Origin of the sequence: Vibrio sp. Vb2880 (assembly GCF_033337975.1) — a bacterium.
In the GTDB taxonomy this organism is placed as follows: Bacteria; Pseudomonadota; Gammaproteobacteria; order Enterobacterales; family Vibrionaceae; genus Vibrio; species Vibrio alginolyticus.
Map to the genome: position 1 here is coordinate 286,919 of NZ_JAWORT010000001.1, position 115,343 is coordinate 402,261.

105 protein-coding genes and 1 pseudogene (2 of these 106 running past the window's edge) are annotated in these 115,343 nt (G+C 45.1%); 54 read left to right on the plus strand and 52 right to left on the minus strand.

Annotation, left to right across the window (positions count from 1 at the left end; all coding sequences use genetic code 11):
• Positions 1-721: the 5' portion of a LysR family transcriptional regulator gene (locus R7M92_RS01235; protein ID WP_042522258.1), read on the minus strand. It extends 236 nt beyond the left edge of the window; the window shows 721 of its 957 coding nt (coding positions 1-721); the start codon lies at positions 719-721; its stop codon lies off the left edge, out of view.
• 126 nt (positions 722-847) lie between these two features.
• Between R7M92_RS01235 and R7M92_RS01240 the strand changes: the two genes are divergently transcribed.
• The 3 genes from R7M92_RS01240 (at position 848) to R7M92_RS01250 (ending at position 3,047) form a co-directional block, all read left to right on the plus strand.
• Positions 848-1,534 (plus strand): DJ-1/PfpI family protein, encoded by a 687-nt coding sequence (locus R7M92_RS01240; RefSeq protein ID WP_005383525.1) that lies wholly within the window; start codon positions 848-850, stop codon positions 1,532-1,534.
• 120 nt (positions 1,535-1,654) lie between these two features.
• The gene (locus tag R7M92_RS01245; protein ID WP_255209459.1) at positions 1,655-2,185 is read left to right on the plus strand and encodes a sigma-70 family RNA polymerase sigma factor; all 531 of its coding nucleotides are present in this window, start codon (positions 1,655-1,657) and stop codon (positions 2,183-2,185) included.
• 166 nt (positions 2,186-2,351) lie between these two features.
• A complete protein-coding gene (locus tag R7M92_RS01250; protein WP_005383527.1) occupies positions 2,352-3,047 on the plus strand; it encodes a VC0807 family protein in 696 nt (231 codons plus the stop codon).
• Positions 3,048-3,120: 73 nt separating this feature from the next.
• Here R7M92_RS01250 and R7M92_RS01255 read toward each other — a convergent pair whose 3' ends face one another.
• Together R7M92_RS01255 and R7M92_RS01260 are read right to left on the minus strand one after the other, a co-directional pair.
• Positions 3,121-4,113 (minus strand): zinc-dependent alcohol dehydrogenase family protein, encoded by a 993-nt coding sequence (locus tag R7M92_RS01255; protein WP_149191685.1) that lies wholly within the window; start codon positions 4,111-4,113, stop codon positions 3,121-3,123.
• 88 nt (positions 4,114-4,201) lie between these two features.
• On the minus strand, positions 4,202-5,017 hold the full coding sequence (locus tag R7M92_RS01260; protein ID WP_025768697.1) for an AraC family transcriptional regulator: 816 nt from the start codon (positions 5,015-5,017) through the stop codon (positions 4,202-4,204).
• A 111-nt stretch (positions 5,018-5,128) separates the two neighbouring features.
• Here R7M92_RS01260 and R7M92_RS01265 point away from each other — a divergent pair, with 111 nt between their 5' ends.
• Positions 5,129-5,821: an MOSC domain-containing protein gene (locus R7M92_RS01265; RefSeq protein WP_005383543.1), complete on the plus strand. Its 693-nt coding sequence runs from the start codon at positions 5,129-5,131 to the stop codon at positions 5,819-5,821.
• A gap of 65 nt (positions 5,822-5,886) precedes the next feature.
• Here R7M92_RS01265 and R7M92_RS01270 read toward each other — a convergent pair whose 3' ends face one another.
• Positions 5,887-7,125 carry a DEAD/DEAH box helicase gene (locus R7M92_RS01270; protein ID WP_031780833.1) on the minus strand — a complete coding sequence of 413 codons (1,239 nt, stop codon included), beginning with the start codon at positions 7,123-7,125 and terminating at the stop codon, positions 5,887-5,889.
• Positions 7,126-7,389: 264 nt separating this feature from the next.
• Positions 7,390-8,391, minus strand: a complete 1,002-nt coding sequence (locus R7M92_RS01275; RefSeq protein WP_005383547.1) for an arginine deiminase-related protein — start codon at positions 8,389-8,391, stop codon at positions 7,390-7,392.
• A gap of 404 nt (positions 8,392-8,795) precedes the next feature.
• Here R7M92_RS01275 and R7M92_RS01280 point away from each other — a divergent pair, with 404 nt between their 5' ends.
• On the plus strand, positions 8,796-10,646 hold the full coding sequence (locus tag R7M92_RS01280) for an ABC transporter ATP-binding protein (protein WP_005374597.1): 1,851 nt from the start codon (positions 8,796-8,798) through the stop codon (positions 10,644-10,646).
• 592 nt (positions 10,647-11,238) lie between these two features.
• A complete protein-coding gene (locus R7M92_RS01285) occupies positions 11,239-11,946 on the plus strand; it encodes a DUF445 domain-containing protein (protein ID WP_005383549.1) in 708 nt (235 codons plus the stop codon).
• A gap of 102 nt (positions 11,947-12,048) precedes the next feature.
• Here the strand turns inward: R7M92_RS01285 and R7M92_RS01290 are convergent, their stop codons facing one another.
• Complete coding sequence (locus R7M92_RS01290; protein ID WP_005374595.1) at positions 12,049-12,525, minus strand: Lrp/AsnC family transcriptional regulator; 477 nt, start codon at positions 12,523-12,525, stop codon at positions 12,049-12,051.
• 292 nt (positions 12,526-12,817) lie between these two features.
• A complete protein-coding gene (locus R7M92_RS01295; RefSeq protein ID WP_005374593.1) occupies positions 12,818-13,066 on the minus strand; it encodes a hypothetical protein in 249 nt (82 codons plus the stop codon).
• A gap of 359 nt (positions 13,067-13,425) precedes the next feature.
• Between R7M92_RS01295 and R7M92_RS01300 the strand changes: the two genes are divergently transcribed.
• Together R7M92_RS01300 and R7M92_RS01305 are read left to right on the plus strand one after the other, a co-directional pair.
• Complete coding sequence (locus R7M92_RS01300; RefSeq protein ID WP_085569453.1) at positions 13,426-13,959, plus strand: GNAT family N-acetyltransferase; 534 nt, start codon at positions 13,426-13,428, stop codon at positions 13,957-13,959.
• An 18-nt stretch (positions 13,960-13,977) separates the two neighbouring features.
• A complete protein-coding gene (locus tag R7M92_RS01305; RefSeq protein WP_017820067.1) occupies positions 13,978-14,412 on the plus strand; it encodes a hypothetical protein in 435 nt (144 codons plus the stop codon).
• 91 nt (positions 14,413-14,503) lie between these two features.
• Here R7M92_RS01305 and R7M92_RS01310 read toward each other — a convergent pair whose 3' ends face one another.
• Complete coding sequence (locus R7M92_RS01310; protein ID WP_005374587.1) at positions 14,504-14,743, minus strand: RNA recognition motif domain-containing protein; 240 nt, start codon at positions 14,741-14,743, stop codon at positions 14,504-14,506.
• A 148-nt stretch (positions 14,744-14,891) separates the two neighbouring features.
• Here R7M92_RS01310 and R7M92_RS01315 point away from each other — a divergent pair, with 148 nt between their 5' ends.
• Positions 14,892-15,425 carry a GNAT family N-acetyltransferase gene (locus R7M92_RS01315; protein ID WP_017820066.1) on the plus strand — a complete coding sequence of 178 codons (534 nt, stop codon included), beginning with the start codon at positions 14,892-14,894 and terminating at the stop codon, positions 15,423-15,425.
• Positions 15,426-15,549: 124 nt separating this feature from the next.
• Here the strand turns inward: R7M92_RS01315 and putP are convergent, their stop codons facing one another.
• From putP to R7M92_RS01335, 4 genes are all read right to left on the minus strand, one after another.
• Positions 15,550-17,043 carry a sodium/proline symporter PutP gene (gene putP, locus R7M92_RS01320; RefSeq protein WP_005374582.1) on the minus strand — a complete coding sequence of 498 codons (1,494 nt, stop codon included), beginning with the start codon at positions 17,041-17,043 and terminating at the stop codon, positions 15,550-15,552.
• A gap of 136 nt (positions 17,044-17,179) precedes the next feature.
• Complete coding sequence (locus tag R7M92_RS01325; protein ID WP_318132531.1) at positions 17,180-17,887, minus strand: 1-pyrroline-5-carboxylate dehydrogenase; 708 nt, start codon at positions 17,885-17,887, stop codon at positions 17,180-17,182.
• 11 nt (positions 17,888-17,898) lie between these two features.
• The gene (gene putA, locus R7M92_RS01330) at positions 17,899-21,030 is read right to left on the minus strand and encodes a bifunctional proline dehydrogenase/L-glutamate gamma-semialdehyde dehydrogenase PutA (protein ID WP_318056088.1); all 3,132 of its coding nucleotides are present in this window, start codon (positions 21,028-21,030) and stop codon (positions 17,899-17,901) included.
• Positions 21,031-21,435: 405 nt separating this feature from the next.
• On the minus strand, positions 21,436-22,248 hold the full coding sequence (locus tag R7M92_RS01335; protein WP_318132532.1) for an AraC family transcriptional regulator: 813 nt from the start codon (positions 22,246-22,248) through the stop codon (positions 21,436-21,438).
• A 971-nt stretch (positions 22,249-23,219) separates the two neighbouring features.
• On the opposite strand from R7M92_RS01335, the gene R7M92_RS01340 reads away from it, so the two are divergent.
• On the plus strand, positions 23,220-23,939 hold the full coding sequence (locus R7M92_RS01340) for a PAS domain-containing protein (protein WP_017820063.1): 720 nt from the start codon (positions 23,220-23,222) through the stop codon (positions 23,937-23,939).
• Positions 23,940-24,012: 73 nt separating this feature from the next.
• Here the strand turns inward: R7M92_RS01340 and pdxH are convergent, their stop codons facing one another.
• Entirely contained in the window at positions 24,013-24,648 is a 636-nt protein-coding gene (pdxH, locus tag R7M92_RS01345; RefSeq protein ID WP_005374570.1) for a pyridoxamine 5'-phosphate oxidase, read from the minus strand.
• 115 nt (positions 24,649-24,763) lie between these two features.
• Here pdxH and R7M92_RS01350 point away from each other — a divergent pair, with 115 nt between their 5' ends.
• From R7M92_RS01350 to R7M92_RS01385, 8 genes are all read left to right on the plus strand, one after another.
• Positions 24,764-26,638, plus strand: a complete 1,875-nt coding sequence (locus R7M92_RS01350) for a sensor histidine kinase (protein WP_053308002.1) — start codon at positions 24,764-24,766, stop codon at positions 26,636-26,638.
• Positions 26,631-27,854: a sigma-54-dependent transcriptional regulator gene (locus R7M92_RS01355; protein WP_085569455.1), complete on the plus strand. Its 1,224-nt coding sequence runs from the start codon at positions 26,631-26,633 to the stop codon at positions 27,852-27,854. Before R7M92_RS01350 ends, R7M92_RS01355 begins: the two co-directional genes overlap by 8 nt.
• 173 nt (positions 27,855-28,027) lie before the next feature.
• The gene (locus R7M92_RS01360; RefSeq protein ID WP_005374562.1) at positions 28,028-29,419 is read left to right on the plus strand and encodes an HlyD family type I secretion periplasmic adaptor subunit; all 1,392 of its coding nucleotides are present in this window, start codon (positions 28,028-28,030) and stop codon (positions 29,417-29,419) included.
• 114 nt (positions 29,420-29,533) lie between these two features.
• Positions 29,534-30,217: a transglutaminase-like cysteine peptidase gene (locus tag R7M92_RS01365; protein ID WP_005374561.1), complete on the plus strand. Its 684-nt coding sequence runs from the start codon at positions 29,534-29,536 to the stop codon at positions 30,215-30,217.
• A gap of 5 nt (positions 30,218-30,222) precedes the next feature.
• On the plus strand, positions 30,223-32,136 hold the full coding sequence (locus R7M92_RS01370; RefSeq protein ID WP_182016056.1) for an EAL domain-containing protein: 1,914 nt from the start codon (positions 30,223-30,225) through the stop codon (positions 32,134-32,136).
• 15 nt (positions 32,137-32,151) lie between these two features.
• Entirely contained in the window at positions 32,152-34,266 is a 2,115-nt protein-coding gene (locus R7M92_RS01375) for a type I secretion system permease/ATPase (RefSeq protein WP_005374556.1), read from the plus strand.
• 493 nt (positions 34,267-34,759) lie between these two features.
• Positions 34,760-35,353 (plus strand): mechanosensitive ion channel family protein, encoded by a 594-nt coding sequence (locus R7M92_RS01380; protein WP_213897461.1) that lies wholly within the window; start codon positions 34,760-34,762, stop codon positions 35,351-35,353.
• 136 nt (positions 35,354-35,489) lie between these two features.
• Positions 35,490-36,083: a flavodoxin family protein gene (locus R7M92_RS01385; RefSeq protein WP_318132533.1), complete on the plus strand. Its 594-nt coding sequence runs from the start codon at positions 35,490-35,492 to the stop codon at positions 36,081-36,083.
• A gap of 69 nt (positions 36,084-36,152) precedes the next feature.
• Here R7M92_RS01385 and R7M92_RS01390 read toward each other — a convergent pair whose 3' ends face one another.
• Entirely contained in the window at positions 36,153-37,778 is a 1,626-nt protein-coding gene (locus R7M92_RS01390) for an ABC transporter substrate-binding protein (RefSeq protein WP_017447110.1), read from the minus strand.
• 141 nt (positions 37,779-37,919) lie between these two features.
• Here R7M92_RS01390 and mpaA point away from each other — a divergent pair, with 141 nt between their 5' ends.
• Positions 37,920-38,630 (plus strand): murein tripeptide amidase MpaA, encoded by a 711-nt coding sequence (gene mpaA, locus R7M92_RS01395; RefSeq protein WP_033907251.1) that lies wholly within the window; start codon positions 37,920-37,922, stop codon positions 38,628-38,630.
• Positions 38,631-38,649: 19 nt separating this feature from the next.
• Here mpaA and R7M92_RS01400 read toward each other — a convergent pair whose 3' ends face one another.
• Complete coding sequence (locus R7M92_RS01400) at positions 38,650-39,501, minus strand: MurR/RpiR family transcriptional regulator (protein ID WP_033907250.1); 852 nt, start codon at positions 39,499-39,501, stop codon at positions 38,650-38,652.
• Between the two features lie 242 nt (positions 39,502-39,743).
• On the opposite strand from R7M92_RS01400, the gene murQ reads away from it, so the two are divergent.
• From murQ to R7M92_RS01415, 3 genes are all read left to right on the plus strand, one after another.
• Entirely contained in the window at positions 39,744-40,646 is a 903-nt protein-coding gene (gene murQ / locus R7M92_RS01405; RefSeq protein WP_318132534.1) for an N-acetylmuramic acid 6-phosphate etherase, read from the plus strand.
• Between the two features lie 28 nt (positions 40,647-40,674).
• Positions 40,675-42,129, plus strand: coding sequence for a PTS N-acetylmuramic acid transporter subunit IIBC (gene murP, locus R7M92_RS01410; protein WP_025500819.1), 1,455 nt, complete (start codon positions 40,675-40,677; stop codon positions 42,127-42,129).
• A gap of 148 nt (positions 42,130-42,277) precedes the next feature.
• Positions 42,278-43,333, plus strand: coding sequence for a porin (locus tag R7M92_RS01415; RefSeq protein ID WP_054576525.1), 1,056 nt, complete (start codon positions 42,278-42,280; stop codon positions 43,331-43,333).
• Between the two features lie 89 nt (positions 43,334-43,422).
• Here R7M92_RS01415 and R7M92_RS01420 read toward each other — a convergent pair whose 3' ends face one another.
• Together R7M92_RS01420 and R7M92_RS01425 are read right to left on the minus strand one after the other, a co-directional pair.
• Positions 43,423-44,088, minus strand: coding sequence for a peptidase E (locus tag R7M92_RS01420; protein WP_054700563.1), 666 nt, complete (start codon positions 44,086-44,088; stop codon positions 43,423-43,425).
• Positions 44,089-44,125: 37 nt separating this feature from the next.
• Entirely contained in the window at positions 44,126-45,037 is a 912-nt protein-coding gene (locus R7M92_RS01425) for a LysR family transcriptional regulator (protein ID WP_213960599.1), read from the minus strand.
• A gap of 88 nt (positions 45,038-45,125) precedes the next feature.
• Between R7M92_RS01425 and catC the strand changes: the two genes are divergently transcribed.
• Positions 45,126-45,785, plus strand: a complete 660-nt coding sequence (catC, locus tag R7M92_RS01430) for a type C chloramphenicol O-acetyltransferase (protein ID WP_025516497.1) — start codon at positions 45,126-45,128, stop codon at positions 45,783-45,785.
• Between the two features lie 56 nt (positions 45,786-45,841).
• Here catC and R7M92_RS01435 read toward each other — a convergent pair whose 3' ends face one another.
• The 4 genes from R7M92_RS01435 to R7M92_RS01450 form a co-directional block, all read right to left on the minus strand.
• Positions 45,842-47,521, minus strand: coding sequence for a DUF342 domain-containing protein (locus R7M92_RS01435; RefSeq protein WP_167415796.1), 1,680 nt, complete (start codon positions 47,519-47,521; stop codon positions 45,842-45,844).
• Between the two features lie 251 nt (positions 47,522-47,772).
• Positions 47,773-49,800 carry a tRNA(Met) cytidine acetyltransferase TmcA gene (locus R7M92_RS01440; RefSeq protein WP_318132535.1) on the minus strand — a complete coding sequence of 676 codons (2,028 nt, stop codon included), beginning with the start codon at positions 49,798-49,800 and terminating at the stop codon, positions 47,773-47,775.
• A gap of 105 nt (positions 49,801-49,905) precedes the next feature.
• Positions 49,906-50,880 (minus strand): ParB/RepB/Spo0J family partition protein, encoded by a 975-nt coding sequence (locus R7M92_RS01445; RefSeq protein WP_005374504.1) that lies wholly within the window; start codon positions 50,878-50,880, stop codon positions 49,906-49,908.
• A 7-nt stretch (positions 50,881-50,887) separates the two neighbouring features.
• Positions 50,888-52,105: an AAA family ATPase gene (locus R7M92_RS01450; protein WP_005374503.1), complete on the minus strand. Its 1,218-nt coding sequence runs from the start codon at positions 52,103-52,105 to the stop codon at positions 50,888-50,890.
• Between the two features lie 1,238 nt (positions 52,106-53,343).
• Here R7M92_RS01450 and R7M92_RS01455 point away from each other — a divergent pair.
• A complete protein-coding gene (locus R7M92_RS01455) occupies positions 53,344-55,314 on the plus strand; it encodes a replication initiator protein RctB domain-containing protein (protein ID WP_005374502.1) in 1,971 nt (656 codons plus the stop codon).
• Between the two features lie 290 nt (positions 55,315-55,604).
• On the opposite strand, the gene R7M92_RS01460 is transcribed toward R7M92_RS01455, so the two are convergent.
• From R7M92_RS01460 to R7M92_RS01470, 3 genes are read right to left on the minus strand one after another with little or no spacing between them, the layout of a single operon-like run.
• Complete coding sequence (locus R7M92_RS01460) at positions 55,605-56,072, minus strand: transcriptional regulator (RefSeq protein ID WP_318132536.1); 468 nt, start codon at positions 56,070-56,072, stop codon at positions 55,605-55,607.
• On the minus strand, positions 56,072-57,004 hold the full coding sequence (locus tag R7M92_RS01465; protein ID WP_170889913.1) for an ATP-binding cassette domain-containing protein: 933 nt from the start codon (positions 57,002-57,004) through the stop codon (positions 56,072-56,074). The genes R7M92_RS01460 and R7M92_RS01465 overlap by 1 nt, the downstream gene beginning before the upstream one ends.
• Before the next feature lie 2 nt (positions 57,005-57,006).
• Positions 57,007-57,855 carry an ABC transporter ATP-binding protein gene (locus R7M92_RS01470; RefSeq protein WP_005374497.1) on the minus strand — a complete coding sequence of 283 codons (849 nt, stop codon included), beginning with the start codon at positions 57,853-57,855 and terminating at the stop codon, positions 57,007-57,009.
• Between the two features lie 361 nt (positions 57,856-58,216).
• On the opposite strand from R7M92_RS01470, the gene R7M92_RS01475 reads away from it, so the two are divergent.
• Together R7M92_RS01475 and ribA are read left to right on the plus strand one after the other, a co-directional pair.
• The gene (locus R7M92_RS01475; protein WP_005374493.1) at positions 58,217-58,414 is read left to right on the plus strand and encodes a PA3496 family putative envelope integrity protein; all 198 of its coding nucleotides are present in this window, start codon (positions 58,217-58,219) and stop codon (positions 58,412-58,414) included.
• A 238-nt stretch (positions 58,415-58,652) separates the two neighbouring features.
• The gene (ribA, locus tag R7M92_RS01480) at positions 58,653-59,714 is read left to right on the plus strand and encodes a GTP cyclohydrolase II (RefSeq protein WP_256901206.1); all 1,062 of its coding nucleotides are present in this window, start codon (positions 58,653-58,655) and stop codon (positions 59,712-59,714) included.
• A 68-nt stretch (positions 59,715-59,782) separates the two neighbouring features.
• On the opposite strand, the gene R7M92_RS01485 is transcribed toward ribA, so the two are convergent.
• On the minus strand, positions 59,783-60,538 hold the full coding sequence (locus R7M92_RS01485; protein WP_005383196.1) for a substrate-binding periplasmic protein: 756 nt from the start codon (positions 60,536-60,538) through the stop codon (positions 59,783-59,785).
• A 68-nt stretch (positions 60,539-60,606) separates the two neighbouring features.
• On the opposite strand from R7M92_RS01485, the gene R7M92_RS01490 reads away from it, so the two are divergent.
• The 3 genes from R7M92_RS01490 to R7M92_RS01500 all read left to right on the plus strand — a co-directional run bounded on the left by R7M92_RS01490 (position 60,607) and on the right by R7M92_RS01500 (position 63,667).
• The gene (locus R7M92_RS01490) at positions 60,607-62,505 is read left to right on the plus strand and encodes an ATP-binding protein (protein WP_053303972.1); all 1,899 of its coding nucleotides are present in this window, start codon (positions 60,607-60,609) and stop codon (positions 62,503-62,505) included.
• 100 nt (positions 62,506-62,605) lie between these two features.
• The gene (locus R7M92_RS01495; protein WP_005374484.1) at positions 62,606-62,815 is read left to right on the plus strand and encodes a DUF3283 family protein; all 210 of its coding nucleotides are present in this window, start codon (positions 62,606-62,608) and stop codon (positions 62,813-62,815) included.
• A gap of 135 nt (positions 62,816-62,950) precedes the next feature.
• Positions 62,951-63,667 (plus strand): YebC/PmpR family DNA-binding transcriptional regulator, encoded by a 717-nt coding sequence (locus R7M92_RS01500; protein ID WP_005374482.1) that lies wholly within the window; start codon positions 62,951-62,953, stop codon positions 63,665-63,667.
• 72 nt (positions 63,668-63,739) lie between these two features.
• Here R7M92_RS01500 and rodA read toward each other — a convergent pair whose 3' ends face one another.
• On the minus strand, positions 63,740-64,822 hold the full coding sequence (rodA, locus tag R7M92_RS01505) for a rod shape-determining protein RodA (RefSeq protein WP_104980289.1): 1,083 nt from the start codon (positions 64,820-64,822) through the stop codon (positions 63,740-63,742).
• A 393-nt stretch (positions 64,823-65,215) separates the two neighbouring features.
• On the opposite strand from rodA, the gene R7M92_RS01510 reads away from it, so the two are divergent.
• The 8 genes from R7M92_RS01510 to R7M92_RS01545 all read left to right on the plus strand — a co-directional run bounded on the left by R7M92_RS01510 (position 65,216) and on the right by R7M92_RS01545 (position 72,552).
• Positions 65,216-65,884 (plus strand): hypothetical protein, encoded by a 669-nt coding sequence (locus tag R7M92_RS01510; RefSeq protein ID WP_005383200.1) that lies wholly within the window; start codon positions 65,216-65,218, stop codon positions 65,882-65,884.
• A gap of 9 nt (positions 65,885-65,893) precedes the next feature.
• Entirely contained in the window at positions 65,894-66,592 is a 699-nt protein-coding gene (locus R7M92_RS01515) for an ABC transporter ATP-binding protein (protein WP_005383201.1), read from the plus strand.
• A complete protein-coding gene (locus tag R7M92_RS01520; protein ID WP_318132538.1) occupies positions 66,580-67,848 on the plus strand; it encodes an ABC transporter permease in 1,269 nt (422 codons plus the stop codon). Before R7M92_RS01515 ends, R7M92_RS01520 begins: the two co-directional genes overlap by 13 nt.
• Positions 67,841-68,626, plus strand: coding sequence for an outer membrane lipoprotein-sorting protein (locus R7M92_RS01525; RefSeq protein WP_213899997.1), 786 nt, complete (start codon positions 67,841-67,843; stop codon positions 68,624-68,626). The genes R7M92_RS01520 and R7M92_RS01525 overlap by 8 nt, the downstream gene beginning before the upstream one ends.
• A 45-nt stretch (positions 68,627-68,671) precedes the next feature.
• Positions 68,672-70,018: a hypothetical protein gene (locus tag R7M92_RS01530; protein ID WP_318132539.1), complete on the plus strand. Its 1,347-nt coding sequence runs from the start codon at positions 68,672-68,674 to the stop codon at positions 70,016-70,018.
• Positions 70,019-71,041, plus strand: a complete 1,023-nt coding sequence (locus R7M92_RS01535; RefSeq protein ID WP_191116172.1) for a sensor histidine kinase — start codon at positions 70,019-70,021, stop codon at positions 71,039-71,041.
• Between the two features lie 15 nt (positions 71,042-71,056).
• Positions 71,057-71,848: a LytR/AlgR family response regulator transcription factor gene (locus R7M92_RS01540; RefSeq protein WP_191116171.1), complete on the plus strand. Its 792-nt coding sequence runs from the start codon at positions 71,057-71,059 to the stop codon at positions 71,846-71,848.
• Positions 71,849-71,916: 68 nt separating this feature from the next.
• Entirely contained in the window at positions 71,917-72,552 is a 636-nt protein-coding gene (locus R7M92_RS01545; RefSeq protein WP_213907516.1) for a DUF2268 domain-containing putative Zn-dependent protease, read from the plus strand.
• 397 nt (positions 72,553-72,949) lie between these two features.
• Here R7M92_RS01545 and R7M92_RS01550 read toward each other — a convergent pair whose 3' ends face one another.
• The 4 genes from R7M92_RS01550 to R7M92_RS01565 all read right to left on the minus strand — a co-directional run bounded on the left by R7M92_RS01550 (position 72,950) and on the right by R7M92_RS01565 (position 76,608).
• On the minus strand, positions 72,950-73,444 hold the full coding sequence (locus R7M92_RS01550) for a peptidylprolyl isomerase (RefSeq protein WP_213907515.1): 495 nt from the start codon (positions 73,442-73,444) through the stop codon (positions 72,950-72,952).
• A 121-nt stretch (positions 73,445-73,565) separates the two neighbouring features.
• Positions 73,566-75,227, minus strand: a complete 1,662-nt coding sequence (locus R7M92_RS01555; RefSeq protein WP_318132540.1) for a methyl-accepting chemotaxis protein — start codon at positions 75,225-75,227, stop codon at positions 73,566-73,568.
• Between the two features lie 175 nt (positions 75,228-75,402).
• Positions 75,403-75,789, minus strand: coding sequence for a thiol-disulfide oxidoreductase DCC family protein (locus R7M92_RS01560; protein ID WP_053350112.1), 387 nt, complete (start codon positions 75,787-75,789; stop codon positions 75,403-75,405).
• 24 nt (positions 75,790-75,813) lie between these two features.
• Positions 75,814-76,608: a DUF4344 domain-containing metallopeptidase gene (locus R7M92_RS01565; protein ID WP_053308028.1), complete on the minus strand. Its 795-nt coding sequence runs from the start codon at positions 76,606-76,608 to the stop codon at positions 75,814-75,816.
• Positions 76,609-77,470: 862 nt separating this feature from the next.
• Here R7M92_RS01565 and gltS (R7M92_RS01570) point away from each other — a divergent pair.
• The gene (gltS, locus tag R7M92_RS01570) at positions 77,471-78,706 is read left to right on the plus strand and encodes a sodium/glutamate symporter (protein ID WP_005374448.1); all 1,236 of its coding nucleotides are present in this window, start codon (positions 77,471-77,473) and stop codon (positions 78,704-78,706) included.
• Positions 78,707-78,806: 100 nt separating this feature from the next.
• Here gltS (R7M92_RS01570) and R7M92_RS01575 read toward each other — a convergent pair whose 3' ends face one another.
• From R7M92_RS01575 to R7M92_RS01585, 3 genes are read right to left on the minus strand one after another with little or no spacing between them, the layout of a single operon-like run.
• The gene (locus R7M92_RS01575; RefSeq protein WP_005383219.1) at positions 78,807-79,637 is read right to left on the minus strand and encodes a hypothetical protein; all 831 of its coding nucleotides are present in this window, start codon (positions 79,635-79,637) and stop codon (positions 78,807-78,809) included.
• Positions 79,637-80,494 carry an ABC transporter ATP-binding protein gene (locus R7M92_RS01580; RefSeq protein WP_318132541.1) on the minus strand — a complete coding sequence of 286 codons (858 nt, stop codon included), beginning with the start codon at positions 80,492-80,494 and terminating at the stop codon, positions 79,637-79,639. Before R7M92_RS01580 ends, R7M92_RS01575 begins: the two co-directional genes overlap by 1 nt.
• Entirely contained in the window at positions 80,491-80,862 is a 372-nt protein-coding gene (locus tag R7M92_RS01585) for a GntR family transcriptional regulator (protein WP_005374444.1), read from the minus strand. Before R7M92_RS01585 ends, R7M92_RS01580 begins: the two co-directional genes overlap by 4 nt.
• Before the next feature lie 413 nt (positions 80,863-81,275).
• Here R7M92_RS01585 and gltS (R7M92_RS01590) point away from each other — a divergent pair, with 413 nt between their 5' ends.
• Together gltS (R7M92_RS01590) and R7M92_RS01595 are read left to right on the plus strand one after the other, a co-directional pair.
• A complete protein-coding gene (gltS, locus tag R7M92_RS01590; protein WP_318132542.1) occupies positions 81,276-82,502 on the plus strand; it encodes a sodium/glutamate symporter in 1,227 nt (408 codons plus the stop codon).
• A gap of 154 nt (positions 82,503-82,656) precedes the next feature.
• Entirely contained in the window at positions 82,657-83,523 is an 867-nt protein-coding gene (locus R7M92_RS01595) for a hypothetical protein (protein WP_005374442.1), read from the plus strand.
• Positions 83,524-83,613: 90 nt separating this feature from the next.
• On the opposite strand, the gene nagB is transcribed toward R7M92_RS01595, so the two are convergent.
• Positions 83,614-84,414, minus strand: coding sequence for a glucosamine-6-phosphate deaminase (gene nagB, locus R7M92_RS01600; RefSeq protein WP_005374441.1), 801 nt, complete (start codon positions 84,412-84,414; stop codon positions 83,614-83,616).
• 374 nt (positions 84,415-84,788) lie between these two features.
• On the opposite strand from nagB, the gene R7M92_RS01605 reads away from it, so the two are divergent.
• Positions 84,789-85,040, plus strand: a complete 252-nt coding sequence (locus tag R7M92_RS01605) for a DUF3081 domain-containing protein (protein WP_005374440.1) — start codon at positions 84,789-84,791, stop codon at positions 85,038-85,040.
• A gap of 147 nt (positions 85,041-85,187) precedes the next feature.
• Here the strand turns inward: R7M92_RS01605 and R7M92_RS01610 are convergent, their stop codons facing one another.
• Positions 85,188-85,541 carry a DUF413 domain-containing protein gene (locus R7M92_RS01610; protein ID WP_005374439.1) on the minus strand — a complete coding sequence of 118 codons (354 nt, stop codon included), beginning with the start codon at positions 85,539-85,541 and terminating at the stop codon, positions 85,188-85,190.
• 149 nt (positions 85,542-85,690) lie between these two features.
• Between R7M92_RS01610 and R7M92_RS01615 the strand changes: the two genes are divergently transcribed.
• Positions 85,691-86,584, plus strand: coding sequence for a LysR family transcriptional regulator (locus R7M92_RS01615; RefSeq protein ID WP_005374436.1), 894 nt, complete (start codon positions 85,691-85,693; stop codon positions 86,582-86,584).
• A gap of 81 nt (positions 86,585-86,665) precedes the next feature.
• On the opposite strand, the gene R7M92_RS01620 is transcribed toward R7M92_RS01615, so the two are convergent.
• The 3 genes from R7M92_RS01620 to R7M92_RS01630 form a co-directional block, all read right to left on the minus strand.
• Complete coding sequence (locus R7M92_RS01620) at positions 86,666-87,361, minus strand: pirin family protein (protein WP_005383228.1); 696 nt, start codon at positions 87,359-87,361, stop codon at positions 86,666-86,668.
• Between the two features lie 9 nt (positions 87,362-87,370).
• On the minus strand, positions 87,371-87,814 hold the full coding sequence (locus tag R7M92_RS01625; protein WP_005374434.1) for a DoxX family protein: 444 nt from the start codon (positions 87,812-87,814) through the stop codon (positions 87,371-87,373).
• Between the two features lie 326 nt (positions 87,815-88,140).
• Entirely contained in the window at positions 88,141-88,344 is a 204-nt protein-coding gene (locus R7M92_RS01630) for a hypothetical protein (protein ID WP_017633816.1), read from the minus strand.
• Between the two features lie 194 nt (positions 88,345-88,538).
• On the opposite strand from R7M92_RS01630, the gene R7M92_RS01635 reads away from it, so the two are divergent.
• The 3 genes and pseudogenes from R7M92_RS01635 to R7M92_RS01645 all read left to right on the plus strand — a co-directional run bounded on the left by R7M92_RS01635 (position 88,539) and on the right by R7M92_RS01645 (position 91,303).
• Complete coding sequence (locus R7M92_RS01635; RefSeq protein WP_213961639.1) at positions 88,539-89,906, plus strand: AlkA N-terminal domain-containing protein; 1,368 nt, start codon at positions 88,539-88,541, stop codon at positions 89,904-89,906.
• Positions 89,903-90,385 (plus strand): methylated-DNA--[protein]-cysteine S-methyltransferase, encoded by a 483-nt coding sequence (locus tag R7M92_RS01640; RefSeq protein ID WP_005374431.1) that lies wholly within the window; start codon positions 89,903-89,905, stop codon positions 90,383-90,385. Before R7M92_RS01635 ends, R7M92_RS01640 begins: the two co-directional genes overlap by 4 nt.
• Positions 90,386-90,485: 100 nt before the next feature.
• A pseudogene (locus tag R7M92_RS01645) lies at positions 90,486-91,303 on the plus strand (hypothetical protein).
• A 72-nt stretch (positions 91,304-91,375) separates the two neighbouring features.
• Here the strand turns inward: R7M92_RS01645 and R7M92_RS01650 are convergent.
• Positions 91,376-91,984: a YitT family protein gene (locus tag R7M92_RS01650; RefSeq protein ID WP_005374427.1), complete on the minus strand. Its 609-nt coding sequence runs from the start codon at positions 91,982-91,984 to the stop codon at positions 91,376-91,378.
• A gap of 201 nt (positions 91,985-92,185) precedes the next feature.
• On the opposite strand from R7M92_RS01650, the gene R7M92_RS01655 reads away from it, so the two are divergent.
• Positions 92,186-92,581: a GFA family protein gene (locus R7M92_RS01655; RefSeq protein WP_053308033.1), complete on the plus strand. Its 396-nt coding sequence runs from the start codon at positions 92,186-92,188 to the stop codon at positions 92,579-92,581.
• A gap of 37 nt (positions 92,582-92,618) precedes the next feature.
• Here R7M92_RS01655 and nhaD read toward each other — a convergent pair whose 3' ends face one another.
• On the minus strand, positions 92,619-94,049 hold the full coding sequence (nhaD, locus tag R7M92_RS01660) for a sodium:proton antiporter NhaD (protein WP_005374422.1): 1,431 nt from the start codon (positions 94,047-94,049) through the stop codon (positions 92,619-92,621).
• Between the two features lie 420 nt (positions 94,050-94,469).
• The gene (locus R7M92_RS01665; RefSeq protein WP_318132543.1) at positions 94,470-95,495 is read right to left on the minus strand and encodes an acyltransferase; all 1,026 of its coding nucleotides are present in this window, start codon (positions 95,493-95,495) and stop codon (positions 94,470-94,472) included.
• Positions 95,496-95,745: 250 nt separating this feature from the next.
• Between R7M92_RS01665 and R7M92_RS01670 the strand changes: the two genes are divergently transcribed.
• Complete coding sequence (locus R7M92_RS01670) at positions 95,746-96,336, plus strand: TetR/AcrR family transcriptional regulator (RefSeq protein ID WP_047102492.1); 591 nt, start codon at positions 95,746-95,748, stop codon at positions 96,334-96,336.
• Between the two features lie 128 nt (positions 96,337-96,464).
• Entirely contained in the window at positions 96,465-97,322 is an 858-nt protein-coding gene (locus R7M92_RS01675; protein WP_318132544.1) for an alpha/beta hydrolase, read from the plus strand.
• Positions 97,323-97,490: 168 nt separating this feature from the next.
• Here the strand turns inward: R7M92_RS01675 and R7M92_RS01680 are convergent, their stop codons facing one another.
• Both R7M92_RS01680 and R7M92_RS01685 read right to left on the minus strand, forming a co-directional pair.
• On the minus strand, positions 97,491-100,037 hold the full coding sequence (locus R7M92_RS01680) for a glycosyl hydrolase family 18 protein (protein ID WP_318132545.1): 2,547 nt from the start codon (positions 100,035-100,037) through the stop codon (positions 97,491-97,493).
• Between the two features lie 369 nt (positions 100,038-100,406).
• Positions 100,407-100,910, minus strand: coding sequence for a DUF2850 domain-containing protein (locus R7M92_RS01685; protein ID WP_258642427.1), 504 nt, complete (start codon positions 100,908-100,910; stop codon positions 100,407-100,409).
• A gap of 328 nt (positions 100,911-101,238) precedes the next feature.
• Here R7M92_RS01685 and R7M92_RS01690 point away from each other — a divergent pair, with 328 nt between their 5' ends.
• A complete protein-coding gene (locus R7M92_RS01690) occupies positions 101,239-101,523 on the plus strand; it encodes a pyrimidine/purine nucleoside phosphorylase (RefSeq protein WP_318132546.1) in 285 nt (94 codons plus the stop codon).
• Between the two features lie 132 nt (positions 101,524-101,655).
• Positions 101,656-101,937: a hypothetical protein gene (locus R7M92_RS01695; protein ID WP_318132547.1), complete on the plus strand. Its 282-nt coding sequence runs from the start codon at positions 101,656-101,658 to the stop codon at positions 101,935-101,937.
• 3 nt (positions 101,938-101,940) lie between these two features.
• Here R7M92_RS01695 and R7M92_RS01700 read toward each other — a convergent pair whose 3' ends face one another.
• Positions 101,941-103,089, minus strand: coding sequence for a GGDEF domain-containing protein (locus R7M92_RS01700; RefSeq protein WP_237305608.1), 1,149 nt, complete (start codon positions 103,087-103,089; stop codon positions 101,941-101,943).
• A 507-nt stretch (positions 103,090-103,596) separates the two neighbouring features.
• Between R7M92_RS01700 and R7M92_RS01705 the strand changes: the two genes are divergently transcribed.
• Positions 103,597-104,937, plus strand: a complete 1,341-nt coding sequence (locus R7M92_RS01705; protein ID WP_318132548.1) for an MATE family efflux transporter — start codon at positions 103,597-103,599, stop codon at positions 104,935-104,937.
• Between the two features lie 98 nt (positions 104,938-105,035).
• On the opposite strand, the gene R7M92_RS01710 is transcribed toward R7M92_RS01705, so the two are convergent.
• From R7M92_RS01710 to R7M92_RS01720, 3 genes are all read right to left on the minus strand, one after another.
• The gene (locus R7M92_RS01710) at positions 105,036-106,715 is read right to left on the minus strand and encodes an RluA family pseudouridine synthase (RefSeq protein ID WP_318132549.1); all 1,680 of its coding nucleotides are present in this window, start codon (positions 106,713-106,715) and stop codon (positions 105,036-105,038) included.
• Between the two features lie 117 nt (positions 106,716-106,832).
• The gene (locus tag R7M92_RS01715; protein WP_005482835.1) at positions 106,833-107,453 is read right to left on the minus strand and encodes a DsbA family protein; all 621 of its coding nucleotides are present in this window, start codon (positions 107,451-107,453) and stop codon (positions 106,833-106,835) included.
• On the minus strand, positions 107,447-108,313 hold the full coding sequence (locus tag R7M92_RS01720) for an MBL fold metallo-hydrolase (RefSeq protein ID WP_025545336.1): 867 nt from the start codon (positions 108,311-108,313) through the stop codon (positions 107,447-107,449). The genes R7M92_RS01715 and R7M92_RS01720 overlap by 7 nt, the downstream gene beginning before the upstream one ends.
• A gap of 126 nt (positions 108,314-108,439) precedes the next feature.
• On the opposite strand from R7M92_RS01720, the gene R7M92_RS01725 reads away from it, so the two are divergent.
• Together R7M92_RS01725 and R7M92_RS01730 are read left to right on the plus strand one after the other, a co-directional pair.
• Positions 108,440-109,327 carry a LysR family transcriptional regulator gene (locus tag R7M92_RS01725; protein WP_140209661.1) on the plus strand — a complete coding sequence of 296 codons (888 nt, stop codon included), beginning with the start codon at positions 108,440-108,442 and terminating at the stop codon, positions 109,325-109,327.
• A 95-nt stretch (positions 109,328-109,422) separates the two neighbouring features.
• On the plus strand, positions 109,423-110,226 hold the full coding sequence (locus R7M92_RS01730; RefSeq protein WP_318132552.1) for an HAD family hydrolase: 804 nt from the start codon (positions 109,423-109,425) through the stop codon (positions 110,224-110,226).
• A 107-nt stretch (positions 110,227-110,333) separates the two neighbouring features.
• Here R7M92_RS01730 and R7M92_RS01735 read toward each other — a convergent pair whose 3' ends face one another.
• From R7M92_RS01735 to R7M92_RS01755, 5 genes are all read right to left on the minus strand, one after another.
• Complete coding sequence (locus R7M92_RS01735; RefSeq protein ID WP_005464976.1) at positions 110,334-110,723, minus strand: hypothetical protein; 390 nt, start codon at positions 110,721-110,723, stop codon at positions 110,334-110,336.
• Positions 110,724-110,747: 24 nt separating this feature from the next.
• Positions 110,748-111,845: a GGDEF domain-containing protein gene (locus tag R7M92_RS01740; protein WP_005383270.1), complete on the minus strand. Its 1,098-nt coding sequence runs from the start codon at positions 111,843-111,845 to the stop codon at positions 110,748-110,750.
• Between the two features lie 5 nt (positions 111,846-111,850).
• A complete protein-coding gene (locus R7M92_RS01745) occupies positions 111,851-112,306 on the minus strand; it encodes a hypothetical protein (RefSeq protein WP_005374384.1) in 456 nt (151 codons plus the stop codon).
• 445 nt (positions 112,307-112,751) lie between these two features.
• A complete protein-coding gene (gene fghA / locus R7M92_RS01750) occupies positions 112,752-113,591 on the minus strand; it encodes an S-formylglutathione hydrolase (RefSeq protein ID WP_064354455.1) in 840 nt (279 codons plus the stop codon).
• Positions 113,592-113,653: 62 nt separating this feature from the next.
• The gene (locus tag R7M92_RS01755; RefSeq protein ID WP_017821027.1) at positions 113,654-114,802 is read right to left on the minus strand and encodes an S-(hydroxymethyl)glutathione dehydrogenase/class III alcohol dehydrogenase; all 1,149 of its coding nucleotides are present in this window, start codon (positions 114,800-114,802) and stop codon (positions 113,654-113,656) included.
• Between the two features lie 293 nt (positions 114,803-115,095).
• Here R7M92_RS01755 and R7M92_RS01760 point away from each other — a divergent pair, with 293 nt between their 5' ends.
• Positions 115,096-115,343, plus strand: the 5' portion of a protein-coding gene (locus R7M92_RS01760; protein ID WP_213870800.1) for an arylamine N-acetyltransferase family protein. 559 nt of this gene lie beyond the right edge of the window; the window shows 248 of its 807 coding nt (coding positions 1-248); it begins with the start codon at positions 115,096-115,098; its stop codon lies off the right edge, out of view.

Consider the following 115,343-nt stretch of genomic DNA (forward strand, 5'->3'; position numbering starts at 1 on the left):
TCTGAGTTAATCCTAAGCCTTCTGCGCAAAGCTCTGCCATGGATTCACCGTCATTTACAATATAGTTTCTTTCGGGGTCATATTCACTCGCACCGTCTGGTTCTGGCATCCGAATCGGCAACAGTTTCCCCGTTTGTTTAAAACGAAAACGAACCCAAGAATGGTCATTGAATACATCCGGGCCACTCGGAACACCATGGCGCGCTAAGTAATCCTGACTGGCACAAATGATAAAATCGATAGGGCTCAGCTGACGCACAATCAATTGACTATCGTGAACGACACCAGAGCGAATCGACACATCAATACCTTGCTCAATAATATCAACGTAGGCGTCATCGTAATGAATATCGATAGTGATGTTAGGGTAGCGGCGGCAAAACTCTTTTAATAAAGGACGAATATAGAGGCGACCGTACGAGACTGGCACATTAATCTTAAGCTGCCCTGAAAGCGCATCATTGTGACTTTTTAATGAATCCTCACATGCCGCCAGCTCCTCCAGTACAAACCTAGCAGTATTTGCGTACCTACGACCAGCTTCTGTCAGGCGGCTCTGTCGCGTAGAACGTTGAAAAAGCTGTATACCCAAATCGCTTTCAAGACGATGTATGGCTTTACTCACGGTCGAAGGGTCAGTGCCATACACTTTGGCAGCCGCAGCAAAACTACCGCCATCTAAAGTGGCAATAAAAAATCGTAGGGACCGTATCTTATCCATATAACCAATGAACTCTATTCATGAATTTTATTCACTTTAGTAAAGACCAAGTGGCTCTTCAATCACTAATTAGCCTAAATATAATGAACCTCAATAACTTGATGCTCTGTTAACGAGGAAAAAACCATGGGTAAAAACGGATTGAAGAATGCACTACAACTATTGATAGCGACACTAGTCCTATTCTTTGGGATGCTTCAAACAGCACATGCCGCAGATAAACGAATTGGTATTCTGGTTTACGATGGCGTACTGACCTCTGATGTTACTGCGCCTTTAGAGGTTTTTGGCGTCGCAAGTCGTCTCACTTGGTTTAGTGATTATGACGTGCTCACCATTTCCGTCTCAGATCAGAAAACCATCACCACTGAAGAAGGATTAAAAATTGGTGTGGATGCTTGGATTGGTGATCTGCCGGAACTCGACGTATTGGTTTTAACATCCAGCTATGACATGGATGCACTAATCGAAAATAAAGATCTCATTCACTTTATTAAAACTACCTCAAAGGCGGCAGATTGGATGGCAAGTAATTGCTCTGGCGCGTATTTGTTAGCCGAAGCTGGCCTTTTAAACGGCAAAAAAGCAACAACTTGGGCCGGAGGTGAAAACGGCTTTCAAAGAGATTACCCAGCAGTCAAAGTACAAGTCGACCAGAATTTTGTCATTGATGATGGCGTTATCACTTCGAACGGTAGCCTAGTTAGCTATCAAGCTGCTCTTAAGCTACTTCATCTTATGACTTCAGAGTCTAAAGCTCAGGAAGTCGCAGATGCCATCCAGTACTCACGTTTTTCCAACCAACCATTTTAAGCGTGTAAGAAAGTAATCAGAGCCACCCTTCGATATTTCGAAGGTTAACTCTTCGAATTTATCTTCCTAATCGAACAACCCTTTTTATCACTGTAAAAGCGATAAAAAGGGTTGTCGTTCATCTGGCAGACACAACGTGCTCTCCAAACTTTTTATCTTAATGCTATGGAAAAACATAAACGTTACGAAGCACTGACGAAAGATCGATACCAAGAGATTTACCGTCTCGCGTATTGGTTATGCAAAGATCACCACCTTGCTCAAGATTTAGCGCAAGAAACCTTTCTGAAAGCGTGGCGATTCTTTGATAAATTAAATGACCCCAACGCCGCGAAGTCTTGGCTCATTACTATTTTGCGTCGTGAGAATGCTCGGCGCTTTGATAGAAAACAGTACGATTTTGTCGACATTGATGAGTGTGCAATACAGACAAAAACCTACCCTGGCAGTGACTACGACATGGCCCAAGATTGGCTTCAAAAACAAATGATGATTCTCGAACCCAAATACCGAGAGCCGTTGCTCTTGAGCTTAGTGGCTGGGTTGAATCATGATGAAATTGCCCAAGCCTTGAGGCTCAACCACAACACAGTGGCGACTCGATTATTCAGAGCGCGTAATCAGATCATCGCACAGAAGGAGAGTCATTAAGACACAAAAAGTAGTCAATCATGTAAACTAACTGGCTATGCTCCGGTCTATTTCATAAGTCGTTACACAACTCGACGCTTTAACGCTTTACATCAAGCGCGACTAGATGAACACTTCTTGTCAAAGTACAATAACAGCCGACATAGAGTAGAGTCAGTAAAACATTATGAGTAACACGACGGCGAAAAAGCCGAATCCCTTATTTGAAATCCTTTTCAACGTATTTATCCCTTCCTTCATTTTGATGAAGTTTAGTGGCGATGAGCATCTAGGGACAGCAATGGCGCTGGTTGTCGCTTTGCTATTTCCTATCATTTATGGCGGTATGGACCTTGTCCGTAACAAGAAATTTAACTTTATTTCTGCTCTGGGCTTTATCAGTGTTCTACTAACTGGTGGCATCGGCTTGTTAGAGCTTGATACACGCTGGTTAGCACTAAAAGAAGCCCTGATTCCTGGCCTGATCGGTTTAGCGGTTTTGGGTTCAACGTTTACCCGCTACCCGCTGATGCAGAAGTTAGTACTGAATGACACTGTGTTGAACCTCGCGTTGATTAACCAACGTTTAAAAGAAAATGGTAAAACCGATGCGTTCGAACGTTGCCTTATGTCTTCTAACTACCTGTTTGCAAGTACTTTTGCGTTCTCATCTGCAATGAACTACTTCCTTGCGACTTGGATTGTGACTAGCCCTTCTGGTACTGCTGCCTTTAACGAAGAGTTAGGAAAAATGACGCTGTACAGTTACCCAATGATTGCCATCCCAAGTATGTTGATGATGTTCGGTATTTTTTATTACATTTGGCGTCAAGTACGTGCGATGACATCGCTCGAAACAGAGCAAATCTTCCATCTAAAATAGCCCAATCATTACAAGTAAACCCATAAAAAAGGGAGGATTTTATCCTCCCTTTTCTCAACAGGCTCACTGTAATTCACAGCGTCAAAATGATTTTTCCTGACACTGCTGACGAGCGTCGCTCAACCATTTCAATCGCTGTTTGAAAGTCCTCTAACGGCAGATAATATGCAACGTTTAACTTTATGTCGCTGCTAATAAAATGTTCTAACATTTCAGCGAACACCGTCTTTCTCCCGCCTTTACCTACCGATTCTTCCCAATACCGCAAAAAGAATGTACTAAAGTCGATGTTGTTGGCCTTCATCGATTCAAAAAACTCAGGCGTATAAGGCGTTAACGACAATGTTCCGTAGTTGATGTATTGGCCGTTTTCTTTCAAGGTACGAATAAGATCCGTGCCAGCCTCACCACCTATCGCGTCCAGAGCGACCGTTGGTTGTGGCAGTTGGCGCGTTTGCAGCTGCGCTTGTAAGTCTTTCTTCGCGTCCAACACTGGAATGGTATCGTACGGATACTCGTCTCGCTTTGAGGTCACAGCAATCAGTGCAAAACCCAGTGAATGGGCGAGCTGGGCAAATATCTTACCGATCGCTGACCCTGCTGCATTGATGATCACCACATCGTCTTTGTTCAACTTAGCTACTTTAGTGGTGATCACCCACGCGGTTAACGCGTTGATGTACAACTGACAGGCATAGCCGTTCTCCAAACTCTCAGGTAGCGGAAAAAGATTCTCAGGCGAGGCATCTATGTAGTATTGCCAAGTACCACTCATCGCCACCAACACCTTTTGCCCAACTTGAAGGTCAGTTTGACCAACTGCACTGACTTCCACCACACGCCCAACCGCTTCAAATCCCGGCACGCGAGGTGGTACGTGAACGCGGCGGTATTGCCCAACACCATGAATGGAAAGCAAGTCACTTGGGTTAATATTGGTGGCTTCCAGTCGCACCCGAACCTTGCCCTGAGCAAGCGGTTTGAGGGGCTCTTTTTCCAACGACAGCGACGTTTTGGGTTGACCAAAACAGAATTGATTCACTCGAGTATTTATCGTTGGTGCCATTGTTATTCATACCATGTAATTGAAATTCAAAAAGGAAGTTTCGCGACTTCTACTCAAAAGCATTAAGTGAAGTCGAAGCTCTGTATTTCTACCTGCGCGATGCGCCGTTCACTCTAAACTGTTGTGGCGTCATATCAAAATAGGCTTTAAATGCTTTGATGTAGGATGAGTCATTTTGATAACCCACTAGGTCTGCAATGGCTTGGATTGGCAACGATTCATCTAACAAAGAAAGCGAGTAAATTAGCCGAATTTGTTGCCGCCAAAGTAGAAATGAAGTGTTGAATTCCTTGGCGAACAGCCGTGATAAAGTACGCTCAGACGCCCCAATTTTCTCCCCCCACTCTTTTAGCGAACAGCTCAACGCTGGCTCGTCAGTTAGTCGCTCGAAAATCAGTTTTAGTCGTCTGTCTTGTGGCAGCAATAACTGAAATGTCTGCACGTTGCGTTTCAAAATTTGATCATGCAGCACCGCCAGTAAATGCAACACTTCTTCGTGGCTTGTCTCACCTTCACACAGTCTGCGGATCTCTTGTAAAAGCTCATTTAAAAACGACGTTAAAGCAATGGTTCTCACTTGTGGCTCGTACGTCGCACCAAACTCAGGGTTGAGGTAAATGCCAACAAATATCGTATTGCTTAGAGCAATCGACTCGTGTTGAACACCCGCAGGAACAAATAACGCAGAGGTGTGTGGAACCAAGTGCTGATAATGCTCCGTTTGTGTTTGCAATAACCCTTTGATAGGAAAGATGATTTGATGCCAAGTGTGTTGATGCAGCGCATCAATGTAACCTTTTGGCATGTCGATGGTTTTCACTAAAACAGGAGAATGGGGATTCGCGGCCATCATCTCATTGGAGGTGACGACGCCTGACTTCGAATCAATTTGGCGAGTTAGCATTGTTAGTTGTCTTTTCATCCCTACACCGACACAAGTTTACTAGGCTATCATGCTCCGCATCGCGAATGAAGATAAACACTTTATCTCTCATTCAAATAATAAGGAGGTTATATGAAGAAAATCGGCGTCGTAAAAGCTGTGCTAGCAGGGAAAACCGTCCCTTATGCTCATGGAGTGCAAAGCGCAATCAACAAACAAGTGCTACCTGAGCGCCAGCACGCAACAGAGCTTGGCTTTACCAGTGATGAGCAAGGTGATCCGCGCTTTCATGGTGGCATTCAAAAAGCGCTTCATATTTACCCAAGCGAGCACTACCCAATCTGGCAACAAGAATTAGGCAAAAGACCAATTTTCCAATCCGCCGGCGGCTTTGGCGAAAACATCAGCTCCGAAGGCGTCACCGAATCCACGATTTGCTTGAAAGATAAAATTCGCATCGGCTCAACACTACTGGAAGTGTCGCAAGGTCGCATGCCTTGTTGGAAACTTAACGTACGTTTTGACCAACACGACATGGCGAGAAGACTGCAAGATACGCTTCGAACAGGCTGGTATTTCCGAGTGTTGGAAGAAGGCGATATCGGTGCAGGTGACGAGATTATTCTGTGCGAAAGACCTTATCCAGAATGGCCACTGGCTCGCATCATGGGCGCGGTTTTCACTGGCTGTTTAGATAGAAAAGAACTCACTAAGCTGTCTGAGCTGCCGTTAGTCGAGTCTTGGGGCAAGTTGGTCGAGCGCCGCCTAGAAACTGGCGAAGTTGAAGATTGGGAAATGCGCTTGGTTGGCCCAACTGTGGGTTAACACCCCAAAGTAAAATTTAAGCCACGCTCTGAACCGACTATGCCGTCAGAGCGTGTTTTTTTGGTTTACTTCGCACTCGGGGCTGGGCGTTTCGACTTACCTTGGAACTGCTTAATGCTCTTCTTAGCATTAGTTCGGCGGTTGGCTTTTTTATCGCGTGGCGCGCGTTTGCTCTCGCCAGTTGATGGCTTATCCGTTACTGGAAAACCTGCCAGATCTTGCACTGGTAATGCACGTTGAGTCAGGTGACGAATCGCGCTTAGTGCGTCCATTTCACCATGACAAACCAATGACATCGCGACACCTTGTTCGCCTGCGCGAGCGGTACGTCCTACTCGGTGAACATAGGTTTCTGCATACATTGGCAGTTCAAAGTTGATCACTACAGGTAATTGCTCAATGTGAATGCCACGCGCTAGTAGATCGGTGGCAATCAACACCTGAATTTGCCCAGATTTAAACTGCGCCAGTGCTTCTTCTCGCTCATCTTGACTCTTATTGCCATGCAACGCATTGGTTGAGATGCCCGCTTTATTCAGCTTCTTCGCTAAGCCATCGGCGTTCTCTTTCGCACCAATAAAGACTAATGCCTTAGTCCACGCGTTTTTTTGAATCAGTTCAATCAATGCCTTGGTTTTACTGCCTTTGTTGACGAGGTACAGCGTTTCAGCAATATCTTGGTTGGTGCTGTTTTCTTGATGCGCTGCAACTTGCTTTGGTGCCTGCATAAGCAGCTTCGCTTTACCCTTCAACTCATCTGAAAACGTTGCCGAGAACATTGCGGTTTGACGCTGGTTTGAAATCAGCCCCGCAATATTTTGCACGTCAGGCCAAAAGCCCATATCCAACAGACGATCCGCCTCATCCAACACTAGGTAATGGATATTGCTTAAGTCTAAACCGTTGTTTGCCAGATCAACCAAACGACCTGTCGTCGCGACAAGGATATGAGGATTTGTCGCTAGCGCCTGCTGTTGTTGCTCTTTATCAACGCCGCCACACAAACACACTGCGTTGAGTTCAAGAACTTGACCAACTTGGTTAATTGCTTCACTCACTTGCATTGCCAGCTCACGAGTTGGCACAAGAATCAGCGCTTTTTGCTCTGGATTGACACCCAGCTTTTCCAACAAAGGCAAACCATAAGCAAGGGTTTTGCCGCTGCCTGTATTTGCCAAAGCCAATAGATCTTGACCAGCCAACAGCTCAGGAATGGCCAACGCTTGAATATCGGTCGGTTTCTTGAAGTCTTTTGGCAGGGCGTGAATCAGCTCAGAACTCAATGAGAGAGTAGAAAATGGCATCAGCGAAACCTTGTACTTTTGGTTGAAGAGGCAATAAAAACAATGAAGATGCGGTAAAACGCAGGCGCGGACTTTACCACAATCTGCTAGGTGAACCATCCTATTTTAGGCGCTTAAACCAAGCGTCGCCTACGCAAATCTTCAGAAAACTAAAAAGCGCAAAAAAGCCGTTAGTCTGTACTGCCACAGAGCTAACGGCTAAAAACCCTTGAAGAGAACGCTTCGTCAGCCTTTCACTGCGGCTGAAAAGAAATGTGCAGTTTATTAAAGCACAGCTTTACGATTCGGTAAGAACACTTCACCCAACATGCAACGAACCGAACCACCACCAATAGATTCTATGGTAGAAACGTCGAATGGCAGCAATTTACCGTGCGTTGCCAATTGGTTTCTTTGTGCTGGTGAGAATGCATCGTACGCCGATTGCGACATCGCAATCACCTTGTCGCCGTTGATCGTTTCCAGTTGCAGAATGTTACCGCAGAACTGGTTCATCTGTTCAAGCGAAATTGAGATGACTTGCTTGTCTTTGGCGAGTGACTTCATTACAAAACGACGCTCAAATTCTGGGATCACTTCGTCACAAATCACGCAAAACTGTTCGCCAACCGCCATCATCACATTGGTGTGATAAATCGGCGCACCAGACGGCAAACGAGTTTGGAAAGAAATCACTCGTTCATAGCCAATACGATCGGCGTAATCTTCTAAAACCAGACGATCACAACGTTGTGAGAGTGCGGCATAGACCGTTTTATTTAGGTGGTCAAACACCATCACACCCGTGCTTTCTAAATACGCTTGCTCGTCAAGATATTCAGTTAGACTGCTGCGTCGATGAACTTCTCGCCCTGCTTGCGCTAGTGCTGCCACAAGCGCATCGGGACGTACTTCTTTTTGACGGTTTTCACAGGCCATTGGAAAGGTGTACAACGTGCCATCTGGCGTAGTGCTAAACCAATTGTTTGGAAATACCGCGTCTGGCGTCGCAACATCTGAAGTTGGATAATCAAACTCAACAACTTGAACGCCCTCTTGACGCAGCGTTGCAACCATACTCGCGAACTCGGCCATTACTCGACGTGAGACTTCTTCTTGGCTGAGTGACACTTTATGTTGGAACTCATTATCTTGTGCGGTTTCTTCATTAAAACGAAACTCTTTCGGTGGCACCATCACTACGCAGTTTGCGGTTTGGCGCTGAGCACTTTGCGTGCTTTCTTCTTTCCCATTAGCAAATTGGGTCACTGATTCGTGTAATAGCATCCAATATATTCCTTATCACTAGAATGAGGAGATTGTAAATTTATTGTTAACTTCAGTTTTGCTGTTTTGACAATTAATTTAATTGCACAAAAGTGTTTTTTGCTGCATTAAGTTTATTTTTCCCTAAATTTTATTGTCACTTTGCAGGTTTAAGATTTTATGGCACCGTGATGAACATGATAAGAATTCATCATAAGAATCAGAACCATAGACAATCACACTCATAACCAACTAGTTACATTTAAGACACAATCGGTTAGACTATTTTTTCGCCCCTCTCGTCAATCGGTCTGCTTTATCGAGGAGCAGGCAAAAAACTCTCATACACGCGGTTTCGTCCAAAGCAGCGTGAATCGATGGATTTAGCCACCCCAAATGGCACTGTTTTAACTTTAGGATGAGTTATGTTTAAACGATTTGAAGGCTTTACAGAGCCGTTCCCCAAATCTACACCGGATCAGCCTCCTTCAGGGATGTTCGCTTTTCTGCGTTATTACACTCGTGGTTATGAAAAGCCTTTGATCATCATGTCTTTGATGGCCACAATTGTGGCTGTTGTTGAGGTAATGTTGTTTGGCGCCATGGGACAATTGGTTGATTGGTTGTCTACCAGCAATCCAGAAACGTTCTTACAAGACAACAAATCGGATTTGATTTTCTACGGAGCCTTATTGCTGGTTGTCATGCCTATATTGGTGATCTTGTACTCGTTGCTCGTTCATCAAACGTTATTGGGCAACTACCCAATGTCTATCCGCTGGCTTGCACACCGGTATTTGCTCAATCAAAGCTTGAACTTCTATCAAGATGATTTTGCAGGTCGAGTCGCAACGAAAGTCATGCAAACCTCATTAGCTGTGCGCGAAACCGTGATGAAAGCTATGGATGTGTTTGTTTACGTTACGGTTTACTTCACCAGCATGATCATTATGTTAGCGACGGCAGACTGGCGTTTGATGATCCCAATGATTGTCTGGCTACTCGCTTACATCGCTATCCAAATCTATTTTGTCCCTAAGCTCAAAGACGTCGCTTCAGCACAGGCCGATGCACGTTCGACAATGACAGGGCGCATCGTCGACAGTTATACCAATATTCAAACCGTCAAACTGTTTTCTCATAGCCAGCGCGAAACCCAATATGCCGAGCAAGGCATGAAAGGATTTTTGAATACGGTCTATCGTCAAATGCGCCTAGTGACCGGCTTCGACGTCGCTGTAGAGATCTCAAACTATATTTTGGTCTTTTCCGTTGCTGCTTTATCTATTTACCTGTGGTTGGATAGTGCCATTAGCGTTGGCGCGATTGCGATTGCTGTTAGTCTTGCATTACGCGTAAATGGTATGTCGATGTGGATAATGTGGGAAGTTGGCGCCCTCTTTGAAAACATGGGAACCGTTGTCGATGGAATGAAAACACTCTCTAAGCCTATTGATATTAAAGATAAACCAGGTGCAAAAGACTTGGTTGTCACTGAAGGAGGCATTCACTTTGATAACGTCAGCTTCCATTACGGTGAGAACAAAGGCGTAATTAGCCATCTCGATCTCAACATCAAACCAGGAGAGAAAGTAGGCTTGGTTGGGCGCTCCGGCGCCGGAAAATCGACTTTGGTGAACTTGTTACTTCGTTTCCACGATGTCGAAGACGGCAGCATTAAGATCGATGGACAGAACATCTCAGAAGTCACACAAGACTCTTTGCGTTCAAAGATCGGTATGGTGACCCAAGATACTTCTCTGCTACACCGTTCAATTCGAGACAATATTTTGTATGGCAATCCAGATGCGACAGAAGAAGATTTGCTGAAAGCCACTAAGCAAGCGCATGCCCATGAGTTTATCGAAACTCTGACCGACCCATTTGGTAATGTCGGATACGATGCGCAAGTTGGTGAACGTGGTGTGAAACTGTCTGGCGGCCAACGTCAGCGTATCGCAATATCTCGTGTGCTACTCAAAGATGCACCATTGCTGGTATTGGATGAAGCAACATCGGCTCTAGATTCAGAAGTCGAAGCAGCGATTCAGGAAAGCTTGAATGAATTAATGCAAGGGAAAACGGTTATTGCTATCGCTCACCGATTATCGACCATCGCACAAATGGATCGCCTCATCGTGCTAGATAAAGGCAGCATCGTTGAACAAGGTTCTCATCAAGAACTCATTGCGAATAACGGCATTTACGCCCAGCTTTGGGCGCATCAAACTGGCGGATTTATCGCTGAAGAACTAGACAATCAACACGCTTCTTAACGAGTGATAAGCTCAATAAAAACGGCGCTTTAAGCGCCGTTTTTTATTTAAATCCATGGCTAGATGCTCATATAGCCATTGTGGTTTCTCATATATGAAACACTCTCCATGATAAAGCTCACACTTTTTCTGCTAATATACCGCCTCGTTGCGTATCCATTGCAATGAACACAATACAGAGTATTGAGCCGTCTTCATTTGTCATTTCACTTTTTGAGAAACAGCTATACTCAATAGATGGCTTAGTTATTATATTAACAATAAGGTAATTAGCTTATGTGTAAATGTGGTTCAATGCAGATCGTACAACTCAAACCAAGTTGGGCTGACAAGCTATTTGGCTACTCAGAAAGATGGAAATGCCAACTTTGTTGTAAGATCTACCGCATCTAAAATTAAAAATAGAATCTTAGTTTTTCTAAGAAAAAGCAGTGGCCCGACAATGATTGTCGGGTTTTGTTTTTCTGAACATTCATTTTTTGTCCCTTCTCTACAAGACTACTCATCACGGCAAAACCTAGCATCTTAATGTGACTTAGGTATAGAATCAGGCCCACTTATTCTTTCCGATATTCATATATAACTGGTCACTATGAACAAAAGTTTGCTAACGAATGTCCTCGCTATCGCTTTGATGGCTGGAGGTCATCAATTACAAAACGACTATCTTTGGTATGCAGGGCTGTTTGCGTTCTCAGGCGCCATCACCAACTGGCTTGCCATCCATATGCTGTTTGAGAAAGTGCCTGGATTATACGGTTCTGGCGTGATCCCCGCACGATTTGAAGAGTTTAAACTGGCTATCAAAAACCTGATGATGGAACAGTTTTTTACTGAAGCGAACATTGACCGATTCTTGAATAAAGAAATGGCGGGCGGTGTGAACATCGATCTTCAACCAGTAATTGAGAAAGTAGATTTAAATCCAGCATTTGATTCCCTAGTGGAAGTAATTGAAGGTTCTCAGTTTGGTGGCATGCTAGCGATGTTTGGCGGCTCGGAAGCGCTACAACCCATGCGCCAACCTTTCGTCGAAAAGATGCAAGAATCCATCATTGAGTTGAGCAAGAGCGATAACATCAAAGAAGCACTGAAAGAGCAATTCGAATCTCCTGCAATGATGGATGAGATAAAGCAGAACATTGAAGGTATCATCGATCAACGTTTAAGCGAATTAACACCGGCATTAGTCAAAGAAATGGTGCAAAAGATGATTAAACAGCACCTTGGCTGGCTAGTCGTTTGGGGCGGTGTTTTTGGTGGTTTAATTGGCGTTATCAGCACCTTTATCGGGGCATAATCGCTCACCGATTTATTAAAAAGGAGCTTCGGCTCCTTTTTTAATCGTGAAAAAGTAATATACCAAGCCACGCTAAATAAGGAGGATCAACACATGCCTCGCCTAACCAAGGAGCTCGGGATTAACACCAAATCCCGTTTTATGTTCTTCTATGACCACTTCACTACGAGTTTGAATCACGCCCGGAAGCGTGCCTAACTTGCTCGACATAAACTCCTGATACGCTTTCATGCTCTTAACACGAACTTTTATCATGGTATCGAAATCTCCAGAGAGCGAGTAGCACTCTTCAATTTCAGGCATCAATTCCACCGCTTTCGCAAACTTTTCAAAAATAGAAAAACTGGTTTGGTCTAAACGAATATGGATGAATACTTGCACATCCAGCCCCAACTTTTCCGCATTCAACTCCGCATGATAACCATTGATATACCCTTCTTTTTCTAGTCGCTTTACACGGTCAGAACATGGAGAAGTCGTTAAGTTAATCAGCTTTGCTAGTTCTACAACCGGAATTCTGCCTCTCGAATGAAGCACTCTCAAAATATGTAAATCAATCCGGTCCAATTGATAACTCATTAACCCACTTCCTTGTAACCACTTAGAAAGCATCACATTAATCGTTGCTCAAACAATTGCAAACCATCAAATGCACAGCATGTGAAATTCAGCAGAGAATAACCAGAAAACAACGAAGGAGGGAAAGAGCTATGATTATTGCCGCTCACTTAGTAACCGTGATATGAAGAGAAAAAGCAACCTAGCGGCTCCCGCGGAGTCGCAAATTTGAAAGCGCATGACACGCCTGTATAGATATGTCGTTCGGGCAACACTGCCCTATTTAGCCATTAATCATGGCTATCACTCAGAATTAGAGTGCGGCCGATGTATGCCGTGTAGGATGTGGAACAACCTCTCCAATTGCACGATGATTACAACAACGGCAGTAGTATTGAGGCTCCATCTCGTAATAATGTTCACCTGATACAAATTTCGCCATCAGCTGTGTAAAACTCACCATTTTGCCTGTTAACGAGTCAACAGACTGAGGCTCGCAACGCTTCATAATCACTTTATGTTGCGTTGATTTTCTACAAGCTGCGCAATATATATCCGGCATTTCTCTTCTCCCTACTTTTTTCGTCCTACTGACAATTGACATATTTTGTTCAAAATAATTCCACAATTAAAAAGCTCCTTTAATTTTTTGTGCCCTATCTTCAAAAAATTGAACGAAAGTATCAAAAAACTGAGACATTGGTCAGACCTCAACTTTTGTACCATCAATATGAGCAAACGTGCTTATGTGTGTAATAATACGACACATTACACATAAGCAATTGTTCGGGCTTATTATTTAGTAAGGCGCATGACAACTACACGCCTGGCTAGATCGAGCTTTCGAGACGCCTTGTTATCTCGATTTACCCCGCAAACCAGTTGCTAGCAGCTATAGCCGTCTCATCAAGGAAGAAATGCATGACGATACAACCGATTCTCACTACCGAAAGACTCGTCCTCCGGCCATTCAATATCGATGACTGCCAACAAGTGGCTTTACTCGCTGGAGATAAGCGAATTGCCGACATGACAGCAAACATCCCTCATCCTTATGAGCGACCGATGGCGCAAGCATGGATAGATAGGCACGATCCGATGTATCAGCAGCATCAAGGCGTGGCGTACGCTATTACCTTGCGAAACACCGGGGAGTTACTTGGTGCAGTGAGTTTACCGCGTATCGAAGAGGGCTACGGTACATTAGGCTATTGGGTTGGCGTGCCACATTGGGGGAAAGGCTATGCATTCGAGGCCTCCAAAGCCTTACTCGAATTTGCTCGAATGCACTTTGAGTTAAACGGAATAACCGTGATGCATTTGGTGGACAATCAGCGTTCTAAATCGGTGATCCAAAAACTAAATATCCCTTACATCGGTGACAAAACATTGCGCATGCAAGGCAAAGAACGAAAGGTTTGTGTCTACCAACTCACGTTCGTCGCTTCTGAATAAAGTCGAGGAATATGTCGGATGATCATCCATGAAACTTCACAAAATCTGCCCAAGAACAACCCTTTCTTGCTAGGAACTGTATTGTTGTCGCTGTTCTATTTTTCCTACCTAGCAGACAAGATCGTCGAGTTTGGACTCGTAGCACTCACAATAATAGGATTGAAACTGCTCTCAACGTACTTCACGCGCCGCGCGTTCAATCCTAAAACGCTAGATATCGATGCAAGCACCAACACCTTGAAGTACCGCCAGGGCTCAACGGTTTACTTCCGTCTACCTCTTGATGACATTGTCAAAGTCCAAATACAGAAAGAGTTCTTCTCTAGCAAAAGTTTGATGCTCTACACAGTCAACGACGCTTACCAAGTGCCGAATTCAGACAATTTCGATTCTCTACAGTTAAAGGATTTAATGAAACAACTTGAAGAGAGAATTGATGATCAATCTCGCTAAAACGAAAAGAGAAGACATTCTAGAATGTTGCCAATTTGGTCTCTAAATAGAAAGACAAAAAAGCCAGCAATAACGCTGGCTTTTCTCTGTATTAGTCTTGTGCGACTTTCACGCGAATTTTGCTTTTTTCTACGTTCGTCAAATTCAGTGCTTCAAGAGCAGAAATGGCTTCTGCTTCGTCCGGCATGATGACAAAACCGAAGCCTTTCGACAAACCCGTGTCTTGATCAAGCACTAGCGAACACAGTTCTACTTTGCCGTACGCTGAGAATAATTTGCGGATATCTTGCTCGGTCATGTGACGAGCCAAGTTTCTTACTAAAAGTTTCATAATGAACCTAGTTGGTTTGATAACGGTTCGATTCTCTCAGTTTCTCTCTGGCAAACCAAGTGAATAATATGACGGCGTTGACTAGATCATTCTAAGTACATCTGTTTAAATGATTTTCCGTTCATTTTTCACCCATAGGAGAGTCGGCATGGAAACGAAACGTCTCAAACTCATCCCTGCTTGTTTAGAACGAGCCGAAGAGGCGCATCAAGCTGTCGTTCGCAGCCAAAAAACTCTCGAAGTCTATCTGCCGTGGGTACCTCATGTGCTGACATTAGAAGCGATGATAGAAGGGACAGAGAAAGCCATCGCAAACTTTGAAAACTTCGAAGAAGAGCTGCGTTACTACATCATTGAAAAGGAAAGCGATCGCTTACTGGGTGCGGTCGGCTTGATGATTCGAGATCCCGACGTACCGTCCTTTGAGATAGGTTATTGGTTAGATAATGCTGCCGTTGGCAATGGTTATGTTGCCGAGGCTGTGCTCGAAGTTGAGCGCTATGCGTTTGATGACTTGGGCGCCAAGAGAATCGCAATTCATGCTGATAGCACCAACCAAAAGAGCCGGGCTGTAGCCGAGCGCTGTGGTTATGAGTTCGAAGGTGAGCTCAGAAACGAACGTCTGACTACATCGGGAGAGCTGAGTAACACCGTTATTTACGCCAAAATTCGTCGCGACTAACACTCCAATCTAACCGAGCAATGCTAAGCTCTGATCTCAAGCTACCGCCACTAACGTTAATTAAGTTTCAGATAAAACAAAGCCCGCTAAAATAGCGGGCTTTGTGTTCATATACGGGAAGTTACTAGTCTAGTTCAACCAGTTTTTTCTCGAACGACTGGTGTTGGTCTAACACGTCTTGCGCAGCACCGCCCGTTGCTTTACTTACCACAATGATAGCAAGCGTAGAGAAGATGATGCCCGGTACGATTTCGTACACATCAAACCAACCGCCAGTTAGCTGCTTCCAAACCACGATAGTGATACCACCAACAAGAATACCTGCTAACGCGCCGTTACGGTTCATACCGCTCCAGTAAAGGCTAAGTACAACCGCAGGACCAAATGCCGCACCAAAACCAGCCCAAGCGTAAGATACAAGACCGAGTACTGAGCTATCAGGCGTCATCGCTAGGAATAGCGCAACAAGCGAAATAACGATAACACCGATACGACCAATCATTACGATTTCTTCAGAAGACGCTTCTGGCTTGAATACTTGCTTGTAGAAATCTTCTGCAAGCGCTGAAGATGAAACAAGGAGCTGTGAGTCAGCGGTACTCATTACCGCCGCTAGGATTGCTGCTAACAACATACCCGCAACGACAGGGTGGAATACTGCGTTAACCAATAGCATGAAGATCTTCTCACCGTCCTCTAGTTGAGTACCCGGATGACCCGTAACCCAAACCAGACCAACAAGACCAACAAGCATTGCACCAACCATAGATAGTGCCGTCCAAATCACTGCGATACGACGTGCAGTCGTTAGATCTTTGTTTGAACGAGACGCTTTAAAACGCGCTAGGATGTGTGGCTGACCAAAGTAACCAAGGCCCCACGCCGCTAGAGAGATAATGGCAATCGCAGACAATGGTTCGCCTTTCGCGTCATTCCATAGCGTTGCAAGTTCTGGGTTGATGTCATGTAGATCAGAACTTAGCTGACCTAAACCACCGTCCATTACCGCTATAGGAACAATCATTAGCGCAGCCGCCATTAGCAGACCTTGCACTAAGTCAGTCCAAGATACCGCTAGGAAACCACCGAATAGTGTGTAAGAAACGACACACACCGTACCGATGATAACAGCGTAGGTATAATCTAGACCGAATACCGTCTCAAACAGTTTGCCCCCTGCGACCAAACCTGAGCTGGTGTAGAAAAGGAAAAATAGAAGAATGAAAAACGCAGAGATTGTCTGAATCAGTTTCGACTTATCGTTGAAGCGACGTGACAGGAACTCTGGCAACGTTAGCGCGTCAGTTTGGATACTGTAGGTACGGAGGCGTTTTGCACTGATGAGCCAGTTTGCCCATGTACCAAGAAGTAGACCGCCGGCTAACCAGAAGGCCTCGATACCCGCAGCGTACGCATAGCCAGGCAAGCCTAGCAGCAGCCAACCACTCATGTCTGAAGCACCTGCAGATAATGCAGCAGGCCACGGACCTAGGCTACGGCCACCTAGGAAGTAGTCAGATGAATTGGAAGTCCTCTTATACGCGTAAACGCCAATAGCAACCATAATCAGTAAATACGCCACAAAAGTGGACGTGATAGCAAAGCTATTTTCTATCATTAGATAGTCCTCGTTATAATTATTTCCTTCCTTGCCTGCCCTGATATTTTACCGTCTCAGCAATACATCAGAGTATAAAAAACCAATCTGGACCGGCTCTCAGTCCAGTTACTCCAGATTGGCATTACAAGTCAGGTTAGTGAGTTTCGTTCCCCAACTCGAGTAGAGTTGCGTTACCACCCACCGCGGTAATATTTATCGTTCGAGTGCGCTCAGTAATGAAGCGCAACGAGAGATGAGGATCATGAGCCAATTTCGGTGACTCTAAATCCGTTTCAGAAACTAAGCCGACGATTGCACCGTCACGCTTAGCTAGTTGAAGATTGAGCGCATGCTCAATCTGTGAACGCCCAACATAACCCACACTACGTACATCGCTCTCAAGCAACGGGACAGACGCATCGTACGCAACAACCTGGACTAAGTTAGATGGGAAGTTTGCCAACGCTACAGCTTGCTTAACCAATTGGTTTAGCTCTGCATTGTCACTGCAAACGACCACACTGTTGCCTGCAATTAAGGCACAGGTGATCATCGCAAAAGCACTGTATAACGCATTATCAGCAGGCTCGATGTTGTTTTCACAAATCACCAAAGCCACACCGCGTCCTGCGGCATACAGTTCGTTAGTTTCCCCTGTAGGGCCAACTAACTGGTGAGTTTCTGCAAGAAGAGCTGATGCTTGTTGCAAGTGGTAAGAAACCACCTTGGCAACGGTAGACTGCTGCCCTTCTAGTGCAGATTTAAATGCCAGAACATGCTCGCATTTGTAATCAAAATCAGTCAGATTCCACTGCTCCCACGCAGAGAATGCATCTTTAAAATAGGTGATCTGATGAACCATAATGCGACTCCTTATGCGTTTTCTGCTTGAGCAAGAAGATGTTGAGTAAAGCGGAATAGGTAGTGTGGACCACCAGCTTTCGGGCCAGTACCCGACAAGCCTTGACCACCAAACGGCTGTACACCAACCACAGCGCCAACTTGGTCTCGGTTGATGTAGCAGTTACCTACTCGAGCATGTTTCTCAATCCAACGGTACGTGGTTTCGTTACGGCTATGGATACCCATCGTCAATCCAAAACCCGTTTTGTTGATCTGCGCAACCACGTTCGGTAATTCAGACGCTTTAAAGCGAACAATGTGCAAGATTGGACCAAATTGTTCTTCTTTCAGCACATCGATGCCCGAGATTTCAAACGCACTTGGTGAGACAAAGTCACCATGCTGGCACGATTCATCCAGCTGTAGCTGAGCGACTTTAGTCTGTGTTTTGCTCATTTGCTCAAGGTGAGCAAGGAGTTTTTGTTTTGCATTGCTGTCGATAACCGGACCAACATCCGTTTTGTGTAGGTAAGGTAAACCAACATACAGCTCATTCATCGCACCTTGAATCAGGTTGATCATACGGTCTGCTACATCTTCTTGTACAAATAGAACACGAAGGGCAGAACAACGCTGACCAGCAGATGCAAACGCCGAACGAATCACATCACGCACCACCTGCTCTGGCAATGCAGTACTGTCCACGATCATTGCGTTTTGACCACCTGTTTCCGCAATAAACGGAACCGGTTTCGCGCTGCGCTCCGCAAGCGTGACGTTAATGCGTTGCGCCGTTGCCGTTGAACCAGTGAATGCCACACCAGCAATAGCATCATGAGAAGTCAGTGCATGACCGATCTCAGCGCCGCGACCAGTAAGTAACTGAATCACACCAGCAGGGAAACCCGCATCAAGCATTAATTCAATAGCGCGAGCGGCAATTAAGCTTGTTTGCTCAGCAGGTTTTGCAACCACAGTGTTACCTGCAATCAGTGCTGCCGTTACCTGACCAAGGAAGATAGCCAACGGGAAGTTCCAAGGGCTGATACACACAAACACACCAAGACCTTCACGGCTAGAAATGCGTTTCACACCGTCAAAACCTTCTAGCTCAAATGGCTGTAGGTTTTGCGCTTGTTTCGCGTAATAACGACAGAAATCCACTGCTTCACGAACTTCATCAATGCTATCGTGAATCGTTTTACCCGCTTCTTTGTGACAAATCGCCACCAGCTCAGCCAGATTTTCTTCCATTAAGTCAGCAAGCTTTTCTAAACAAGCCGCTTTTTGCTCAACAGGAACACCTTTCCAATCAGAGAAAGCACTTTGCGCCGCATCAATTGCAGCGGAAACGTGATCAAGAGTTGCAAATGCCACTTTGCCGACTTCAATTCGGCGATCGTATGGTGCGGTGATGATCTCAGCCGCATTTTCCTTGATCATGCTTTCGGCAAAGCGTTCACCATTGATCATCGGGCCTGCAACCCACTGGTTGTCCATGAAGCTTTCGACCTGAGCTTCAAATGGCTTCGCTTCACTGTCGATGTCAATGTTGACGCCATATGAGTTCTTACGCTCAGGGAAAATATCGGCAGGCAATGGAATTTTGTCGTTGTGTAGCGTGTCAAAACCCGTCAACACATCCACAGGGTGATGGGTCAACTCATAAATCGGACAACGCGCATCAACTAGACGGTGTACAAACGAGCTGTTCGCACCATTTTCAAGCAGACGACGAACCAAGTACGGAAGAAGATCAGCATGGCTACCGACAGGAGCATAAATACGTACTGGCTGACCGTACATTTTCATAACATGGTTATACAGTGAATCACCCATACCATGCAGGCGCTGGAACTCGTATTCTTTGTGCTCCGCCATGACAGCAATTGCCGTAACCGTGTGAGCATTGTGGCTTGCAAATTGTGGGTAGATATTACCGCGAACACCTTCGCTAAGTAGGAAACGAGCACAAGCTAGGTATGCAACGTCCGTCGCTTCTTTGCGAGTGTATACTGGGTAATTTGCATAACCCGCTTGTTGAGACCACTTGATTTCGCTGTCCCAGTACGCGCCTTTAACCAAACGCAGAGGAATAACGTCACCTTGCTCTTTTGCGAGTGCATTTAGCCACACCAAGACTGGTAGCGCACGTTTTGAGTAGGCTTGAATAACCAAACCAAACTTGCCCCAACCTTTCACAAGATCGCTACGGTACACTTTCTCAAATAGCTTCAGAGAAAGCTCAAGGCGATCCGCTTCTTCTGCATCGATTGTGATTGCAACGTCGACTTCAATAGCACGTTTTAGTAGTTGCATTAGTGAGTCATACAACTCTGTCATTACACGTTCTTCATTTGCGACTTCGTAGCGCGGATGTAATGCAGAAAGCTTGATGGAAATCGAAGGCGCAGGGCTGGTGTCGTTACCGTAAGTCTCGCGACCCACCGCTTCGATCGCCATTAGGTAATCTTTGAAGTACTTGTTCGCGTCCGCTGTCGTTAACGCCGCCTCACCCAACATATCAAACGAGTAGGTGAAACCTTTGTCGCGCATTGGGCGACCGTTCTTCTGCGCTTCTTCGATCGTACGACCACGAACAAACTGGTGACCCATTATCTTCATTGCCTGATACATGGCTTTACGAATCACGGGCTCAGAGAATTTATTTACCAGACGGTTTACAGCCTGACCTGGGCTCTGGGTGCCTTGCTCACCAAGACCAACCACTTTACCTGTTAGCATAAGGCCCCATGTTGATGCGTTAACAAACACAGAGTCAGAGTTTTTCAGGTGAGATTTCCAGTCTGCGACACTCAACTTATCTTTAATCAAAGAATCTGCTGTCGCGGCATCTGGGATGCGCATTAATGCTTCTGCAAGACACATCAGCAAGATACCTTCTTGAGTATCTAAGCTGTATTCCAGCAATAAAGCATCAATCATCTGGATTGACTTCTTATCGGCACGAATGGCTTCGATAAGGTGGGTCGTTTGGGTAGTGATCGCCGATTTTTCATCCTCTGTCGGCGTCGCTAGTGGCAATAGTTGCTCTAGCCATTGAGACTCGTCCACCATATATAATGGCGAGATCAGTGACCACAACTTATCAAGCGGCTGCCCGATAAATTCCGGTGTCAACACGTTCGTAGCTGTAAACATGTGTGTTCCTCAATCTCACTCCTCGAAAACCGCTTCGAGGATTATCAATGGCTGGCAGTGTATTTTGAGGCCGATAAGAATACTTGTCAAAAACTACGACATTTTTGCCAAAAACTCGCTTTTATAACAAAACATCCACATAGTCACATTCAAATAGGTAATATTTTGTGTTGTAAATTTTAATTTTTTCATTGCATTCACAACAAAATATCAAGAATATCAATAAGATTTTTGTGAAGAGCTCGTTCTAAGAGAAAATGTAGGATCAAGTGGCATATCAACCACTGCAAAGAACAGAGAATTTAAAAAAACGAGAGATAGGTCACGTGAATAAAACATAAAAAAACCATGCATAGTGCATGGCTTTATTCTAATTGATGATTATTTGACCTAAAAAACGCGTTGTTATCCAACTTGTTTTTTATAACGGGAAGGTGATATTCCCTGTAAGCGAGTAAAAGTATGAGTAAAAGTACTCTGGCTTGAGAAGCCAGTAAACTCGGCAATTTGCCCTAAAGAAAGGTGACCTTGCTCGATTAATTCACGAGCCATGTCGATTCGCTTTCCGAGAACATATTGATGAGGTGTAATCCCCATCTGCTCTTTAAACAAGCAATGGAACTGACTTTCCCCAAGAAACACTCGCCCGGCCAATTGAGCCACACTAATCTTATGACTCAGGTGCTGCTCAATGTAACGATCAATCGCCTCCAAATCAAAGCGCGACTCTTTTCGACTGGTCTCAAATGCCGAGATATGGCGCTGCATTAACGCAATCACAGTGTCGTTACACGCACGACTTAACAGCAGGTCATCCGGATGGTTTCGCATTTCCTGAACCAACATCTGTATCAGCTTCTGAATTTGACTATCTAACTGGAAGTAGACATGGTCTCTCTCCAGGTTATTGATTTTTTGAAGCATTTCAGGATCATCATTTGTCGGTTTGGGCATATTCAGCACCAAAATATCCGATTGATTGATGACGCCACCGAAAGCATGATCAGAGCATGCGGTAACCACACAACCTTGACCAGGGCCGACAAGATTACCTCGCCCGCGCACTTCAAATTCGGCTTGCCCTTTTAAACCAATCACGATCTGCGTATAAGAATGATCGTGGCAATCCATATAAGACGGAAGTGTGATCAGCTCCGCCGGTTTTGGCAGCATAATCTCTTGATATGAAAGGATTTCTTGGTTATCTGAGTCACTCATTTTAAACAGTCGTCTTTACACGGTCAGCTTACGTCTTCGCATCATATACCTTCTTTGTTGGGTTGCAACTTTTACCCAACTCAATCGACAAGATCAAATCAGCATGATCAAGTTCATTTACATGATCATAGTTCCGGAACGATGATCATGCGAGGTTAATTTACGGTCAGTGAGCAACCAATTTTATTAACAAAAACGGATAGATAGGCAACACCTTACGTATACATAATCAATCAATGTAAAGATCCTTATTACCGAACAATCTGTTATTTTGTAAAACACCGTGCTCCATATTAGATAACTCGTCCCTGAAACGGATCGAAACCCACTCTTAAACTCAACATAGAGGGATTTCCCCCCTTACTAATATGCTTCTGATTCAATACATTAGTTATCGAGCTTTAAGATGCATACGATCTAAAGCTCTCGGTATCTCATTGATACCTCTAACTTACTTAGCAGACCCTCGCTAGGTAATTTAGAACCTCTTCTACACGTCGACAAGATTATATCTTGTGTTGCCAGCCCGTCTTCAGGCTGGCTTTTTTTTCGCTTCTCAACAATGAAAACAATGGCATAAGCTGATATCATAGCTTTTGTCTCACTGTCCCTCTCATATGCTTAGGTGCTGCTCTTTCACTCACAAGTGATATGAACGTCAACCACATTACAACTGAGTTGTAGGAAGCATGATCAAGGACGATACGAGTTGTAAGCCGAACATTGGCGGACATCCGTGAGCGCACATATCTGTAATGAAACAGACCATTTTCCCAATTAAACTCTTCGTTCCATTTCGTCGTTGTCTATGACTACCTGACGAAAACATCGAACACCATGAATTTAATTGGATTGAGCGCCAATCAACGAACGTGTTCTAGCAACGTAACTGCCTACTTGGCAACATCAATACGAGCCATGTAACACGGACGTCTCTGTATTGGTAAAAGCAGTATGTAGTGAGTCCTTTTGTGAATATTTCAGTCGATACCATAGAACAATCCCTCCTTAAACAGCTACCAGGTTGTTGGGGATGCAAAGATAAAGATTCGGTATTCCTATACGTAAACCAGGAATACGCAGAACTGTTAGGGCACACGTCGCCCGAGGAGTGCTTGGGTAAAACTGATTTTGATATGGCCAGCCCAACCACTGAATGCGCGCAAGAATTTCAACGCCAGGATAAACACGTTCTCGAAACTGGCGAGTCACTAAAAATTCTGGATATCCACCCTTATCCAGATGGCCGCTGGCGAGCACATATATTTACTAAAACACCGTGGCGAGATGACAAAGGCGACATCGTAGGCACCATTTTCTACGGAAGGGAACTCACCGACACCGCCGTGATTGAAGTCGGGTATTGGGTTTGTCGTGCAATCAGTACCAACCCAAATCAACAATCCATCTTTCGTTTTTCTGACTTACAACCAAAACCAGAGAAGCTCACATGCCGCGAGCAAGAAACGCTTTTCCTCTTGCTCTATGGCAAAAAGCCTCAATTTATCTCTCAGGTCATGGGCATATCAACAAAAACCGTTGAAGGTCACGTCGCACGCTTACGTAATAAGTTTGCAGCGAACAGCAAGAACGAGCTAATAGATAAAGCAATGGAAGCAGGCTACGGCTCTGTTGTACCCAAAACGCTGCTTAAGCATCAATTATCGGTTGTGTTGAATGGAGAGCGATAATTCGCATCGCTTCTACCTACAAAAACACCGCCCCAATTCGGCGGTGTTTGTTTACTCATCAGGGACCATAAGCCTATGGCGCTAAACGATCAATGTCCCAACTTCCATCATGCTGGGAGAAAAGAAAACGATCGTGAAGGCGATGTTCGCCACCTTGCCAAAATTCGATGCTCTTTGGTTTTACGCGAAAGCCCCCCCAAAAGGTTGGTACTGGTATTTCACCCTTAGCAAACTTCTGTTTTAGCTCTAAAAACTTACCTTCCAACACACCTCTGGCAGAAATACGGCTACTTTGTTTGCTCGCGATTGCGGCCAACTGGCTCTCTTTAGGACGAGAAGTAAAGTATTTCATATTCTCTACGGCGGTAAGCTTTTCAGCCACACCAGTAATATGAACTTGGCGCTCTAACGGGTGCCAAGGGAAGTGCAAACTAATATTGCTGTTATGCTCTAGCTGCTGGGCCTTGCGACTGCCTAGGTTGGTGTAAAACACAAAACCATCTTTGTCGACGTTTTTCAATAGAACAATGCGTTGAAACGGCATGCCATTTTCATCAACCGTTGCAACTGTCATCGCAGTCGGGTCCGTTAAACCCGCTTCAACTGCTTGCTCTAGCCACAGATTAAATTGATCAATAGGATCAGCTTTCAAATCTTTACGACGCAGCCCACCTTTGGTGTACTCACGACGAATATCAGCAAGTTCCATCTTTACTCCTTCACTCGTTTTTGTCGATTGTGCTCCCGATACTGAGGAAATACAAGGACATCATTGTGCTTGTTATCGTTGCCGCTCACAGCATCACAGTGCGTCATTTGATACCATGACACAAAAAACCAGTGAGCCGATCGTGAACTTACTCAACCCCAAAGCCCTACGTCATTTTTTACTGCTACTGTGTGCCGTCGGCATTTCAGGGCTTGCGCTTACTCATCATTACGCAACTCAATACCAACATGATCAATGGCAACAAAAGCTAGAGAGACAAGCCGCGCAAGTGTCACAAGAAGTGGACTACGAACTGGCAAAGTTTGAACAGATACCAAACCTATTAAGTCACGACCCAAGACTACTCAAAGCAGTAGAGCGCGGAACGCCCTCTCAAGAGCTCAACCTACTGTTATCAGATTGGTTGAAGCAAAGTTTGGCCGATACTATTTACGTTCATGACCGCACCGGGTTAGTCATTGCCTCAAGTAACTTTCAGCAAGAAGATACGTTTGTTGGCTCTAGTTTTAGCTATCGCCCCTATTTTAAAAATGCGCGACGCGGTGAGCCCGCTCAATACGTTGGATTAGGCGTGCGCTCGAATAAACGTGGGTACTTCTTCTCGTCTCCGCTGTGGGTAAATGAGGAAGTCGTTGGCGTGATCACAGTAAAAGTGAATTTGGAGCAATTAGAACAGCGCCTTTCGCAAACCACGACTGACGTACTCATTACAGATAAACACAATGTCGTGTTTATGAGCAATTTACCAGACTGGCGCTATCGTGCACTTTTCCCACTGTCATCGAGTGCAATAAATGAACTTACCGAAACGCGTCAATATGGCGATACCTTACCCGAATATTTTGGTGAGTTAACGGCACACAGTGGTGTCACGGAGTTTGATGACAATCAATTGCTTCTATCACCGAATTACCTCGCATACGCAACACACTTATTGGATAAAGGGTTTCGCGTCGTTGCCTTAATTAACCACAACAGCGTTCTTGCCGCCGTTTTACAGGCCGATATCGTCTTCCTGATCTTATATGCGCTCATTGCTCTAATTGCGTTAGCGTGGTTCCAAACCCTAGTTAACAAAGCACGCCTTGCCCATCTCAATGTGAGCCTAGAAGAAAAAGTAGTGCAACGGACACTAGTTCTGAGTGAAGCCAACCAAAAGCTACAACAGACCATCCGCCAATATGAACAAAGCCAACAAGAGCTTAAACAAACACAACAAGAGCTGACGCAAGCCGCGAAATTGGCACTGTTGGGCGAGCTGTCTGCCAGTATTAATCATGAGATAAATCAGCCACTTTCCGCACTAAGAACCTATACCGAAAACTCGCAGCGTTTGTTGGCAATGGAAAAATACCCAATGGTCGCCGACAATTTGGGCAAAATGCTGACACTTAATGACACCATTTCGGAAGTCATTGCCCGCTTAAAAGTCTTTACTCGGAAAGCCACGCACGATTCACACAATGAAATCTCAGTACTGCACGACGCGGTACATACTGCCACCAGCATTTTGAGCAACAAGCTTATTAAGCAAGGAGTAACACTAAAAGTTCCGGCCATCGACTATGATGTGAAGCTGGCCATTCACAGCGTTGAATTAGAACAAGTGCTGATAAACCTCTTCCACAACGCGGCACAAGCGATGGAAAACCACTGTATCGATCCGCAAATATCCATTGCTGTTCAGTGTCATGATGACAGTTGCGACATTCTTGTTTCCGATAACGGGCCTGGCATGTCGGACGAAGCCCTAGCAAAAATCTTTGATCCATTTTTTACGACTAAGCCAGAGGGCTTAGGATTAGGTTTGACCATCTCCAAACGCATTTTAGAGAGCTATCACGGCTCCCTCTGTGCCTATAAACATCAGAGCACAGAACAACAAGCAGGAGGGATGACCTTTATCGTGACGCTACCAATAGTCAATCAGAATAAACGTACCCCAGAAGTGGAAAACGACCATGAATAACCCAGTTTTCTTTGTTGATGACGAACCACACATTCGTGATGCCGTGTCTCAAGCCCTGCTGATTGAAGGGATAGACGTCACCTGCTTACCAAACGCAGTAGAAGCCTTACGCGTAATCGACTCAAATATGCCTGCGATTATCATTACCGATATCCATATGCCCGTGATGGATGGCTTGGAGTTTATGCGAACTTTGCGAAGCAAAAACGATCACTTTCAATTCATCGTACTTACTGGACATGGAGATGTGAAAACCGCGGTAGATGCGATGAAAAGCGGCGCGTACGACTTTCTAGAAAAACCGTTTTCAACGGAACAGCTCATGAAATCGCTCAACAATGCCAGCGATAAACTGAACTTGTTGCAAGAAAACATCTGGCTTAAGAAAGAGCTCGACATGCAAACTCATGTTGGTCCGAAAATGATTGGTCACAGTAAGGCCATGGTGAGCATTCGTCGCGCCTTGATCAGTGCGCCCACAAGCCAGCCGCTCATTTTTGTAGGTCAAGATGGTACGGGTCGGCGACTCGCTGCACAATTTGCCCACGACATACATGCAACACCGGACAGTGAGCTAATCGCCGCTTCTGGTGAAGACCTCTATGAGCTTTCATTAGAAGCGCTCGACAAAGCCATACACCGCTTAAGTGAAGGAAAACGCCACTGCAGTTTGTACTTACATAGCGCAGAGCATGTATCATTTGAGCAATGGGAATACTTATTCAAGCACCCAAAACTTGAGCGTGTTTTTGGCGCGACCACCCAAGCCGAGCCACCTCTAAAATCCCTGGCGACTCTAATTCGCTTACCAACGCTCGATGAAAGAAAGGAAGATATAGGGCCTTTATACAAGCACTTTGTGCGCCACACAGCGAGTCGATATCAGTTACAGCCACCACATATCAGCCTAGAAGAGGTCAAACACCTCACCAGTCTCGAATGGCCAGAAAACGTTAAGCAGCTACGCCAATTTGCTGAACTTCGTGCCCTCAAGCCAGATACTTTTAGAATGGAAGATTGGAACAGTGAGAAAAGTCTTGAAATTCAGAGTATGACTCAGCGCACAGAATACTTTGAATATTGCTTGTTATTCGATGCATTGCAAAGACATCGCGGCAGACTCAAAGAGGTTCAACTAGAATTACAGGTATCACGCAAAACCTTGTACGACAAACTAAAAAAACATCAGTTGGATAAAGCCAAGTTCAAGGCGTAATAGCTATACTCCGGCGCTAATTATGCTTTTGTTTGATTTAGAAAGTGTAAGAAAGCTCATTTGAAGAGAGAATAACCCTCTTCTCATATTTTATTAGCCGAGCATGCTGACATGATCGGTTAATAATAATAAGATCAAAAAGATAATCCGTAATTATATAAGCAGGGACTGTGATGAGCCGAGATAACTACAACAAACTCAACGATGAAGAGTTGGATTTTGTTGATGACAAAACTGCAGCATTGCTCCTCAATACCCCCAACAGCGCGCGTTTTATGCTCTGGGTTATGGTGCTATTTTTCATTGCAGCAATAGGTTGGGCATCTTGGGCTGAAATCGACAAAGTCACGGTTGGTCAAGGCAAAGTGATTCCCTCCTCACAGATACAAGTAGTCCAAAACTTAGAAGGTGGCTTAGTCAAAGAAATCTTGGTCAAAGAAGGTCAGTTGGTTGAAAAAGGCCAACAGTTACTGCTTATCGACGACACCCGCTTTCGCTCAGATTTTCGTGAACGTGAGCAACAAGTTGCCAACCTTACCGCATCTGTGCTGCAACTATCCGCTTCTATTAACAGTGTTGCCGTTAATCGTGATTTTGAAACGGAAAACTGGCGTCAAAGTGTACTACTTGATTACGGTAAACTGACCTTCCCACCAACCTTGGAAGAGACTCGACCTCAACTCACACAGCGTCAAAAAGCAGAATATCGCGAAGATCTAGATAATTTACGCAACCAACTTTCTGTTATTGACCAACAAGTGCAGCAAAAGCAGCAGGACTTGGTAGAGATCCAAGCACGAGTAAGGAACTTGCGTCAAAGCTACCAATACGCGAAAAAAGAACTCGATATCACCAAACCTTTGGCAGACGAGGGCGTTGTTCCTCGTATTGAACTGCTCAAATTACAGCGCCAAGTCAACGATACCCGTCGTGAAATGACGTCCAGTGAGCTCAAGATTCCCGTATTGCAATCAGCGATTCGAGAATCCATGCTCAACCGTATTGATGTTGCACTCAAATTCCGCTCTGAACAGCAAGAGAAACTCAACAGCGCCCAAGACCAGTTATCTGCCTTGGTTGAATCAGCGGTGGGCTTGGAAGATAGAGTAAACCGAACGGTTGTGAATTCGCCAGTAACAGGCAAAATCAAAACACTGAACATCAATACTGTCGGTGGTGTTATCCAACCTGGTATGGATATCGTCGAGATCGTACCAACAGAAGACACACTATTGGTAGAGGCGAAAATTGCGCCAAAAGACATCGCATTTTTACGCCCAGATCTTCATGCTATCGTGAAATTTACAGCTTACGACTTCACAAAGTACGGCGGTTTAGAGGGAGAGTTGGAACATATCAGCGCGGATACCACTCAAGATGAAGAAGGCAACAGCTTCTACATTGTTCGTGTACGCACCGAAAAAACAAACTTTGGTCAAGATGCAGATTTACCAATCATTCCAGGAATGACAGCATCGGTCGATATCATCACAGGGAAGCGAACCGTTTTGGAGTATCTACTTAAGCCTATCTTAAGTGCCAAAACTAACGCCTTGAAGGAGTAAACCACATTAAGATACTCGCGATAGAGAGTATTGAGCGATAAGTGATTAAATAAAAAGCACTTATTTCTCACTGACGAACTCTCTAGAAGAGTATACTTGTGATACGAGTCGAATATGCGATCCAATTTGCAGCGTAAAGTTACATTATTAATCAGCTTAAGTTGTTTGTCGTTCCAACTTGGTGCGCTGAACAGTAAAGAACAACGATGGGTCAATACGGTCACAGCGGTGTACGGCGAACGTGCGGGATTGCGCGTAAATACATGGCGAAAGAACCTCGACTTATTTAAACAATTAGAGACTCATGAACAGCTCGCTGGCGTTAACGACTTTTTTAATCAGCTGTATTTCGTTGACGACATAAAACTGTGGGGAAAGACAGATTATTGGGCTACGCCACTCGAATTTTTAGGGAGTAACGCAGGAGACTGTGAAGATTTCACTATTGCTAAGTACTTCTCTTTACTCGAGCTAGGAATACCAGATTCAAAGATGCGCTTAATATACGTAAAAGCCATCGAACTGAATCAGTTTCACATGGTATTAGCTTACTACCCTACCCCAAGTTCTGAGCCGCTCATTCTCGATAATATCAATCCTGACATTGTCCGAGCCTCTAAGCGTAGCGACTTGCTACCGATATACAGTTTTAATGGTACAAACCTGTGGTTGATGAAGTCATCTGCTAGCACTGGAGAGCTGGCAGGGAAAGCATCACGGTTGAGCCTTTGGAATGACTTACGCTCGCGCGAACGTAAGTTGCAGTTAAATAAACCTAAAATTAACTATGACGAGTGAGAAACATGACCCTATATAAGAAGCTTGTGGTGGGGATGGTTACGGTCTTTATACTCTTGTTGGCATCAGTATTCGTAATCCAATTCAACACGACTCGAGACAGCTTGGAGCAACAGCAACGTTCAGAGGTCAACAACACTATTAACACCGTAGGTTTGGCACTGGCTCCTTACCTAAAGGACAAAGATAAAGTCGCGGTTGAGTCCGTGATTAATGCTCTGTTTGACGGCAGCACCTACTCAGTTGTTCGCCTTACAGCATTAGATTCTGACTACCAGATCGTGCGTACTTACCCAGTTAAACCAAGTACGGTGCCACAATGGTTTATCGACATGAATCTATTTAAAGCGATTCACGATAAGCGTGTTGTGACCAGTGGTTGGATGCAGCTCGCCGAAGTAGAAATCATTAGCCACCCAGGCGCAGCTTACGAGCAGCTCTGGCAAGGTTTTATTGGGTTGCTGTCTGTATTCAGTGTCATTTTTCTAGCTGGTTTAGTGGCAATTTCATATATCCTACGTCGCTCGCTAAAGCCGTTAACGGCCATCGTGAATAAAATGCATGAAATCGCGAATAACCAATTTGGTGAACCGCTTGCTCGTCCAAGAACCAAAGATCTTATCGCGGTGGTAGATGGCATTAACATGATGTCTGCTCAAATCGAGCTATCATTCAAAGAGCAAGCCAAAGAGGCGCAACGTCTGCGTGCTCAGGCTTACCTCGATCCTATATCTAAATTGGGTAACCGCTCATTCTACATCAACCAAATCGACCAATGGCTTGCAGAGCAAACGCAAGGGGGTATCGCGCTACTCCATGCTGAATACATTGGGGACATTTACGAGACCAAAGATTACCAACGCGCAGATGCCCACGTTAAAGAACTGTCTCAACGTTTGAAAAACACCATTGATGTACCGGGTGCCACTATTGCTCGCTTATCTAGTGATGAGTTCGGTTTGCTTTTCCCTCATATGGATGAGAGCGAGTTACGCATTTTATCGGACAGCATCGTCAATTGTGTGAACGGCCTAAATACTGACCCAACAGGCTTAGCAAAACCTAAAGCGTCACTAGGGGTTGCACACAGCAAAGATCAGAAAACGCGCTCTGAAATCCTCTCGATGGTGGACAACGCACTATCGAAAGCCAAAGCGCAACCAGACAAGCCATACGGCTTCATTGGCAGTGATACACCTTCTAGTTTGATGGGTAAACAGCAATGGAAAGCGTTGGTTGAAGAAGCCATTCATAGTGATTGGGTTAAATTCCGTTTCCAAGCTGCGAAAAACACATGGGGTAAAGTATTCCACAACGAAGTATTTTCAAGCATCGAAAAAGATGGTGAAACGTATCGTGCGAATCAATACCTATTCGCACTAGAACAGTTAGACGCCACCAACATCTTTGACCAGTATGTCATTGAATCAATGATTAAGATGCTAGAAAGTGGTGAACTTAATGACCCAGTCGCGATTAACATCGCGCAAAGCAGCTTGTCTCAACCATCGTTTATTCGCTGGACAACTAGCATGCTGGAAAAACACGCCAAAGTCGCCTCTAAGCTACACTTTGAAATTCCAGAGGAATGCTTTATCGATCAGCCTCACCACGCAGCACTGTTATGTAATGCCATTCGCCAATCAGGTGCTGAGTTCGGCGTAGATAACTACGGACGTAACTTCCAATCTTTGGAATACATCCAAGAGTTCCGCCCGAACTATGTGAAGCTCGATTACCTATTCACACACAACTTGCACGACGAAAAACAGAAATTCACGCTAACGTCGATCTCTCGTACTGCCCACAACCTTGGTATTACGACTATCGCATCGCGTATCGAAACTCAAATCCAGTTGGATTTCCTCACTGAACACTTTGTTGAGGTATTCCAAGGATTCATCGTCGACAAGGAATAAAAAGGTTTATCAACGATGAAAGACCCTTTACTGAATTCGCTCATCTACGTTAGCCGTTACTATGGGTTAGCTAACTCGCCAGAAGCGCTAGTCAACGGACTACCGCTATCTGACGGTAAACTGACCCCATTTTTGCTACCAAGAGCAGCGGAAAGGGCCGGATTGGTTGCCAAGGAAAACCGCGCAGAGCTGGAGAGCATCTCCAGCCTAATTCTGCCGGCAATCTTAGTTCTTAAAGGCGGTGACTCTTGCGTTCTCAACAGCATCAATATGGAGAAACGCGAGGCCGAAGTCACCACCCTAGAAAGTGGAATGGTGCCGATCTCTATTCCATTAGAAGACCTACTTGAGCAATACACTGGTCGGTACTTTTTAGTTAAAAAGCAATTCCGTTTCGATGAGCGCTCTCCCGAAGTGCTCAAAACCAACGAAGGCCACTGGTTCTGGTCCACCTTGTGGCAGTCAAAACGCATCTACCGTGATGTTTTAATCGCATCACTTCTCATCAACCTCTTTGCGGTTGCCGCTCCGCTATTCACTCGCTTGGTGTACGACAAAGTGGTTCCGAATCTTGCGTTTGAAACCCTATGGGTACTAGCAAGTGGCATCTTTGTCGTGTTCCTGTTCGACTTCATTCTCAAGTCGCTGAGAAATTACTTCATTGATGTGGCGGGCAAGAAGTCTGACATTCTGATTTCATCCAAACTGTTCAGCAAAGTGATGGGGATTAGAATGGAATCGAAGCCGCCTTCGGTCGGTGCCTTCGCTCGCCATTTACAAGAATTCGAATCTATTCGAGAGTTTTTTACTTCAGCGACCGTCAGTGCTCTCATTGATTTGCCTTTTGCCATTTTATTCTTAGTGATTATATGGCTAATGGCTGGCGATCTTGTGTATGTACCGATGGTGGGCGTGGTCATTTTGATTATTCACTCGCTACTGATACAAGGGCCGCTGCGCCGCTCCATTGAGGAGGGTTCACGCCTAGCATCGCAAAAATATGCCAATTTGATAGAGAGCTTGGCTGGGTTAGAAACCGTAAAAATGCTCAGTGCGCAAAGCCAATTCCAATACCGCTGGGAAGAGGCAGTTGCGCACATGGCGAACTGGAATATAAAAAGCCGACGAATTACGGATAGCATTCAAAACGCAGCAGGTTTTGTGCAGCAAAGTAGTAACGTAGGGATGATCATCCTAGGCGTTTACTTGATTGCAGAGGGCGACTTAACCATGGGTGGTTTGATTGCCGCAACCATGCTTAGCGGCCGCGCGATAGGTCCTTTGGTTCAGTTATCCTTACTCTCTACGCGCTACAACCAAGCGAAGTCTTCTATGACAATTATCAATCAAGTCATGGAAATGCCGGATGAACAAGAAGAAGGTAAACGTTACATTCACCGTCCAATAGTACAAGGCAAAATTGAACTTGAACGCGTGACCTTCCACTACCCAGATTCACCGGTGGCGTCGATTCGAGATTTGAGCTTGACCATTAACCCAGGCGAAAAAGTAGCGATCATAGGCCGTATCGGTTCGGGTAAAACCACGTTAGAGCGTCTCATCATGGGCTTGTATCAGCCGACGGAAGGTCATGTTCGCATTGATGATACCGACATCGCACAGCTGCATCATGTCGACATTCGCCGTAATATTGGTTGTGTGCCGCAAGATTCCAATCTGTTCTTTGGTTCTATCCGCGACAACATTACGCTAGGTCGCCCATTAACCGATGACCGTGACGTACTAGACGCAGCGAATCGTGCCGGTGTTACTGCGTTTACGCAATCTGACCCAGCGGGCTTAGAACGCCAAGTTGGTGAAGGTGGTGCAATGCTTTCGGGTGGTCAACGTCAAGCAGTCACGATCGCTCGTGCATTTTTGGGTCGTCCTCCTGTTCTACTCATGGATGAACCAACCAGTGCGATGGATAACCGCTCAGAGATGCACATTAAGCATCAATTAGCACAGTTGAAACCTAGTGAAACGCTGATTCTGATTACGCATAAAACGTCTATGCTCGACATCGTTGATCGCGTAATTGTGATGGAAAAAGGCAGCATCATTGCAGATGGTCCTAAAGCGCAAGTGCTGAACGATTTGAAACAAGGCAAAGTGCGTGCGGTTAGCTAGCCTGAATTCACATTGATAAAAGACAAGGGCCCCGTTTAACTTGTGTTTAACGGGGCTTATTTTATTGTGAGCCCGAGATAATTAAGTTCTTCAAGCGCGACCCAAACGAGTACAAGGCCAACAATCACGAATAAAATCATAATCGCCTTTTCATCTTCTTCCATTTTTCAACGCCCTAAAAGCTATTTCAATTAATACACCTTAGGTTATCAGGACAAAAGTCATATTCAGCTCGTTTATAAGGAACTAGCGTCATAGAATGTCGGATATGGGATACAGCTCAAAGATTGCTCTTTTCAAAATCACGTCAGCTTTGGTTGAATATAAGTAATGAAGCCAAAGAGTTCGCAATGCTCACTAAGTCTTTGATTAACCAATATAGTACTCTGTGGTACCTCAACACAGAGACAAATGGTGTAAAGAAAAATTGTGATTACTTACAGCAAAAAATCAGCTATAAAAGCCGCTTTCTAGATATCGTCGAGATGAAGAAATGAATGATTGGATCCAATTAGAGCAAGTGAGCCAGTATTTCACTACGGGCTCCCTCGGTTACAAACTATTGATGGGCATTTTTGTCCTGATCGCGTATCGCATCCTGAAGAGGATTGTAAATCGAGCCATCCTAAATTTGGCAACAACGAAAGGTGTAAAAAAGGCTCGTTTGAGTTTTATTCAGCGCTGTTTCAATGTCGCGCTGCTATTTTTGACCGCCTCTGTTTTTGCCATTATCACAGGTATTGGCTATGGCGATGTGTCTTTGTTCCTATCGTCCATTTTTGCCGTATTAGGTGTGGCGTTTATTGCGCAGTGGTCAATTCTGAGCAACATCACTGCCAGCTTTTTGATCTTTTTTGTCTTCCCATATCGAGTGGGTGACCGAATTAAAGTCGTAGACAAAGATGAAGACATCTGCGGTGAGATTCAAGAAATCAGCATGTTTCACGTGTTAATTAAGCACGACAACGGTAACTTGATCACTTACCCAAACAACCAGATTTTGCAAAAAGCAGTGCTAAAGCTGGCGAAAAACAAGCCAGAGCCAAGTAAAGTAAAATCTCGGATTTATACTCGCAGAAAGAAATAACCCACTAAAAAGCCGATGTATCTACATCGGCTTTTTTAATGCACTTCTTTTTAAGTTTTAGTGTTGACCTCAACTTAGCTTGAGGTTTTAGCCTTAGTCGCACGATTAAAAATCAACAATGAAAAAAGGAACCATTGTGTCCAAAATTGCGATTATTTATTTCTCTAAAACCGACGTTACTGGTCAGCTTGCTCGCGCGATTGCCGCAGGCGTTGAACAACAAGGCATTAAGCAGCAAGGTGAATGTGAAATCCTCTCTCACCGAATTGAAGGCAGTGAGATTATTGAGGGACGTTTTGTGAACCCTCACTTAATGGATGAGCTTGCTGAGTGTGATGCGATTATCTTTGGCTCACCGACCTACGTGGGTGGCGTGGCTGCGCAGTTTAAAGCATTTGCCGATGCGAGCAGTGAATCTTGGTACCACCAGAAGTGGGCAAACAAAGTGGCAGCAGGTTTTACTAGCGGAGGAGCGTTGAATGGCGATCAATCTTGCACACTGCAATACCTTCAAACCTTTGCATACCAGCACGGCATGATGTGGGTCGGGTTGGATAAGATCAGCAATTCTGGGGAGCAAAACCTGAATCGCTACGGTGTGCAAGGTGGCATTGTTGCTCAAGGCGGTGAAGATGGTCAGTTGCACTCTTCCGATGTTGCCACGGCAGAATACCTCGGCAAGCGCGTGGCTGCGCTGGTTAGCAAGCTATCAGCGACCTCTGCAACATAACGTAGAAACACGAAGCCCCACGAACTGACTCGGCAGGGCTTTGTGCTCACTTCAACGAACAGCTAAGCATTACTTTTTAATGTAAAGGTCTTTCGAGTAGATACGACCCTCTACGTTGTTTTTGGCAAAACCGCCAACCGTAGGGCGAACCAAACGCGCTTGCATGTAGTAGTAAATCGGCGCGATTGGCATATCTGCCGCCAACAGTTGCTCGGCTTGATCATAGAAACCTTGGCGCGCTTTCTCATCCGTTGCGGCCAATGCACTGTTCATCGCGTTGTCGTACGCTTGGCTACTGTAACGTGCAAAGTTACCCGAAGAACCTGAACGCAATAAACTCAAGAAAGTGGACGCTTCGTTGTAATCACCACACCAAGACGCACGCATCACATCGAAATTGCCTTGTTTACGCGCCACTAAGTACGACTTCCACTCTTGATTTTCTAACTCAACGTTTGCACCGAGATTCTTGTGTAGCATCGAGGCTATTGCAACGGCGATCGATTTATTTGCCTCACTGGTGTTGTACAGCAATTTGAAATCCAAAGGTTTGCCATCACCGTATCCCGCTTCTTTCAGCAGTTCACGTGCTTTCTCATCACGTTGTTGTTGACTCCAGTTACTGTATTCTGGCGGCGTTGCATCAAACCCTGCGGTGTACTGATGCGCAAAAGTATAAGCAGGAAGGTTGCCGACTTGAGTGACACCATTCGTGATCACATCGCGCATGATGGAGTACGATACCGCTTGACGCACTCGCGCATCATCAAATGGTGGACGAGTGGTATTGAACGCGTAGTAATACGTGCACAGCAATGGCACCACCGTGTAAGCCTGCTTGTAATCTTGTTTAAGCTTCTGCGCCATATGAGTAGGTACATCTGACGTGATATCCACCTCACCTACCGCATAGCGATTGATCGACGCGTTTTGGTTTTCAAACGGAATGTAAGTCACTTTGTTTAAATGCGTATCAGCACTGTCCCAGTAATTTGGGTTCTTGACCAGTTCAATGCGCTCATTCACGACCCACTTATCCAATGTGAATGCACCGTTGCTAACAAATTGGTCTGGATCGCTCCACGGCTTGTCGCGGTTTTCCACTGTCGCTTGATGCACTGGCATCATGGACGTGTGCCCGGTCATAGCAACAAAGTACGGAACTTGACTGTCCAACTCAAAACGTAAGGTGTATTTATCCACCGCCGCGATACCGAGATCGTCCAAAGGCTTTTTGCCCTCTGCCACATCGGCGATGTTTTTGATCTTGGTGAGTTTGAGATACCAAACATTTGGAGAAGCGGTTTTCGGATCTACTGCTCGGCGCAGTGAATAGACAAAATCATCCGCCGTCACAGGCTCGCCATTCGACCATTTCGCATCTTTGCGTAAGTGAAAAACAAAGGTTAGGTTGTCCTTGGTTTCCCACGATTCCGCCACTCCGGGAATGATGTTTCCGTCACGATCTTGAATCACCAGCCCTTCAAATAAGTCACGAATCACGTGCATTTCTGGCAGACCTTCGGCTTTTGCCGGATCAAGCGTTGCCGCCTCTGCGTCATTCGCACGTACCAAATGTTGCTCTGCGGCGAGTTGAACGCCGTTAGGTAAGGTATCTGCAACGACAGATGCAGAAAGAAAAGGGGTGAATAAAGAGGAAATCAGCAACGCCGTTGAATGTTTTTTAAAATCCATATCGTTTTTCGTTCTCCTAACGCGTCTTGTGAAGCAAGTGCCACAATTAACATTTCAACCGTTGACGAGTTTAAACGGTTCAGTTTAGCTAGGTGTAATTAGCTTAGATATTGATACTACTTCATCAATCAGGAGATTACGGTGAGTCTAATTCCAAGAACGGAAAGAGCGGCATTTTTAATTCGGCCAACATCATACGGTCAATCCGTGCTTGGTGCGCCATTACTGTATTTTCCGGCTCAAGTCGAAAGTGCTTCGCGAGGTTTGATTTTGGCAGGCACTCACGGGGACGAGACGGCCTCGATTGCAGGTTTGTCCTGCGCGCTAAGAAGCTTGCCTGCTGAAAACTTACGACATGATGTGATTCTGTCAATGAATCCTGACGGCAACCAACTAGGCACACGCGCAAATGCAAACCAAGTGGATCTCAATCGCGCGTTTCCAACCCAAAATTGGACTGAGCATGGCACAGTGTATCGATGGAGCTCTCACACACCCGTTCGAGACGTACAGGTGAAAACTGGCACTAAAAACCAACTAGAGCCTGAAGTTAGCGCATTAATTAACTTGATTGAACTGCGCAAGCCAAAGTTTGTGGTGTCGTTTCATGAACCGCTTGCTTTTGTGGATGATCCCAAACATTCCGACCTTGCCAAATGGCTCGGCGAGCAGTTCCAACTGCCAATCGTTGACGATATCGACTACGAAACACCCGGCTCATTCGGCACTTGGTGTAGTGAACGTGATTTACCTTGCATCACGTTGGAGTTACCAGCGATTTCTGCCGATCTCACCATTGAAAAACATCTCTCTGCTTTTATTGCTTTGCTGAGGCACGATCCGGATCTCTAGTCCGCTGTTAAACAAGCGATCATGTGAGGATCTGTTTGATGTCGGTACTGATATCGCTGATCAACTGACGGGCACTGTCGTCTCTTTGCTGAACCAAGATGATAAACAGCAAATCGGTGATCACGTTTTGCGCGGTACGCGAAGCAATGGATGAGCTGCGATGTTCCGTTTCATTGGCAATCGTATCAAACGTAATATCGGCAATACCGCGCAAGCGACTTCTTCCTGGCGCAGATAACGCAATCACCTTCGCGCCCTGCTCTTTTGCCGCTTCTGCCGCGACGAGAATTTCTTTGCGCTCACCCGAAAACGAGATTGCGATCTGAACATCTTCTGGAGAGAGCGTGCGGGCAACAGCAATCTGCACGTGGCTGTCTTGTTCAGAAAGCGCCGTAATACCAAGTTTAAGCAGTTTAAAGCTTAAATCCTTCGCGGTCAGTGCAGAGCCCCCAATCCCGACCACTTGCACTCGACGCGCTTCACTCAACCATTTCACCGCTTGGTGACACGCTTCGTAAGACAGCGTATTGGTAGTTTGAAACATAGCGTCGGTTTTCGCTTTCACCAGTTTCTGTGAAATTACCGCAATGGGGTCGTCAGCCAAAATATCACTGTGCAGCGGTGTCGACTGCATCGCATGCTTACGGCCAATCTCTTCATTCAGAGCTAATTTAAACTCGCTGTAACCTTTAAAGCCGATACGCTGAGTAAATTTCACAATGCTCGATTGACTCACTTTTACTTGCGCCGCAAGTTCTTGGCTAGTGAGCAGCGCCGCCTTTTCTGCGTTTTCAACAATCCAATCGCCAACCAAACGACCACTTTGCGAAAGCTGAGTACGCCTCGCGACTATCTTATTGATAACTGACACAACAAAAACCTCAAAAATTTTAAATAAATTATTCCAAATCAGAAATAATAGGCGTTTGATTTAACCCCCTGATTATTCTAACCAAGACAGTTAATCCCGGACGTAATAGACGTATATTTTCTCTCATTATTCCAAATTTCTCCTGCATAAAGAATAACCTCAAGTGTGATTTTTATCACCAAACCTGAATATTTTATTCCATAAAATCGCCCTCAGATTGAACATTACGAAGAGTGCAAAACATGAAAATTGATTTAAGCAGATTGGTGACAGAAAGCCGTAACCCAGCCAGTGCCGAGATCGATACGCTTTCGACCATCGAGATGCTGCAAGTCATTAATGAAGAGGATCAAAAAGTCCCGCTCGCGGTAAAAGCGGTGCTACCACAAATTGCAGAGACAGTTGACGCAATTACCCAAGCTTTTGCAAATGGTGGCCGTTTAATTTACATGGGAGCTGGTACGTCAGGTCGCTTAGGCATTCTTGATGCAAGCGAGTGTCCTCCTACCTACGGCACGCATCCAGATATGGTGATTGGCTTAATTGCTGGTGGGCATCAAGCGATTTTAAAAGCGGTAGAAAACGCAGAAGACAACGCGAAAATGGGTCAAGACGACTTAAAAGCACTTCACCTCACCAAGAATGATGTGGTTGTAGGCATCGCTGCAAGTGGCCGTACACCTTATGTGCTAGGTGGTTTGGACTACGCTAAATCCATCGGATCTACGACCGCATCTATCGCCTGTAATCCGGAATGTGCCATGGCAAAAGCGGCCGACATCGCGATTCTGCCGATAGTTGGCGCAGAGGTTGTCACTGGCTCTTCTCGCATGAAAGCCGGCACCGCACAAAAACTGGTGTTAAACATGCTCACGACAGGTGCAATGATTCGTAGCGGTAAGGTATTTGGCAACTTAATGGTGGATGTAGAGGCCACCAACGCCAAGCTCATCCAACGCCAAACCAACATTGTTGTAGAAGCAACTGGCGCATCAAAAGAAGAATCAGAGCGAGCATTAAATGCCTGCGATCGCCACTGCAAAACTGCCATCTTAATGATTTTGGCCGATTTGGATGCCGAACAAGCCAAATCACGCCTCGCCGCGCACAACGGTTTTATTCGCGCAGCACTAAATAATAACTAAATAATCCGAGTTCTGAAGGATAGACCCTATGGCAAAAATAACTTCAAACACAGTATCGCAGTTGCTGTCCGCAGTGGGTGGCAGCAGCAACGTAAGCAAATGTGGTAACTGTATGACGCGTTTGCGTTTATCGCTCGCCAACAATGGTTTGGCTGATCAGTCAGTTATCAAGCAAATTCCCGGCGTAATGGGTGTGGTGGAAAGCGATGAGCAGTTTCAGATCATTCTCGGTCCCGGAAAAGCTCAACAAGCGGCTGAGATGATGAATCAATTGATCGACAGCTTAACCTCTGGTGACAGTGAAGAAGCAGATATGCCGCAACAAGATCTTTCTGCCGTCGCAGCCGAGCAGAAAAAACAGATGAAGAGTAAGCAAACCAGTGCGGTTCAGCGTTTTTTAAGCAAGTTTGCCACCATCTTTACGCCGTTGATCCCAGGCTTTATTGCCGCTGGTTTGTTGCTAGGTTTTGCGACGTTATTGGAACAGATGTTTGTTCTCGACCAGACACCAAGCCAGTTTATGTTGGATTTGATCGCCTACATGAAAGTCTTTGGTAAGGGTCTGTTTGCTTTCCTAAGTATTCTGATTGGTTACAACGCGCAGCAAGCGTTTGGCGGCTCTGGTGTTAATGGTGCCATTCTCGCCTCTTTGTTTGTGCTGGGTTACAACCCAGAGGCGACATCCGGCATTTACTCTGGCATGAACGAGTTTTTCGGCTTTGCGATTGATCCGCGCGGCAACATTATCGGCGTACTTTTAGCAGCGATCATCGGTGCGCAAGTCGAGCGTAAGGTTCGTCAATACATGCCAGATGATCTGGACATGATCTTAACGTCCGTTATCACTCTGTTGATCATGGGTGCGGTAACCTTTTTGATCATCATGCCAATCGGCGGCGAGCTGTTTAAAGGGATGTCTTGGTTGTTCCTCAACTTGAACGATAACCCATTAGGTGCTGCAATCTTGGCAGGTTTGTTCTTAATTTCTGTGGTATTTGGCATCCACCAGGGTTTTGTTCCTGTGTACTTCGCATTGATGGAAGCACAGGGTTTTAACTCGCTGTTTCCTATCCTGGCGATGGCTGGTGGCGGTCAGGTTGGCGCGTCAATGGCGCTGTATTTCAAAGCAAAAAAAGACGCTCTACTGCGCACTCAAGTTAAAGGCGCTATTATTCCGGGTCTTCTAGGCATTGGCGAACCATTGATCTACGGCGTGACATTACCACGCGTAAAACCATTTGTTACCGCTTGTATTGGTGGTGCTGCGGGCGGCTTCTTTATCGGTTTAGTTTCTTACCTTGGCTTACCAGTTGGTCTTAATACGGTGTTTGGCCCGTCCGGTATCGTGGCAATTCCTCTCATGACATCTGAAAATGGCATCTTCCCGGGCATGATGGTGTTTGTTGCTGGCCTGCTTATCTCTTACATCGTCGGCTTCCTCGCGACTTACTTCTTTGGCTGCAAAGACGTCGATTTAAGCTAAATCATTCTTCCCCTATAGGAATGGACTAGCTCGCGCCCTTGGCAAACAAGGGCGCCCCCTCTCTCTACTTCACGACAATTTTTCTTATTCCGTTACTCGGAAGGGGCTTTGTCGTACCTAAAACAATAGAAATGAAAGGTCGTTAATCATGAAAAAGCACATTTTGACTCTACTTCTCCCTACGTTGATGGCATCAAACGCAATGGCAGCGCAGCTGTATCAAGCGGAAGATGGGTCAGTTTTAAATATTTACTCTCGTCTTGGTTTCAATGTCACCAGTAAAAATGACGAGCACGGCGATGCAAATGGCGAGTTTGATGGCCGTATTGGTTTAAACGGTTCACAAACCATCAACGAGTACGCGTCGATCATCGGCCAAGCGCAATACCAAGTGGGTGCCGCTGAATACGCAAACCAAGTAAACGACAAACCGTCTCTGACCGCACGTTATGTATGGGCAGGTATTGATGCGAAAGATTATGGTCGCATTACAGGTGGTCGCGTGGCATCTGGATTGATTATGTTTACCGACATTGGTGATGTATTCGCCTCTTCCGATGTTTCTATGGCGCGCCAAGCGAATAAAGTCGACAAAACCGCGACGCAAGTTTTCCGTCAAGATGGCACGCTGCAATACCAAAACAACCTAGGTAATTTCGATTTTTCTGTCGCGTACATTTTAGGAAACAACACTTCTGAGCTCGACTACGGTTACAACACTGCACTGCGTTATACGCTAGACATGGGAAATTTGGGTACCTTGGCACCAGTGGTGGCGATGCAGAAGAATAAAGGTGATGCACGTGAAAGCAACGACACCGATTACACATTCTGGGGCGCAGGTACGCGTTACTACCTAGGTGATTTGATGTTGGGTGCGTTGTACTCGGAAGATGAACTAGAGGGCTATTACTCACAAACCAGTACCGACAAAGTGATGGAATTAACGGCGGTTTACAGTGTAAATGACAAATGGGTACTGCGTGCTGGTTATCGTTCTTTAGAAAACAGTGATGGTGACGAGCTAGAGCTGAAAGATACAACGCTAGAAGTGCAATACAAACTGACGCCTCGTTCTTCTATCTACACAAACTACGTTGATCGTAACGGCTCGCGTGGCTACAGCAATGGACAAGAAGTCTCGTTTGGCGGTGCGCACGCAGACGAAAGCTACTACCACTTAGGTCTGCGTTACGAGCTGTAAGCACGATACTTAATGTAAGTTAGCTGAATCCATGAGCTTCTTCTGTGTCCGGTCAGTAGTTATTGCCTTTAATGCTGATTTGAAGAAGCTCACCCTCGCAATATGTTTTCTTCGTTACCTGTTTTAACCAACACGCCTGCATCAGGGAAGCTGGTGACAGTAGCTAACAATTTTCCATCAACAAAGTGCAATGCCGCATAATCGTGAATGCCATAACAAGTGATGCTCGGTTGAGAACGAGCAAAGGCTTGGAAAACCTCGAACTTCTCACCTACATGAGAAAAATGCGCCGCAGCCAAACCGTCAATAAATCCAAGACAACGCATAACTTGGTATGCTTCGGGATCACTGTCTGTCACCGCAAACTCAAACCAACAAATTGCACCTGCGCTCATGCCACAAATGATGATGCCTTGTTCATAACACTGCTTGAGTATTCTATCGATTCCCCATTCGCGCCAAATGGCCAACATCGAACGCGTATTACCGCCACCGACGTAAATGATGTCTTGTTCAAATAACGTTTCTTTCCAACCAGCTTCAAACTTAAACAGCGGAAAATGGGTCACGTTTTCACTAAGCTTCGCATCGTAAAAACGTTCAATCACTTCATCGGCATCTCCCGTGGCTGTAGGTATAAAACAAATGTTTGGATTCTCCTTACCAGACAAAGACAAAATGTATTGATCGAGCGGGCTCGGATTCTCTCCCATCATCCAGCCCCCACCGCCAATCGCAATACAGTGTTTTCGCATTCCTTTGCTTCCTCAATTGTTGCTAAGTTTGTTGTCGCTATTCGCCGACAGAATATATGTTCCTAAAGTGATCAATGAACGCTCGCGTTCTTCTTGGTAAGTGCTCACGTTTTGGGTAAAGCAGATAAAGCGGCAAAATCGCATCCGTTTGCCATTCTGGCAGCAAACTCACGAGTTTTTCTTTTTGTGCAGGGTCGAGTTTAGCCAGTGCAAATTCATCTAACATGGCTACACCACAGCCAGCCAAAGTAGCATCCAACATGGACTGGATAAGATTAAAACTCAGCGTACTTTCTAACTCAATGCTGCACTGCTGTTGAGTTTGCTTATGCGTAAACGTCCACTTGTCTAACACCAAGTCACGACTTTTATAAAGGATGTGCTCTAAGTCACCAAGCTCCTCTGGCGTACTTACATTTGGTTTATCAGCTAAATACGAGCGATGAGCGATCGGTTTACAGTGTAAAGTGCGTAGCTGATGGCCGACGTATCCCTCTGGGGGAGTATCGGTAAAGTAGAATGCGATATCAAACCCAGCCTCAATCAAGTCGAGAGGTGTCTCTGTGAAGATCACTTCGACGCTCACTTGTGGATGTTGCAATCGAAACTCGATCAATGTTTGGCTGAGTAACGCAGCTCCGAAAGAAGCGGACGCCGCTATTCTCAATTTTCCCGATACGATCTCGTTTGCCATGACTTGCTCATTGATCTGCTCAGCGCCTTCGAGCAGTTTCTTTACCTGCTGATAAAACCGCAAACCATCGTAGGTCAAATTAAACTGGCGCGTAGTTCGCTGAATAAGCTGCACCGACAATATGTCTTCAAGCTGTTTAAGTTGCCGACTTACATGCGCATTCGAACAATTCAGGCGCTTTGCTGCGCCAGCAATACTTCGCTCCTCGCACAAAGCGACGTAAAGTGGTACGTAGCTGAGCCATTTTATTTCCATACAGTAATTCTGAATCTCTAAAATCACACTACTGGAAATAATAGAAAGCCTCTAAACTCAGTACAATCTAAATTTGAAAGGATGAGTTATGAGTGTTTTCGACACGTGGTTAAAAGGTCAAGTCATTAAAGATCACATCACTAATCCCAATATCATCGTTGGCGATTACAGCTATTACTCGGGCTTCTATCATCAAAAAAGCTTCGAAGAGCAAGCGGTACGCTACTTGTTGGGTGACCCCGTCACACTTCAAGAATGGCAAAGTAGAGAACCCGATAGCATCGACAAATTAATCATTGGCAAGTTTTGTTCCATCGCTTCTGGAGCTACCTTCATGATGGCAGGAAACCAAGGTCATCGCATTGACTGGATTTCGACCTTCCCCTTCTCTCCTGAAGAATTTGGAGAAGGCGTGCAAGACGGTTTCGAGCGTGCCGGAGACACGGTGGTGGGGAACGATGTTTGGATTGGCAGCGAGGCGATGATCATGCCCGGAGTAAACATCGGCGATGGAGCCGTCATCGGAGCACGCACCGTAGTGACGAAAGACGTGCAACCTTATTCGGTGGTGGTTGGAAACAACCAAGTCGTACGTCAACGATTCAGCGATAAAGAGATTGAAACTCTACTCAATATCCAATGGTGGAACTGGCCAATAGAACACATTAAACAAGCAATGAAAGTAATGTGTAGCAGCCAAGTCGGTGCGCTTGCGGACTACTATCAAGAGCACATTGTCGATTTGTAGATAAACAAAAGCCCACACATCTTGTTGCGACGTGTGGGCTCAGTGAGTAAGAAAGCTTAAACCGCAGCGACGTCCTCTTCTTCCAAGTTCGCCGAGACTTTAATTTCGTATTGATTGAAACGGAACGAACAACCGCCATGAGTGCGCTTTGTCGTTACTTGTTCGTCGCCAAACTGCACCGTCACGCGAGTGAAGACACGCTCTTTGGCTTCGACAATATTTTCTTCTAACGCGACTTCAAAGTCATGTTCCGTTTGTTCTAGCTTTTGCTTTATCGCTTCAAGCTGCTCGTTGTTTTGTGTTTTCATCACGTCAATCTGAGCTTGTTCTTCGTCGGTACGTTCGGCTTTAGGACGTTTCTTAAATTCGAGCTCTTTACGAATCACATCCATCGTGCCTTCTTGAGCGCGTTTGTATTGTTCTTTAAGCTCTGCTAATCGTTCCTTAAATGCAGAATAGCGTGCGAACGCTTCTACCTTAGTGGCGGTGTCGCCTTCTACGCCCAATTGTAAGCACACCACTTTGCCACCGACTTTTGCATCTCCGCCGCTGAGCGTGCCGTTCCTACCGTTCGCGTCTAGCACCGTCAGATTGCGCCCACAAACAATATCGTTATTCATGCTGTGCACCGCCAACTCAATATCTTCGCCGGCTTGCAAATCACAATATTGGGCGTAGCTGGCACGAATCGAACCTTTGGCTTTGACGTGACAACTCTTTGGCTGGCCATCACTCACGGTGTGGCCAATGATCCCTTTACCAACTTGGATGTCGTCTTGCGCTTGTACGTCAGCCGATTCAATGAAGCCGCCTACAGTAATAGAACCCGTCGCTTTAACAATCATGCCAGATTCAATGTTGCCACCGATAATCACATTCCCTTTGAATTTCACGTGGCCTGTATTCACGCCAACGCTATTGAGGCAGAGTGCGTTATCAACTTCGATGGTTTTGTCTTTAATCAGAGGCGTACCGGATACCGATGCAATCAATAGGTTTGGGTCTTGCTTGCTTATCTCGGTGCCCTTGCCTGGCTTCATTGGGCTGTCTTTTCCGGCTTGTGGAGGAATCACTCGCCCTTGAACAGTAAAACCAGGCGTACCTTTGGTCGCAGGCGTGCGGCGCATCACCTCATCGCCTACGTCAACCGCGATAGTTTCACCGAGGTTACGTAAATCAATTTTGTCGCTAGCAGATTGGCCGTCTTTGGGTTTGAGGATGCGTTTGGTGATGTCTTTAACAAGAGGAGTAAAAAGAGCGTCTTTGCCTTTGATAGGTTGCTTACCAACCGCTACAGGTTGAGAAAAAGTTTCGCCGGGTTTGAGCTGAGTGCTGACAACCAACACTTTCTTCAAAGCCAGTTTGTTGATGCCTTTCGAAACTCGCGCTTGAGCAAGGGCTTGAACAATCTCGGGGCCACGTAAACCTCGGCCTCCGTACGCGCCGACAACGTTCATACTGGCGAGCATGTCATTATTCGATAATTCAACCTCAACTTGCGCGTTGCGTTTTTCCGCAATGACGATGCCTTCGTAGGCCTCGGCTTTACGTTCTTTGGCGCAGTTAATGAATCTCACGACTTCCCCCTCAACAACAAACATCTTTTCAGCGTTCATTGCGACGAGCTGCTCGTTTAATTCATTTTGATTTAGCTCACCACCGAGGTCCACTTCTCCCGGAAGACGGGCTATCACCTTGGTCTTATCTTCAGATAACTCAAGACACAGCTTCCACATACCCTTACCACTTTGCTTCCCATCAACACTTTCAGTCTACCCAAATCCGTTTTCTGAACAAACCTCGCATTTCTTATTATAGGGCTCACGTCACTAAAGAAAGTAATCCATCAATAACGGTTAAACAGATATTAAGAGAGCATTTCGATTTAACCTAAAGCTCAATCAAAATACACGCCGAAATAAAAAGGAGCTGGATTTACAGTGTAAAATCAGCTCCTAATAATTTCATTTACAGTGTAAATTTCCCTTTAGTGTTTACAGTGTAAATCGTTCCAAATGTGTCTTACTTCGTCCCTTAACTGCTGCTCAACTTGCCTTCTTCCAGGTAAACCAAATTGCTGAGCACATTCAGTCCAACTACGGTTAAGAAAAAGCTTACTGATCATCAAGTCGGAAGCGGAGTTCAAACCTAAGTTAAGTAACCACTGCTGAAGCCAAGCAGACACGGACTCATAACTGTTACCACCATCAGCATAGCATTCAATTAGTAATAACTTAGCGGGATGAAGTGGACTCATTCCCAAAGGTTGCGGTAATAGAGCTCGAAAAATAGAGGCTTCTAATTTTGGATAGACGTCAGCCACATTGTTAGACAACATTTCTTCAAATAGCGTCTGAGATTCATCGACCCAAGCCGTCTGTTGGGAATCACAAGGTTTGACCATCAAGACTGAATAACAACCGCTAGCAGCATCGCGCATTGACCCTAAACGAATTGCACGGAAGTTCGATTGTAGCCAGAAATAGAGCAACTCTTCCGTCGCACCGAAACTCGTGGATAAGTAAGCAATGTGTTTAGCCGCCATTTGATCAAGTTGCTGCAGCATTTTTTGACCGATGCCTCTTCCTTGCAATTCCGGATGAACAGCAATTCTCATGACTCGCAGCGTCGATAGATTCGCGACATTCGGAAATCCTAGGTGGTTTGCAATCGTAACTGGGGCTAAGTGTCCTTTAGGACGACGCTTACCAAGCTGAATTTCTTCAACCAATTCAACGTCAAGCCCACCCTCTTCGACCGCTAATATTACCCCCACAACCGCATTATCTTGCTTAGCAAAATAGAGCTGACTGTTGTCGTCTTGCAAAAGGTGAATCAAATCATTCGGCGAGGTCTGATAATGAGCATTAACCAAAAGAGCGAAGCACTCGCGCAGCAAACTAGGCTGCGATATCAAATCGTCCTTATCGGCTTTAGAAAGGGAAATTGAGTCGACCTGGTTAAGTTGATGGTGCGTTAACTCCGCATCCAACAAAAACGCGTCATAGAGCCATGATTCGAGCGCATCATTCATGCTCCAGCGGATGGGCTGTGTCATGTGCCACGTTTTCATTCCCGAACGCTGTTTCTGAAGCCAATCAACAAATTTAATCGTAAAGCCCCGGCCACAACCTTCATAACCGTGAATAGTCGTAGAAAAAATGAGTCGATGATAATGTTCGGTAATGCTCTTGAGCATAGGAACTGGAATTGCAGCCGCTTCATCGACAAGTAACAAATCACATTCAGGTCGACTCAATAATAGTTCATCTGGAGCAATAAATTGAATGGCTCCCTGCCCTGATTCTAATCTGTCCTTCTTAATACGCTGTGCGCTAGGGAGTAAACGTAAAGCATGTTGGTAAACAGGCTCAACGGCTTTTATAGATGGTGCCGTAATTAAGATTCTAAGCGGCTTCTGCTGTAATAAGTTCGCACACGCAATTCCGAGGGCACTTGTTTTTCCACGTCCACGATCAGCGGTCAAAATTAATGGTCGCTTTCGATGTCCTGTCACCACCTTTTCAATTAGAGAAATGGCATGTTCTTGTTCCGTGTAGTGGCTTTCTTTTTCTGCTTGCTTGATGTCTGGAGCCGTTGGCAATGGTTTGTCTTGCTCAATAACAACGAGCTTCTCCCATTGTTTGTGCATCCATTGCTGAGCAAAATTCGCATTTTGTCGCAGCTCAGTAATGACAATAAGAAAACCGCCGCCAACCAATGAGCCAAGCGCGGCGGTAAAACTATTGGCGTCAAAGCCATTTCGAGCATCAAACAATAGAACGTCACACTCTCTGCCTAGCAACATGTGCCCTTGTTTAGACGAAACACTGGATACGTTTTTCAAACCAAAATCACCAACAGAAAACCAACGTTGATGGCGCTGCGTTTTATGGAACTCTGACATCAACGCATTTTGCCAAGAAGCCTCGCCTTGAATGACAACACCAATCCTTTGGAAAGATTGGTGAGCTTGATGTTGAAGTGATGAAAGGAAATCAGATTGTGTCTGCATTTTGTCTATCCAACGTTGAACTGACGCAATGGTATCACATCTTTAATTTGACGCTTCTCAGATATAAAAAAACCGCCCGGAGGCGGTTGATTCAATCATCATTTGTTATTGCAGTTTGGTTTGTACAAACGCAAGAATCTCTTCCATTAAGCTGTCATCAACTTTCTTCAAGTTCAACGCCAGGCTGCTACCTTTTCGGCTATAGCTTGCTCGACCTTTTACTAAGTCGACTTTTTCCGTCTTCTTGCCAGGTTTTGCTGGTGCAAGTTCAGTAATCCAATTTTCGATGCTTTCCGTGACTTCTTTTGTCAGACGAGCAACGCCTTGAGCTGTGCTTCGCTGCCATAAAAACCCTTCGCTAGAGCGACATTTATCTAACAGCTCTTGCTGCTGCTCTGGCGTCAGCGTTGAAAACTGTTTGTGCAGTTTCACGATAGTTGGACGACCGAGATCGCCAACATTCGGATACGCTTGAAGCAGTTCTAACGGTAATGCTGCGGCTTTTAAAGCGCCACTTACCAACGCTTCACTGCACTGGAACATTTTTGCCAATGCTTTCTGATCTTCAGCTTCACCACTATCAAGCTTAGCCTGCATCTCTTTCCCTTTTTCATATAAAGAGAGCGGCTTGTGAGCATTTGCCACATCAGACAAAAACTTAGCATGGTCAGTATTGATGTTGTCAGCAACATAAACCAAAAAATCTTGTTCAGCGAGGATACAAGACATGCGACGACGGCTACCATCTAAAACTTCGATCTTGCCATCTTCAGTTCTACGACCTACAGCTGGATATTGTTGGCCACGCTCTTTGAGTGTGACTAAAACATCAGATAAAGCATGTTCATTTAAGAACGATTGCTCACGAGCGTTATCAACAAATACTGTTGTTTCTGTCGCAACTTTATTTGCAGGAATACGCACAAGTTCAAACTGAACAATATTTTCACCTGCAACTGCTAGTTCAATCGTTTGAGCTTTCTCTTTTGCCGCAGTTTGCGCCTCTTGCGGAGTCACAACACGACGCTTATTCGTTTTGCCAAATAATTTCGCGTTTAATTCAGACGTTTTCAAAGCCATTTACTTATTACCCCTGATTCAATGACGGCCAATTAGAGTGCAGGACACGCTCTAATTCCAGTGCGCTTTTATGAACAGCGTCCTGCGCGGTAGCTAGTGTCTTCTTACCGCCTTCAAAATCGCTTACTGTCAGATCAAATACTGTGCTGTAGGTATCGGCACAGGTTTCAAACGCACGGCTACGAGGAATAGTAGCCATCATAACTTGGTCACCTAGAAGATAGTTCATTTCAGTTAAAACAGAAACTTGCTTCTTATTGTCGTCCTCAAACATGGTTGGCATCAAGCGAACAAACTCAAGACCATTCCAGTCCTCCGGGAACATTTCATATACCGTAGGCAAATGCTGGAAGAAGTTTACTGTTGAAGCCCAGTCCAGACGCTTAGCCGCACAAGGAATTAGCAAGGCATTTGATGCATACATCGCATTCCATACTAATGGGTCAACGTGTGGACCGGTATCAATCATAATGATATCGAAGTCATCAGCAATTTTATCAATCAGTTGCTCTTTCAGCAGACGGACGATATCGAGTGATGGGTCTTCAGATAGCGTTTGCCATGCTTCCGCATTAAACATCGCGTCTTCTGGAAACGCTGAAATCGACTTTAAGTTCGGATATTGCGTTGGCAGCAATACGTTTTTACGTAAAAATTCACTGTCAATTTCCACACCATCAGGCACGTTACCCAACATAATGTCTACCGCAGAATAGATATTATCATGCTCTGCCATGCTGATTTGCGGGTTGAGGAATAAACGTAGCGAGCCTTGTGGGTCTAAGTCGATTAAACAAATACGGTATCGTTTATCCAAATTTAGCGCTAAACATGCCGCTAAATGAACCGCGGTCATTGATTTACCTGTACCGCCCTTTTGGTTCTGCACATTAATAATCCAAGGTTTGTTACCTGAATTCTTTTTACGCTCATGAAATTTAGGCACTTCAGCCGCATCCATGAGCATGTGTGCTTCTTCTAACGTAATTGAATAATGATTCGCGTTGTTTTTGGTAAATTGATGCCCAGCGGCTTCCATTTTACCAATCGCGTCGTCGAGCTTACGGCGAGTTAGACCAGAACGGGTTTCCATCATCGCTTTCGACATTGGTGGGAAGTAGTTATCGCTTCGCTCTTCTAAAACAATTTCAATACGGTCAGCTTGAACCTGCTGAGTCAGCTCCGCTAACTCAAGAAGGTTTTCAATCGTTTTTTCTCTTTTCATGCCAAATTCCGTTGGAAGGATTTATAATTGCAATTGTACAGCAGTAAAGACCAAAAACAACAAAAAGGTGCACGAACATTTTGAATGACCATCACATAAAAAAACACCCAAATCGACGCTTTTATGATTTATGGTCAAAAAGATAACTATTTTTAATCAAATAATCTTCTCATAAGTGGACACCTAAACTTAAAAATAAAAAGTGTTACAACGTCACTCATTTACAATGTAAATCAATTTTCTACCGGAACGATTATAATCTTAAGCTAAATTACGGATTATGTTAGACCAACCTAATTTAAACGAAAAATAGTAAGTAATATCGGAACAATAAAGACCTGAACACCTTGATCATGTCTCCGAACAAAATAGGGCAGTTCCAGCGAAACATCTATGGAAGTATGATCAAGGTATACTTATGATCATGCTTCCGTGTTAATAAACAAATCCGAAAGCATGATCATGGAAAAATAGAGCAGAATACGGTGTAAACACGCAAATAAAATAAGATCCATTAATCGGAAATATGATCAAGCCTTAGAATCTGTCGGAAGCATGAGTTTTCTTCTCTGATTTACGGTTGAGTGCAGACAGAATGGGGGATTGAGCAGAAATTGACGGTATAGAAGCCGGAACAATGAAATTGCTCAAGTTGCTATGATAAATCACGCTCTCATGATCATGCTTCCTGTAAATAAGCAGAGACTAGGATTTACTTCTAAATATGAGCGACTTGAATATATTTTAATCAGATGAGTGATATCTCATCAATATGGGCGCCAGAACGATAGATATATTGGCTCTTGATCATCGGTCCGAGTATAAATAACATCATCAATGCACAATATAATCATCGTGAAGATCATTATTAAATACTGCATCTGTGGATAACCTGTAAAAACATCATGATCATCGTTTCAAGACTCTTTTGATCATCTTTTCATAACCTTAATGATCATGCTTACGAATAAATATGATCATGCTTTCAGGTTATTGTTGATCATACTTTCAGACTTCTTATGATCATACTTCCGAAATACATGGAAATAATAGTCTTATAGAACAAAAGCTTAGCGAAAAATTTCAAGCCAGATCATTAGATCATATAATCAATTAAGATCAGATTAATCAAAAAGATCAGTTATTTAAAAAACAATCTTTTTTCTTTATTTATGATCTGTTTTTCTTTATTCTTCGGAACCATAGCACAACTACGGCTAGTGTGATCTGGATCTAAAATGACGGCTGATGAAAAAATTCTGATTAAAGCACCGAGAAGCCACAAAGATGGCCATCTTTTTGAGGTACATGAATCCTCTGCGGATTGGGTAGAGCAGTACCAACATTTCAAAGGGGTGACCAAAAGCATCTTAGAGTTGCTTAATCTGATCTCATTACGAGGCTTCAGCAGCAAGGATGGTTTGGTTTCAACCACAGAGATTGTGGAAGCAACAGATGGGCAACTCACACGTGCAGCCCTGCAACAACGTTTGCGCGCGGCAGTAAATATTGGTTTATTTACTCAAACTCCAGTGCGTTTTGAAGAGGGACTTGCTGGTAAAACGATGCTACATAAATTTGTGAATCCCAATCAGCTTATATCTGTGTTGGGAGCAACAAGTCTTGTTACCGACAAAGTTCGCCAGAACGAAAAACAAAAACGTTCGAAAGCATTGGCTCAGACTCAAGTAAACAAACGTTTGTTGAATGAGCACGGGTTAAACACACCTCCCACGATGAAAGATGAAGCCGATCAATTTGTTGTATCTCCAACAAATTGGGCTGGGATCATTGACCAAGCACTTGCGCCACCAAGAACTCGAAAAAGTTATCAGAAATCCATGGTGTCGATCTCTGGCACAAAAGCCGTTATTGAGACGCGATCATCCAAAAATATCATGACTGTGGATGATCTCATGACCCTGTTCGCTCTCTTCACGTTAACGGTTCAGTATCATGATCATCACAAAGATCAGTATCAGCTTGATGCGGCTCACGTACCAAACAAAACGCCGCTATACATCACTGATATTTTGTCGCTCAGAGGCAAAAAAGACAGTGGCCCAGCTCGTGATTCCATCCGTGACAGTATCGATCGTATCGAGTTTACCGATTTCCAACTGCATGAACTCACTGGCCGATGGCTCAGTGAAAATATGCCCGAAGGCTTTAAGAGTGACCGCTTCCGCTTCTTAGCCCGTACCATCACGGCTTCAGAAGAAGCGCCCGTTGAGGGCAGTGATGGCGAAATTCGTATTAAACCCAACTTATACATCTTGGTGTGGGAACCGTCGTTCTACGAAGAACTACTAACACGCGATTATTTCTTCTTGTTCCCACCAGAAATCCTGAAACAGCATACGTTGGTGTTCCAGCTGTATTCGTTTTTCCGTAGCCGTATGGTGCGCCGACACACAGATTGCATGCTGTTGAGCGAGTTAAATCAGAAGCTTGCACGTAACATTGAATGGCGTCGGTTCTCAATGGATCTGATCCGTGAGCTGAAACGCTTGTCAGACGGCAAAGGGACAGACGATCTTTTTGTGGTGAACTTATGGGGCTATCACTTAACGATCGAAACTATGATCGAGAATGATAAAGTGATGGATTACCAGATCGACATCAAATGTGACGTCGAAGAGGTACTGCGTTACTCACGTGCTCGTACAACCAACGCAGGCAAGCGCAACATGGCGCCTACGCTGCCAAACCCGCTTCGTAATGAGATGGTAACCCGACAGCAGCTTGAGGAGCTCTCAGGCATCATAGATGGCGAATTTGAGCCCATTCAACGCAAAGCACCGTCTCCAAGAGGAAATTTAGGGCGACGCGTGAAGCAAAGAAAACATTTGGTAGAGATCAATGCTGATGAGATCACCATTACTCTATCTAAATATACCTCACCAGAGGCTCTAGAACGCAGTATAACGGCTTTGTCTGCGATGACAGGGCACTCGTATGCCTCAATCAAAGAAGAGTGCTCAGATTACATAGAGAAGCTCGATTGGCTAAGGGTAGGGGATGAGCCGATTCCTTATGAGACATTAAGTAAAACCGTCGAGCTGTTTAACACCCAGAACGATGTTAAGCATCTTACCATCGAGCGCCTGATTGCGGGGTTAGCGGTGCGTCGGAAAGTTTGTCGTCAAATCTTCGATGGTCACATGGATGAAATGGTATTTCGTGCCTTGGATGAAATGGCGATTTAAAAGTGTCGCTTGATGTGTATCAAGCTATAGGTGTGATGTATCGGTTTGAAATGTAACAATGTCTTTCGATGATAAAAAACAGACTTAACTCTTACAAACCACTGACATTAGAAGCTAAGCCTAATACTACTATTTATCCCGAATAGACAACCTTTTGTCCTTTCTGATGATTAATAGATTGGCTCATATTGTTACATTCATTCTGAATAGACTTCGCGAGTTTCTCCTCAGGAAACTCGCTTTTTTTTTGCCTAAAATTCCGCTAATTAAGCCTTGATCATTTTTCCGGACTAATGAGGTAAACCTTGATCATGCTTCTTGGGTTCATTCCAATGTAATGAACGCATCAACGCAACATGTGATTCGATTAAGCTATGGGCTTGTTCCAGCCACTTGTTTTGATCACACTGCTGATTACAAAACTCTAAAGCCACAACGGTGAGATGCTGAAGTCGTCTCAAACACCAATCTTTGATCAGAATATCAGTCGAGACTTGGCATGCTGCTTGTTCAAGCTTTGCACTCGTATAAAGCAAGGTTTGATATGCTTTCTGAGGGTCTTGGTACCTTGCATGTTGAAACACGCGTAAACATCCATCCAACCAGCAAGCAATCGCTTTACTTTGAAGATCACTCAATTCGGGTCCAAACACGTCATCAGGCACCTGATATAAGATCGTTTCCAATTTTTCTACTTGATCATGTTTCCGCTGTTCGTACCACATGGCGATTTGATCTTGCCAAGTACTCAAATCCATTACGCTGCCTCAGTCCATTGTTTTACATAGTGATTTGGCCCTATTTGATCAAATTCGTCGACAATTATGCTGCTACGTTGACGAATTTCATCGGCATCTATCGAATAGTTTGGCTCATTTTTCACTAAGTTACCAAAAGGTAAGTCAGGATCAGGAACGGCAGAAATCAACAGCTTAGTATAAGGATGCTGCGGATTCTTAAGTATTGAATGAGTGTCGCCCCATTCAACGATTTGCCCTTTGTACATTACTGCGGTTTCTTCCGCGATGTAGTGCGCAGTCGCCAGATCATGTGTGATGTATAAAAAACCAATTCCCAGTTCTTGCTTCATTCGTTGCATTAAATTCAACACTCCCAAGCGAATAGAAACATCCAGCATAGACGTAGGCTCATCCGCAAGAATGATTTGCGAACCTACCGCTAAAGCCCTTGCTAAGTTTACTCGCTGACGTTGCCCACCACTGAGTTCGTGAGGGAACCTATTCAATGTCTCTTCAGGTAGTTCCACCAGCTTTAGAAGCTCTTCCAAGCGGGCTGGGATGTCGCGCTCGTTTTTGACTTGTTTATGAATTTTTAAAGGACGTGTTAGGTGATGGCGAATGGTATGAGTTGGATTGAGAGAGCCAAACGGATCTTGAAACACCATTTGTACTTTACTGCGATATTCTTGTAGAGCCGATCGTGACGTGATCTCATTTATGTCAGTGCCATTGAAAAGGATCTCGCCTTGCGTTGCTGGATAGACTTTGGTTATTAAACGAGCGCAAGTACTCTTACCGCAGCCTGACTCTCCAACCAAAGCCAAGGTTTTTCCTGCGTACAGATCAAAAGTCACTCCTTGAAGCGCACGAAAGGTTTCCTCTTTCGCTAAACCACCGCCCACTTTGAATTCTTTAATCACATTTTTCATTTGGATGATAGGCTGGCTCATGGTTACGCTCCTTGTAACTCTGGTTGTTTGTGGACGTCATGGATGTTTGGGAAAGAAGCCCATAGCTTTTGCGTGTAGGGGTGTTGAGGATGATTGCGTATATCGTATGCTCGATTGACTTCGACGATTTCTCCGTGACGCATGATTGCAATTCGATCACATAGTTGGCTCATGAGTGCCAGGTCATGAGTGATAAAGAGGACTGAAAAACCGAACTCATCTCTAAGCTGATAAATTTGCTGTAAAATTTCTCGCTGTACCACTACATCTAATGCTGTTGTGGGCTCATCCATAATGATCAGTTTTGGATTTAGAGACAAAGCAATGGCTATCACCAAGCGCTGACGCATTCCTCCTGAAAATTGATGAGGATATTCTGCTAAGCGTTCTCGAGGAATATTGACCAAGTCCAACAACTTTTCTGCTCTATCTTTTGCTTGAGCGTTAGTGAGGCCTTGATGGTGTCGTAACACATCTGCAAATTGCTCTTGTATCGTTAAGACAGGGTTGAGTGAGTTCATCGCGCTCTGGAACACCATGGCGATTTCACTCCACCTTAGAGCGGTCAGTTCAGAGTCTGAGATACTAAGGATATCCTTGCCATCAAACCATATTTTACCGCCAGAAATGAACGCTGGCGGCTTATGAAGACGATTTATTGAGAATGCGATTGTGCTTTTACCACATCCAGATTCACCGGCAAGACCAAATACTTCGCCTTTGCCGATATCAAAGCTGACGGACTTTACCGCATTAAAATCACCATTATCAGTGATGTAATCGACGCACAAATCTCGGATCTGGATGACCGGGTCATTGTGGTATGCATGACTTAAGTTAATACCATCCATATAAACACCTAACCAATCTAAAAGATAATTATTATCATTATCAGGTGTGGCGGTTTTTAGAAAGTATCAAACCATGAATCAGTGAAGTGACTCGAAAGTTAGGTGAAACAGGAAGTGGTGTAATGCGTCGTTGATAAAACTAAAGAAGAGCAGAATTGAGAGCTAGATCAGCACACTTTTCGTAGGGGGAATTACTCAAATTTAATCGTAAATTTGTCCCTTGGCAAAACTTAAATGATGAATCTATTAAGGAGTTAACGAAAGGGCGGGAGGGGTCACATTTCCCTACAGTTTTTCTTACCACCTTGTTCCGGTTTTGCTATAGATTACGCATCGAAAACATGGTGTGTTCGGAGGAAATATGTCCATTAATTCTATCGACCATGACGAGATGACCAACATCGCTCACAAATGGGAATTACCTGATGAGGAAACCGTTGTGAAGCCAGAGAAAACAGTGAAATCAGCAGAAGCCAGAAGACGCATTGAAGCGTTACGTGAGATCCGTGAAAGTGGGTTGACCATTGAAGAAGCAAGGGAGCTTGGCTTGATACACTGATCGCCTCAGGTTGGTTTAGCAACCCATAGGGTAGTCGACGGACTGCCCTTTTTATTTTGTCACTCTATTACTCTCTTATTCAAAACCTCCATTTATCTGTCTTGCGCCTCAAAAGCACGAGTTTCACACTCACGTCCCGTCCCGAAGAAGTTTGACAATCTGACCTTGTGTTACTAGATATATCAGTAGCGATATGCTTTTTGTTGATTATCGCAACCACAAAGCAAGGAGCGCAAGTATGGTTGATCAAATCCTTTTTTATGAGCCCGATGAGCCCCACGGTTTTCTCTCAAATTTTTGCCATGCCCCAGTCAATATCTCCTCCCAAACTTGGCCCACCAGCGAACATTATTACCAAGCCCAAAAGTTTCTCGATGCTCAGTTGCAAAGTAAAATTCAGCACGCAAGCACCCCTGATGAAGCGTTTGCTTTAAGCCGCAAATACGAACACTTTGTCAGAAGCGATTGGGACGATATAAAGTTGGCTGTTATGGCTTTCATCGTTAGGGAAAAGTTTCTACAAAATCCACCATTAGCGCAGCAATTAATGAGAACGGGTAACGCTTGCCTAACAGAGCATTCTCATAAAGATGCCTTTTGGGGAGACGGGGGAGATGGTAAAGGAGAAAATCATCTAGGAGAGATTCTGATGAATGTTCGAGCAGAGCTGAGACATGTTGAGCCTTACAATCTCGTGAAGTTTATCGATAAAGCCAAATTGCCCACCCAGTGGGGCACATTTATGATGTACGGCTTTATTGAAGCCGCGACAAATAAAGAGCATCTTGCTCTGGTCTATGGCGAGCCAACAAAAAGTGCAGCACCACTTATTCGGTTGCATTCGGAGTGTCTTACCGGAGATGCTCTATTTAGCACGCGTTGTGACTGTGGTTTTCAGCTTAATAGAGCGCTACAAAACATCGTCAAAGAGGGATGTGGCGTGCTGCTTTATTTACGTCAAGAAGGGCGTGGAATCGGCTTGATTAATAAAATTCGTGCCTATCACTTACAAGATGATGGCGCAGATACCGTGGAAGCAAATGAGCGTTTAGGTTTTGCCGCTGATATGCGTGATTACGCGTTCTGTAAAGGAATGCTAGAGCATTTGGGGATTGACGCTGTGCGTCTAATGACGAATAACCCACGCAAGCTCGCCGCCTTAAAAGCGGTTGATATTAACGTCATTGAACGAGTGCCATTACAAGAAGGGAATAACCCAAGTAATCAATATTACCTGCAAACCAAGGCGAGTAAATTGGGGCACATGTTTGATCCTAAGTTTGTTAACCACACTAAGTAAGTGCTACAGATTTCCCAGAAACAAAAACGCCAACGTATCATCGTTGGCGTTTTTGTTAATGAGTTGATTCATTGATACTTTTGAATGATTTCATCAATTTCCCCTGAGGTTTTTAATTCAACGAGTCGTGTATTGATGTAATTTTGAGTTTCTGGTTGCATTTGAGGTGAAAAAGCCAGGTAGATTGAGTAGTCAGGAATAACCGAGCTGAAAGGCTGTATCTGAAAATTCTCTAACGGCAAATTGAGTCGCTTTAAGTTGTAAAGGACTCGGGATTCCATCTCGACAAAAGCTGTATCTCCAGGGGTTCGGCTTATCACTCGGTATGCGGCGTTGTAGTCTTTCACACGCATTTCATTGACACTGCCATTTTCAAAGAACGGTGTTAAATTTGGATAATCAAACCCCAGCAGTAATACAATAGAACGACCATGCATCGTATCCATATTTTTGAATTCTAAAGGCTTCTCGCTACTCGACACCAGTACATGTTTTACAGTGTAAATGGGCTCCTCAGATAAATTTTCCGATTGCACCTTGCCCCAGTTCGGGCTGCCATAAGTTAACCAGTTTGGCTCAGCGCCTTCTTCCAATATGGAAATCATACGTTTAAATGGATAAGTATGATAATTCACTTGGTAATCCGACTCCGCGAAGATAGCGCTGACGATATCGGTCACAATTCCGGAGTGCATTTGTCCCTGTTGTTCAATTTGAAATGGTCGAGCTTGTTCAGCAATGACGTAATAGTTCACTTGATTTGCGGTCACATGAGAACTTACAACAATTAAGCTAAAAGCCAATCTAAGTAGAAGTCTTTTCATCGTATCCTCGATTATTATTTGTGCGTAGCTATATTTAGAGTAGCGCAAGTTTATCGGAGCGGTTTCATATGGATGAAAAAGAGCGATCTCAACGTCGTTTTAGTATCGGCAACCAACTTATGTTGGCGGTATTAACGTTGAGTTTAATCTTTACGGTCATCATTTCTACAGTGAGCTTATATCGAGTTTTTCACGAAGATTTAGCCCATTTAGATGTTGAATTAAAGCAGGTTGAGTCTAGCTATTTATCGAGCTTTTCTGCGAGTTTGTGGGTAGAGGATAGGGAGCTGTTGTTGACACAAGCTCAAGGTGCAATGCGTATGCCCTCGGTGGACTACTTACGTATTGCTAGTGAAGACGAAGTTATCATTGAATTAGGTTCGGCGCTTTCTGAGGATGTTGTCGAGAGAAGCTGGCCGATGCAGTATCGGGTCGGCGATAAAACGTATGATCTCGCGATATTAACGGTTCAATCGGATCTTAGCGCGATATATGAAGATCTTTGGCAGCAGTTCTTTTTTCTACTTACGACAGAAGCGATCAAAATTCTTGTCCTCATCATTGGTGTTCTTTGGGTGGCGTTTCGCTTGTTGGTCAATCCGTTACAATTGCTGTCTGGTGCGGTGAGCGATTTTCGTGGCGGTACAGTGCCGAGTAAAGTGACTCTCCCTAAACGATGGTGCTTTGATGAAGTGAGTGTTTTGGCAGAGAAATACAACCGAAGTGTTGAGAAAGTGAAAGAGCACCAGACTGAGTTAGAGGCTGAACGCGATAGGGCAGAAGTCGCTAATCGTAAGAAAAGTGAGTTTCTTGCCACTATGAGTCATGAGATCCGCACACCGATGAATGGCATTATTGGTGTGTCGTCGTTGCTCAATGACACCGACCTCGATCCCCAGCAAAAAGAGTTTGTAGAGATCATTGACAGTTCTTCTCACTCACTAATGACGATCATCGACGACATTTTGGACTTCTCTAAAGTTGAAGCTGGCAAAGTAGAGCTGGAATACACGAGCTATGATCTTCGCGAGCTACTTGACGATGTCATCAGTTTACATAGTGTCAAAGCCAAGCAGAAAAACTTACAGCTGCTCAGCGATATTGATCCTCACTTGCCAATCGAAGTGCAAGGTGATGCCACACGATTGAAACAAGTTCTGAACAATTTGTTGAGCAACGCGATTAAATTTACCGAGCGCGGCCATGTGAAGCTTCTTGTAGCGTTGTCTCGACTTGATGGAGAGACCGCTCATATCCGGTTTCGAGTTGTGGATTCTGGTATTGGTATTGCGAAAGAGCACCAACAAGCAATCTTCGAACGCTTCCAACAAGCTGATGGTAGTACCACCAGAAAGTATGGTGGGACAGGGCTTGGTTTGGCGATAGCTGCACAGTTGGTTAACTTGATGGGAGGGGAAATACAACTAACAAGTGAGCTTGGGCTGGGAAGCTGTTTTGAATTTTCGATTCCTGTTGCTGTAATAAATGCGCAATCGACCTATACCGACCAACTTAATGTATTAGATTTCCCGAAAGCGGAAGACAACGAAATCAGCCCTCAAGATAATGATAAACCTTGGGTATTGGTTGTTGAAGATACCATCGTCAATCAGAAGGTAGTTCGCATCATGTTAGAAAAACTGGGTGTGCGAGTGAGTGTCGCCAACCATGGCGAAGAAGCATTGCAGCTGTGTGATCAGCAGCCTTTCGATTTGATTTTTATGGACTGCCAAATGCCTGTGATGGATGGGTTTATTGCTACGGAGCGAATTCGAAAAATGGGAGAGTGGGGGAAACACGTTCCAATTATTGCGCTAAGTGCCAATGTCATTAAAGAGGATCAGCAACATTGCTTCGATGTTGGGATGAACGAGTTCGTGGCTAAACCCGTTACCAAGACTCGATTACAACAAATATTCGAACAGCATTTACCAAAAGCACTGAAAATCAGCGCTGTGCCTAAATAGTTAACTTGAAATCGATCAAGTTAAGTGCGTTTCTATTCTGTAATTGTAACTCTGTGTGATATAGTGCCCGGCTAGTATTTAAAGTACCTTGAGGCTGTGAATGTCGTTTAATCTATCCCTATTGCCGCCTGACGAAAAAAACAAAATCGAACTGGATAAGCAGGCGTCGTTTTTGGTTTGGAAGCTCAGAGAGGCCAAATCTGGTCCTGAAGCAATAGAAGAACAGTTGTCCAAGATTAACGATGCTGATGAAAAGGCGTTTTTCCAGCAATCGGTCGAAAAGTACAAACGAGTAATGGGTGTCGCTTAACGCGAACCGTGGCAATGGTTCAATCCAATGCGACGAATGAGGTAACCTCCCTATTCCTTTGCTAAGCGAAATTGAAAAGGTTTCGCTTTTTGCTAAAATCCTTCGCATTAAATTTGAATTTAGAGAGACATCCCGATGGGAAGAAGTTTTGAAGTGCGCAAAGCCTCTATGGCGAAAACTGCAGGCGCGAAAATTAAAGTTTATTCCAAATACGGTAAAGAAATTTACATGTGCGCGAAAAACGGTGGTGGTGATCCAGACATGAACTTGTCTTTGAAACACCTGATCGCAAAAGCGAAAAAAGACCAAGTTCCTGCGCACGTTATCGATAAAGCGATCGACAAAGCGAACGGTGGCGGTGGTGAAGACTACACTCCAGCACGTTACGAAGGCTTCGGCCCTGGCGGTACTAGCGTTATCGTTGACTGTCTAACAGACAACGGCAACCGTACTTTCCAAGATGTACGCCAATGCTTTGTGAAAGTCGGTGCGAAAATTGGTGTTGAGGGCTCGGTTTCTCACATGTTCGATCACCAAGCGGTATTCCAGTTCAAAGGCGACGATGATGAAATCATCCTAGAAACGCTAATGATGGAAGATGTAGACGTTACTGACGTTGAGCTAGAAGACGGTGTTATCACTGTATTCGCACCTCACACAGAATTCTTCAAAACAAAAACTGCGCTTAACGGTGCATTCCCAGATCTAACGATCGATGTTGAAGAAATCACATTCGTTCCGCAAACTCATACGCCTGTATCGGGTGAAGATGCTGAGAAGTTCCAGAAATTCCTAGATCTTCTAGATGACTGTGATGATGTTCAGCAGGTTTACCACAACGCAGAGCTGTAATTAATTCGCTCATATCGTTGTAAAAAGGCTTCCTCGGGGAAGCCTTTTTTGATCGCTTTTTCTCAAGCAGAGCTATACGTTACGATATTTGGAATAACACAGCGACATGATTACACCAAAACAGATACCTTGAGTTAGCATCGCCGTGCCGCCATAGCTAAAGAAGGGAAGTGGGCTACCCATTACTGGCAACAAGCCACTCACCATGCCCGTATTGATAAAAGCATACAGAAAAAAGCTCATCGCTAATGCGCCACTTACCAGCCGACTAAAAAAGTGGTCAGACTGACATGCAAGCAACATAACGCGTGCAGTAATAAACAAGTACAATGCGAGTAAGACTAAACTGCCAACAAAGCCCCATTCTTCCGCATAGGTCGAAAAAATAAAGTCCGTATGACTTTCTGGAATAAAGCCAAGTGTTCCCTGCGTTGCATTCATCCAACCTTTGCCTTTCATACCGCCTGAGCCAATCGCAATCAAAGATTGGATGATTTGGTAGCCCGAACCCAGTGGATCGGACTCAGGGTGCAAGAACTGTGTTACACGGCTCTTTTGATAGGTTTCCATAACGAAGAACCATAAAATAGGTGCTAACGTTAAAATGCTCGCAATAAACCCGCAGATTATTTTCCAGCTCATGCCAGCCAAAAACAAAACGAACAATGCATAAATGATGGTAAAAACTGCACCGTCTAAATCCGGTTGTAGCGCGATTAACCCGGCAGGAATCATTGTAATAAGTAAGCAAAATGCAATTTTCCGACTGTCTGGTCGACCTCCTTCAATATGCAGCATCCAGGCGATCATGATTGGAATGGAAAGTTTGATTAGCTCAGACGGTTGAAAGCGGAAGAAGCCGATATCGAGCCAACGTTGAGAGCCATTGGTGCTATCACCAAATAAAGCGACAGCAAGTAGCAGAGCAACCGCAATAATGTAGAGATATGGAGCTGAGCGCTGATAGCTGGACGCTGGAATCGAGGACATGACCAAGATACAAACTAATGTCAGTCCGCAGCGCGCCAAATGTTTGAAGAGCATCGCCTCATTAAAGCTACTGGCACTCCAGAGAGTGAGCGAACTTAACAGCATGATCGGAATGATCGCCATTAGCAGTGGCAAATCAACTCTTGGGAAATAACGCTTATTCATTTTCAACGACCTAATAACGCACCTATTTTGAGTGCGAAAACAACTAAAACTCGAAGAGTTCAAACTATTCCGATGCTAAGAATCTCGATTTCGAAACAACAGACACCATGCAAAGGTGTGTAAGAAAGGAGAGTGCGACACTGTCTGTTATGGGGAGCTGTGGGATGGATAAATACACTAGCCTCAGATTTTAAGCCAGTGTTTTTATTGTGACTGCCGTAAAAATGTAGAGTTACGAATGAGCGGAATTGTATTTTCTGTTTAAGTGAATGTCATTCATCCTCTCTCAATACCATTCACTCTGCATAACTGCCATTGGTCGCATGCAAAAGCAGCGTGCGACCTTCTCCCTTAATCTGAAACCATCAAATCACGTTCAACTAAGGACAGTACATGATGGTTTCTCAATCTCGCTCAATCAAAGCTCTTAAACTGGCAAGTACGTTTATCGCCGCATTTGCACTTAGCAGCAATCTGGCTCTGGCTAACCCAAGCGAGCGCACACTCAGTCAATTCAACCAAGCAGCGCAAGGTGACTCTGGCTTAGTTGATACCGTTTACGGCGAATTATCCAAACAACTCGAAGAGCAAGGCGCAACGCCGGTGACCTTGGTTTACTTGGGCAGTGCGGAGACGTTGCAAGGTCGTGAGGCGTTTATGCCTTGGAACAAGATGAAGTTCACCGAGCGCGGTCTTGCCACTATCCAAAAAGGTTTGGATTTAATGGCGAATCAGCCAGTTCCACTGCAAGAGCAACAGCGCTTACAAGGCTTGCCGGAATACCAATTAGCCACCGCCATGGCAGCCACTACGTTTACCTCTCTGCCAGACATGTTCAATCACTTTGAGCGTGGCTACGAGCTGTACCTTTCTCTGCTCGATGAACCGAGTTTTAGCCAACAACCTTTCGCGGCTACTTCGTGGATTTACCGTTATGCCATTGAAGCGGCACTGCGCGCTGAAGATGTTCAACAAGCCAAAATATGGTTAGCGCAAATGGAGCAATTGGGCGACAGCAATCTAGAAACGCAAACCGCGAAAGCGCTGCTAGCGAAATATTAGGGAGGCGTCATGATTGTTTTTAATCAACTTAGCCGCGATTACGCCCTTGGCAGCCAAACGGTGCGTGCATTACGAGACGTTTCTGGTGAAGTGTTTTCCGGCGAAATGGTGGCATTGTGCGGACCGTCTGGCTCAGGCAAAAGCACCTTACTTAACGTGCTTGGCATGCTGGATACTCAATACCAAGGTCAGGTGACATTTGCAGGCAGCCCATACCCAACCGGACAAATGCAGGCGGCGAAAATGCGCCGTGAAAAGCTTGGTTTTGTGTTCCAAAAATTCAATCTTGTCCCCGTGATGACGGCACTAGAGAACGTGGCGTATCCGCTGCATCTCAACGGTTTTTCAAAAGCGGAACAAACCGAGCTCGCCACACAAATGCTAGAGCACGTTGGCTTAGGCGAGTTTATTCATCACATGCCAGACAACCTATCAGGCGGTCAGCAACAGCGAGTGGCAATTGCGCGCGCTTTAGTGCACAAACCAGCATTGGTGATTGCTGATGAGCCAACCGCAAGTCTTGATAGCCAAACTGCCAATAAGGTCATCGACATTATGAAAGGGCTCGGACACGAGCTTGGTACTACTTTTATCGTCGCCACTCACGACCCTCGCATGGCATCCCGTTGTGACCGCACCATTGAGTTGGTGGACGGCAAGATTACCCAAACGCACGCAAGTGTGGAGGAGGTTTCATGGGCAAGCTAATTCCAGTTTCCGTTCGCCTTGCTTGGTTGAACCTGCAACGCAATCGCCGCCGCAGTTTGTTGTCGATGCTGATCATCGCCATTGCCGTGTTTGCGTTAACCAGTGCGGGTGGTTTTGGTCTTTACACCTACGACAGTTTGAAAGAATCGACAGCACGTGACACGGGGCATCTGACGTTAACCACGCCGGGTTACTTCGCCAAAGAAGAAGAGATGCCGCTGAGTAATGGGTTAACTCATGCGGACGACATCACCAAGCAATTGATTGGGTTGAATGAAGTGCGAGGTGTGCAGCCTCGAGTTGAGTTCAGTGGTTTGATTTCCAACGGCAACAAGTCGTCGATCTTTATCGGTATTGGCGTTAACGAACGCGAATTCGATATGAAAGGACCGTTTTTGGACGTGCGTGAAGGGCAAACGCTGTCCAACATTCATGCATCGCGTTATGACCCTGCAGAGCCAGAGGTGATGCTCGGCGCTGATTTGGCGAACAACCTAAGCGTGCACGTTGGCGATTGGATTACCTTGCTGGCGACCACTACCGATGGCGCATTGAATGCGTATGACTTCAAAGTACGAGGCATCTACTCAACAGGCGTGCCTGAGCTTGATAAACGCCAGCTGTACGTGCACATCAACAGCGCGCAATCGCTGCTCGGTTCAGACAAAGTCAGTGCGTTATCTGTCTTCCTGTTCGATACCAGTTTAACTAACCAAGTCGAGCAACAAGTGGCTTCGGTTCTGAGTAAGCAAAAGCAGAACTTTGGCGACCAAGATATTGAGATTACGCCTTGGCAAGAGCGCGCGTTCTTCTATCTCAAAGTGAAAGATTTGTACGACCGCATCTTCGGCATCATGGGCGCAGTAATGGCGTTGGTAGTCTTTGTCGCCCTGTTCAACACCATGACCATGTCGGTCACCGAGCGTACACGTGAAATCGGCACCTTGTCAGCTCTTGGTAGCTACCCTCGCGAAATCATTGCTGGGTTCTTGCGCGAAGCCGGGTTACTTGCGGTGATTGGCAGCTTAATCGGCGCTTTGTTTACGGCGCTAGTCACCATTTTACTGATGGTCGTGGATGTGCAAATGCCGCCACCGCCAGGACGCACAGAAGGTTACCCATTAACGATTTACTTCTCTTGGGAGCTGGTGGCTGTCGCTGGATTCGCAGTATTGATGATTTGTTTGGTTGCAGCGTTTTTCTCGGCACGCAAAGGGGTGAACAAGCCAATTACGGAGGCTCTGATTTATGTTTAATTTCAAATCACTATTACCAATGGCACTGCTGACGGTAAGCGGCATGGCAAGCATGAATGCCAGTGCGAATGAAACAGCGTTAGATGCACAGCAAGTTGCGCAATTGATTGAAAAAGCCGATAGCTACCGCTTGCAAGATGATTCCTCCAAAGTGGTGTCACTGGTGCGCTTATATCAAGACCAAGAATTAGATAAAACCCGCCTTTACCACGTGTACACGCGTCCAAATCGTGAATCGCTGGTGGTGTTCAAATCAGCAGTCGAAGCTGGGCAAAAGATGCTGATGATGGGCGACAACTACTGGCTGCAAATGCCAAAGAGCCGCCGCCCGATTCGCATTACGCCAATGCAGAAGTTGCTTGGGGAAGCGTCTATCGGCGACATCTCAACCCTGACGTGGAGCCAAGATTATCAAGGTGAATGGAAAGCGACAGAAACCGTTTCGGTGAACGGGGAAAGTGTCGCGGCTTATCATCTTGCTTTAACCGCGAAAACCAAAGGGGCGAGTTATCAGAAGATCGACTTATGGTTGTCTGAGCAAGATGCGTTTCCAATTAAAGCTGATCTCTACTTGCGCTCTGGCAAACTCGCCAAGCAAGCGCAATACGGACGTGCAAGCGACAATGGCGAAGACTACGTCAGTGAGATGACCTTGCTTGATAGCATTCAGCCGAGCAAAAAGACCGTTATCGAGTATCAAGAGATCGTGCCTTGGCAGCTGGACAACAAGTTCTACAACCCAAGCTATTTGCCGAAAGCCAATACGACTCAGCTTTAGCCTGAACTCCTTAAATAGAACCATGAAAACGAGCAAGGAAGTCACATGAAATCGCACCAGCCTAACCTTAACAAAAGCACCAGTTTGTTGATTGCTGCGTCGTTGTGTGTGGGCGCAGCAGCCCCAGTTTTTGCCAATGATGAGCTGAGTTTTGAGTGGGATTGGGCTGTCAGTTACGAAACTGCCAAGCAGCGTGACAGCGCATTTATGCAGGCGCAGGGCAGTTCTCGTGATTCACTTAATGCACTGTTGGATGTGCAAGTGAACTATCAAAACTTCAGTGGCTTGTTCGCACTGTACAGCCAAGGTTTGTACCTCAATCAACAAGGAGAGAGTGATTGGTGGAGTGAAGCTGATAACCAACTGTTGATTCGAGAGCTGGCTTGGCTAGGGGAGTGGCAAGTCGGTGACACTACACTTGATGTGAGTTTGGGTAAGTTACGCGTGGATTGGGGCGTGGGTTATGGCTACCGACCTTTGGATCTGTTTAAGCCTTATCGACAAAATCCTGTTGGCTTAGTAGCAGAAGAAGGTGCGGGTGTGTTTTCACTTTCACACTACGATATGGCCGGCGAATGGACCGTCATTGCGACCGATTCAAGCTGGGGGCAACAAGACCAGAGTGCTCTTGATCAAGCCGCAGAGCAGCAAGGTGTTGGTATTCGTCGTTATGCGCTGGTGGGTGACACCGAGTATCAACTTATTGGTTATTACGATGATGTGCGCCGAGGTTTGCTTGGCGCCAGTGCCATTGCGGTGTGGGATGAATCCATCGCCATGCACGGTTCCATGCTGTGGCAAAAGCAAAGTGTCGGCTATCAGTTTCAGCAGGATGATCTTTACCAACCCGTTTCAGTTGAGGAGCAGGGCAGCGCATTCCAAGCCTTAATTGGGTTGAATTGGGCAAACCAAGTCGGGCACAACGTGATTGCTGAATATTGGTACGACAGTCGTGCATGGTCGAAAAGCGAATGGCAACAAGCAATAGGGCGTGGCGAATTACTCTCTCAGATCCCTGATCCTAACAACTCTCTGTTGGCTAGCAGCGCTCTACTTGCGACAAGCTACGCCCAAGGGTTTCAGCATGCCAATATCGTTCAGCATAACGTAATGCTGCACTGGAGTTGGGATGTAGAAGCGTGGGCTGCATGGAACGGTAAAGCGGATATGGGCTGGCTAAGTGATGTAACCCCTACGTTGGATGTGATGTTGGCGCCACAAGATGGTGGTGTGATTGTCACGCAGTGGCTTAACTACCAATGGATTGATACCGGCGATCAAAGTGTAGAAGTGGAAGTTGCCGCACGCTTTTTAACCGGAGACGACCAATCTGCTTACGCACAAATCAATGATAAGCATATGATTGTATTTAACATCAAAGGGAAATTCTAAATGTGTTCAGCAAAATCAGTGGTGAAAAGTGGATGGTCGCGTAGCTTATTAGTGACCACGGCATTTTGTCTCTTTATCGCAGCAATGACGCTTTCTGTTTGGGGCGGCTCATTTTACGTTCATGTTATGGTGAGTTTTGGATTTGGCTATTCGGCTATATTCTTCTCATGGCTTGTCGACCGCCTGTTTCCTACCATTCCTCGTTTGGCGGAAGTGGCTATCTCGCTGACGGCTTGCTTATTGTTCGGTGTGGTAAACGCCGAGTTTTGGCTCGGAGAATATTTCGGCATCTCAGGTATGCTATCGGTTGGACTCATGGGGTTGTTATTCAGTGCCATGTGCTTTTTCTATTTCTACTCACGCGAGCAACATGCGATCGCTCAACGAGAGTTGGAAGCCATCAAGCGCGAGAAAGCAGAGCAAGATCGTGCGCTCTTGCTGAGTCAGCTTAAGCAGATGCAAAGCCAGATTGAACCGCATTTTCTATTCAATACCTTGGCGAATATCAGCGCGCTCATGTCGCAAGATGTCGATAAAGCCAAGCTGATGCTAGAACAGTTAACCGCGCTGCTGCGAGCAACGCTAAAAAGCTCACGCGAAGAACACACCACCATAGACAATGAAACGGCGTTACTTGAGGCTTACTTAAGCATCCAACAAACCCGTTTAGGTGACCGACTCAGCTACAAGATTGAGGTTGAAGAGGGACTAGGCAGAACCGAGTTACCGCCGATGATGCTCCAACCTTTAATCGAAAACGCCATCATCCATGGTATTGAACCGAAGCGAGAAGGTGGCGAAGTCAGCTTACTCATTAAGCGCGAACAACAGAACTTGAAGATTGAAGTCAGAGACACAGGTGTTGGCTTGAATCACGTGAGTGGGCACATGGGGTCTGGCGTGGGTCTAAGTAATCTCAAGCAGCGAGTTGAAGCTTTGTTCGCAGGTCAAGGAGAGGTTTCTATCAGTGAGTCAGCTCAGGGTGGCGTTTGTGTTCGCTTGCGCTGGCCAATGGAATCGTAATCAAGGAAGAAAGGAATGAATACAGGGTTTACTGCCATTATTGCTGATGATGAACCGTTATTGAGGCGTCATCTTGATAAAAGCCTAGCTGAAGTGTGGCCAGAGCTAGAGGTGATAGCCAAAGTCGCCGATGGTGAACAAGCGTTGCAAGCCATTGAGCAAAGTCAACCTGATATTGCGTTTCTCGATATTCGTATGCCAGTTTTGGATGGCATGACATTAGCGCAAAAACTCAATCAATTCGCCAATCCACCTTTGATTGTGTTTGTCACCGCGTACGATGATTACGCCATCAAAGCTTTTGAGCAAAATGCCGCCGATTATTTGCTCAAGCCTATCTCGGATGAGCGCCTCCTGACGACGTGTGAAAGAGTGAAAGCACGCCTTGCTAAGCGAGAGCAAGAAAGCAGTAATGTGCAGATGAGCAGCCTGTTAGAACAGTTGCAGCAATTATCCGCGCCACAAACACCGCAATATCTTCAGTGGATCAAAGCGACGCAAGGGGAAGACATTCATCTGATCGCCACGTCTGATGTGCTGTATTTCAAAGCGGAAGAAAAATACGTTTCTGTGTATGCCCAACAAGGACAAGGCAAAGTGCAGGAGTATTTGATTCGTACATCGTTGAAAGAGTTGATAGGGCAGCTTAACCCAGAACAGTTCTGGCAAGTGCACCGTTCAAGCGTGGTGCAAGTGTGCAAAATTAGCAAAGTAAACAAAGACTTTGCTGGCAGAATGTTTGTGCACGTTGGAGAAAACAAGCTCCCTGTGAGCCGTGCATCTCAAAGTTTGTTCAAAGGGATGTAATCGCTAGAACTGCTCACTCTTTACACTGTAAACTCGCTGCTCTTAACCCACATTATCAAGGAAGATAAATGAGTTATCGCGTAACCCTGTTAAATGCGACGGGAGAACTGTCTTCAATCTCTGAGTATTTGCATCAGAAACTTGATGATCTGAGCTCACAACTTTCTAGTTACTTTGATTTAAGTAACATTGACCTCACCATTAGCCCGTTTGATCGCAATGATGTACCGCAGACGGGGATTGGTGGCTATTGCTTAAGTGCCTATCGTGTAGAGATTCTGCTTGATACTCAACGTGCTGATATTAAAAACGTTATTGAGAAAGAACTGGCTGCGGTGTTAGCGCATGAGTTGCATCACCTGTTCCGTATGCGAGCGGGAGAGAGTGGCGTTGCACTTGGTGATGTACTAATTATGGAAGGGTTAGCTTGTCACTTCGAACGTAAGGTGAATGGCGGCGTCACTCCGAGCTTGTTTGAGCAAATCAAAGATCAAGATTGGCGCCCTTTCTACGCTGAGATGAAAAACAAGCTGACCAGCCTAGATTACAACTTCGACGCTTACTTTCTTGGCAGCGATGAAAGCCGCTGGCCGAAATACATGGGGTATTGGGTTGGGTACAACCTTGTTGCTGAATATTTGGTTGATTTTCAAGGCTCTGAACTGGATTTGGTTGGAGCCAAAGCTGAGCTTTTCTATCAATAACTTCGGCACAAGCCAAACTATACCCAAGTAACCTCGAGATGCTAGGTTCAGCGAGAATGACTTGGTTTGTAGACGCGGCGGCGATTTAAAGGTTTGGTGGGCCCAATTCGAGAATCGACAACAAAGTATACAATCCAAGACCCTTACTATTTGTAAAGAGGGCCCTTTGGGAGCGTGTCATTGGCTCGACTTCTGTGTCAAACAACTTGGAAAGAGCTGGCTATTACGCTGCGTTGTTTTCCTTGACCTCGAATCAATGACAACGCTCTGAATCCTGCATCTTGAAGTCACTTGGGTATAATCGGCTGAGTCATAAAAACAAAAAGCGCCTAGATCATAAGACGTTAGGCGCTTTCTTCGTTTTATAACGACGATTTCTCCGCAGAGGCGAATGGGCTTATTCGTTGACTGTCACTTTCTCGATAATGATTGGATCGCATGGCACATCATCGTGGCCAAACTTAGAGGTAGTTTTCACTTTCGCGATGCGATTTACGACATCCATACCCGCGGTCACTTTACCAAACACGGCGTAGCCCCAGCCTAGGTTGGTAGTTGCAGTGTGGTCTAGGAAATCATTGTCTTCCAAGTTAATGAAGAACTGTGCCGTTGCAGAGTGCGGTGCATCGGTACGCGCCATTGCGATAGTGCCAACAAGGTTCTTTAGACCACGGTTTGCTTCGTTCGCGATTGGTCCGCGCGTTGGCTTTTCTGCCATGTCTTCGGTGTGACCGCCACCTTGAATCATAAAGCCATCGATAACGCGGTGGAAAATGGTGCCGTTGTAGAAGCCATCTTCACAGTATTTTTTGAAGTTCTTTGAGCTAACTGGCGCTCGTTCTAGGTTCAGTTCAATCTCGATGTCACCGAAATTGGTGGTCATAATAATCATCTGGTTTGCCCTTATGGGTGCTAAGTTGGCGGCATTATAGCTAAGTCGTATGAGGATAGCAGAAATAAAAACAGCGACGTTTTGGCGTCGCTGTTTGCATGGAGAATGGGTGAGGAAAGCGTTAAACCGTAAAGCGACCGACCAAGTCGTACAGCTCGTTAGCTTTGTGGTTTAGGTTGCCACTACCTGCGCGGTTTTGATTCGCAAGGTGTGCCGATTGGCTGCTTTGTTGAGAGATGACTTCGATGCGTTGTGAAATCTCTTGGCCAACTTGGCTTTGCTCTTCGGTTGCTGTTGCGATCAGGGTGTTCATGTCCATGATGTTAGCAATTGCGGCTTGGATTTCTTGCAGTGCGGCAGAGGCAGCTCGTGCTTCCTCAACCGTTGCTTCACCACGCGCTTGGCTTGAGCCCATGGCTTTCACTGCTGCATCCGAGCCAGACTTCAACTGCTCAATCATTTGGTGAATTTCGCCTGTGCTGTCTTGAGTGCGACTTGCCAGTTTACGAACCTCATCGGCAACGACTGCGAAGCCTCGACCTTGTTCGCCTGCACGGGCTGCTTCAATGGCTGCGTTCAGTGCCAATAGGTTGGTTTGCTCAGCGATGTCTTGAATCACTTCTAGTGAAGAAGAAATGTTTTGTACATCGCTCTCTAAACGAGAAATCACCGTGCTGGCTTCCGATACTTCTAGCGCGAGCGCTTCGACGGAGTTCGCTGCGGAATCAACAATGTGTTTCGCTTGCTGTGAATTTTCATCGGCGTCTTTGGCGGATTGCGCAGCTTGGTTAGCGTTGCTGGAAATCTCGTGGGCCGTTGCTGTCATCTCGGTCATTGCCGCTGCGACTTGTTCGGTCTCTTCACGTTGACCAGAAGCTAACTCATCCACTTGCGATGCACGCTGTGACATCTCGTTGGTCTCTGAAACCACTTCTTGTCCTACGTGGCTAACGCTCTTAATGATGCCTTGCAGGCTTTCAACGAAGATATTGAAGTTACGGCTCAGCTGCGTGAACTCCGGCACGCTCGATTCTTCCATGCGCGCGGTTAAATCTGCATCGCCTTGCGCGAAAGAGTGAATTGAAGCATCAAACTGCTCAATAGGCTTCATGATGCTGCGGTTAACAAACACGGCAAAGACTGCAACTATCGCTGTAATCGAGGCACAAAACAGGGCTATCGCAGTTAGTGTGGTGTTGAGATCTTCGTGTGCGGCTTTTTCCATATCTGCCACAATGGCGTCGATATCGTCAGTGTAGAAACCCGTTCCCAACATCAAGTCCCATTCAGGAATAAACACTGAGTAGCTCAGTTTCGGTAGTGCTTCACTCTGACCGAGTTTCGGGAAGTAATAAGTCGTGAACTCACCAGTTTTGGCATTTTTTAGCAAATCCTGAATCAGGTAATTGCCTTTCTTGTCCTGCAAGTTATAGAAGTTTTCCCCTATGCCTTTGGTGTTTTTACCCACCACGACGCGAACGCCTTTTGAATCATAACCAAAGATGTAGCCGGATTGACCAAACTCTAGTTGTTTCAAGATAGGCAGAGCCTCTTCCAGTGGGGCATTTTGTGCGAGTAGCGGTTCGACAGCGGAACGCGCCATTTGTACGTAACTTTTGAGTTCGGCTTTTTTCATCTCCATCATTCGACTTCGAGTTTGCTCAATCTCGTGCTCGTTGTAGGCCGTGGTTTGTACGTAGGTGAACCACATCATGCCTATTGCCATAGTTAGAATTGGAATTATTGAAAGGATATATAGTCGTTTTCTGATCGTCAGATTCATAGAGACGTCCTTCTCTCGGCGCAGCGTTACAAGTGACAAGCTGAATAAGCTTGCCTGATAAAAGTGTTAATACTTATTGTTGTAATGCTTAGAGATTAACCGAGTTAATCAATCAGAAGTACTGGAAATTTGTAAATCTAGACGAAGGTCGTAGCATTTTTAAGCGGGATCACAATTAACGTGAACACGACCCACTATTGCAACGAGAAGTCCCTGTTAACCAATATGAGACGCGATACCTATTCTTTGCGAATTTGAGGTAAAGCCAGTCAGCAACAGGTTTAACGAGGCGCCAACGCAGTGGAGCGTAGAGCCAACCGCGACCAACTAATTGCCACGCACGATGAGTCACGTCCAACCCAAGCAGAAGCTCTCCCTTTTCGTTGAGGGCGTGCAAAATGGTGTTGGCTTGTTCAGGATCGATCTGCGGATAATCTGCGAATGTATCACTATAGATATCGACGGTTTTGATGTGCTGCTTGGAATCGCGTTGTTTTAGCGCCTTCATCTCTTTGGCACAAAGCGGGCAGGTTCCGTCATAAAATATGGTGAGTTTTGTCATTGCGGTCTTCTTATTTGAGATTTTCTAATCGCTTTTACGTGGCGAATTTTCTTTTGGTTCATTGTTTTGCAAGTAATGCAGCCAATTGTCGCGAATGTTGCCGTAATTGAATTGGCAGAACTCTTTGCGATCACGCAGGTAGTCTTTTTCTACTTCATCGAGTAAGGCTTTGTATTGCTCAGGATCACTACCGTACACCAAACATAACGTTGAAAAGTAACGCTGCAAATCAAAGCTGTGTTCGTCAATGTACTCGCCAAAATCGTAGTAGTCCGGTCTGTCGTCGGATTCGAATGCGAACATGTCGGCGGCGCTAATGGCCATATCTGCGCCATCTTCTAGGAAGTCAATCATTAAAATAGTGGCAAAATTATCGACCGCATCTTCTTCTTTTCCGAGAACAGGGATGCTTTGATCTTCGATGTAAGCATGTCCAGCTTCATGAAGTAAAGTGTGCAATAACGTATCTAGCGCCCCTGTTTTTGGGGATTTTCCGAAGCGTTCTTCATACTGATTATTGGAGAAGTAATTGAGCGACTCCAAATAAAAAGTGTAAGGAACGTATATTGTGTGTGTATCAGGATCATACATTGGACCATCTTCTCCGCCGTAAACCAGCGTGAGAGCTTTATCAAATGGAAAGTAGGCCTGAGACAGCTCAACAAAGATGGTGTTTACATCGCTGCTTTGAATCGATTGTTGGGCGATTTTTTCATGAGTTGTCTCTATGGGAGAATATTGAATACGAATGTTTTCAGCTGCTGTAGCTGATGAGACGATGCTGAGTAATAGCGCAGCGCAAAGCGAATGAATGTTCATGTGGGACTCTTGTTATTGAATAACTTGTATAAAAAATTATACATGTTTTTGTCTGATGCATAGTTGGGGTTGTACTCATTAGCCAAAGTCGGGACGTCGGTCTCGAAAAGCAATCATGATAACATCGCATATTTCGGCTGCTTGGTTCTCTAGGGCGTTTATCAAGACCTCTTGGATAAGAACGGCGGTGAAGTTATTAGCTATGCATCGTTTTCTAAGAAGCTTACTGAGTAACTGTGCTTCGATCTTTATCTGTGAAAATGATAATAGGCAGTTAATCATTGCAAGGTTTAACCATGGGGTTGGTGAATGTCACTGAATTGAAGAAAATTATCAGCGATATGTTATAATCCTGCTCCGTTGTGACGAAAACGTTTGTTGCAGCCTGAGAGTTTCCTTGGATTCGGCTCGTTTATACACCATGAGCCAGAGTTGAAAAGCTACGACAGGAACAGGCAAACCCAATTGTTTTGAACGCGCTCTCGGCGTTTAGCGGTTACAACGGGAAGGAACTTTGTTTGATAGTAATTGACACATTCTGTTTAAGTAAGGGAGCCCGAAGTGGTTCAGAAAGTGTCACCCAGAATTTACTCACAACACGACACCCCAAGCGATAACGCACAGGTATTGCGAGGGGCCATTTGAAGGAGCTGTATCAGCTCCTTTCACATTTAAGGGCTTGCTAACAGCGTAAAAACTGACACATCGCTTAAGGAGCGCCCCTTAAACTAGCCTAAGGCGCATCTACACCAACTTTTTGAGTATTTTCGAAACAATAAAGCGAGAAAATTTGCTATTGAACGAAGGTTAAACTAACACTCATTCATTACGGAGAATGAAGAGAACAATAATAAGAGGCGATATGAATCATTTAATATCTGTAGGTGCACTGGAGTCCTTCTTGGTCGCAATCAGTGTGCTTTTCCTGGGGCATTTTATTAATGCTAAGCTACCGATTTTAAAGAAATTCAACATACCTGAGCCGATTGTAGGTGGTCTTATTGTAGCCTGCATGATTACTGCTCTTCATTTCAACGGCATCGATTTAGAGTTCGACTTGCCATTACAAAATACGTTTATGTTAATGTTTTTTGCGACAGTTGGTTTGGCCGCAAATTACACTCAGTTGATGAAAGGAGGTGCGAAGGTTTTTATCTTCTTAGCTGTCGCATCGTTTTACATCATCATACAAAACGGCGTTGGCGTTTCACTTGCGGCGGCGCTCGGTTTAGATCCTTTGATGGGGTTAATTGCTGGCTCGATTACTCTGTCAGGTGGTCATGGTACAGGTGCTGCGTGGTCACAAACCTTTCAAGACGTGTATGGATTGGATAACGTCTTAGAAATTGCAATGGCATCAGCGACTTTTGGTTTGATCATCGGCGGTATCATTGGTAGCCCTGTAGCGCAGCGTCTGGTGGAAAAGAACAGCATAGAGTCTGAGTATGGTCGTGGTGGTCGAGATGCCAAAACTCACGAGAAATTCCCGGAGTTGGTGACTTACAATGAATACGAAGAAGATAAAGTAACGGCGAAAAAAGTGGTGGAGAAACTCTTCTTCCTACTGATCTGTGTTACTGGGGCCAAGTATGTCGAGCAATGGGTAAGCACGTATGAAATCTCATGGCTGATGATTCCAGACTTCGTATATGCGCTATTCATTGGTGTGATCATTACGAATTTCTTGGAAGTGACCAAGATTCGTAAGTTAGATGCCGAAACGGTCGATATGTTAGGTACGGTATCGCTATCTCTGTTCTTAGCGATGGCTCTGATGAGCTTGAAGTTATGGAATATCTTCGATCTAGCGATTCCATTCTTGGTTATTTTAGCTGTGCAGTCTGTCGTCTTAGCTATCTTTACGTACTATGTTACGTTCAAAGTGATGGGAAGCAACTACGATGCTGCGGTTATTGCAGGGGGGCACTGCGGTTTTGGCTTGGGTGCAACCCCAACAGCCGTAATGAACATGGGTTCGATCGTTAACCGATTTGGTCCGTCGCCGCAGGCATTTATGGTGGTGCCAATTGTGGGGGCTTTCTTTATCGACATCGTCAACTTAATTATCTTGCAAGGCTACATTTCATTCCTTGGTTAAAGTTAAGTGGATGAGCTCCTAGAGGCGAAATAAAACGGTCACAACACTGGTTGTGACCGTTTTTTTATGGCTCGATTTTGGCCGTTTATCGGACGACGGATTATTGAATGGTTCGGCTGAACTTGAGACTAGCTGTCCAACCAAGAACGCCGATGAAAGCGTAAATGCCAACGTTTAACCAGCCCGCCTGAGGAATGGCATTAAATGGGCTTGGTGCAGCAATGGCGTGCAGTGGAAGGTAAAGCACTTCGGAGAAGAACTGATCTAGGCCGTAATAGCCAAATAGTGCGATTGGCATCCAACGCAGCGCATAAATGGCGATAAACAAAATGACCAGTGGTGAGTTCACTTTTTGTGAAATAGCCATCGCAGTTAATGCCAGCGGTAACAGCAGAATACCGGCGAAAAACATTCTGATTAAAAACTCTCCCCAATGCAGCAGCACGTAACCTAACGAGGCTTGGCGGTACAATAAAGCCAATTGGTGATCAGTAGAGATGTTCAGCAACCACAACATTAAATTTGCAGCGAGTACGAGCACCGAGCAGACGAGCGGAATCACCAATAAGCCAAATCCTAGCTTCACTAAATGGGTTTTTATGTCACTGACAGGCATACTGCGCCAAAACATAATGCTGCCTTCCGCCCGTTCTTTGCGTAGCGTTCTTGGGAAGTACTGAACGGCTAACAAGATAGACAGCAGGCCTGCTCCTCCGGTAATCAACGTATTGACATCATCACCAAGCTCTTTGTGAATGTCACTGACATCGCCACCAAAGCTCATTTGGAAAAACATATTGTGTTGTAAAGTGTCGTTACTCATTAAACTCACAAAGAGAATAACTCCACACGCCAACACAAACAGTGGAATACGTAAAACAAGAGGGTTTTCTAACCACTCTTTTTGCAACATCGCGACAACTGAACGCATTACGCTGCCTCCTTCTGCAATGCTAAAAATAGATCCGCTAACTTCACCCCATGGATGGAACCCATTGTTTCTGCTTGTTGGGCATACAGGGCTTTGAGTAACCATTTCGTTGAACCGAGGCCTTTTTGTGACGAGAGTGGGTTCATCGCTTCAATTTGTGTGCGGTGCTCGTCGTTGGCTTCAAGAATGAAATAGTCTTCACTGATACTGTCCATCGAGGTTTGCAGAACGGGGCGACCATGCTTAAGAATCAGAACATCTGTCAGCAAGTGCTCAATCTCTGATACTTCATGACTGGCGATGATCAACACGCGCTCGCCGTCGTGAAACCATTCCAATAAGTGACGATAAAACGTCTCGCGATACACGAGATCTAACCCGAGTGTCGGTTCATCCAATATGAGGATTTGGGTGTTGGTCGCGATCACAATCGCGAGGTGTAATTGCACCTTCATCCCTTTGGATAAAGATTTGATGCGCGCACGAGGTTTGATGTCCGTTTGACGAAGTAGCGTATCTGCTTGGGCGCGATTGAACCCTGGATGCACGCCCTCGGTATAGTTAAGCAGTTGAGCAACGGTCATCCAATCTGGCAGAACGTTGACATCCGAGATGTAGGATAAGCTCTGCATTATCTTGTCGCGTTGCATAATAGGTTCAAATCCGTTGATACGAATAGTGCCCTGATATTCATGTGCACCGAGTAGGGCATTAATAAGCGTTGATTTACCTGCGCCATTATGGCCGAGTAAGCCAAGTACTTGTCCTGCATGTAGGTCGAAACTCACTTCATGCAGTGCTTCTCCTTGTTGCTGATATTGCTTGGAGACGTTGTTTACACTGACTAATGCGCTCATTGGTCACCTTTCAAGTGTGGTTTTAGTTGTTGAATGAATTCGTCGAGTGACATATCCAGACGCTGTATTGTGTCGGCTATCTGCGGAATTTGTTGCTGAAGAAAACGTGCCTTCTCGTCTGCGAGTAATTTGAGCTTTGCTCCTGAAGCGACAAACATACCTTGACCGCGTTTTTTCTCCACTAGCCCGTCATCAACAAGCAATTGATAGCCTTTCATAACGGTGAGGTGGTTAATTTTCATATCTGCAGAGATGCTACGGACGGAGGGCAGAGCATCGCCTTCTTGCCAGACACCTTGCAGTATTTGCTGCGTGATCTGGTCTGCCAACTGTCGAAATATCGGTTGGCGATCATGCCAATTAGTCATGAGTGAATCTCTTGGTTGAGATGGTGTTATATATATGTATAACACCTAGTGCATTAGAGAGAAAGTAATAATTTAAAACCTAGTGTATCCGCCTGTCTCATTCGCTCTAAATATCCACCTATGTGGTCGTTGTTTTGAGGTTTTGTTTAATATGGAAATTAAACGCTTCTCATAAGTTGAGAAGTGTTGTTTTTCTCTTCCCATCAATACATTTATCGCCTGTTCTAAATGAATATTCTCATTAAATGATAATTAGCATAATTTTAGGTCTGCCTATTTCTTACTTGATGAGAATTGATGGTCAAAGAGGCCTAGAAAACAAAAGTTTCGAGAGGCAATCTGACTGGCTTAGGCACCTATCTCACGTTGAGCGCGTGCTCAATGAATGAGAAAGAGTAGAGTAAAGAGGTCTCATGAATCAGGTAATATCTATCGGCCCACAGGAGTCGTTCCTCGTCGCAATTTGCGTGTTGTTTTTAGGGCAGTTCATCAATACCAAGTTACCAACCTTAAAAAAATTTAATATTCCAGAGCCAATTGTTGGTGGTCTAGTGGTCGCTTGCGTCATCACGACGATGCACTTAAACGGTGTGGATGTATCCTTTGATTTACCACTGCAAAACGTTTTTATGCTGATGTTTTTTGCAACCGTTGGCTTAGCGGCAAATTACACCCAACTGATTAAAGGCGGTGCGAAGGTTTTCATCTTCCTAGTTGTGGCATCGGTCTACATTCTTATCCAAAATGCGGTCGGCGTGTCCTTAGCAACAGCGTTGGGGTTAGATCCACTCATGGGGTTGATCGCCGGATCCATTACGCTTTCTGGCGGACATGGAACTGGAGCTGCGTGGTCGCAAACTTTTCAAGAAATGTATGGTTTGCATAATGTTCTAGAGGTGGCAATGGCTTCTGCTACATTTGGCTTGGTGATGGGCGGGATTATTGGCAGCCCTGTTGCACAAAAGCTACTAAACAAACACAACTTGGAATCGGAATACGGACGCACCAATCAAAGTCATCAGAGTTTCCCTGAACTGGTGACGTACAACGAACATGAGGAAGATCGTGTCACAGCGAAAAGAGTCGTTGAAAGCTTGTCCATCATTCTACTTTGCGTGACAGGCGCGAAGTATCTGGAGAGTTGGGTAAGCAGTTTTGACATCAAGTGGTTAATGATTCCCGATTTTGTTTATGCGCTGTTTATTGGTGTTGTTATCACTAACATCATGGAAGTGACGAAGGCGCGCAAGGTTGATTTAGAAACCGTTGATATTCTTGGCACGGTTGCACTATCTCTATTTCTTGCCATGGCCTTGATGAGTTTGAAATTGTGGAATATTTTCGATCTTGCGATCCCATTCCTTATTATTCTTGCTATTCAGTCGGCAGTGTTGGCGATGTTCACTTACTACGTAACATTCCGCATGATGGGAGGCAACTACGATTCGGCGGTGATCGCTAGCGGACACTGCGGTTTTGGGTTAGGTGCTACACCGACTGCGGTCATGAATATGGGCTCCATCGTGAGTCGATATGGTCCATCACCACAAGCATTTATGGTGGTTCCAATTGTCGGTGCATTCTTCATCGACATTGTGAATTTAGTGATTTTGCAAGGATGCATCGCTTTTATTAAGTAACATTCGCTTTTTTACCGAAATAACAAAGCCAGCACCTATACGCTGGCTTTGCTATTTGTAACACGAAATCTTGTTTGCCTGACTTCAAGCCGTGAAATCAATGCGTTACTATGACGACATAGTGTTCAATTTTGCAGCAGCATGAGGTACCCACATGTCTGAAAAAATATCGACGTCGGCATTAGCGAAAATGCGCAAGGTAGAAGCTAAGCTGCTGTTTGCCGATCTCAAACGTGCAGGCTACATCGTTCGCCAAGATGAAAAGTGGATTTTGACCGAAGAAGGGGCAAAGTTTGGCGGTGAGTATGTGGATCACCCTAAATTTGGCCAGTTCATCGTCTGGCCGACCAACTTACATATTGAGCTGACTCCCAGCTCAGGGAAAACATTGAGCGCGACACAACTGGGTGAAAAGCTGAAATTGAATGCGAAGCGCATGAACCAGCTTTTGAGTGAACTGGGTTGGTTGACCAAATCCGAAGAGGGATGGAGTGTCACAGAAGCTGGTGTGCGCGCTGGTGGGCAGCAAAGAACCGATAAAGAAACACAAAATACCTTTGTCGTATGGCACGATGTGGTGCTGCGTAACAAGCGTCTTAAGCAGTCTGTCATTGAGTTTTTAGGGCAAGACGCGGAGTCACATTCTACGGATAAATCGTACTCAAGCTTTCGCCAAAAATTTGAAGCCAAGCACCGAACATTAGATGGGCATTACGTGCGCTCTAAGGGGGAGTTGCTCATCGACAACTGGCTGTACTTGGCTGGTGTTGTGCACGCTTATGAGCGTCAGTTGCCGATTGACCAAGATGTCACTAGCGATTTTTACTTGCCAGGTGGCAAAGTCTATTTGCAATTTTGGGGAAGTGACGATGGGGAGATGGCTCAGGCCGACCGTGAGACCATTCGTACTGTTTATGAGCAGCATCATTTCAATCTTATCGAAGTCGAACCGAGTGAACTAGACAAGTTGGATGAAGTGCTTCCTAAGCGTCTTCGTCAGTTTGGTATTAAAGCTTATTGACGACTTAAGCCCGCTGTTCAGATAAGAAAAAACCCGTGTTCAACACGGGTTTTGTATTTTTAGTGTATTTCTAGGCTGCCATCCTATGGGTTAAAAGCCTTTGATGTTTTCTGCTTCTAGCTCAGAGAAGTACTTCACTGTCTTCACTTTCAGTTCTTGTTGAGCTGGTTCGTCGCATACGATCACCGCTTTAGGGTGAAGCTGAAGTGCAGAAACTGTCCATAGATGGTTTACACAACCTTCCACGGCTGCTTCAAGTGCCTGAGCTTTGTTATGACCAGTGACCAAGATCATCACTTCTTCTGAGTCTAGAAGCGTACCAACACCGATAGTCAGCGCGTATTTAGGCACTTGGTTGATATCGCCGTCAAAGAAGCGAGAGTTCGCAATGCGAGTGTCTTCAGTGAGGGTCTTGATGCGAGTACGAGAAGAAAGAGATGACGCTGGCTCGTTGAACGCGATGTGACCGTCGTTACCCACGCCGCCCATGAACAGGTTGATCTTGCCGTAAGACTTAATTTTGTCTTCGTAACGCTTACATTCTGCGTCGTGATCGTCTGTGTTACCGTTCAGTAGGTTGATATTTTCTTCTTGAATATCAATGTGATTAAAGAAGTTGTTGTACATGAATGAGCGGTAAGATTCTGGGTGATCCGCAGGGATGCCAATGTACTCATCCATGTTAAAAGTCACGACGTTTTTGAAGCTGACTTCGCCGGCTTGGTAAAGCTCGATTAGGGCTTTGTAGGTTGCTAGAGGAGTGCCACCAGTTGGTAGACCCAGAACGAATGGACGCTCAGCAGTAGGTTTAAAGTCGTTGATACGCTTAGCGATATGCGCAGCTGCCCACTTACCTACTTGTGCTGCTCGAGTTAACGGGATAAGTCTCATTTTGTGCCCCTAGTTATTGGAATTGACGATGTACTGAAACATTAATTCGCATTATAAAATAAGTAATAGCGAACTGCTATTGTTTTAGGTCAAAATTTTGCTTTTTCTTTAACCAATGTTGGTTTTGTCGACGATTTTTATATCTAAAAGCTTTTATAAGACGATTTTTTACAAAGAAATTGCATTATGAAACTGACGAATCAATAGATAAAATTTATGATCTAAATTAAGTTCTGCCTTCGCACTTAACCTTGTTTTTTAACAACCTACAGAGTGCGAAATCGCACACGAACTTCAAATATTATGAGTTAGATATGGCATGGCGCTCGTTCTTTAACCATAATTGAAATGTGTAAACCAGTGAGGAATTCGGTATGAAAAATGAGTTAGATCCGAGCAAAGTACTACAGGCTTACGAATGTGTGATGAACAACGGTACGCCAACCGAATTTGGTAAAATGTATGAAGGTGTAGAAGCGTTTTCTGACTACGATGGGTACAACGTTTTCTTGAGAGGGAATGGTGTTGAGCTAAAAATTGGCTTCCACAACACCTATCACTTGGAATATGACCAAGAGCATTTGAAAGAGAGCTTTCTGAAAAAGATTGCGACGCTCGCCAAGTAAACGGTCATCACCCAAATATTAAAAAAGCCCTTGGGAGAATGCCCCCTTGGGCTTTAGGAGAAGAAATGAGCTTGTCTTGCTCGCTCAGTAAAGTCAAACGAGCTTTCGCCTATTGCTAGAAAAAGGCGAGAACTAGGTTATTGGTTATTAATCGTCTTCAACCAAACTCTCTTCAATGTATTCTTCTGTGGCGTCAGGCTTGTTACGACCATTTAGCGTATGGAAGCGCTTGCGACCACGAGCAAGTTGGGTGTACTTTAGCCACGTACGCTCAAGTTTTGTTTTTGCTTTGCCCGGGTTTTCTAACACCTTGATGAAGTGTTTCTCTTCGCTGTTTTCAGGTGTTAATTCGCCTGACTCTAAGCCAAGCATTGTATCCCCATAAATTGTTAGGATTTCCTCTTCTGAAAGAGTAAAATCGCCAGACTTTGCAAAGCCGCGTGGGAATTTTACGTTATCGTAAAAACGTTTTTTGCCATGACGGAATTCAGTGTCAGACATGTCAACAGCCTCTGTAACCGTTATTGATGAATGTAGTGAACTTACGGCGAAAATTAGGCTTAAATCTAACAAAAGAAAAACAAAACTTTTTTGTCGTCATGATTTTAATTAGTTGTTAATCTGGTTTTATATTAACCAGGAGATGGTTTATGGATGTAAAAGTCTTTCGAACATTTTTAGAGCTGGCAAGAGTTCGTCACTTCGGACGTGCTGCTGAGAACCTTTATATTACCCAAGCCGCTGTGAGCGCACGTATCAAACAATTGGAAAGTTACTTCGATACGCAATTGTTTATTCGTGATCGAAATAACATAAAGTTGACCTCTGCAGGTGAGCGCTTAATCAGCTATGCCGAGGTAATGGTCACTACATTGCAACAAGCGAAGCTAGAATTATCGCTTGAAGATGGCAAAGCGCTGCAACTAACGTTAGGTGGCACGCCAAACATTTGGGACGCTTATTTACAGAATTGTTTAAGTGTCGTCACAGATTCGTTTGGTGGTTATGGCTTCATGGCAGAAGTGATGGGACGTGAGATGCTCAGTCGTAGCTTGCTAGAGCGCACGTTAGATATGGCATTTGCGTTTGATCAGATCAAAGCTGATGAGCTTAACTGTAAAAAAGTGGCAGATGTTGTTCTCGTTCTAGTATCAACCGAGAAAGATTCTTTAGACACCGTTTTCGAAAACAAATATGTGTACGTTGACTGGGGGACGCGTTTCTCCTCAGAGCATTCTGAGCGTCACCCTAAGATTCCGGCTCCATATTTACGCACTTCAACAGCGCGTATCGCATTGGACTTTATTTTAGAGAAGGGTGGTGCCGCTTACTTACCAATCTCTCTTGTGGAGCCATTTATCGCCAATGGGCAGCTTCACAAGGTGTCTGGAGTAGAAGATTGGTGTCGCCCTATCTACTTGAGCTATCGTAAAGCTAGCTCGTCTGTAGACGCGATTAAGCAAGTGGAAGAAATTGTCAAAGAGATCGATCCACTGACCGCTTACAGTTTTCAGCAAATTGGTTCTGGCACTTCCGACGAATAGCGTTGAATGAAAAGTCAGAAAAACGAAAAAGCCGCCTTGAGAAATCAAGGCGGCTTTGTTTTTATCTCGATGAATCGATAGTTATGGTAAGTCAAACAACAGGGCTGTTGTGCTTTCGTTTGATGTATTGCGCAAAACAACCTTACTTTGGTGTTCAATCTTCGCGCCGTCGCCAGCCGTCAAAGTGGTATTGTCGACACTAAGGCTCCCTGTTACTTGATGGATGAATAGATTTCGGCCCGACTCAATCTCAAAGTTTAGTTCGCTACTTGGCTCAAGAATTAACTGATGCAAAGTCGCATCTTGCTTAATAAGTAGCGTGCCGTTTTCTCCAGTTGGAGTTGCGATAGTCGTTAACCCAGGATTGCGACCAAAATCTTTTTGCTGATAACCTGGTTTGGTTCCAAATGTGTTCGGTTGAATCCAAATCTGTAGAAACCGCAGCGTATCTTGGTTCGATGCATTGTACTCACTGTGGTAAATCCCTTTCCCTGCCGACATGAGTTGGAATTCACCTGCAGGTAGTGTTTTGACGTTACCTTCACTGTCTTTGTGTGCGATAACACCTTCCAACACATAGCTGATGATCTCCATATCACGGTGGCCATGTGTATCAAAACCCGCGCCAGGCTTGACTACATCGTCATTAATGACTCTCAGCTCAGAAAAGCCCATATGTTGAGGATCGTAGTAGCTACCAAAAGAAAACGTATGTTTGCTATCAAGCCAGCCAAAGTTTGCTCGACCTCGGTCTGCTGCATGTCTTACCGTAATCATAAGGCCTCCTTAAGAGAGCTTTTTGTTTAAAAAGTTATCTAACGCTGCTTTACCTGCGCCAGAGAACGCCAGAGAAACGCTTGCTGCCAGTAATGCTAAGCCAAACTCGTAACCGTTGTTTGCCATGAACAGGCCATTCTCAAAGTGGACAGAGAATATCGCTACCACCATCGTGAACGCCAAAGCAACCGCTGCTGGTCGAGTTAGCAGACCAAGTAAAATGAACAAGCCGCCAAAGAACTCTGCGCTGCCCGCAAGTAACGCCATGAGTACGCCAGGACCTAAACCGATAGATGCCATCCACTGACCTGTGCCTTCTAGGCCGTAGCCACCAAACCAGCCAAATAGTTTTTGTGCGCCGTGCGCCATAAAAATAATGCCGATTGGAACGCGAAGTGATAGTGCGCTGTAACCTGCGTTTGATGTGGTAATTTTCTGTAATAGTGCTTTCATGATTCTGTCCTCTGACTCTTTTCAATGAGTGGGAAGCGTGTGCTCCCGTGCTGTTGAGAACAGTTTAGGTAGAGGCGAGCATAAAAATAACGGGAGGATTTTGATAAACTCGTTCTAAAAAATTGAATGATTGGTTTTTATTTATTTAAATCAATGTCTTGATTTTTATATTCGGGTGTTTATTTGCCGATTATTGTCTGTTTTAAATCAAGGTCTGTCATTATTTTCGATAAACATTTTTGCTGTTAAACAAAAAATAGAGCACATGTACTGTGCTCTATTGCTTTCGCTTTTAACAAGGGAGAAAGGTGTGTTAAAGAAAACCGTCAGAGGTTCATTAAGCTCTCTAATGACTCCTCTACATTGTTGTAGTGATAAGTTCGAATATTACGTCCATCCGTCGCATTAATCTGAATTTCTGAGATCTCGTTATCTGAGTCTCTTTCGATAATTCCAATAGAATGATCTACGGATTTACTGGTAATAACCTTTTGGTTTCTTAATACAATTACGCAAGTATGTAAGTCCATGCCAATTCCCTTTAGCCGACGTTGTTGTGATGTTCTGGATCTAACTTTAGTGTACAAAAGCGCTAATGCCAATAAATCTCAATATTGAGTTCCGAAAATGGCTAATTGTGGGCGCTTAAGCAAGCTACAATAACACTATATTGAACGATGCCTATGAACAATAAATGACAAAAGGCATGAGCAAGGAAAGCACTATGTTTATTCACCCCCATACCTCACTGACCTTCGAGCAGTGTCACAAGGCGCGAGTCGCGCGAGACAGTCGTTTTGATGGGCGATTTTATGTGGCGGTAAAAACAACGGGAATCTTTTGCCGTCCGATTTGCCCGGCAAATTTGCCTAAAGAAGAAAATGTTGAGTATTTCGCTGATAAGACGCAAGCCCTTCAAGCAGGGTACCGTCCGTGTTTACGTTGTCGACCTGACAGCGCGCCTGGATCTTGGGCATGGAAAGGTGTCGAGACGACCTTTCAACGAGCGATTTCGTTAATTGATAGAGGGGAGTTGCATCACCATTCGGTGTCTGAGTTGGCTGAGCGTGTTGGGATTTCTGACCGTTACTTACGTATGTTGTTTGAGCAGTATCTAGGTATGTCACCCAAGCAGTATGCGCAATATCAGCAACTAATGTTCGCCAAACAGTTGCTTCACTCCAGCTCTATGTCGGTCACCGACGTGGGGTTTGCGTCAGGTTTTAACAGTACGCGCCGCTTTAACGATGCTTTTCAAAAGTTTCTCAAACTAACGCCTTCTCAAGTACGCCGTAAAGAGTTTGATGGTGCGGGTTGCAATCGAATTGCCTTACCTTATCGAGGTGAGTTGAATTGGTCGCACATGTTGGACTTCTATCGTTTACGAGCGGTTGAGGGGGTCGAGCAGGTGAGGGATGAGAGTTATCAGCGCAACGTTTTTTTGGATAACAGCAAAGCCTGGTTTAAAGCGACAAAAGGTGAAGGATACTTAGAACTGGCGTTTGAAATTGAAGACGTAACGAAGCTGCAAAACTTGGTGTCTGACATTCGTCGTATGTTCGATCTTGACGCTGATATTTGTACTGTTGAGCAGCATTTGGAGTATGTTGCGCCTGGGCTCGTGTCGAGTAAAGGTATTCGTATTCCTGGTGTATGGAGTGCATGGGAAGCAGGGGTTAGAGCGATTTTAGGCCAGCAAGTGTCGGTTAAAGCTGCGATTGGTCAACTTAACTTATTGGTGGCCACACTTAGTGGAGAGTCAGAAAAACGTTTTTTCCCGACTCCCAGTGATATTGCGAACGCCGACGTGAGCTTTTTGCGCATGCCGCAAAGCCGTAAAGAGACGCTAGTGCGCTTCGCCCAGTTTATGCAGGACAACTCAGAAGCTGACCCCCAGCAGTGGCTAGCTTTGAAAGGCATTGGACCTTGGACCGTCAGTTATGCTCAACTGCGAGGGCAATCTCAACCCGATTGCTTTCTAGATAAAGACTTAGTGGTGAAAAAGGCGATGCAGCGTTACCCATCACTGAATACGCACACTGCGGCCCCTTGGGGAAGCTACGCGACGTTTCACTTATGGAATCAATCATGAAAACATTTTATACCGAAATGCCGAGTCCACTAGGAACGGTGACTATCCAATCGAACGCAGAGGGCTTGCTTGGTATTTGGTTTGAAACATGCACCACTAAGCCGAGTGAGCTGGGGGTGCGAGACGAGCAGCATCCGGTTTTGCGCCAAGCTGTTACCCAACTGGATGAATACTTTGCTGGTCTGCGCAACGAATTCGACTTGCCCCTTGCAGCGACAGGCACTGATTTTCAAAATCAAGTTTGGCAGGCACTAACGACCATTCCATATGGGGAAACGTGGAGCTATCAAGATCTCGCGAATGCGATAGGTAACCCTAAAGCTGTGCGTGCTGTTGGGTTAGCAAACGGGAAGAATCCAATTTCTATCGTGGTACCTTGTCATCGCGTTATTGGCAAAAGCGGAAAACTGACTGGGTATGCAGGTGGAGTGGAGCGCAAGCAACGTTTGCTCGCGTTGGAGCAAGGTACACCGCTTTAAGTGAGGCGATTCTCATATTGGGATTAAGCGTGCTACACAGGGGTAACGATAGTGTAGAGTTTCATATTCGTTATACGAATAGAAAAAGGACAATAAGGACATGCCTTTCAAAACGGATTTTGATGCCTTCATGAGTGAGTGTTGGCAGCATCACGAGGAAAATCCCGAACAAATTTATGCTCAGCTAGAAACGGCTCTGAGCGAGGTGGAAGACGTTACCCAAATCGAGCGAATATTCGCATTGATGCTGCATACCGCTATTGGGCATCTCCAGAGCCCAGAACAGTTTCTTACTTGTTTAGATCACTTTGATGAACGCAAGGTTGCCGAGAGTTTGGCATTTCAACGCAGTATTGCCGTTGCGCGCTACTTCGTAGATGGCACTGACAATATGGAATTATTGGAAGAGCAAGAACAACGCCGAGTTTACGCTTTGATTTCGAATGAACTTTCTGCACTTGTTCAGCTTGAACTGGCGAGTCAATGGTTGGTGAAGGCAGCGTTAGGAATGACGCCGAACGATGCAGAAGGGCCATTAGCGCGCGCTATCGCGATCACTGCGAACAACTTAGCATGTCAGTACGAAGCGCTGGCTGAGCGCACGTGCATGGAAAAATCGAAGATGTTAGAAGCAGCGACACTCGCGCTAGACTATTGGAAAGTGGCAGGGGGGGGATGCAAGAAGAGCGCGCAGAGTATCGCTTAGCGATGAGCTTGCTTAAAGCGGATAAACCGCAAGAAGCCAAAGTGCATGCTGAGCGCTGTGAGGCTATTTGTCAGCAAAATGGTAGCGACGCGTTTGAGCTGTTCCACGCACATGACTTGTTGATGCAAGTACACTTCCATCTTAGCCAGAAATATAAAGCTAAATTGGATGAAGAGATGCAGCAGCACTGCAAAACGAGCTCGTTGACGTGATCTTAGCGTTGAATGAAAAAAGCCCCGAGCGACTGGCTGGGGGCTTTAAGGTTGTTGACTATGCAGCGATGATTATGCTGCTTGCGCTTTTGCTTGGTATCGTCCTGGTTTATGGTTCATCGCCAAAATCAAGTTCGTTGCGATGGCACCTAGAACAGATAGAGCGATAAGGTGCACATCTACAATGAACAGTGACATCACCACGATGGCACAATCTAACGCCATTTGAACTTTACCCGCTCGAACTCCAAAACGTTCCTGAAGGTACAACGCTAGAATGTTAAAGCCACCCAAACTCATTTTGTGACGGAAAATTACCAACATACCGATTCCAATCAGTCCACCACCCAAAAGTGCCGCATAGAAAGGTTCGATTCGTGAAATCTCAATCACATGATGCAGATGATCGACCGCAAAAGAGACAATCGAAACCGCAATAAAGGTATTGATAGTGAAGCGCCAACCCATGCGCATCACAGATAAAATATAAAAAGGGAGGTTAAGAGCGAAAAATATCTGACCAAAACTGAAGTCACTCACTTTGGTTAGGAAGATCGCCAAACCAGCCGTACCGCCAGTGAGCAATCCTACTTTGCTAAAAAATATCACCCCAAGTGACACCAACGCACTGCCGAGCGTCAGAGCCAAGAGGTTCTCTCTTAGGCTATGATCTTTGTCCATAAATTAATTTCCTTGGTTTAAAAACCGCGCCGGAGATAACACGTCTCACGGACGCGATAGACAGTCGCCAAAATAGCAACTAACAAATCGGCCAATAAAATGTCGCGAAAAGTGATGGATGTCGAGTTTTTGGACGAGATTATGATGATATTAACCTGTTTAACATAATGTACACAGATAGAAAAACAACAAGGAAAAGTTATGATTAAGAAAGTTGGCAACACCCAAATCAACACATTACATCGACTGAGTTGCCACTGTGGAAAAGTTGAGTTGGAACTGGCGTTACCCAATGGTATTGAGAAACCGAGACGGTGTGACTGTTCTATGTGTCGACGTCGTGGCGCGATTGTCGCATCTGTACCTTTGAACGGTATTCGTATTATGCAAGGCGAAGACGTCTTGAAGCAGTATCAATTTAATACACACACTGCGAAGCACTTTTTCTGTGGCGAGTGCGGTATTTATACGCACCATCAGCGTCGTTCTGACCCGAGTGAGTATGGCTATAATGTCGGCTGCTTAGAGGGCGTCAACCCATATGAGTTGGGAGCGATTGAAGTGATGGATGGCGTTAACCATCCATCCGACCGCTAGGTTGTGTTGCAAGTTAAGTAACTGATTGTCGGTGCTTTTAAGTAAATAAACCGCTATTCATCCACAAGTGTACCGCAATACTGGCGGCATAACCCAAGGCGATGACGGGAGCCCACTTTAGGTGGCCAAAGAAGGTGTATTGTCCACGCGCGGCTCCCATTAAAGCGACGCCTGCCGCGGAGCCAATGGAAAGCAAACTGCCCCCGACACCTGCGGTTAATGTGACCAGTAGCCAGTTGCCCATCGACATGCTTGGTTCCATGGTCAGTACAGCAAACATAACCGGAATGTTATCGACGATTGCAGATAGGACACCAACCATTACGTTTGCCCAGACAGGGTTCCATTGCGTGTACATGACGTTTGAAACCAGTTCGAGGTAGCCAAGTAAACTTAAACCGCCAACACACATTACAACACCGTAGAAGAACAACAAGGTGTCCCATTCGGCTCGAGACACACGATGAAACACATCAAACGGAACCACTGAGCCTAAGCGCTTCAATGCCTGATCATCGCCATTGGCAATTGCCATAGCTGCTTTTTTTGCGAGTGAGTGTTTGAGAGTTTGGCGCAAAAAATATCCGAAAAACTGTAAGTACGCCAAGCCCATCATCATGCCCATAACGGGTGGGAAGTGCAGCACAGCATGGAAAGAGACTGCGGTGGCAATCGTCAGAATGAATAATGCGACAATACGCCTTGCCCCGCGTTTTAGCTCAACGTGTTGGTGAATCGTATTCGGTTTTGTGTTTGGAACAAACAGTGACATCAAAAACGCGGGAACCAAGTAGTTCACCAATGACGGTACAAACAACGGAATGAACTCAGCAAAGCTGACATGACCGGCTTGCCACACCATCAGGGTTGTAATATCCCCAAATGGGCTGAATGCACCGCCAGCGTTGGCTGCGATAACAATGTTGATACAAGCAAGATTGACGAACTTAGGATTATCACCAGAGACTTTCATCACTACAGCGCACATCAAAAGGGCCGTAGTTAAGTTATCGGCAATCGGTGAAATGACAAAAGCGAGAAACCCCGTCAGCCAGAACAACTTTTTGAATCCAAAACCTTTACCGACCATCCACGCTTGTAAGGCATCGAAGAGTTTGCGTTCTTCCATTGCGTTGATGTAGGTCATCGCCACGAGCAAAAACAGCAGCAACTCGGCATATTCCAACAAGTTGTGTTCTAGTGCGGATTTGGCGATTTCAGGCTGGTTGTGCTGAGCAAAGGTGTAGCCAATCAGAATCCAAATTAACCCTGCAGCGAGCAGCACTGGCTTGGATTTTCTCATTTTCAGATACTCTTCCAACATAACCAGTATGTAAGCGATCGAAAAGATAATCAGAGCCGCGTAACCGACACCAGAATTAACAAGATTCAGTTCATTGGTTGATGCAGCAAAGGTGGCGCTAGAGAACAACAAACAGCAGAAAGCCACAATTGGATAGATTGGCATAGACATTTCTCCTTTGTCTGGTTGGAGAAATATTAGCCACAAATGAATGAGTTAGTTGTGAGAGAGCTCGAATTAACAGTAGGAGTTAGGAAATGATAGTGTGCGCCACTATTTTCTGAGTGACGCAATGCTTGCTGCGCCGAATAAAACCGCAGCGGCATATAAACCGTAAGTTAACCAGTGACTAATCTCTAAAAAAGGAACGAGTCCTTGACCTGCCCACATACAGCCTCCGTTTAATGAGCAATGTTGTAATAGTCGAGCCAATTTAAAGGAAATGAACAATGTTTTTTGTGAGTGAAAGCAAATTCTGAAGGATTAGAAAGTCAAAAATTGGTCAGTGAGAGAGAAATCTCATTTTTAACTGGCTAGCTCTAACCCTTTTGAGTTAAAGCTAGCTATATCTAGAGCTGAATGCATTTAGCGTAAGAGCCATTTTTTCAACGGTGAAGTGTCAATTGCTTTCACAAGCAGTATGGTTGCAACAATCGTTGCAGGATAAATAAACACATCTTTCGCGAGGTGTTGCAGCCCGATAAATCCAGCGACATTCATCATGACAATTATGATAAGCAGATGGCTAACATATATTCCTAACACGCTAGGAGATAGTTTGAAGACCCAAGGCATGTCGCCAAAATGAGGGTGAGCCAAAAGCCACATAAAGACACCTACAGCCCAGATAACGGTACCGAATAGGAAGTCGTGCGAGTTGAAAGCGATGTCATGTTGCATCAGCCAGTAAGCTTCACCAAAATGCAGTGCCATGCCAAGAATAATGCATCGAACCGTATTATTTCTCGACCACCGCCACTGCGCTTCTCGTGCGAAATAACCTAGAGCAACTAGCAACGTGCTGAAAAAAGGCCCGTTACGAGTAAAGAAAGGCGCTGGCAGGTCGGTAATGGTCGCATAACTGCCAGCAAAGACCCCGTATATGTATAGCAATACTGCGGTTGGCAGTATCAGTTGCGCCATATTGATATGCACGAGAAAGGCAATTAACGCTACGGCAATGACCAGAGCGGGAATAAACCACAGATGAACGAGTCCGCCTTCGATGAGTGAATTGATCGGGGTTGACATTAAGTACCCCCAATAACCTTGCCTTTCGGCGAGATACCCTGCCTCAGCGACCGTCTGCCATTGGAATGGCATCAGTAAACTGATCATGCTCCAAATGAGCCAAACCTTCATTAACGGTTTGGTGTAGTTCTTAAGAGTATCAATAGGTGAGTGACTCAACTTCGGCTGGATTAGATAACCCGAGATGAGAAAGAACAGCGGAACAGCAAAACGAGCCAGTTGGTTGAGCATATAGCCAACCCATGGTATCCCATTCCACTGCCAGTACGTCAGTGCCATCTGGCAATGCAAACCCACAATCGCAAGCATCGCAATGATACGTGCAAACTCTAAGCTGGCTATTTTTTGTTTCTTTGCCATTACATTGTTTACCTAAATAAAAAACTTAGGTGAAAATAGCAGGCTGTTACTGAAGTAATACGTGAAAAAGTCAACAGACTTGCGCTTACATTGAAGCTGTTTTGAAAATTAAGACTTACTTCAAACTTCTTAATTATTAACCTATTAACGCAATCAATACCTGATTCGTGAGTCGAAAATAGCACTGAATAATGGTTAGACCAGTTAACTCGAGATTGCAAAAAAGAACGATCGTGCTAAAAATAAGATTATGCAAAAAGGAAAAGTGACAAAAGAGTTTATTCTGCAGCGGGCTTTTGAGATCGCCAGCGAAGACGGATTAGAAAGTCTTACGATTGGAGAGTTAGCCAAGCAATGCGGTATGTCGAAAAGTGGTCTGTTTGCCCACTTTAATTCGAAGTTGAATTTACAGCTATCGGTGCTTGATCACGCCAATAAAGTGTTCGCTGATCGGGTTATTGAGCCTGCTCGAGAACTCGGGGATGGCAATATCGAGCGTAAAATTAGAGGGTTGCTCGACTCTTGGATGACTTGGAATCACGCATTCCAAGGAAGTTGTATGTTTCTTGACGCTTGGAATGATACGGCAGATAAAGATTGCCCGCTTCAGGCCGGACTGCGTAAATCCATAGACACTTGGCTGAGCTATTTGGAGATCCAAATAACGAAAGGCAAAGAGAAGCAAGAATTTGCAGCAGACTTAGATACACGCCAAGCAACGTTTGATTTGTACGGTCTCTATTTGAGTGCGCATGTTTTTTACTCAATTAAAGGTGAGCAAGAAAGCTTGCGTCTGTTTTGGCAAGGGATCGACAACTTATTTTCTCGCTGGAAAGGCTAATATCGGTTATTCGCTTCCCAGATTCGTAGACATAAAATCACAAAGAGCGGCTGAGTTCGCTCTTTCTTATCAGCGTAAAAAGCACGACCGTTCTATTTTGTGCAAAGCTGATAGTTAAGGACATGATTATGAGTGAAAAAATTTACTTTAATACATCGCAACGTTTCAGTATTAAGCGCAGTTTGGTGAACATTAGTACTCGGTTACACCATACACTGGCCCCGTCACATGCAAAGAAGACCGCGCGCAAGCTTCTTCTGACACCTGCTCGTACGCAACCTAAAAATATTGAGCCTCAAGGGCTTATCAAAGGTGAAATTAAAGGGCATGCAGGCATCATCAAAACCTATACTTTGGGCTCTGGACCTATTTGGGTGCTAACTCATGGTTGGTCTGGAACGGCAAGTCAGTTTTATCCACTGATGGAACATATTGCGTCGAAAGGGTTTACTGCTTTGGCGTACGATCATCCGGCACATGGTGAGAGTGAGGGGCAGTATGGGCACATTCCGGGGTTTGTCAGAGGATTAGAAGATGTGTTGGATACGGTCGAGGATATTGTTGGCCTAGTTGGGCACAGCATGGGCACCGCTTCTGCTCTTGAGTGTAGGCACAGTAAATTAGAAAACAAGCCTTTGCTGCTTATTGCTCCGGTATTAAATTACGTAGAGAACTTATTCGGTAGCATTGCGCGTTCCGGTTACTCGATGAAGCTTTTTAATGCTGTGGTTTCAGAAGTTGAAGACCAATTTGGTTATCCGTTACAGTCCATTGATCCGATGAAGCGTTTGTCTGAGCGTCCGTCTCACACCATTATTATTCATGATGAGCAAGATAAGTTCACCAAATACAGTGTCTCGGCAAAAGCGGCTGAAGAGATTAAAAACGTTGAGTTAGTGACAACACAAGGTCAGGGGCATGGTCGAGTGATGAAGTGTGAGCAAGTCTTCAGTAGTTTTGACCGTTTGATCGATAGTGCTTGGTAACCCTTACTTTTACTGATTGATTCGCTCCGTTTTGCGCTAATTCGATTTGAAAGTAACACCTCAGACTTTTTCGTCTCTGGTGTTGCTCTTCTCGTTAAGAAGTTAAATCCAAAAAGGACAGCCGAAGCTGTCCTTTGTTTATTTAGCAGAACGTCTGCAAGGCTGAAGTTAGTTACAGTTAGCTACGCCAACTTCTTTCCAAACGCCCCATTCGCCAGATTGGCTAGGATCGTCACCCTGAGTCCACCATTTCGCTTCCCACGTTTTACCTGCGTGAGTCACTTGGTTACCACCTGTGTACACTGCGCTCGCATCCCATGCGTTGTCACAAGTACCAGGGTTCGGATCGGTTGCGTGCTGTGCAACAACCACTGTCGCGCTTGCCGATGAAGACGCTTTACCGTCGCTCACACTTACAGTGAAGCTTAAGCTTGTGTCTTGCGGGTATTCCGCAGCAGTGAACGTGACTTTAGAGCCTTCAACCGTTGCATTCAGACCTTGAGGTAGAGTCCAGTTGAATGTCAGGGTATCGTTGTCTGCATCGCTAGACGCAGATGCATCTACAACCACAACGTCACCAGCGTTTGCTGTTGCTGGAGCAACAACTTGTGCAACTGGTGCGCTGTTCACTGGGTCAACAACACCTGCTGGTTTCACTGTTACTACAACGAGGTCAGATGCCGTTGCACCCTCGTTATCAGTCACCGTCAGCTTGAAAGTTAATTGCTCTTCAACAGTAACTTCTGCTGCATCAAAGCTTGCTTTCGCTGTGTTTGCACCTGTTAGTACCACTGCTGTTCCAGATACTTGTTCCCAAGCGTAGCTTGCGATGGTGCCGTCAGAGTCTTTTGACAGGCTGCCATCTAGAACCACATTTGCAGGACCTGTTACTGATTGATCTGCGCCAGCTGCGGCTGTTGGTTTACGGTTTGGTTGAGGAACCACACCGCCAGCCATACCTTCGTGCATTGCATTGAGAATGTCGCCGTTATCCGCGTCGATTTCCCAAGAGAATAGACCAGCAAGACCAAGAGACTTCGCGTAGCTACCTTTTGCTAGCACTGAGCGATGGTCATCAAATGTGATCAACTCACCCGTTGTACGGTTCCATACCCATGGTGCTTCAGCTTGTGCATCGTAGCCGTACTCGAAGCCGTTAATGCCAGTGTTGTTTGCACCTAGCATGAATGACTTAATGCCTTTGTAGTCAATTACGCCATCTTCCCAAACACCTTGCGCTGTGCTGCCCTTCAGTTTACCTGTAGCAGTACCTGTCATTGGGTCGTTTGGATCTGTGAGTGTATCTGGAGTTACGCCTTCCCAGCCACGACCGTACATTGCTGTACCAAGTACTAGCTTGTTTGCAGGAACGCCTTGAGCAAGAAGAAGTTGGATGCCGTTATCTGCTGTGTAAGCAGGACCTTTGTACGGTTCGCCGTTCTCATCAACGCCACTACCGTCACACTGACCAGGACGCATGAATGAACCACAGTAAAGCGCAGTTTGGTGACCAGGAACGTTATTCCAACCGCCGTAGAAGTCGTAAGTCATTGCGAAGATGTAATCCATGTACTGCACCGCATCTGCGTAGTCTACGTCTTCAATCTTGTCGTAACCGACACCGATAGCGGACGTTAGCTCGTAAGTACGGCCTGTCTCAGTTTCTAATTCATCAAGCATTACGCGCAGTTCACGCATCAGTGCGATGTATGCTGGGCCATCGTTTACAGGGTCGCCCTTATCGGCTGCTGCACCGCCGCCGCCAGGGAATTCCCAGTCGATATCAACACCGTCGTAGAATTTCCAAGTTTTCAGGAACTTCTTAACTGATGCGACGAATGTGTCTCGGTTTTTCTTGTCCACGAAATCGAAGAATGGGTCAGACAGTGTCCAACCACCGATCGATGGGATGATTTTTAGATCAGGGTTACGTTGTTTCAATGCCATTAGCATTGCGTAGTTACCCTTGATAGGCGTGCTGTATTCATGACCAGCTTGTGGGAAGCTCTTCTGATAAGCAGCCCAAGGGTCATGGATAACGACTTCATAATCAGGCACACCTGTACAAGCAGTTTGTAGCGCGTTGAAACTGTTGCCGCCAACAGACTTCACAGACTCATTTGGGCCACAAATTGGGATAAAACCGTAAAGGATGTGAGTCAAGTTGTCGACCGGCATATTATCGACTGTGTAGTCACGGCCATAGATGCCCCATTCAACAAAATACGTACCCATCACGACGCTTGGATCGGTATTGTAGGTTTTGTTGTTTGGATCAACATTCATCGTTAGTGGCTTCAGGTGAGAACCATCGGTATCTGCAATTGTGATTTCAGCTGGTGCGCTTTTCGCACAACCTGTCGCATCACATGCTTCGATTTCCATTTGGTATAAGCCACCTTGGCCGTATTCAAACGAAGCTGTCGTTTGGCTACCAGTGATAGGGCCGCTTGCTACTTTTACACCATCAAAATAGACGTTGTAAGTGTCACCAGGTGTGCCACTCCACTGGTTAAATTTAACAGTAATCTTCGCTTGCTCATGGTATTTCACCATGTCGTAGTAGCCTGACGTGGTTTCCATCGCGAGTTCAATTTTAGAAAACTGAAGGTTGTTGGAACCGTACATATCGATACTTGGTGCGGTTGGAGCCGCAACTGCAGCGCCTGATAGCGCTAAAGCAACTCCAGCTGCACATAGGTTAAATCGAATCATAACTTCTCTCTCAATCCTTGGATTCATGTTCTACCTAGAACATAGGCTGCTCTTGCACCAGATAAGATGATTGGATTTACTCCACGTGCAAAAGCATCACACTCAGCATTTCAGAGAGTTTTTTTTCGTCAAAAAAAATTAAGACGGTTTTCGAGGCACTTGAGAGAACTTAACTAAAACTCGCACTCTGTTACACAGAAAGTGTCAGACTGAGTCAATAATTTATAAAATCTCAGCAGAAACTAAAATTATTGTTTACTCAGTAACGAGTTAGTTAAATGCGATGAAGGCCTTATTTTGTTGTTTATTAAGGTTTTGTTTCATTGATATAGAAAGAGAATTGAAAGGAAAAATAGCCGTGAAGACGTATTAGTCACGGCTGAAGTGTTCACTCAACGCGGCGCGACGTTTAGAGGCTGCGCCGGTTTCTGAGCCCTGAACGGTATGCTCAAATCCTTTACGAATGAATCGCTGATCTGGAATAAGAGGCTCAATACGGCGTATTTGAGGTGAAAGATGAGAGCCCGAGATCTGATACGCGGTCTTTCCTAATCCGGTATTCAACGTGATGACCTTGCCATCGAATTCAAATTCCGTCGTAATGAGTCGATGGTTTCGGTATACCCCATCTTCAGTGAAAACGAGACGTTCTGTTTGGTAGGGTGGCGCGCCAATCTCAATCCATTCGCCGTACACCTTTTCCGGATCAATGTGGTCTTGATAGGAGAGGTGGATTTGATAGCCAAAAAACGTCAACAGACCCATCCCGAAGCAAACAAATGTAATCTTGAGGATTTTGGATTGGTGGCGAGCCAAAAATGAAAGTTTTGGTTCTTGTCGTGCTTTTCGCCTTCGGCGAGTTGAGTCCGTCATAGATCTAATTTTCTCCACTTTTTTAACATGGTGGAAACCTTCCTTTTTAAAAACAAACAATCCCGCCATTGAGACGACGAAACTATGATCTAATGTCCACTTTTACATTCAGATACACATCTTATTGATGGTTTTGTTGTTTGCTCACATTCATTACTTCGCAGGTTTTCTTGCTCGGTTTAGGTCGCCTGATTAATCCTCGCGAAAAAAGGTTCTCGCTCAGTAGCAAAGGATGTGCGTTATTACGTTGAGTTTAATGGCTTTCAAAGCTTGAGTAACGGAAAGAAACAAGGTAAAAAAGAGCGGACTTTTGATAAGGAAACCAATAATGAATATTAAGGAAAATAGCTATTTTGCTGGTAGTGTAAAATCACTAGGCTTTAACCAGAAAGATCAGGATTTTAGCGTTGGTGTGATGCTTCCTGGTGAGTACACGTTTGGTACTCAAGCACCAGAGCGTATGACGGTTGTAAAAGGTGCGCTTGTGGTCAAGCGTGTTGGCGAGAGCGATTGGACGACTTATCAAAGTGGTGAGTTTTTTGAAGTGGAAGGTAATTCTTCATTTGAGCTTCAAGTGAAAGAAGCGACTGCGTATTTATGTGAGTACTTCTAGCGTTCATTTGTTGCTCGTCATAAAACCACCTTCGGGTGGTTTTTTCGTCTATGTGCTTCACTTATAACGCATCTTTTTGGTTATTTGGGTATATACTTAATAAAAATGTACCCATCGACCAGGGAGGAAGTGATGGCAGTACAACGCAAGCATTCTGATCTCCCTCCTCGTTACGAGGATAAAGATCTCACCAATGAGCAAAGACAGCGCTTTACCGAAGTTGCCAACGCCGCTCATAAGAGACGTGAATTTTATCGACGTGCTCTAGGAAAGAGCTTAATGGGCAAAATGAAGAGCCGTGCGTTTAAAGATAACCCCACTCGTCAGCAAGACAAGCCGAACAGAACGTTGCAAGTAGTGTGGTTAATCGTATTCCTCGTTGTGGGGCTTTGGGTGATGCATGTGTTCGCTTAGTCATTAGCAAGCTTCTGGTACCGCTGGTGCATCAGATGTTGACTGTTCTTCCGTATTGCAGTGCTCATAAAAGGCGTACTGGTTTTTACCAGTATGTTTAGCTGCGTACATTGCTTTATCTGCACATCGAGTCAATTCAGACAAATCCTTTGCATCTTGCTTATAGATAGCAGCACCTACACTCATTGTTAACTCGTTAATCATATCGTAGCTTCGGTAACCTGTCGGAAACAGATTCACGATCCGTTTTAGGATGCTGTCGAGGTCATCTTTACTTTTTACATCGTAAAGCATGATTACAAATTCATCGCCCGCAAATCGAGCGATGGAGTAGTCGTGTTTATCGGTTTTTCTGTCTTTGTTGCGAATGTTATTTTTTAATCGAGTTGCGAAGGCTTGAAGTACTTGGTCACCAATATCGTGCCCGTAGGTGTCGTTGATGTGCTTGAAGTTATCGATATCGAGAAAGACCAATGCGGTGATGCTGTCATCAGATGAGTGCTTGATTTCATCGAGCTTTGCGCGCGCCCAAGTCTCAAAGCTCCAGCGATTGGCAAGCCCAGTGAGCTGGTCAAAATATGCTAACTCCTCAATCCCCTCACGATACAGTGTTTGAATGTAATTGAGGACTTTCGTGTAGTAATACGAGAACGTGTGACACACAAACGCGGTCGCTATCAGGGTCAGCATCAATCTCTGCTCTATGATTTCTGTGGCTGTTGGCAGTCGATCTAAAAAAGCGACCCCAAAAAAGATCAGTAAAATGTAGGTGCCACTGAACAACAGACCGACCTTAAACTCATTAATTAATACCAGAGTGGCGACAATAGGATATAGCCATAGCATCTTGCCTGACGGAGCGTCGTTATACAGAAGTAACAATAACCCTTCGAACATTAAGACAGCACTTAGCCATAAGTCGGCGTATTGATGGTGCCGCTGGACTTTTATTACATAACTGATTGCTAAGCATGCCAAGGCACACAAAGCATGGAAAAAGCTTAAACCCCAGTTATTCTCAAGTGATTGAGCAATGGAACCATAAGTTAAACAGGCAGCGGCGATACTGGAGCATAAAAAGACAATTTTCTTTTTTCTTGTTGAGCGGATGTCCGCCATTTCTTCTAAGCGCGCCCCAGCCAATGTCGACATTACGTATCCTTGCTTAATTAACGTGTACGCTTATTCTAGGCGGTATTTTCGCGATAAATAGAACAACAAAGTTTCCAAATGTGATATCAGTCATTTTTAGTGCAAAGCCATCAGTGTGATTTGGTGCGAGTGTTCAAAGAGGAATGGTGGCGCATGCAGGTTTTCATGACGGTTCTTCATGGCTCTATATGGTTGGACTGATAACTCAAAGTAATGTATCTAGCTGGAGATATTTCTATTGATTATCCTGATTCTGTTCGGTGCTCGTTGATTGAGAGTATTGTTCACCAATCTCTGCTCTACGTATCGTCAAGGCATATGTCGTTTCGAAAATGCATTAGAAATATTTTTCCGAAACAGGGCGAAATATTGTTGTCGTTATGACCAATATGCGACTAGAATCCGCGCTAAATCACAACCTCATATCGAGCTTCGTTCGAGTCACTATTTTTAAACTGCTTCACAAATATTGTGAGGCAGTTTTTAGTTGTAGGAAAGGTTACAAGCATGCCTAAAAGCCAAAACATCAACCAACGAATGTCCATCGTGGCATTAGCTTGGCCAATTCTTGTCGAAATTTTGCTACGGACGGCTTTAGGAACCAGTGACGTGTTCATGCTGAGTAGCTACTCAGACAAAGCCGTATCCGCTGTTGGTGTGATCACGCAGATTACCTTCTTTTTAATCATCGTTTCGACCTTTGTCAGTAGCGGTACGGGGATTTTGATTGCCCAATACAATGGCGCTGGACGCGAGCAAGAGTCAGTGAGCGTTGGTGTTGCGAGTATTGCGTTGTCTGTGCTCGTCGGTGTGCTATTGAGTGTGATTGCCGTGCTTGGTGCGATATATCTACTCCCGTATTACGGCTTGGAAGCGCAAGTCGAGCAGTACGCTCATGAATATCTGCTGATAAGCGGTGCGATGACGTTTAACGTTACGATTGGCGTTGTTTTTACAACTATTCTGCGTAGTCATGGTTATTCACGTTCCCCAATGGTGGTGAATTTGATCTCGGGTGTGTTCAACATCATTGGTAACTATATTGCGCTTTACCAGCCATTTGGTTTACCTGTGTATGGCGTGCAAGGCGTGGCAATAGCAACCGTCGTCAGCCAAGTCATCGGTACGTTAATGTTATGGTTTATTCTCGCGCGCAGCAGCATTGAGCTACCAATGTCGACCATGAAACAAGTGCCCGTAGAGATTTACAAAAAGATCTTAAAAATCGGCGGCATGAACGCGGGTGAGGTGCTGTCTTACAACGTGGCGCAAATCTGCATTGTGTATTTTGTGGTGCAAATGGGGACGGCATCGTTAGCGGCTTTCACTTATGCGCAAAACATTGCCCGTTTCTCGTTTGCTTTCGCGCTGGCAATTGGTCAGGCAGCGCAAATTCAGACTGGTTACTACATCGGTAAAGGTTGGGTGAGCAGCATTTTAAAACGCGTACAAATCTACTTCTTAGTAGGATTTGTGGCATCAACGGCGGCAACCACACTGATTTACCTGTTTAGAGAAGAGATTCTGCGCGTATTTACCGATCAACCGGAAATACTCGTATTGGCAAGCTCGTTAGTCATGGGCTCAATTTTGCTCGAGGCCGGACGTGTGTTTAACCTGATTTTTATCGCGGGGCTCAAAGGCGCGGGTGACATCAAGTTCCCAGTGCAAATGGGGATTTTGAGTATGTGGGGACTAGGCGTGCTTTTCTCTTACATCTTTGGCATCCACTTGGGTTATGGCGTTTTAGGGGCTTGGATGGCAATCGCTCTCGATGAATGGGTACGTGGTATCATCATGGCAAGACGTTGGCGCTCTCAGGTGTGGACCAAGTTTAAGGTGAGCTAACGGTTTTCGGTATCGCGCATCACGCTTATTCTGTTGTTAGAAAACAAAAAAAGGCACTGATAGTCAGTGCCTTTTTGTTATTTAAAATCGGGAAGACGTTAGAATTCGCACTCAGCTTGGAACACCATACGCTCTTTGCTGTATGGATGATCCAACTCTAGCATCTCAGCATGCAGGTGTAAGCGATTCGATTTTTCGCCGTATAAACCATCACCAACCATCGGCATGTTTAACCCCATGTGATGAGCACTGTGTACACGTAGTTGGTGAGTTCGCCCGGTTTTCGGATACATATATACCTTGCTGCGTCCATCTTTGACTTCAATCAGTTGCCAGTAGGTTTCTGCATGTTTCCCGTGTTCAAAACACACCAGTTGACGTGGGCGGTCGTCTGGGTCACCACGCATTGGCAGTGAAATTTCCCCTTCAGGCTCGTTTAATACGCCTTCGAGCAGTGCCATATAACGTTTTTGTACGCCGCGAGACATAAACTGTTTTTGCAGACTTTTGTTCGCGCGCTTAGTTAAGGCAAACACCAAAATGCCAGAGGTCGCCATGTCGAGGCGATGAATCACAAACGGCCCTTCCACATCAGGGTACATCGCTTGTAGGCGCGTATAAGCAGAGTCCTTGATAGTTTTACCAGGCACTGAAAGTAAGCCCGAGGGCTTGTTGACGACGACCATAGCGTCGTCTTGGTAGATTATCTCCAGCTCTTTGTCTTCTGCCCAATTCTCCGCCAATGGGTTAGGTTCGACATCCAGCCCTTGCATCATATGGCCCAAAATCGGCTGACATTTGCTGTTGCACGATGGGTAGAATTTTTTGTGTTGGCGAACTTCAGACTTTGGCGACACACCCCACCAAAATTCTGCCAACGCCAGCGGTTTGAATCCGTATTTAAACGCGTATTGAAGCAGTTTTGGCGCAGCACATTCCCCTGCACCTGCTGGTGGTACTGGGTTTGTGGTGTCCGCAAAAATGTCCACCAAGTCGCGTGTTTCGCCATGGCTGTTTAGAAAGCGGTACTGTTTATGCAGTTTGTGCTGTAAAGCGTTGGAGAGTGTTTTGCGCTGCTCTTTCAGATGAGCAAGTTGCTGCTCTAACTCGGCCAAGCGCGCTTCTTTGATTGCAAGCTTTTCATCCCACGCTTGCTTTAAGTATTTGAGAACGTTTTTCTCGGTGACACTTTGCTTACCCAACTCATCCAACAAGATTTTGAGGTCATCGGCATTGAGCGTTTGCTCGCCCTGTTGGCGCTGTTGTTTGCGTGCGGCGCGGCCGTCAATCATCACTTGGCGCTGTGTTTGCTCTTCTTGCTGATAAGCGGCTCGGTCGGCTTGGATTTGCGCTTTAAGCTCCGCCAATTCCGGATTCGCGGCACAGGTTTTGTACTCCGCATTGGCGGCGTTGATGGCATCTGTCTCTGCGCGGAAGAAGCCTTCATCGGTCAGCATGTCGTATACAGGAGGGACAAATCCTGGAATCAAGTTTTGGTCGGCAATTTTGCCAGAAAACGCACTTAAAAAGCCGAGCTCGCCTTGAGGGCTTTCTACCAGCAATACGCCAAACATTTTGCCTCGCCCCGTTTCTTCATTAACCAAACCAAAATCGTGTTCGAAGTCGGTTTGCGCTAATAAGTACTGTTGCAATTGCTTTGCAGCCATAACGCAAAGAGGATGCGGCGTGTAGTAGAACGGAAACGTAAACTGCGTTGGTAATTCATAGTCAGAAGTATCAGCAGTAAAACGTGTAAAACAATGTTCAGGCGAGTGCATGGTGGGTATCCGCGCGAGTAAAAATTCGAGCGAGGATTGTACCTGTTTGAGTCAGGATTGCCATGTCGGTGTGTGCACTCGCTCTTGGATTAAGGACAAGAGCGAGTGGGGAAGAGTTTATTGCAGTTTTTGTAATGCAAGCTTCCACTGTGCCGGTTTGTCGTAGTAGGTCGAGTGCGGCAAGGTCAGGTACTCGCCATTTACTTCTGCAATCAGGGTTGGATAACCACCAACGTGTAACTGGCGCATCAACTGTCGGCTAGAGCGAATTTTCTCATCTAGATCGGCTTCGCTTAACGTCATGTTTTGCTCCCACACATCGTTTGCTAAACCTAGCGATTCTGCAATGGCTTTGAGCGTCGATGCTTCATTCACTTTTAACCCGAGCTGATAATGCGCGGATTGGATGGCCTTTAGCATGTGCCATGGATTCAGCCCCATTTTCTCCGCACTCAAGATCGCTTGTGTTGGTAGATAAGAATCAAGAACAAACGCATCTTCGCTTTTCACGCGTTGCAGATATGCTTCACCAAACGTTGCTCCGGTTTCGGTTGCGATACGAGCGTCACTGTTGATGATGTGCTGACGAAATTCAGATTCAATCGCGCGTTTCTCAATCATACCGCCGGGATGAAGCTCTACCTTAAATTGAGAGGTGTCCATCAAGGCTTCGATGAGTGGTGATGCCCCGTAGCACCAACCACACATGGGATCGAAGAAGTAATGCACGGTTACCATGACATTTCACCAGTATGCACTTTCGCACCGATTTCTAGCGCGATTGGCAATTGAGCTTCTGGGTATTTCGCTGACATGGTGTCAATGAGTTGAACGCTGTTATTGCTGTGTTTTTTCGCTTGCTGAAAATCCTGCAAATATTGTTGCGAGTAGTGAATGGTGTCTGCGTTCAGCTTTGTGCCTGCTTTCATGTGACCAGGGATGACCACTTGAGGTTTAAGCGCAAGCATCTCGCTAAGCTGTTGCTCCCAAGCATTGATAGCGGTTTGGTCAGCGGCATCGGCCATCCACAAATGTACGTTTGAGTACACGGCTACGTTACCTAGAATCGCTTTGTTATCTGGAATCCATAGGTAAGGGCGGTGTGCTGATGTGCCATGGTTACCACGAATTTCAATCTTATGACCTTCTAGCTCTAATGATGCTTTATCGTACGCGACAGGGATCACTGGTTTTACCGGTGCGTTTGCGCCCAGCTTTGGTCCCCAGTACGCCAGCTTTCCAGCCAATTTCTCTTTAATAATTTTTTGAACCGCAGGCGTTGCGATGATCTGCGCATCAGGGAACTGTTGGTGTAGGGCCTCTGCGCCAAAGTAGTAGTCTGGGTCCGCTTGGCTGATAAAAATGGTTTTAAGCGTTTTGCCTGAGTCCAACACTTTAGCGGCAATGCGCATCGCGTCAGCTTTGGTGAAGCCAGTGTCGATGACCATGGCGTCAGTCTCACCGTATACCAAGGTTGAGTTAACGTGGAAGCTGTTACCGTCGGCGTTGTAAACCTCAAGAGTAAGGGGAGAGTGGTTTGCCGCTAGGACAGGGCTTGCCATTAAAACGGATGCAGCAATCAAAGTGAATTTTTTCATAATAAGCTCCTAAAGAATTTGGGGCCAAGCGACGACGGCTTGGGAACGGGAGCTATATTAGGAAATTGATACGCTCGGAAAAATACACAATAATGTGCATCACTATTTCTTATTTCGAGCAAATGTATGGACAGAGTAACGGCAGCAAAAGTATTTGTGGATGTGGTCTATTCTGGCAGTTTTACCGCGACCGCAGAGCGGTTAGACATGTCTCGGCCTATGGTGACTCGTTATGTAGAGGCGATGGAGAACTGGCTGCAAACTCGTTTGTTGCACCGCACCACGCGCAAGGTGTCGCTCACCACCGCAGGGGAGCGCAGCTTGCCTCAGATTGAGCGCTGGTTAAAACAGGCCGATACGTTGACGTCGAACATTGCCGTTGATGGTGAGCTGTCCGGAAAAATCCGTCTCGCGTCTAGCACTTCATTTGGATTCTCACAGTTGATCCCAGTAGTAAACAGTTTTATGCAAAAGCACCCCAAAGTGCATATCGACATAGATCTGCAAGACTCAGTGAGTGATCTAACCGAGCAACGCATCGATCTGGCAATCCGAATTGCGTCAGATCCCGATCCTTCTTTGATTGGTAAGCCGATTGCGGTGTGTGAATCGGTGTTGGTGGCATCGCCACAATACTTGCAAACTCACCACGCGATCGCGCATCCGCGAGATTTATCTTCACACGACTGTTTGGGTTACAAAAACTTTGAGCGTCACGTGTGGCATTTGTCTCAGGGCGACCAGTTCGAATCGGTGGGAATTGAGTGTCGCCTAACCAGCAATGAGGCCACGGCGTTATTGCATGGCGCGTTACAAGGCATGGGTATTTCGATGCTGCCAACCTATTTGAGCAATATCTATCTGCAATCGGGTCAGCTTGAGTCGGTGTTGCCGAATTGGAAGCCAAATGATCTCAACATTTACGCGCTGTATTCATCACGTAAACACTTGTCTCCTGCGGTGAGAGCCTTCATCGATCACAGTGAAGATTACTTTAAACTGCACCCTTGGTAATCGCGAAAGGCGTCGTTGTCCCGACTTGAGATTCATACAAGATCCTGTACCTTACATGGATATATTTTTCGCAGCGTCATTTAGAGTTTTAGTTAATGTCACAAGTTCGCATCAAATTTATTGCTTCCGATATGGATGGCACTTTGCTTGACCAATACGGTCGTTTGGATCCAGAGTTTTTCGACCTGTTTTTGCAACTGGAAGAGCAAGGTATTTTGTTCTCCGCTGCGTCTGGTCGTCAGTATTACAGCCTGCGAGACACGTTCGCGCCAATCAAAGATAGAGTGTTGTATGTGGCCGAAAATGGCACCTTGGTGATGTACCAAGACAAAGAGCTCTACAGTTGCGCCATTCCTAAAGCGGAAGTGGCGAAGATTGTGAAAGCGGCTCGTGAAATTGATGGAGCGAACATCGTATTGTGTGGCAAGCGCTCGGCGTACATCGAAACGCATGATCAGCAATCACTGGAAGAGTTTCAAAAGTACTACCATCGCTGTGAAATGGTGACGGATTTGCTTGAGGTCGAAGACGAGTTCATCAAGGTAGCGATTTGTCACTTTGACGGTTCGGAAGAGCTCCTGTTCCCGACCATGAACGCGAAGTTTGGTGCAACGCATAAAGTTGTAGTGAGCGCAAAAATTTGGCTGGATGTGATGAATGCCGAGGCCTCTAAAGGCGCGGCCATTCAGCATCTTCAAGAGACGATGAATTTTACTCCGGCAGAAACCATGACGTTTGGTGATTACCTCAACGACCTTGAAATGCTGCAAGTCAGTGAGCATTCGTACGCGGTTGCCAATGCGCATGAAGAGATTAAGAAAATTGCTCGTTATTCTGCGCCAAGCAACCAAGAGGCTGGGGTACTCAAAGTGATTAAAGAGAAAGTGTTAGCGAAGTAACGCCCTCCTTTCGATGTTACTTTCTTCTTAACGTAAAAAGCCCCGCAGTACATGCGGGGCTTTGTTTTTTTGTGTGTGATGGGAGGGGGGAGTAATGTTCCCGTTTTTTAGCGCACGTAGTTGGCAGTTGCGCTGACTAAAAAGTGCTGCAACTTTCCATCCGATTTTGGTACCCACAAGTCGTTGTGGTATTGGTAGATACGGCCATTGACGGTCACAGACAAGGTGTTATCACCCGTTTGTTCCATGCGAATAAACTGATCCGAAGTGACCAAAAACGGCTCTTGCTCTTCAATGCTCTGGCCCGTTGCCAATACGAAGTAGCCGAATCGGTTGCCAGCATCCGGATCGGTTGAGTAGATTCGATGTCCAACGAGGCTGTAGTCGTCGTTGAGTGCCTGCTCAAGCGTTTTTTGCCCGATGGTTTCGTGCGATGGAATAAATACCCAAGCCAACACACCTGCCGCAATGACTGCCAGTAGAAGCAGTACTTGCATGAACTTTCTCATCATATATACCGTTTAACGTTGAAATTTCATTTTGTACATGCGCTTATCCGCTATGCTGATAAGAAAGTCAACATTGTCACTGTCTTTAGGGTATTGCGCTAAGCCCATGCTTGTTGAAAGTGTTGAGACTTTATCGGAGTTTAATATTTGTGCATCAAAGACGGTATTTATCTGCTCACGTACGTTCTCTTCATTGAGATGTTCACCTTCAAGGATAACCGCGAACTCATCTCCTCCCATGCGATAAACAGTAAAATCATTGAGTGCCATAGAATTAAGCCGCCTAGCGATTTCCCGCAGTACAGTGTCGCCAACTTGGTGTCCGTGTGTGTCGTTGACTTCTTTAAAACCATTTAAATCTAGAATCCAGAGAGAAAAGGGCCTTTTTTCTTGAGTAAATTTGTTTAGGGTTATGAATAGTGCATTGCGGTTCCCTAGGTTCGTCAAAGGGTCACTTAGCGCCAATTTTCTATGAAAATGGGATTCACGATAAAAGAAATAAGTTAGAGAGATAATCGACAAAACGAACGTCGCAAACAACATATATTGTGCTTGCATTAAGCGCTGGGTTTGACCTTTTTGTGCTTCATAAGCTTTACTGCTTAGGCGGAAGTTTTGATTAACGAAGTCTATTAAGCCTAAATATAGTGTTTGAGTTGAACGATAAAATGCAGCAGCAGCTTGGCTGTCACCTGTTCTAGCTTCTACTAGTTGTTTTTCTAGCTCTTTGAACTCTTCAAAAAGATTAATGAAGTAAAGGTGCATGTTGTTCCGAGAAAAGAACTTATTGGCTTTCGTGCTACTGGTCAATAAGTCAAAGCGACTCCACGCTAACTCGTATTGAAGCTCTGCACCATCAATATTCAATACGTTTTCATCTAACCGTCTGGCCTCGCCGACAAGTTCTGATAGTTCTTTGGAGAGTTGGAATAAAAACCAAGTCGCTTGTTTTTGTTCGTTATTAAAATTTTGTGAGAGTGAACGTGTTTGCTGTAAAAGCACGACATTCGCGAGAAGCAAAGAAACGGCAAACACCACCAGCAGCATTTTGCTGGTGGTAGAATATTGCAATATTCTTTGTTTCTTAGAATAGGGTTCTGATAACTTCATTCTTATTATTTTTCTTTTATTTCATTTACTTGCCATACCATTTGCGCATGATATTTATTGTAGTTTAGCTCTGGATAGAGATTGAGTGGATATATCACCCAGAAAGGGCCTTTATTCCTGACTTTTATGTAATTCTGATCTTGTTGATAAGCCAGTATTGGTTGATATCGAAGAATATCTTGTCGGGACAATGTCGAGTGATAGTCGTTTAAGCTGCTGATATCAACCTGCTCTGGTACCTTTCCGTAGACGTGTGTAAGAAGCGTGCTGAGTTTAACGCCTAAAAACTCTGACGAGGCAGGAAGCCAAGGCAATGTCATCGTGTAGCTAGTGGTAGGTAAAGCTTGGATCTCTTCCAGTTCCAGTATGACACTAGGCTGCTGGCTACTACTAAATACGATCGTATTTGCAGACAAGAATGGCGCAACAAAAAACAGACCTAGCGCGACTATCTTTTTCATCATATGCCCTTTTGAGTTTTATTCTTTTTTCTTAGCTAGGACAAAGGTGCTAGCGGTAATTTATTTATAATTATAGAGCCAACCGGATGAGATTTTATAATACGTTATGTTTCAAAAATAACTGTCGGTTTACGTCACGTCAAGGTTATTAAGTTGCTTCTTAATTAAAAGCTCAGAGTGTTGGGATGATGGTAGAGTTTCGTAATGATTTCGCGGTATTTAATTGCTTTTTAGTGCAACTTTGTATCATTTTTAATAAAGATACTGTGTCGGAAATGAGAATTTAATAAGGCGAGAAATGGGACGTCGAATTTGTTCTTAAGTTACATTATTTTACATATTTAAATCATCGATATTCAGATATGTATTTGTTAGTACGTAAAGAAAATAAAGTCACCTAGTTTTGGTGACTTTATTTTTTATTTCATGAGCTTACTTAATTTAACTATGCAAACAAATATTTTGCATGGAAGTTGAGGTGCTCTTCAATAAAGCTTGAGATGAAGTAATAGCTATGGTCATAGCCTGGTTGCATTCTCAAGGTTAGGTTTGAATCGTGTATTTTTGCCGCAGCAATCAGCGCTTCCGGTCTAAGCTGCTCATTTAAGAAGCCATCAGCATCACCTTGATCAATCAAAATTGGTAATGGTGATTGTTGTTGTTTTAGAAGTTCACTTGCATCGTATTGCTTCCAGCTTTCAAGCTCCTTGCCTAAGTAAGCAGTAAAGGCTTTTTGTCCCCAAGGGCATTGCATTGGGTTACTGATTGGACTGAACGCTGAAATAGAACGGTACTGTTCTGAATTTTTCAGACCAATGGTGAGCGCTCCGTGGCCGCCCATACTGTGACCGGAAATTGACTTCACGTCAGAGACTGGGAAGTTACTTTCGATGATCGCAGGTAACTCCTCAGTCACATAGTCGTACATGCAGTAATGCAGTGACCAAGGTGCTTGCGTCGCATTAAGGTAAAAGCCAGCTCCTTTTCCTAGGTCATAGCTTTCGTCGTCAGCGATACCTTCGCCTCTCGGACTTGTGTCTGGTGCAATGATCGCAATGCCAAGCTCGGCCGCCATACGAAATGCGCCCGCTTTCTGCATAAAGTTCTCATCGGTACACGTTAAACCAGAGAGCCAGTATAGCGCGGGTACGGGATTTGATTTCGTTGCGTTAGGTGGCAAGAATATCGCGAAGCGCATGGTGCAGTTTAGGGCATTGGATTCGTGTGTATATTGCTTGTGCCAACCGCCAAACACTTTGGCTTGGCTTACATTTTCAATGGTCATGAATAAACTCTCTAATTAGCAGAAGGAATTCAGGCTCCCCAAAAGGAGAGCCTGAGGCAGCATTATTGATCCATATGGATAACCGTTCGGATGCTCTTACCTTCATGCATCAGATCAAACGCTTTGTTGACGTCTGCTAATCCCATTGTGTGGGTAATGAACTCCTGTAAGCCGAATTCACCAGCCATGTAACGGTTTACGATTTCTGGAAGCTCAGAGCGACCTTTAACGCCACCGAAAGCGCTGCCACGCCATACACGACCAGTTACCAGTTGGAATGGACGAGTTGAGATCTCTTGACCTGCACCAGCAACACCAATGATGACTGACTCACCCCAACCTTTGTGACAGCACTCAAGTGCTTGGCGCATCACGTTTACGTTACCGATACATTCGAATGAGTAGTCAACACCACCGTCTGTCATTTCAACAATCACTTCTTGAATTGGCTTGTCGAATTTTTGTGGGTTGATGCAATCAGTTGCACCAAGTTGTTTCGCTAGGTCGAATTTGCTTTCGTTGATGTCTACACCGATGATGCGGCTGGCACCAGCCATGCGAGCACCGATGATTGCAGAAAGACCGATACCCCCTAGACCAAAGATTGCCACTGTGTCGCCTTTTTCAACTTTAGCTGTGTTTAATACCGCACCCATACCAGTGGTTACGCCACAACCTAGAAGACAAACTTCTTCAAGTGGTGCTTCTTTGTTTACTTTCGCTAGTGAGATTTCTGGAAGAACCGTGTACTCAGAGAAAGTAGAACAACCCATGTAGTGGAAGATAGTTTCGCCGTTGATAGAGAATCGGCTTGTGCCATCTGGCATTAGGCCTTTACCTTGAGTTTCACGAACGGCCTGACATAGGTTCGTTTTGCCAGATTTACAGAACTTACACTCACCACATTCAGCAGTGTAAAGTGGGATAACGTGGTCGCCAACTTCAACGCTTGTTACGCCTTCGCCAACCATTTCAACGATACCGCCACCTTCGTGACCAAGGATTGAAGGGAAGATACCTTCTGGATCGTCACCTGATAGTGTGAATGCGTCAGTGTGACAAACCCCAGTTGCTACGATGCGTACTAGCACTTCGCCGGCTTTTGGAAGTTGTACATCAACTTCTTCCATTTTAAGCGGCTCACCTGCAGCCCAAGCGACCATTGCTTTTGATTTTATGTGAGTTTGACCAGGTTTGATTTCAAGCGACATTGGATGTTTCCTTTATATTTTCAGTATATGGAGTGACGTAATAAGCGTAGTTAAGGTTTGCTTACCGCGCTTCGTCGTTTTGTTGGTGCTCATTTTAGGTGTTTCAGTAAAAATGATAATCCGTCCATTTTGAAAATGATTTTTACATATGCGTAATAATGATAAGGTGAGCGTGTAAAAAGAGTGCGATGCCTCCTTAAAGCGGAAGGGAAATGGAAAAGGTGATTGACCTGAAGTTAGATAGAGGGGCTAAAGTAGAAAACTGTCAAACCATCAGCTAAGTAAGAGTGATTATGAATAAGACGGATCTGAGTGCCTATTTAACCAAGCTAGGCTTGCCTAGTGAATTGCCCGCCGATTTGGAGTCATTGCACAGAATTCACGTGGCGCAGCATCGTTGCCTGCCGTTTGAGAATTTTGACATCGCATTGCAGCGAGGCGTCTCTGTTGAGATTGAAGATATTATTCAAAAAACCGTGTACCACTCTCGCGGTGGTTACTGCTTTGAATTAAATGGTTTAATGCTTGATGTGCTCAACAC

Bases quoted from the DNA above. Each gene is read 5' to 3' on its own strand.
- R7M92_RS01240 (WP_005383525.1), top strand. From the start codon at position 848: ATGGGTAAAAACGGATTGAAGAATGCACTACAACTATTGATAGCGACA.
- R7M92_RS01250 (WP_005383527.1), top strand. From the start codon at position 2,352: ATGAGTAACACGACGGCGAAAAAGCCGAATCCCTTATTTGAAATCCTT.
- R7M92_RS01255 (WP_149191685.1), bottom strand. From the start codon at position 4,113: ATGGCACCAACGATAAATACTCGAGTGAATCAATTCTGTTTTGGTCAA.
- R7M92_RS01260 (WP_025768697.1), bottom strand. From the start codon at position 5,017: ATGCTAACTCGCCAAATTGATTCGAAGTCAGGCGTCGTCACCTCCAAT.
- R7M92_RS01265 (WP_005383543.1), top strand. From the start codon at position 5,129: ATGAAGAAAATCGGCGTCGTAAAAGCTGTGCTAGCAGGGAAAACCGTC.
- R7M92_RS01270 (WP_031780833.1), bottom strand. From the start codon at position 7,125: ATGCCATTTTCTACTCTCTCATTGAGTTCTGAGCTGATTCACGCCCTG.
- R7M92_RS01275 (WP_005383547.1), bottom strand. From the start codon at position 8,391: ATGCTATTACACGAATCAGTGACCCAATTTGCTAATGGGAAAGAAGAA.
- R7M92_RS01280 (WP_005374597.1), top strand. From the start codon at position 8,796: ATGTTTAAACGATTTGAAGGCTTTACAGAGCCGTTCCCCAAATCTACA.
- R7M92_RS01285 (WP_005383549.1), top strand. From the start codon at position 11,239: ATGAACAAAAGTTTGCTAACGAATGTCCTCGCTATCGCTTTGATGGCT.
- R7M92_RS01290 (WP_005374595.1), bottom strand. From the start codon at position 12,525: ATGAGTTATCAATTGGACCGGATTGATTTACATATTTTGAGAGTGCTT.
- R7M92_RS01295 (WP_005374593.1), bottom strand. From the start codon at position 13,066: ATGCCGGATATATATTGCGCAGCTTGTAGAAAATCAACGCAACATAAA.
- R7M92_RS01300 (WP_085569453.1), top strand. From the start codon at position 13,426: ATGACGATACAACCGATTCTCACTACCGAAAGACTCGTCCTCCGGCCA.
- R7M92_RS01305 (WP_017820067.1), top strand. From the start codon at position 13,978: ATGATCATCCATGAAACTTCACAAAATCTGCCCAAGAACAACCCTTTC.
- R7M92_RS01310 (WP_005374587.1), bottom strand. From the start codon at position 14,743: ATGAAACTTTTAGTAAGAAACTTGGCTCGTCACATGACCGAGCAAGAT.
- R7M92_RS01315 (WP_017820066.1), top strand. From the start codon at position 14,892: ATGGAAACGAAACGTCTCAAACTCATCCCTGCTTGTTTAGAACGAGCC.
- putP (WP_005374582.1), bottom strand. From the start codon at position 17,043: ATGATAGAAAATAGCTTTGCTATCACGTCCACTTTTGTGGCGTATTTA.
- R7M92_RS01325 (WP_318132531.1), bottom strand. From the start codon at position 17,887: ATGGTTCATCAGATCACCTATTTTAAAGATGCATTCTCTGCGTGGGAG.
- putA (WP_318056088.1), bottom strand. From the start codon at position 21,030: ATGTTTACAGCTACGAACGTGTTGACACCGGAATTTATCGGGCAGCCG.
- R7M92_RS01335 (WP_318132532.1), bottom strand. From the start codon at position 22,248: ATGAGTGACTCAGATAACCAAGAAATCCTTTCATATCAAGAGATTATG.
- pdxH (WP_005374570.1), bottom strand. From the start codon at position 24,648: ATGGAACTTGCTGATATTCGTCGTGAGTACACCAAAGGTGGGCTGCGT.
- R7M92_RS01350 (WP_053308002.1), top strand. From the start codon at position 24,764: ATGACACAAAAAACCAGTGAGCCGATCGTGAACTTACTCAACCCCAAA.
- R7M92_RS01355 (WP_085569455.1), top strand. From the start codon at position 26,631: ATGAATAACCCAGTTTTCTTTGTTGATGACGAACCACACATTCGTGAT.
- R7M92_RS01360 (WP_005374562.1), top strand. From the start codon at position 28,028: ATGAGCCGAGATAACTACAACAAACTCAACGATGAAGAGTTGGATTTT.
- R7M92_RS01365 (WP_005374561.1), top strand. From the start codon at position 29,534: ATGCGATCCAATTTGCAGCGTAAAGTTACATTATTAATCAGCTTAAGT.
- R7M92_RS01370 (WP_182016056.1), top strand. From the start codon at position 30,223: ATGACCCTATATAAGAAGCTTGTGGTGGGGATGGTTACGGTCTTTATA.
- R7M92_RS01375 (WP_005374556.1), top strand. From the start codon at position 32,152: ATGAAAGACCCTTTACTGAATTCGCTCATCTACGTTAGCCGTTACTAT.
- R7M92_RS01380 (WP_213897461.1), top strand. From the start codon at position 34,760: ATGAATGATTGGATCCAATTAGAGCAAGTGAGCCAGTATTTCACTACG.
- R7M92_RS01390 (WP_017447110.1), bottom strand. From the start codon at position 37,778: ATGGATTTTAAAAAACATTCAACGGCGTTGCTGATTTCCTCTTTATTC.
- murQ (WP_318132534.1), top strand. From the start codon at position 39,744: ATGAAAATTGATTTAAGCAGATTGGTGACAGAAAGCCGTAACCCAGCC.
- murP (WP_025500819.1), top strand. From the start codon at position 40,675: ATGGCAAAAATAACTTCAAACACAGTATCGCAGTTGCTGTCCGCAGTG.
- R7M92_RS01415 (WP_054576525.1), top strand. From the start codon at position 42,278: ATGAAAAAGCACATTTTGACTCTACTTCTCCCTACGTTGATGGCATCA.
- R7M92_RS01420 (WP_054700563.1), bottom strand. From the start codon at position 44,088: ATGCGAAAACACTGTATTGCGATTGGCGGTGGGGGCTGGATGATGGGA.
- R7M92_RS01425 (WP_213960599.1), bottom strand. From the start codon at position 45,037: ATGGAAATAAAATGGCTCAGCTACGTACCACTTTACGTCGCTTTGTGC.
- catC (WP_025516497.1), top strand. From the start codon at position 45,126: ATGAGTGTTTTCGACACGTGGTTAAAAGGTCAAGTCATTAAAGATCAC.
- R7M92_RS01435 (WP_167415796.1), bottom strand. From the start codon at position 47,521: ATGTGGAAGCTGTGTCTTGAGTTATCTGAAGATAAGACCAAGGTGATA.
- R7M92_RS01440 (WP_318132535.1), bottom strand. From the start codon at position 49,800: ATGCAGACACAATCTGATTTCCTTTCATCACTTCAACATCAAGCTCAC.
- R7M92_RS01445 (WP_005374504.1), bottom strand. From the start codon at position 50,880: ATGGCTTTGAAAACGTCTGAATTAAACGCGAAATTATTTGGCAAAACG.
- R7M92_RS01450 (WP_005374503.1), bottom strand. From the start codon at position 52,105: ATGAAAAGAGAAAAAACGATTGAAAACCTTCTTGAGTTAGCGGAGCTG.
- R7M92_RS01455 (WP_005374502.1), top strand. From the start codon at position 53,344: ATGACGGCTGATGAAAAAATTCTGATTAAAGCACCGAGAAGCCACAAA.
- R7M92_RS01460 (WP_318132536.1), bottom strand. From the start codon at position 56,072: ATGGATTTGAGTACTTGGCAAGATCAAATCGCCATGTGGTACGAACAG.
- R7M92_RS01465 (WP_170889913.1), bottom strand. From the start codon at position 57,004: ATGAGCCAGCCTATCATCCAAATGAAAAATGTGATTAAAGAATTCAAA.
- R7M92_RS01470 (WP_005374497.1), bottom strand. From the start codon at position 57,855: ATGGATGGTATTAACTTAAGTCATGCATACCACAATGACCCGGTCATC.
- R7M92_RS01475 (WP_005374493.1), top strand. From the start codon at position 58,217: ATGTCCATTAATTCTATCGACCATGACGAGATGACCAACATCGCTCAC.
- ribA (WP_256901206.1), top strand. From the start codon at position 58,653: ATGGTTGATCAAATCCTTTTTTATGAGCCCGATGAGCCCCACGGTTTT.
- R7M92_RS01485 (WP_005383196.1), bottom strand. From the start codon at position 60,538: ATGAAAAGACTTCTACTTAGATTGGCTTTTAGCTTAATTGTTGTAAGT.
- R7M92_RS01490 (WP_053303972.1), top strand. From the start codon at position 60,607: ATGGATGAAAAAGAGCGATCTCAACGTCGTTTTAGTATCGGCAACCAA.
- R7M92_RS01495 (WP_005374484.1), top strand. From the start codon at position 62,606: ATGTCGTTTAATCTATCCCTATTGCCGCCTGACGAAAAAAACAAAATC.
- R7M92_RS01500 (WP_005374482.1), top strand. From the start codon at position 62,951: ATGGGAAGAAGTTTTGAAGTGCGCAAAGCCTCTATGGCGAAAACTGCA.
- rodA (WP_104980289.1), bottom strand. From the start codon at position 64,822: ATGAATAAGCGTTATTTCCCAAGAGTTGATTTGCCACTGCTAATGGCG.
- R7M92_RS01510 (WP_005383200.1), top strand. From the start codon at position 65,216: ATGATGGTTTCTCAATCTCGCTCAATCAAAGCTCTTAAACTGGCAAGT.
- R7M92_RS01515 (WP_005383201.1), top strand. From the start codon at position 65,894: ATGATTGTTTTTAATCAACTTAGCCGCGATTACGCCCTTGGCAGCCAA.
- R7M92_RS01520 (WP_318132538.1), top strand. From the start codon at position 66,580: ATGGGCAAGCTAATTCCAGTTTCCGTTCGCCTTGCTTGGTTGAACCTG.
- R7M92_RS01525 (WP_213899997.1), top strand. From the start codon at position 67,841: ATGTTTAATTTCAAATCACTATTACCAATGGCACTGCTGACGGTAAGC.
- R7M92_RS01530 (WP_318132539.1), top strand. From the start codon at position 68,672: ATGAAATCGCACCAGCCTAACCTTAACAAAAGCACCAGTTTGTTGATT.
- R7M92_RS01535 (WP_191116172.1), top strand. From the start codon at position 70,019: ATGTGTTCAGCAAAATCAGTGGTGAAAAGTGGATGGTCGCGTAGCTTA.
- R7M92_RS01540 (WP_191116171.1), top strand. From the start codon at position 71,057: ATGAATACAGGGTTTACTGCCATTATTGCTGATGATGAACCGTTATTG.
- R7M92_RS01545 (WP_213907516.1), top strand. From the start codon at position 71,917: ATGAGTTATCGCGTAACCCTGTTAAATGCGACGGGAGAACTGTCTTCA.
- R7M92_RS01550 (WP_213907515.1), bottom strand. From the start codon at position 73,444: ATGATTATTATGACCACCAATTTCGGTGACATCGAGATTGAACTGAAC.
- R7M92_RS01555 (WP_318132540.1), bottom strand. From the start codon at position 75,227: ATGAATCTGACGATCAGAAAACGACTATATATCCTTTCAATAATTCCA.
- R7M92_RS01560 (WP_053350112.1), bottom strand. From the start codon at position 75,789: ATGACAAAACTCACCATATTTTATGACGGAACCTGCCCGCTTTGTGCC.
- R7M92_RS01565 (WP_053308028.1), bottom strand. From the start codon at position 76,608: ATGAACATTCATTCGCTTTGCGCTGCGCTATTACTCAGCATCGTCTCA.
- gltS (WP_005374448.1), top strand. From the start codon at position 77,471: ATGAATCATTTAATATCTGTAGGTGCACTGGAGTCCTTCTTGGTCGCA.
- R7M92_RS01575 (WP_005383219.1), bottom strand. From the start codon at position 79,637: ATGCGTTCAGTTGTCGCGATGTTGCAAAAAGAGTGGTTAGAAAACCCT.
- R7M92_RS01580 (WP_318132541.1), bottom strand. From the start codon at position 80,494: ATGAGCGCATTAGTCAGTGTAAACAACGTCTCCAAGCAATATCAGCAA.
- R7M92_RS01585 (WP_005374444.1), bottom strand. From the start codon at position 80,862: ATGACTAATTGGCATGATCGCCAACCGATATTTCGACAGTTGGCAGAC.
- gltS (WP_318132542.1), top strand. From the start codon at position 81,276: ATGAATCAGGTAATATCTATCGGCCCACAGGAGTCGTTCCTCGTCGCA.
- R7M92_RS01595 (WP_005374442.1), top strand. From the start codon at position 82,657: ATGTCTGAAAAAATATCGACGTCGGCATTAGCGAAAATGCGCAAGGTA.
- nagB (WP_005374441.1), bottom strand. From the start codon at position 84,414: ATGAGACTTATCCCGTTAACTCGAGCAGCACAAGTAGGTAAGTGGGCA.
- R7M92_RS01605 (WP_005374440.1), top strand. From the start codon at position 84,789: ATGAAAAATGAGTTAGATCCGAGCAAAGTACTACAGGCTTACGAATGT.
- R7M92_RS01610 (WP_005374439.1), bottom strand. From the start codon at position 85,541: ATGTCTGACACTGAATTCCGTCATGGCAAAAAACGTTTTTACGATAAC.
- R7M92_RS01615 (WP_005374436.1), top strand. From the start codon at position 85,691: ATGGATGTAAAAGTCTTTCGAACATTTTTAGAGCTGGCAAGAGTTCGT.
- R7M92_RS01620 (WP_005383228.1), bottom strand. From the start codon at position 87,361: ATGATTACGGTAAGACATGCAGCAGACCGAGGTCGAGCAAACTTTGGC.
- R7M92_RS01625 (WP_005374434.1), bottom strand. From the start codon at position 87,814: ATGAAAGCACTATTACAGAAAATTACCACATCAAACGCAGGTTACAGC.
- R7M92_RS01630 (WP_017633816.1), bottom strand. From the start codon at position 88,344: ATGGACTTACATACTTGCGTAATTGTATTAAGAAACCAAAAGGTTATT.
- R7M92_RS01635 (WP_213961639.1), top strand. From the start codon at position 88,539: ATGTTTATTCACCCCCATACCTCACTGACCTTCGAGCAGTGTCACAAG.
- R7M92_RS01640 (WP_005374431.1), top strand. From the start codon at position 89,903: ATGAAAACATTTTATACCGAAATGCCGAGTCCACTAGGAACGGTGACT.
- R7M92_RS01650 (WP_005374427.1), bottom strand. From the start codon at position 91,984: ATGGACAAAGATCATAGCCTAAGAGAGAACCTCTTGGCTCTGACGCTC.
- R7M92_RS01655 (WP_053308033.1), top strand. From the start codon at position 92,186: ATGATTAAGAAAGTTGGCAACACCCAAATCAACACATTACATCGACTG.
- nhaD (WP_005374422.1), bottom strand. From the start codon at position 94,049: ATGCCAATCTATCCAATTGTGGCTTTCTGCTGTTTGTTGTTCTCTAGC.
- R7M92_RS01665 (WP_318132543.1), bottom strand. From the start codon at position 95,495: ATGGCAAAGAAACAAAAAATAGCCAGCTTAGAGTTTGCACGTATCATT.
- R7M92_RS01670 (WP_047102492.1), top strand. From the start codon at position 95,746: ATGCAAAAAGGAAAAGTGACAAAAGAGTTTATTCTGCAGCGGGCTTTT.
- R7M92_RS01675 (WP_318132544.1), top strand. From the start codon at position 96,465: ATGAGTGAAAAAATTTACTTTAATACATCGCAACGTTTCAGTATTAAG.
- R7M92_RS01680 (WP_318132545.1), bottom strand. From the start codon at position 100,037: ATGATTCGATTTAACCTATGTGCAGCTGGAGTTGCTTTAGCGCTATCA.
- R7M92_RS01685 (WP_258642427.1), bottom strand. From the start codon at position 100,910: ATGACGGACTCAACTCGCCGAAGGCGAAAAGCACGACAAGAACCAAAA.
- R7M92_RS01690 (WP_318132546.1), top strand. From the start codon at position 101,239: ATGAATATTAAGGAAAATAGCTATTTTGCTGGTAGTGTAAAATCACTA.
- R7M92_RS01695 (WP_318132547.1), top strand. From the start codon at position 101,656: ATGGCAGTACAACGCAAGCATTCTGATCTCCCTCCTCGTTACGAGGAT.
- R7M92_RS01700 (WP_237305608.1), bottom strand. From the start codon at position 103,089: ATGTCGACATTGGCTGGGGCGCGCTTAGAAGAAATGGCGGACATCCGC.
- R7M92_RS01705 (WP_318132548.1), top strand. From the start codon at position 103,597: ATGCCTAAAAGCCAAAACATCAACCAACGAATGTCCATCGTGGCATTA.
- R7M92_RS01710 (WP_318132549.1), bottom strand. From the start codon at position 106,715: ATGCACTCGCCTGAACATTGTTTTACACGTTTTACTGCTGATACTTCT.
- R7M92_RS01715 (WP_005482835.1), bottom strand. From the start codon at position 107,453: ATGGTAACCGTGCATTACTTCTTCGATCCCATGTGTGGTTGGTGCTAC.
- R7M92_RS01720 (WP_025545336.1), bottom strand. From the start codon at position 108,313: ATGAAAAAATTCACTTTGATTGCTGCATCCGTTTTAATGGCAAGCCCT.
- R7M92_RS01725 (WP_140209661.1), top strand. From the start codon at position 108,440: ATGGACAGAGTAACGGCAGCAAAAGTATTTGTGGATGTGGTCTATTCT.
- R7M92_RS01730 (WP_318132552.1), top strand. From the start codon at position 109,423: ATGTCACAAGTTCGCATCAAATTTATTGCTTCCGATATGGATGGCACT.
- R7M92_RS01735 (WP_005464976.1), bottom strand. From the start codon at position 110,723: ATGCAAGTACTGCTTCTACTGGCAGTCATTGCGGCAGGTGTGTTGGCT.
- R7M92_RS01740 (WP_005383270.1), bottom strand. From the start codon at position 111,845: ATGAAGTTATCAGAACCCTATTCTAAGAAACAAAGAATATTGCAATAT.
- R7M92_RS01745 (WP_005374384.1), bottom strand. From the start codon at position 112,306: ATGAAAAAGATAGTCGCGCTAGGTCTGTTTTTTGTTGCGCCATTCTTG.
- fghA (WP_064354455.1), bottom strand. From the start codon at position 113,591: ATGACCATTGAAAATGTAAGCCAAGCCAAAGTGTTTGGCGGTTGGCAC.
- R7M92_RS01755 (WP_017821027.1), bottom strand. From the start codon at position 114,802: ATGTCGCTTGAAATCAAACCTGGTCAAACTCACATAAAATCAAAAGCA.